Here is a 99,298-nt window from a genome sequence, read left to right on the forward strand (position 1 = left end):
GCCGAGAGGGTTTTCTCGCCGTCGGGCACGGCGATCTTGATCACGGTGAAACCATGTTCCTTGCCGGCTTTTTCGGCGAAGGCCCATTCGGTCTGGAACCAGGGTTCTTCGGCTTGTTTGACCAAAAAGCCGATCTTCACTTCTTCGGCAACGGCCAGACTGCTGAGGCCGCTTAACGCGATAGCGGCGGTGAGTACGCGTAGGGCTTTTTTCATGAACGGCACCTCTTGTTGTTATTGGAGAGTGACAAGTTCTAGTCGTGGTACATCACCGACCGCCCGCCATCGATCATCAGGCAGGTGGCGTTGATAAAGGGCGCCTCATCGGTGGCCAGAAACAGCGCGGTCATCGCCACCTCAACAGGCTGGCCGATGCGCTTGGGTGGGTGCAGGTCGAACGCGCGCTGGCGCTCGGCCTGGGGGTCGGGGAAACCGTTCCAGTAGTCGACGTTGAGCTGGGTTTCGATATAGCCCGGCGCGATGGCATTCACGCGGATACCCTTGGACGCGTATTCGATGCCGAGGGCGCGGGTCAGGCCGAGCAGGCCGTGTTTGGCGACCGGGTAGGGAAAACAGCCGGGAATGATGTGGCTGGAATGGCTCGAGGCGATGTTGATGATGTTGCCGATGCCCTGCTCGATCATGTGCGGCAACACCGTGCGGCAGCCGTACCAGGCACCGTCGAGGTCGATGGCGAAGCAGCGTCGCCAGTCCTCGTCGGTCATCTGCAACGGGTCGCGGAACACATTGACCCCGGCGCAGTTGACCAGCACATCGACGCGGCCGAAGCGCTCGATGGCCAAATTGACCAGCGCCTGCCATTGCGCCTGGGACGTGATGTCGACCGGCTGCGCGTAGATCTCGGCGCCGCGTTCGCGCCAGTGAACGGCGACTTGCTCGACCTTTTCGGCCTGGATATCGGCGATCACCAACCGTGCCTGCTGGGCCTGGAAGCAGGCAACGATCGCCTCGCCAATGCCTTGGGCGGCGCCGGTGATGATCACCACCTTGTGCTTCAGCCGCTCGCCATAGGTGGGTTCGGGCACGGCGGGGAGTGACAGAGGGTGTGCCTGCATCGCTTCACCTGTTTTATTTTTGGTAGTGAGTGCTGATGCAGCCGACTATAAACCCAGACCTTTAAATATCTCAATATATAAATTTACATCCCACATAGTGAGAGAGCGCGTAAAAAAACCGGCGTCGGGATGCCGGTTTTCATCGGGGTTTTCATCAGCCCTGGGCGAAATCCCGCAGCGCATCGCCTTCCATGCGGTAGCGCACCCACTCTTCCTGGGGCTGGGCGCCGATGGATTTGTAGAAGGCAATCGCCGGCTCGTTCCAATCCAGCACGCTCCACTCGAAACGCCCGCAGCCGTTGTCGCAGGCGATCTTCGCCAGGTGGCGCAGCAACTTCTTGCCGGCCCCGCCACCGCGTTGCTCGGGGTTGATGTAGAGGTCTTCGAGGTACAGGCAGTTGCTGCCCAGCCACGTGGAATAGCTGAAAAAGAACACCGCGAACCCGATCGGCAATCCGTCGCGCAGGCAAATCAGCCCATGGGCAGTCGCGCCCTCGCTGAACAGGCTGCGCTCGATGTCCACCACACTGGCGATCACTTCATGACGAGCCCTCTCAAACTCGGCAAGCTCGGTAATGAAAGTCAGGATCTGCGCAGCATCGCTGGGCACGGCGGGGCGAATCTCGATGGTCATGGGCGCGCCTTGGGTAAATTCAAAGGCCACATACTAAGACGGTTTGATGACAGATTGCAGTGCAATTTCGGGGTGGCCAGGGCACCTCACTCCGTTGCGGGCTAATGCAAGCACCACCAACTACAGAACAATCCGCCCTGACGTGCATGGTAGAAAGTCGCCATAACTCCAATGATTCCAAGGCGTGCTCATGAACTCAACATCCCCGGTGGGCGGAAAGTTATTCGCCCTGTTTTGCCTTGCCAGCTTCCTGTTGTCGTTGTCCTACGGCTCGACGTTTCTGCTATCGCTGCTGATTCATTCGCGCGGCGGGAATGAGCATGACGCCGGCAGCGTGATTTCCACGGCGATGCTCAGTACCTTCGTCGCGGTAGTGCTCTCCGGGCATATGGCCGACGCGTTGGGCGCGGCACGAGCGATTGCGGGGATGGGCGTGTTGCTGGTGGTGGCCTGCCTCGGTTTTGCCCTGACGCCGGGGTTTGGCCAAGGCTTGATGCTGTTCGGGCTGGCCCTCGGATTGGGCTGGGGCGTGTTCTACACGCTGGGCCCGATCATCGTGACCTTGCTGGTTGAGCCCAGGCAGCGGGCCAAGTACTTTGCGCTGCTGTCGGGCAGTATGTTGAGTGGGATCGGTGCCGGGCCTCTGCTCGGACGAGCCACCAGTGCGCTGGACCTGCCCCTGACGACCGCCTTCTATATCGCTGGGGTGGCCAGCCTGGCCGGGGTGGTGCTGTTCTGGCGATTGGGCGCACAACTCAAGCGTCACGCGAATGCACCGACGTCGAGGATTTCCCTGGCCGCCATCCGCCGGGTACTGTCTTCCAAGGCGGCGTTCGCCATCTTGATGGTCGGTCTGGGCGGTTGCGTGTTTGGCGGGCTGTCATCGTTCCAGACCAGCTACGCGGCCGCACATGGGTTGGACTATTCGCTGTTCTTCGCGGGGTTCCTGAGTGCCGCGATCACCAGCCGCCTGTTGATCGCCGGCTTCGTGGTCAAGCGTGATGCCTATCGGGCGGCGTGTGTGTTGTCCGGGATCATGCTGGGGTCGATTGCACTGTTTGCGTTTGGTGTGAGCGGCAACCTCAGCTACTTGCTCGCGGCTGCCACGTTAGGGGTCGGGTACGGCCTGACGTATTCGGTGATCAATGGGCTGGTAGCCCACGAATCGCCGTCCGGCACTACGTCCCAAGCGTTGCTGCTGTTCAGCCTGGCGTATTTTGTCGGCGTCTTCGGGTTTCCCTGGCTAGCGGGCAGGATCATCGTCGACTACGGCCTGCCGACATTGATGATGGGCGTACTGGCCATCGCCGCCCTGAACTGGATGATCACCGTGGCACGCCTGATAGCGCGCCACCTCTCGGCACACAAAATCTTACAGGTGTCCTGAGACCGCTCGTCGGCATCCAGGCACGAACAGCAAATGAGGGCTGACCAATAAAGGGTAAGGACATTAATCCTAATGGAGACACCCTCATGAAGCATTCCAAGTGTGCCGCCCTCGCCTTCACCGCGCTGTTGTCCGCTGCCTCGCTGAGCGCCTTCGCCGCGTCCTCGTCTACCGGCAAGACTGATCCGGTCGACACTCCGCCGAGCTCGGCGACCCAGGAATCCCAGGACTCGATGGGCACCGGCCTCGACACCAATGGCGGCGCGATCATCGACAACGGCGCCGACCCGCGCACCCAAGGCAACGACACCCAGCGCCAGGCGCCGGCGGCCGTCGGCAACGGCAAAATGGGCCCAGGTGTCAATCAGCCGAATATCAACAAGGGCGACGACTCGAATATCCCTGGCGCACCGAAACAGCCTGCGCCTTGATGCATCGAATAGGGGGTTAGTCGGCTAATAGCGCATCGACTTCGGCGGTGCCTGGAGAAGTCGCCGGCCCCCAGCGCGTCACCGCCAAAGCGGCTGCCGCATTGGCGCGCCGCGCCGCGTCGAGAGCGTTCAAACCGTTGGCCAAACCGGCGATAAACACGCCCGCGTGCGCATCTCCCGCGCCATTGCTGTCGACCGCCTGCACCTTGAAGCCGGGCACATGCTCGAGCGCATTCGCCCGCCCGACCCAGCAACCCTTCGGTCCATCGCGCACCACCCGTAGCGTTTCGGCGGGCAGGTGCTGGTTGAGCGCCAGCAGCGCCTTGGCAATATCCACCGCGCCAGTGAACGCCACGGCTTCGGGGCCGTTGCTGGTCCAGATGTCGATACGCGGCAGCAGCGCGCGCATCAACGCCGAATCCGGCGCCTTGACCAGCGGGCCAGGGTCGAAGACCACCGCAATCGCCCGTGGCAGCGCCAGTAGCCAGTCGATCAGCGGCTGGGCCTTGCCGTCGAGGAGCAGGCTGTAGCCACTCACGTACACGTAGTCATCGGCACGCGGCACCACGCTGGCCAAGTCCTCGGCACTCAGCTCACCCTCGGCGCCCAGATGGGAGATGAAGGTGCGCTCGGTGCTGGCTTCTGTCAGCGCCACGCACAGGCCGGTGTCCTTGCCGCGGCTGGCAGGCAGCGCCATGTCGATGCCTTCGGCCTGCATCGCCGCGCGGGCCAGATCGCCGAAACGCCCAGTGCCATGGCGCCCCAGGTAGACCGCCGGCAGCCCGTTGCGCCGCGCCGCCGCCATCACATTAAAGCCGCCGCCGGCTTCGAAACTGGCCGATTGCGCCAACACATCGCCGCCGCTCGCTGGCAATTGATCGAGGGCCATGACCAGGTCGACGATGACCTGGCCGGTGTGCAGCAACCTAGGCATTGGCACGCTCGACGAACACCGGACGCCGGTCAGCGGCGCCGCCCAATGCCGCATACATCCCGCCGGCCACCAGGAACGTCACGATCCAGCCCAGGCCGTTGTGGCCCAGCCAGGAATCGGACAACGGCCCGGCGAACCAGATGTTGTCGGCGGTGGTGCCGATGGTGGTGAAACTGAACCCGAGCCCGATCGCCACGGCCCAGGCACCCAACGCACGCCATTCCACCCCGCCGTGGTACCAATAGGCGCTGCTTGGGCTGACGTCCAGCAGGTCCTTGGGGCTGTAGTAATGACGGTGAATCAGGTCGACCACGAAGATCCCCACCCACGCAGTGATCGGCACCGCCAGTAACGAGATGAAGGTGATGAACGGGCCGTAGAAACTGTCGGCGATCAGCATGAAGTAGATGGAGCCGGCGAAGATCGCCACGATATCGACGATCACCGCGTACACGCGCTTGACCTTCAAGCCGAGGGTCAAGGTAGTGAGACCGGCCGAATACACCGACAGGTTATTGGACAGCAACAGCCCGCCAAACGCCGTGATCAAGTACGGCACGGCCATCCAGGTGGGCAGCATGTCGCGGATCGCGACGATCGGGTCAGTCGCCGACGCCAGGTCGTTGTTGCCCACCGACAGCAGGCCTCCGAGGGTGATCAGCAGCACCAACGGAATGCCCGCGCCGAACGCGGCGGATGCCACCAGGCGCACGGCCTTGACGCTGCGGTGCTGGTAGCGCGACATGTCGGCGCCGGCGTTGGCCCAGCCGATACCGGTGCCGGCGGCCATGGTGCCGATACCGATGAGCATCGCGCTCAAGGGCGCCGGGGTGGCGTTGAACACTGCGCTCCAGTCGATGGTGGCGCAGAGGAAGCCGCCGACCAGGAGATTCAAGGCGCCGAACACGTAGGTCGCCCACTTCTGGATCACCAGCAAGGTGGCGTGGCCCAGGCCGGAAACGGCCAGGGTCAGCAGCACGAAAATAGCGATGAACAGCAGGGTCAGCAGCGGCGCACTTTTCGCCGCGACCGGGGTTTGGAACAGGATCGTACACAACGACAGCAACACGAAGGCGGCGGTGGTGGTGTTGACGGTTTCCCAACCCAGGCGCGACATCAGCGACACCAACGTCGGCCCGATATTGCCGCGCACGCCGAAAATGGCGCGGGACAGCGTCAGGCTCGGCGCGTGCCCACGACGCCCGGCAATCGAGATGACACCCACCACCGCGAAGGAGCCAGCGGCGCCGAGAATGGCGACGATGATCGCCTGCCAGATGGCCAGGCCGCGAAACGCAACCAGGGTGGCGCCCAGCGGCAACCCCAGGATGCTGATGTTGGCCGCGAACCACACCCAGAACAGTTGCAGTGGATGGCCGTTGCACTCGCCTTCGGGGACCGGTTCGATGCCGCGTGTTTCCAAGCGCCCGGCGCTTTGGCCGAAAGTGGACGTACTCATGTGCGGGTGCTCCTGGTGCCGGTATTGTTAGGGTTGTGGCAAATTCGCAAAGCGCAATCTTGATGCGGTCAATGTGCGAGCGGGCCGGCCTGTGGCATCTGGCGCAAGGTGAGCAGCCCGTCAACCAACGGCTGCAACGCCAACCCGTTGACCTGCTTGACCTGTTCGATCATCGCCGCAGGCCAGCACTGCATCCCCAGGCACGCCCCCAGCATCGCGCCGAGGATCGCGGCGATGGTGTCGGTGTCGCCGCCCAGGCTGGCGGCCAGGCACAAGGCGTCGAAGGCATTCATCGCGCCCACCGCCACTTGCTGCGCGAGGGCGAACGACACCACCACCGATTCCTGGGAAGCGACGGAGGTGCCGATCAACTCATAGAGCAGGTCGGCGAACAGCGCCTTGTCGCCACTGGCGACGCTCAAGGTCCGCGCCCAACTGATGCGCGTGGAAATACGGCCGCCGGCCACCCAGTGCCCGTGGCGTTCGGCCTGCTGGGCGATCTGGGTGCCGACGTTCAGCGCTTCGCCCAGGTCCGCCCCGTTGATCCCGGCCGACACCACTGCCGCCACCGCCGCAGCGCTTGAGATGCCCAGGCTGGTGTTGTGAGTGACCTGGCACGCCTGGATCACCGCCTGGATGAACGAAGCAGGGTCGCGGACATCGGCGGCAATCCCCACCGGCGTGATGCGCATCGCTGCGCCGTTGGTGGTGCCGTAGCGCCCGGATTCTTCAGGCGTATGCCCGGTGAGGATCATATCGATGGCGCGCTTGGTCGAAGGGCCCAGCAGGTCCTGGGAACCCTTGGCGCGCATCCGCGCTTCCCAGTCGATCAGGCGCTGCGCGAGTACGCTCGGCGCGATCGTGCCCTGGCCTTCCACCAGCAACTCGCCGACGAGGATCGCCTGCTCGGTGTCATCGGTGATGGAGCCGGCGGGCATGTTCGGTGCGATGGGTTGGTCGGCGTCGGCATCTTCCAGGCCGGTGATGGCACCGAAGCGAGCCCTGATTTGTTCGCGGCTCAGGGACTGGGTCGGCATGCCCAGGGCATCGCCCAACGCCAGGCCGTAGAAGGCGCCGAGGGCGCGACTGTGCGCGGTCATTTCGCCGCGCCAAACTGCAGATGCAGACGAAAATGCACAGGGTCGAGCAGACTTTCGACGTACTCCATGAAGCGCTCGCGCCGGTCGTAAGTGGTGCGCGACGCCTTGAGAAACACCGTGCGCGCCGGGCGGCCGAGCAGCTCGGCGTCTTCATCGGTCAGGGGCTCGGCGCCGATCCATTGATCACCTTCGGCGCCGACGTAACCGTAGGCGGCCAGGGTGATGGTCAGGGAGTTATCGATCAGCCCGACGCGGGGCAGGCCTTCCAGGCCACCCGAGGCTGGCATCAGCGAGCGTTCCAGGGACACGGCGCGGCCATCGGCGGTGCGTCGACGGCGGTCGAGGGCAATAAATTGGTCGCAGCCGAAACGGCTGAACAGGTCCGGGCGGGTCACGGCTTCGAAACGCAGGATATCGGTGCTCACCAGGGCGCCGGTGTCGGCCAGTGCCTGAGCCCAGCCGCTGCGTTGGTCGAGCACCATGCCGTCGAAGGTGACGATGGAGCCAACGCCGCTCTGGGTGGCAATGTAGTGGCGGCGCTTGAGCTCGGCCAGGGCTTCGCGCAATGTGCCGCGACTGACTGCAAACTCTTCGGCCAGTTGATACTCACCCGGCAGCAGGAAACCGTCGGCCATCACCCCACCTTCGATACGGCGGATGAGTTCGTCGACGACGCGTTTTTTCTTATCAAATCGGACATGTCTAATCATGTACAAATTGATAACCGAAAGCCGCCGTTTGCAGCAAGCAAATTATTTCAGGGGGAGAAAAAAACCGCCCTCAGGGCTCCAGGCCAATCGGGAAAAACACCCCGTCGCTCCACACGCCGAGCCAGTTCCGACCGTTGATTGGGCGGCTCACCGCCAGCTCGACCAATTGGTAGAACACGTTGCGATGAACCAGGGCTTCGAGGTTGGTGCGCACCCGCAGATAGGGCGAAGGCTCCTCGGTGTCGGGGTCGATCACCACCCGCAGCGGGTGTTCGAGACCAGCCTCAACCTGCTCGTCGACTTGCGTGGTGAAGCGCAACCGTTGGCTTTCGCCCTGCCCTTCGACTTCCAGGGTGACCGCGACAAACGGCGCATCCTCGACGGTGATGCCGACCTTTTCCACGGGGGTGACCAGAAAGTACTCATCGCCATCGCGCCGGATGATGTTGGAGAACAGCTTGACCATCGGTTTACGCCCGATCGGCGTGCCCTGGTAATACCAGGTGCCGTCGCGGGCGATACGCATGTCGATGTGGCCGCAGAAGTCCGGGTTCCACAGATGCACCGGCGCCGGCCCCTTGCCCTTGGGCAGTTGAGCCAATAGATCATTGGCCTTGGCGGAATCGGTCATGGGGTTCTCCTCTGGCTTACTGATCGCTCATGCCCAGCAGGCCTCGGGCGTACTGCGCCAGGGGGCGGGCGATCAGATCTTGGGGCTTATTGTCGTGGAACGTCAGTAAACCGCCACGACTGTGAATCCGTGCAGTATCAATCAAATACTGGGTGCTGGTCTCGATCAACATGATCTGGATAACGCCGCTGTCCAGGCCGACACGGTCGAGCGCCTGCTGGTCAGTCCACTCATCGGCGTTGCCGATGCGGTCATCCGCCTTGGCGAAGCGGCAGTACAGCAAGTAGTGAGCGCCAGCCGCACGGGCTTCGGCCATGGCTTGTTCGAGGCCTTCGGGCTGACGGGCGCGGCGCACCATGGGGAAGTATTCGACGAAACCGTTGAAGGCTTCTTCGGCGACCACGTTCGGTCGCGGATAGGCGCTGCCCGGCGGCACGAAGGCGCCCTGGGCGATGAAGATGAAGGAGTCCGGCTGCACGCGAATCGAGGCGGTGCGCCGGGTGTCGCTGTGGTCCAGCAACCCGGCATCGCTCATCTGATAACGGGTGCCTTCGGCCATATCGCTGACGGTCATGCAACCACTCAGCGCCAACGACGCCAGCAACAAAACCAGACTACGCATCCTAATCCTCCAGAAGCCGGTGACGGAAAACCGGCGAATGGACACGAGATGCAGAATCCGCGCCATTTGGAAACAACGCATCACTAAATGTGGGAGGGGGCTCGCTCCCGATGGCAGTGAGTCAGTCAGCTCATCTGGGACTGACACATTGCAATCGGGAGCAAGCCCCCTCCCACACTGGATGGTGTGAAATCCAGGGGGCAGGGTTAGCCGCCGATGATCTTCATGATGGTCGCACCGCCGGAGAACGCCACTTCCTGTTTATCGCCCAGAGCCTTCATCAACAAGCCCTGCAAGGCAGGCAGCGCCTGGTGGCGCGGTTTATCGAGCAGGTCGCCGACATAGTGACGGTTGCTCGACGACAGGCAGCCATGCAGCCAACCGGTGGACGACAGCCGCAACCGTGAACAGGTACGGCAGAACGGCACGCTTTCGTTGGCGATCACGCCAAAGAAGCCCTTGCCCGGCACTTCGTAGCGCACCGCCGTGGCATCCACGGGAGCGTTGGCTTGCAGGTATTCGTGGTGTTCGCCGATCAGGCTAAGCAGTTGCTGAAGGCTGACGAATTGCTGCAGGAACGCATTGGAGTCCTTGGCCAGGTGGCCCATGCGCATCAGTTCGATAAAGCGCAGCTCGTAGCCCCGCTCCAGGCAATAGTCGAGCAGCGGCATCACCTGGTCGAGGTTCTGACCGCGCAGCGGCACCATATTGACCTTGATCTTGATCCCGGCCGCGCGCGCCTGGTCCATGCCATCGAGCACCGTGGCCAGGTCGCCACCACGGGCGATGCTGCGGAAGGCGTCGGCGTTCAGCGTGTCGAGGGAGACGTTGATCCGCCGAATGCCGGCGTCCACCAGCAGCGGCAGTTTGCGCGCCAGCAGTTGGCCGTTGGTGGTCAGGCTGATGTCACTGAGGCCCATCCCACCCACGGCGCCCATGAAGGCTTCCAGCTTGGGGCTGACCAACGGTTCGCCGCCGGTGATGCGCAGGCGTTCGATACCGGCGGCTTCGATCAGGTAAGCCACGCCACGGGCCATGGCCTCGGCCGAGAGTTCGTCCTGGGCAGCCACCAACCGCTTGCCGTTAGGCACGCAGTAGGTACACGCGTAATTGCAGGCTGAGGTCAGGCTGATCCGCAAATTGCGAAAACGCCTGCCTTGACGATCAACGATCATGGATCACTCCGGCAGAGGATAATTCGGACGCGCTAAAAGCTGACTTATAAATCAGCTTTTAGCAAGCGCCTTACCTGAGTATATTCCTGGGTTACTGCGCCTGGCAGCAAATCATTACGTGGCAGGCGTCTCGGCGGGCGTGGCTTCAACGGGTGGCAGCTCAGCGCTGTGCTTGCGCTTGTTGCCCATGCGCACGCCGATGTCCATCAGGAACTGGAAGAAGCCTTCCTGATCTTCCAGCACATTGCTCCAGAACGGCGAGTGGTACAGCGCCACGGCGCCATGCACCAACGCCCAGGCGGCGCAGTAGTGGAAATACGGCGGCACGTCTTCCAACTTGCCTTCGCTGATGCGGCCCTTGATCAGCAGGGTCAGGCGCTCGAAGTTCGAGGCGCGGATCTTGTGCAACTCCTCGACCATTTCCGGCACCTGGTGGCCCTTGACCACCTTCTCTTCCAGACGGTCGAACAGGCGGTAGCGCTGCGGGTCACGCATGCGGAACTCAAAGTAAGCCCGCGACAGAGCTTCCTTGTCCTTGTCCACATCGGCCGAATGCAGCAGCTCGTTCAGGTCGCGCTCGTAGTCGAGCATCAGGCGCAGGTAGATCTCGGCCTTGGACTTGAAATGCTTGTAGATGGTGCCTTTGCCGATACCTACGGCATCCGCAATCATCTCGACGGTAACGCTGTCTTCACCTTGTTCGAGGAACAACTTGAGGGCGGTATCGAGAATTTCCTGCTCGCGGCGGCGAAACTCACGGACCTTACGGGGTTCTTTTTGCATGAGGAAAAGGTCTGCAGAGGTCGGTAAAGGGAGGGTTGCGCAGGGCCAAGGATACGTGGCGATACGATTTACCCGGTGCGAGAGATTATCCCGACTGAACGGTCGTTGGGCAACGCCTATGTGAACCCGTCACACACATTACTTTCAGCGCGCCAACGAATTCATGGCGTTCAGTCAGAAATAATACATAACGTTTACGCCTGTACATCCGCTCAATGAGAACTCAAGCGAAGCGCGCGTATTCCAAATCTGTTTAAAAAACGACCAGACGCGACTGGACTGAATCGGATACTGATCAATACTTCAACTGTCGGCGCGACATCTCCCCCAAGTGACGCGTCGATCTGGGTACCGACGGACTGTGTGCCCTTGTTTTACTCCTAATGGTCTTAACCCGGATTCCCCCCCCAGAACCCGGGTTTTTTTTGCCTGCGCTTTGGCCGCGTTAAACGGCGACGTGAGCCAGCGGAAACAGGCGCTTGAAGTTCTCGGTGGTCTGCTCGGCAAAGCGCTCGTAGGATTCACCGCGCAGCATCGCCAGATAATCCGCCACATCACGCACATACTCCGGCAGGTTCGGCTTGCCGCGATGGGGAATCGGCGCCAGGTACGGCGAGTCGGTTTCCACCAGCAGCCGGTCGGCCGGCACTTGTCGCGCCACGTCACGCAGGGCGTCGGCATTGCGGAAGGTGACGATGCCCGACAGGGAAATGTAGAACCCCAAGTCGAGGGCCGCCTTGGCCATGTCCCAGTCTTCGGTGAAGCAATGCAGCACCCCGGCCTGGGGCAATGCAGCTTCGCGCAGCAGGCTCAGGGTGTCGGCGCGAGCGCCTCGGGTGTGGACGATGACCGGTTTGCCGGTCTGCTCGGCGGCTTGCAGGTGCAGGCGGAACGACGCCTGCTGCAATTGCGCGGCTTCGGGCTCGTAGTGATAGTCCAGGCCGGTTTCACCAATCGCCACCACCCGTGGGTGGTTGAGTTCGCCGAGCAACCAGTCGAGAGCCGGGGCTTCGCCGGGCTTGAGGTCCAGCGGATGGATACCCACCGAACAATCCACGTCGGCATAGCGATCTGCGAGGGCTTTGACGTCGGCCGCATTGTCGGCGCTGACGCCGATGCACAGGAAGTGCCCGACCCCACGCTGGCGGGCCGCTTCCAGGGCGGCGTCGAGGGAACCGCCGTGTTGGGCGAGGTCGAGGCGATCAAGGTGGCAATGGGAATCTACGAGCATAAGAAATGACAACTTCAATCACGGGAAGGGTCTGGCCGACGATACACCCGTCGGCCACGGAAATTAACGCCGGCCGAGCAAGCCGACCCACTGCACCAGCAGCGCTTCGAGCAACAGCACGCGGTTGAGGTTGGCCTTGCCGAGCACCTTCTGGCGCTGGGCGAGAATCCAGTCCTGGATATTCAGCACCTTGTCCTGCGCGCTTTTCTGCGCGAGGTATTGCACGACCTTGCGCATGTCCGGCAGGCCCAGGCCATTTTCATCCTGGGTCAACTGGTAGCGCAGGATCAGGCTCGACCAGTCGCAGAACCAGTCGAACAGCAGCAGTAAGGGGATGTCCTTCCAGGCAGCTTCGGCCAACTGGCTGGCAGACAGCTCTTGCTTGAGCAGCTTTTTCACCCCGTCCACCACCAGCGCACGTTGCTCGCGCACACCCTGGGCTTGCAGCTTCACGGCGGCCAGGGGTGAGCCGGCGGCCAGGGTCAGCAGCTCGACGCGCTCGGCGGCGGAGCAGTCCGGCAGCGCCTGCTCCAGCCACTGCAGGCTCATCGCTTCGCTGGGCAACGGGCACGCCTGCTGCACGCAACGGCTACGAATGGTCGGCAACAAGCGGCTGGACTGGTGGCTGACCAGCAACAGCACGGTATCGCCGGAAGGCTCTTCGAGACTTTTGAGCAAGGCGTTGGCGGCGTTGATGTTCATCGCCTCCACGGGTTCGATCAGTATGACCTTGCGCCCGCCCATCTGCGCGGTCTGCACCACGAAGCTGACGAGATCACGCACCTGGTCGACCTTGATCGCCTTGTCTGCCTCCTCGGGTTCCAGCAGGTAGTTGTCCGGGTGGCTGCCGGCCTTGAGTAGCAGGCAGGATTTGCACGCGCCGCAGGCTTCCAGGTTGACCGGGCGTTGGCACAGCAGGCTGGCCATCAGGCGTTCGGCGAGTGCGCGCTTACCGATACCCGCCGGGCCGTGCAACAAGTAGGCGTGGGCGTGCTGGGCACGGCCGGCCAGTTGCTGCCAGAGACTGTCCTGCCAGGGGTAGGCTTCAGCCACGGGCGCGCTCCAGCAATGTCGGTAGCAGGGCATCGATGGCGTGCTGCACCTGGGCCAGCGGCTGGGCGGCGTCCAGCAGGTAGTAACGCGCCGGCTCGGCCTTGGCCCGGGCGAGGAACGCGCTGCGCACGGCGTTGAAAAACGCCTGGCCTTCCAGTTCGAAGCGGTCCAGGCGGCCACGCGCACTGGCGCGGGCCAGGCCGACTTCCACCGGCAGGTCGAACACCAGGGTCAGGTCAGGGCGCAAATCGCCTTGGACGAAGGTTTCCAGGGTGGCAATGCGCGCCTGGGACAGGCCGCGGCCGCCGCCTTGGTAGGCATAGGTGGAATCGGTGAAACGGTCACAAATCACCACGGCACCACGGGCCAGTGCCGGGCGAATCACTTCGGCCAGATGCTGGGCGCGGGCGGCGAACACCAGCAGCAGCTCGGCGTCCGGATTCATCTGTTCTTCACCCGGAGCCAGCAGCACTTCACGAATGCGCTCGGCCAACGGCGTACCGCCGGGCTCGCGGGTCAGCACCACCTCAATACCCTCGGTGCGCAAACGCCCGGCCAGGTAATCGCGGTTGGTACTTTTGCCGGCGCCTTCCGGGCCTTCCAGGGTAATAAACAAGCCAGTCACAGGCAGTCCTTAGTCAGAGTCATTGCGGGCTTTGCGGTGCGACGGCGTCCGGCGCAGGCTCGGCGGAGGCGGCAGGTGCGTCGTTCGTCGGCGTGGCGTCTTCCAACGGTTTCACCTGCGGCGCCGGGCTGGAACGGTAATCGGCGCGACGCTTGAGCTGGAACTCACGCACGGCGGCATTATGCGCATCCAAGTCATCCGAGAAAATATGGCTGCCATCGCCCCGTGCGACGAAATACAGGCTGCTGCCCGATACCGGGTTCAACGCCGCATGAATCGCCTCGCGGCCGACCATCGCGATGGGTGTCGGTGGGAGCCCGGCAATCATGTAGGTGTTGTACGGATTGGCTTCCTTGAGATGGGCGCGCGTCAGCTTGCCGTTGTAGCGTTCGCCCAGGCCGTAGATCACCGTGGGATCGGTCTGCAGCAGCATGCCGATCTTCATGCGACGCACGAATACCCCGGCGATCTGCCCCCGCTCCTCCGGCACACCGGTCTCTTTCTCCACCAGGGAGGCCATGATCAGGGCTTGGTACGGGTCGGTGTACGGCGCGTCGGCGGCGCGCTTGCTCCACTCCTGGGCGAGTACGTCATCCAGGCGGTTATAGGCCTTCTTGAGGAACTCGACATCCGTCATGCCGCGCACAAAGCGATAGGTATCGGGAAAGAATCGCCCCTCGGGGAACACCCCAGGGTGGCCGAGTTTGTCCATCACTTCACTGTCACTCAGCCCGGCAAGGCTCTGCACGATCTTTTCATGCTTGGCCAACTCCGAGCGCACTTGGCGAAAATTCCAACCCTCCACCAGCGTCAGGCTGTATTGCACCACTTCGCCACGCTGCCACAAACCGATCAAGCCTTGGGCGGTGAGCCCGGGTGTCAGGCGGTATTCACCGCTGTGCAATGGCTGGCCTTCGAGATTGAAACGCCAGTAAAGACGCAACCAGAACGCGCCGTCGAGCACCCCGTCGGCTTCCAGGCGATTGAAGGTGCCGGTCGGCGTGGAACCTGCCGGCACGTCGAGCAGTTGCTCCTCGGTCAGGTGCAAGGGCTGCTTCAGGGCTGAGTTGAGCTTCCAGGCCGACACCCCCAACAGCAATGCCGCCGAGAACAGACCGATCAGCAGCAGTAACAACAGTTTTCGTATCAACTCAAATATCCAATAGCGTGCGAACAATGCCCTGCAGTTTACGGGTGAGCGGCCCAACCGGCCAGCTCATCGCAGCGCAGTCGCGCACCGGCCAAATGCCATAAACGCTGTTGCAGACAAAAACCTCGTCGGCCGACTGCAACTGCTCAAGGCTGATATCGGCCACGACCACCGGGGTGCCGAGCGCCTGCGCCTGGGCCAGGATCTCGGCACGCATGACCCCGGCCACGCCGCAACGATTCAGATCGGCGGTCAGCAACACGCCGTTGCGCACCAGGAACAGGTTGCTGAACACGCCTTCGATGACGCGCCCGGACATATCCAGCATCAAACCTTCGGCATGCTCGGCATCTTGCCACTCGGCGCGAGCGATCACTTGTTCGAGGCGATTGAGATGTTTAAGACCGGCCAGCAGCGGCTGCTCGGACAAACGGGTGACGCACGGAAACAGGCGGATACCGTCGGCGCCATGAGCCTGGGAATAAGCAGCAGGCGGACTGCCCTGCAGGATACGGCGCACCGGGGCGCCGGGGTTGATGCCATAACCGCGCAGGCTGTCGCCACGGGTGAGGATCAACTTGAGTACGCCGTCGCCGAGGGCGGTGGCGTAAGCGAGCACTTCGCTGCGGACCAATGCGTGGTCCGCAACCAATGCCAACCGCCTGCAACCTTCAGCCAGGCGTTGCAGGTGGCGGTCGAGCAACACGGGTTGCCCGGCCTTGACGGCGATGGTTTCGAACAGGCCATCGCCATACGCCAGGCCGCGATCTTTCAGGGGCACGCTGTCCGCTGGCTGACCGTCGACCCAGCTATGCATTACTCAGCGAACCGGCGGAACACCAGGGAACCGTTGGTACCACCGAAACCGAACGAGTTGGACAACACCACGTCGATCGGCATTTTCTGCGCTTCGTGAGGCACGAAGTTCAGGTCGCAGCCTTCATCCGGCTCATCGAGGTTGATGGTCGGCGGAGCGACCTGATCCTTGATGGCCAGTACGCTGAAGATCGCTTCGACCGCGCCCGCCGCACCCAACAGGTGGCCGGTCATGGACTTGGTGGAGCTGACCGCCAGCTTGTAGGCGTGCTCGCCGAATACCGACTTGACCGCTTCGGCTTCCGCCAGGTCGCCGGTCGCCGTCGAAGTACCGTGGGCGTTGATGTACTGCACCCGGTCCGGGCTGATCTTCGCATCGCGCAGGGCGTTGGTAATGCAACGTGCGGCGCCGGCACCGTCGGAAGGTGGCGAAGTCATGTGGTAGGCGTCGCCACTCATGCCAAAACCGATCAGCTCGGCGTAGATCGTCGCACCACGCGCCTTAGCGTGTTCCAGCTCTTCCAGCACCAGGGCACCGGCGCCGTCGGCCAGGACGAAACCGTCACGACCTTTGTCCCACGGACGGCTGGCGCGAGCGGGCTCGTCGTTGCGGGTCGACAGCGCACGTGACGCGCCGAAACCGCCCATGCCCAGGCCGCACGCCGCCATTTCGGCGCCACCGGCGATCATCACGTCCGCTTCGTCATAGGCAATGTTGCGCGCGGCCATGCCGATGCAATGAGTACCTGTGGTGCAAGCGGTAGCAATCGCGTAGTTAGGTCCCTGTGCGCCCAGATGGATGGACAGGAAACCGGAAATCATATTGATGATCGAACCCGGCACGAAGAACGGTGAAATTCGACGGGGGCCGGACTCGTGCAACGTGCGGCTGGTCTCTTCGATATTGGTCAAACCACCAATACCAGACCCCATGGCCACGCCGATGCGCTCACGGTTGGCGTCGGTGACTTCCAGGCCAGCGTCACGCACTGCCTGAAAACCCGCTGCCAGGCCGTATTGAATGAACAGGTCGAGTTTGCGGGACTCTTTGATCGAGAGGTATTCCTCGACATTGAACCCCTTTACCGAGCCGCCAAAACGGGTGGAATAGGCAGAAAGGTCCGTGTGTTCGATCAGACCGATACCACTGCGGCCAGCCAGAATGCCCTGCCAACTGCTCGACACATCCGTGCCCAGTGGCGACAACATACCCATACCGGTGACTACGACGCGTCTACGCGACACAGCACTCTCCTTTTTCTAATGACGACACTTTGCTTCAGAATCACTTTTCATCAGAGCTAAAGAAAAAACCGCACGCCTTTACAGCAGTGCGGTTTTCCCTGACAGCAAGCGACGACTACAAACTATTACGCCTGGTGGTTAGTAACGTAGTCGATTGCAGCTTGAACAGTAGTGATTTTTTCAGCTTCTTCGTCCGGGATTTCGGTCTCGAATTCCTCTTCCAGAGCCATCACCAGCTCAACGGTGTCAAGGGAGTCGGCACCCAGGTCTTCAACGAAGGAAGCAGTGTTGACCACTTCTTCTTCTTTAACGCCCAGTTGCTCGGCAACGATTTTCTTGACGCGCTCTTCGATGGTGCTCATACCTTGTTTTCACTCCTAATGGACAAATTCAGGCAGCTGGCCAGTGGGTAAGTGTATAGAAAGCCATTTCAGCTTTTCAACTGAAAGGTTCACCCAGTACCCGGTCGGCCACCCGCCTATAAATTAAGTTGCAGCTTTATAACGGATTTTAGACAGCTCGTATGACATTTTTTTGAAGCGATCCGTCACAATTTAACTCATGTACATCCCGCCGTTAACCGGGATTGTAGCCCCAGTCACGTATGCCGCACCGTCGGATGCCAGGAAAGTGACCACATTCGCGATCTCTTGAGCCTGGCCAAGACGGCCCAGCGGAATCTGCGTCAGCAAGGCTTCACGCTGTGCTTCCGGCAGTTCGCGGGTCATATCGGTGTCGATGAACCCTGGGGCCACCGAGTTGACCGTAATCGACCGCGAGCCGACTTCACGCGCCAATGCGCGGCTGAAACCTTCCAGACCGGCCTTCGCCGCGGCGTAGTTTACTTGGCCTGCGTTGCCCATGGCACCCACTACGGAGCCAATATTGATAATTCGGCCCCAACGCGCCTTGGTCATGCCGCGCAAAACGCCCTTGGACAGGCGAAACAGACTGTTCAGGTTGGTGTCGACCACGTCATGCCACTCGTCGTCTTTCATCCGCATCATCAGGTTATCGCGGGTGATACCGGCGTTATTCACCAGAATCGCAGGCGCGCCGAACTGTGCGCTGATCTCGGCCAGTACGGCAGCCACGGACTCATCGCTGGTCACATTCAGCTCAAGGCCGGTGCCTTGCACGCCGTTTTCCTTCAGGGTCGCGGCGATACGCTCGGCGCCCGCAGCGGAAGTGGCAGTGCCGATCACGATGGCGCCCTGACGGCCCAGCTCCAGGGCAATCGCCTGGCCAATGCCACGGCTTGCGCCGGTAACCAGTGCAACTTTACCTTGCAGACTCATGCAGGCTTCTCCTAAGTTTGGGGATCAGGCCAGTGCCGCGCGAGCGGCAGCGAAGGCATCCGGGGTATTGAGGTTGGCGGTCGACACGCCGTCGGCGCAGCGCTTGTTCAGGCCGGCCAGGACTTTGCCCGGGCCGCACTCGACCAGCTCGGTGGCGCCGTTGGCGGCCAGGGTCTGCACCGATTCAACCCAGCGCACCGGCTTGTAGAGCTGCTCCAGCAGGTCGCGCTTGAGGGTGTCGAGATCCGCTGCAACTGCCGCGCTGACGTTCTGCACCAGCGGGATCTGCGGCGCCTGCCAGTTGATGGCCGCGATGGACTCGGCAAAACGCTCGGCCGCCGGGCGCATCAGTTCGCAATGCGACGGCACACTCACCGGCAACGGCAAGGCACGCTTGGCGCCAAGGGCCTTGCAGCCTTCCATGGCGCGCTCAACGGCGGCCTTGGCACCGGCAATCACCACCTGGCCCGGAGAGTTGAAGTTCACCGCGCTGACCACTTCACCCTGGGCCGCTTCGGCACAGGCCTCGATCACCACAGCATCATCCAGGCCGAGAATGGCGGCCATACCGCCCTGCCCGGCCGGAACCGCTTCCTGCATCAACTGGCCACGACGTTCGACCAGCTTGACCGCTTCAGCGAGGGTCAGGCTGCCCGCAGCGACCAAGGCGCTGTATTCGCCCAGGCTGTGACCGGCCACGAACGCCGGACGCGCACCACCTTCCGCCAGCCACAAGCGCCACAGGGCGATCGAAGCGGTGAGGATGGCCGGCTGGGTTTTATCGGTTTGATTGAGTTGCTCTTCCGGCCCCTGCTGGGTCAGCGCCCACAGGTCGTAACCCAGGGCATCGGAAGCTTCCTTGAAGGTTTCCAGGATCAGCGGATAGTGCGCGCCCAGCTCGGCCAACATGCCGAGGGACTGCGAACCCTGCCCTGGAAAGACGAATGCGAGGGATGTAGACATGTAACAAGCCCCTAATGATCTGGTCGTCGGATATGGGCGCTCCTACGATGGGAGCGCACGAAACTGACAGATTGGATGGTCAATTGAACCGGCCGGTCACATTTAAGCATTTCCGGGCCGATTCGCCTAAGGCAACAGGTCCTCCAGGCGGCCGTGCAAGCGCTGCGGCAAGTTTTCCTGGATCTCGATCAAGGCCCGTGCAATCGCGCTCTGAAAGCCTTCCACCCCCGCTGAACCATGGCTTTTCACCACGATCCCCTGCAAGCCGAGAAAGCTCGCGCCATTATGCCGCGCCGGGGCCAGGTCCGCCTGCAGGCGGCGCATCAGCGGCAGCGCCAAGGCGCCGACCAGGCGTGTGGCCAGGTTGCGCTTGAACAAAGTCTCAATCCGCGAGGCAATCATGGTGGCCAGGCCTTCGCTGGATTTAAGCAGGATATTGCCGACAAATCCGTCACACACCACCACATCCGCCTCGCCGCGATACAAACCGTCACCTTCGACAAAGCCGATGTAGTTCAAACCCCGCGCACCTTGCAGCAAAGCGGCGGCGAGCTTGACCTGTTGGTTGCCCTTGATGTCTTCGGTGCCGATATTCAGCAAGGCCACCCGCGGACGGGCCACACCCAGCGCTTCGGCAGCCACCGAGCCCATCACAGCGAACTGGAACAGGTGCTCGGCGCTGCAATCGACATTCGCGCCCAGGTCCAGCAACTGGCAATAGCCTGCCTGCGTCGGTATCGCCGCGACCATCGCCGGTCGGTCGATCCCCGGCAAGGTCTTGAGCACATGCCGTGACAACGCCATCAGCGCGCCCGTATTGCCGGCGCTGACACAGGCTTGCACCTTGCCATCACGCAACAACTCAAGGGCGATCCGCATTGAAGAATCAGGCTTGCCACGCAAGGCGACCGCCGGCTTTTCATCCATGCCGATGGCTTCGCTGGCTGGCGTAATCGTCAGGCGCGCGCAATCCACCGCCGGATGGCTGGCAATCAGTTCTTCAAGAAGGGAAGGTTGACCGACGAGGGTCAGGTGCAGCGAGGGCGTGGCAGACAGGCTGGCAATGCAGGCCTGAACAATGCTGCGGGGACCGAAGTCCCCGCCCATTGCGTCAATCGCGATGACTTGAGCAGACAAGTGATTACTCGTCAGCGCCCTTGTCGATCACTTTACGGCCACGGTATACGCCTTCTGGCGATACGTGGTGACGCAGGTGAATTTCACCGGTGGTTTTTTCTACAGACAGAGTGCTCGCCGTCAGGGCGTCGTGCGAACGACGCATGTCACGGGCAGAGCGGGATTTTTTGTTCTGCTGAACAGCCATAATTGATTAACTCCTAAACGTTTGGGTCACGCTTTAACTGCGCCAATACACTGAACGGGTTGGACCGCGTTACCTCGTCCTCGCTCGGTTCGGACTCGTCATCGAGGCCCGCCGGCTGCTGGCATTCTTCCGGATGATGAGCAGGCACAATGGGCAAGGCGAGCAAAAGCTCCTCCTCGATCAGTGCATGCAGATCCAAAGGATCTTCGCCCAGTTCCAGCACGTCATAACCTTTCGGCAACGACTGGGTATTCGCACCCTCCTTTACCACAGCATAACTGCACTCGCTGTGGATCGGCAGGGTGACCAGCTCAAGACAACGCTGGCAAACCATTTTGACCTCGGTGTCGATAAAGCTGTGAATAACCACAGATTTACGTTCATCTCGTTCAAAAACGAATTTAGCCTGCACCGTACCGACAGTGTCGGAAAGCGGGTCGCAGAGTCTCTTCAAATCGGCCAGCAGCAATTCACCTTGAAGGGAAGTGCCACGATCAGCCAATTTGCGCGGGTCAACGTGAGGTGGAATCGGGTCATTCAACATAGGCGCAGCATTATAGGGATGCACCCAGCCATGTCAAAGGAAATTCAGCCCTGGGCGTCAGCCGGTCGCCCCGCTAGAATCCCCAGCCGCCCCGAGGAGACGCCCATGCTGCCTTTATTACTCGCATCCAGCTCGATTTATCGCCGGGAATTGCTGGACCGCCTGCACCTGCCGTTCATCTGCAGCTCGCCGGATATCGATGAAAGCCGCCGTGCAAATGAGTCAGCCGTCGAACTGGTCAAGCGCCTAGCCGAAGAGAAAGCCCGCGCCCTCGCCGCCAGTCATTCAGGCCATCTGATCATCGGCTCTGACCAGGTGGCCGCACTGGAAGGCCGGATCATCGGCAAGCCCCACACCTTCGAGAACGCTCGCGAGCAACTGCTGGCCGCCAGCGGCAAGCGTGTCAGCTTCCTCACCGGGCTGGCGCTGCTGAACAGCGAGACCGGGCACTGTCAGGTGGACTGCGTGCCGTTTACCGTCCACATGCGCATACTGGACACGGAGCAGGTTGAACGCTACCTGCGGATCGAGCAGCCGTATGACTGCGCGGGCAGCTTCAAGGCCGAAGGGCTGGGTGTGAGCCTGTTTCAAAGCACCGAAGGCTCGGACGCGACCAGCCTTGTCGGCTTGCCGCTGATCCGCCTGGTGGACATGCTGCTGGCCGAAGGCATACAGATCCCTTAAAACCGCCACAAAACCAATGTGGGAGGGGGCTTGCTCCCGATAGCAGTGGATCAGCCAGCTTATCTGTAGCTGACCCACCGCAATCGGGGGCAAGCCCCCTCCCACATTTATCTACACAGACCTTGAGATTTCAGCGCAGGGCCGGGCCCTGGAAGCCCATGTACAGGGCCAACTTCTCAGCCACGCTGGCGCCGAGCTTCTTGGAGAAACGGTCAAACGGCGATTCCTCAACGGTGAAGTCCACCAGTTCCTTCTCACCAATCACGTCCCGCGCCACCGAGCTGGCACTGCCCAGGCCATCGATCAAGCCCAGCGGCAAGGCCTGCTCCCCAGACCAAACCAGCCCAGAGAACAGTTCTGGATGATCTTTATCCTTCAGACGATCCCCACGCCCCTGCTTGACGCTGGCGATGAACTGGCGATGGGTGGTGTCGAGCACACTCTGCCAGAACTGGGTTTCATCGGCCTTTTGCGGCTGGAACGGGTCGAGAAACGACTTATGCTCGCCCGAGGTGTAGGTGCGACGCTCCACGCCCAGCTTCTCCATGGTGCCGACAAAGCCGTAACCGGCCGCCGTCACACCAATGGAACCGACCAGGCTGGCCTTGTCGGCGTAGATTTGGTCAGCAGCACTGGCGATGTAATACGCGCCCGAGGCGCCCAGGTCGGAAATCACCGCGTACAGCTTCGTCTGAGGGTGCAGCGCGCGCAGGCGGCGAATCTCGTCATACACGTAGCCCGACTGCACCGGACTGCCGCCTGGGCTGTTGATGCGCAGGATCACGCCCTTGACCTTGGGGTCTTCAAACGCGGTGCGCAGACTGCTGACGATATTGTCGGCACTGGCGGACTCCTTGTCGGCAATCACCCCGCGCACTTCGATCAGGGCGGTGTAGTTGGGGCCACGGGTCGCGCTTTTTTCCATGTCCATCAGCGGACTGAACAGCGCCAGCATGCCGAGCAGGTAAACAAAGGTCAGCAGCTTGAAGAAAATCCCCCAACGCCGCGAACGACGCTGCTCCTGCACGCTGGCCAGGAGGGTCTTCTCCAGCAGCTTCCAGCTCTTGTCATCACCGCTGTCGGCCTTTTCGGGCGCTTTCCACTCATCACTCATGCCATCTACCCCAGCAAAGACTTAGTGAGCCCGGCTGAGCCAGGCCTGCAATTCAGAAAAATGATCGATCGTCAGCCTGGGCTCGTATTGCTGCAACGCCTCGGCAGCCTGGGCGCCATAGCTGACCGCCACGCTGTCGATGCCAGCGTTGCGAGCCATCATCAGGTCGAAGGAAGCGTCGCCCACCATCAGCGCCTGGCGTGGCGACACGCCACAATGGGCGAGTATCTGCTCAAGCATCAGCGGATGGGGCTTGCTGGCGGTTTCATCCGCTGCGCGGGTGATGTCGAAATAGCCTTCCCAGCCGTGAGCCCTGAGCACCCGATCCAGGCCGCGACGGGCCTTGCCGGTGGCGACCGCCAGGTGATAACCCTCGGCACGGAATGCTTCCAGGGACTGCACCACACCGTCAAACAGCGGCGAAGGCTCGGCCTCCAGCGCGATGTAGTGATCGGCGTAATGCTCGCGGAACGCGACCAATTCATCGTCAGCGATTTCCGGGTACAAGGTGCGAATCGCCTCGGGCAACCCCAGACCGATAATGCCCTTGACTGCCAGGTCGCTGCACAGCTCATAGCCCGAACGGGTCGACGCCACGTGCATCGACTCGACAATCCGGCCAATGGAATCACACAGCGTGCCGTCCCAATCGAAAATCAGCAGCTTGTAGTCAAGGTGCGACACTCAAGCGCTCCACGGTCTTGGCCCACATGTCATCGACCGGCGCCTGCAACTTCAATTCGCCACCATCGGGCAGCGGCACGGTGAGCATGTAGGCGTGCAGGAACAGGCGCTTGCCGCCCAGGTCGCGAATCTCCTTGGAGAACGCCTCGTCGCCGTACTTGGTGTCGCCGGCAATGCAGTGGCCCGCATGCAGGGTGTGGACGCGAATCTGGTGAGTGCGCCCGGTGACTGGCTTGGCCTCGACCAAGGTGGCGAAGTCGCCGAAGCGGCGCAGCACCTTGAACAGGGTCAGGGCCTCTTTGCCCTCCTCGTCCACTTCGACCATGCGCTCGCCGGAGCGCAGGTTGCTCTTCTGCAACGGCGCGCGGACGCTCTTGATCGAGCTGGCCCAGTTGCCGCGCACCAGCGCCATGTAGCGCTTGTCCACGCCATCACCGCGCAGGGCGGCGTGCAGATGGCGCAACATGCTGCGTTTCTTGGCGATCATGAGCAGGCCGGAGGTGTCGCGATCAAGGCGGTGAACCAGTTCCAGTTCCTTGGCATCCGGACGCAACTGACGAAAGGCTTCGATCACACCGAAACTCAGGCCGCTGCCACCGTGAACCGCAATGCCACAGGGCTTGTTGATCACGATCAGCTTGCTGTCTTCAAAGACAATCGACGCCTCAAGGCGCTGCAGCAGGCCCTGGGCCAGTGGCACAGGCTCATCACGCTCCGGCACGCGCACCGGCGGCACGCGGATGATATCGCCCGCCTGCAGCTTGTACTCGGGCTTGATGCGGCCTTTGTTCACGCGCACTTCGCCTTTACGCAAAATGCGGTAGATCAAGGTCTTGGGCACGCCTTTGAGCCTGGCCAGGAGAAAATTGTCGATGCGTTGGCCGGCATATTCCGGCGAGACCTCGAGCAGCTGGACGCTGGGGGTCTGGGGGGCGGTAGTCGTCATGTCGGCGATGATAACAATTTTTTATGGAATTGAAGCACTTAATCATTACTGCTATAGTCGCGAACGCCGCCAAAAGCGGCCTGGACAGAGGACTTGCGGCAAACTGCCGGCCCTGACCATCGCAATTCATCAGGACGCGAGGCCGTCCTACGGGGCTTTCGTCACCGTGGAAAGCTCGAGATTGTAACAAGCGCAGGTGACATGAGGCCTGAAGCGAGTGCAGAAAGCAGAGTAAATACTCGCATTTTGCGCCGATATTTACGGCCAGTTCACAAAGTGCAGTCAGTCTTGGGACACACCATGGCGAATGCTTCGGAAACAAAGCCTGTTAAGAGCTGAGTGAGAGCGCAGTCGCCCACACTTGGTCTTGTTTAGCCATGAGCGTGTACTCCCCATTGGAGCACACGGTAAATGCCAACCCGCTGCGGATTCTGCGCGCGGCAGCACCCGAATTATCAGGGATACGTGTAGGGTGGAGATGCACAACCGTCGGACCGTGTAGCACTAGGCTTATATATAGACGCTTCATCTCGTCCACAGTCGCCGGTTGATTCCTCCTCCTGACCTTAGCTTTTGTTGAAGTGGTGCTTTTGTCACCACCGCTAACAAGCAGGACGCGTCCGTCGCGATACCAGCCCAATTGGCCGGTTATTGCTGGACACTGGAGTGGCCAACCACTCTTGACGCACCTGACACCGACCGTGAGAAGTCGTGTGTGCCGAACGCCGTTTCCGGCAGCCCGGAAACCGACGGTACAACATGAAAAGAATGCTGATTAACGCAACTCAACCCGAAGAGTTGCGTGTTGCGCTGGTAGATGGCCAACGCCTCTACGACCTGGACATCGAATCCGGTGCACGCGAGCAGAAGAAGGCCAACATCTATAAAGGCCGTATTACTCGCATCGAACCAAGCCTTGAGGCTGCCTTTGTCGATTTCGGCTCCGAGCGCCATGGCTTCCTGCCCCTCAAAGAAATCTCCCGCGAATACTTCAAGAAAGCCCCCGAAGGCCGCGTGAACATCAAGGACGTCCTGAGCGAAGGCCAGGAAGTCATCGTTCAGGTAGAAAAAGAAGAACGTGGCAACAAGGGCGCCGCCCTGACCACCTTCATCAGCCTGGCCGGTCGTTACCTGGTGCTGATGCCGAACAACCCACGTGCCGGCGGCATTTCCCGTCGCATCGAAGGTGAAGAGCGCAACGAACTGCGTGAAGCGCTGAACGGCCTGGTCGCTCCAGCCGACATGGGCCTGATCGTGCGCACTGCCGGCCTGGGCCGCAGCAGCGAAGAAATGCAGTGGGACCTCGACTACCTGCTGCAACTGTGGACCGCTATCAAAGAAGCGTCCCTGGATCGTTCCGCGCCGTTCCTGATCTACCAGGAAAGCAACGTGATCATCCGCGCCATCCGCGATTATCTGCGCCAGGACATCGGCGAAGTGCTGATCGACAGCGTCGAAGCCCAGGACGAAGCCCTGACCTTCATCCGCCAGGTGATGCCGCAGTACGCCAGCAAGATCAAGCTGTACGAAGACAGCGTTCCGCTGTTCAACCGTTTCCAGATCGAAAGCCAGATCGAGACCGCCTTCCAGCGCGTGGTCGAACTGCCTTCCGGCGGCTCCATCGTGATCGACCCGACCGAAGCCCTGGTGTCCATCGACATCAACTCGGCGCGCGCCACGAAAGGTAGCGACATCGAAGAAACCGCCCTGCAGACCAACCTGGAAGCGGCTGAAGAAATCGCCCGCCAGTTGCGCCTGCGTGATATCGGCGGCCTGATCGTGATCGACTTCATCGACATGACCCCCGCCAAGAACCAGCGCGCAGTGGAAGAAAAAGTCCGCGAATGCCTGGAAGCCGACCGTGCCCGCGTGCAAGTCGGCCGCATCTCGCGCTTCGGCCTGTTGGAAATGTCCCGTCAGCGCCTGCGTCCGTCCCTGGGCGAGAGCAGCGGCATTGTTTGCCCGCGCTGCAACGGCACCGGCATCATTCGTGACGTTGAATCGCTGTCCCTGGCGATCCTGCGCCTGATCGAAGAAGAAGCCCTGAAAGACCGCACCGCCGAAGTCCGCGCGCAAGTGCCGATCCCGGTTGCCGCGTTCCTGCTCAACGAAAAACGCAACTCGATCACCAAGATCGAACTGCGTACCCGTGCCCGTATCGTCATCCTGCCGAACGATCATCTCGAAACGCCGCACTTCGAAGTGCAGCGCCTGCGTGATGACAGCCCGGAAGCACACAGCGGCCAGTCCAGCTACGAAATCGCCGCTGCCGCTGCCGAAGTGGAAGAAGTCCAGCCAGCCGCCGCGACCCGCACCCTGGTTCGCCAGGAAGCTGCTGTGAAGACTGCTCCGGCGCGTGCCAACGCACCAGTTCCGGTTGAAGTCGCGGCCCCAGTTGCCGCCCCGGCCGCGCTGCCTGAGCCAAGCCTGTTCAAAGGCTTGGTGAAGTCGCTGGTCAGCCTGTTCGCCAGCAAGGAAGAACCTGCGGCACCGGTTGTGGTTGAAAAACCTGCCACCGAGCGCCCAGCGCGTAACGAAGAGCGTCGCAACGGTCGTCAGCAGAGCCGTAACCGCAACGGTCGCCGTGACGAAGAGCGCAAGCCGCGCGAAGAACGTGCCCCGCGTGAAGAGCGCGCACCCCGTGAAGAGCGTGCGCCTCGCGAAGCCCGCGAAGAGACCCCGGCCGTGGTAGCCCGTGAAGAACGTGCACCGCGTGAAGAGCGCGCACCGCGCCCACCCCGCGCCCCACGTGAAGATCGCAAGCCACGTGGCGAGCGCGAAGAACGTGTGCGTGAACTGCGCGAGCCGCTGGACGCCGCGCCTGCCGTTGCCGCCGCGACTGCTACTGCTGCTGCCGCCACCCCAGAAGAACGCCCGGCTCGCCCGCCGCGTGAAGAGCGTGCGCCACGTGAAGAGCGCCAACCACGCGCACCGCGTGAAGAACGTCAACCACGCACCGAGCAGGCGGCTAGCGCCAGCGAAGAAGACGACGACGAAGTGCTGACCGGCGAAGAGCAACTGCTGGAAGACGGCCAGGACAACGCCGAAGGCGATCGTCCACGCCGCCGCTCCCGCGGTCAGCGTCGTCGCAGCAACCGTCGTGAGCGTCAACGTGATGCCAACGGCAACGTGATCGAAGGTTCGGAAGAAGCCGGCGAGAACGCAGAAGCCGCCAACAGCGAACCGACTGGCGCCGAACTGGCTGCCGGCCTGGCCGTTACCGCTGCCGTTGCCAGCTCGGTCATCAGCGCACCTGCTGAAGCCCAGGCTCACGAGCAGGCTGAACGCGCCACTGCCGCCGTCGAAGAAACCGTTGCGGTAGAGGCACCAGTCGCCGAGACCCCAGTGGTTGAAGCACCGGTCGTAGAAGCAACCACCCCGATCGAAGCCCCAGTGGTTGCGGAAGTGGAAGTTGCGCCGGTTCGCGAAGCCCAACCAGAAACCGAAGTAGTTGCTGCGGAGCCTGCCCCGGTGGTTGAGCCACAGCCAGTGGTTGAAGCCGTTGTCGAAGCACCGGTTGTCGAAGAAGCCGCCCCGGCCGTGCGTGAAGTTCGCGAAGAACAGACCGCCTTCCAGTGGACAGCCGAACCTGCCGCACCGGTTGAAGCGCCCGCCCCTGCCCCTGTGGTAGAAGCAGCGCCAACCCCGGTTGTCGAAGTGGTTGAAGCCGCTCCGGTAGCGGTTGCCGAGCCTGCGCCAGTGGTTGAAGCACCCGTCGTTGCCGAACCCGCCGCCCCGGTGGTTGAAGCCGCACCGGCCATTACCCTGACCGAAAACGGCCGTGCGCCGAACGACCCACGTGAAGTGCGCCGTCGCCGCAAGGAAGCCGAAGCTGCCGCCGCTGCTGCCGCTGCCGCACCGGCTGCCGCCGAAGTGGTCGAACACACTGCCCCATTCGTCGACGAGACCCCGAGTTCCGTTGAAGAAGTGGCAGAGCACCACCCAAAAGCCCTGGAAGAAGAGCACGAGCCTAAACCTCTCGTTTGATTCCATCCGCCACTAAAAAGCCCCGTCTGATCACTCAGGCGGGGCTTTTTTATGCCAATTGTCAAAACGCTGAAAAACCAATGTGGGAGGGGGCTTGCTCCCGATTGCGATGTATCAGTCACCAGATATGTTGGCTGGCCCGCAATCGGGGGCAAGCCCCCTCCCACATTTCAGAGCGGTTTGAAATCCAACAGATGCGGAAGATCCACATCCCAGAGTACGCCAGGATCACTTACCTGGATCTCGCGCACTTGCCCCTGGGCAAATAGTGGCTTGGCCCCGCAATCACCCGTCAACGCCATCAACGCCGGCCCGAACGCCCGTCCAAACGCAACCGGATGCCCATACTGGCCGGCATGCACCGGCACACTGATACCGTCTATGCGCTCCAACACCCGTTCAATGCTGGACGGCAGAATGAACGGCATATCACCCAGCACCACCAGCCAGCCATCGCTGGAACCACTGGCCGCGACCGCTGCGGCAATGCTGTCGCCCATTCCGCCTGAGCACAGCTGCACTACCTCGCAGCCACGGGCCTGCGCCAGACGAATGACTTCAAGCCGATCGGGCGAGGTCACCACCACGCGTTTTACAGCGCACGCCGGCAAATTCACCAGCACCTGCTCGATCACCGGCCGCACTACGGCGTCCCGGCCCACGCAATCAGCCAGCAACTTATCCTGATCAGCCGCGGCTGCAGCGCGAAAACGACTGCCCTGCCCCGCCGCCAGCACAATCACCGTGACGCTCATTCAACCTGCACCGGCATCGGCTTTTTCTGCAGCAGTGCCACGCCGTTCTTGATCGCGACAATTTCCGCCAGCAACGACAGGGCAATCTCCGCCGGTGTATGGCTGCCGATATGCAAACCGATCGGCCCATGCAGCCGCGCAATCGCCTGCGCAGACATCCCCAGCGCCGCCAGGTTTTCCCGGCGTTTACGGGTGTTGACCCGCGAACCCAGCGCGCCGATATAGAACGCGCTGGAGTTCAATGCCGTCAGCAACGCCATATCGTCCAGGCGCGGATCGTGGGTCAGGCAGACGATAGCCGTGCGTTCGTCGGTCTGGATGTTCAGCACCGCTTCATCAGGCATGCCGGGCACAAAGCGGCCATGCTGTTCTTCCCAGCCATACACGAACTCTTCACGCGGGTCGCAGATCAGCACTTCGAAATCCAGCAACCGCGCCATTTGCGCCACATAGCGTGACAGCTGCCCGGCGCCGATCAACAGCAGGCGCCAGCGCGGGCCATAAATGGCGCGCAAGCGCTCGCCGTCGAAGGTCACCACGTCGGTCTTGCTCGCAGCGCTCAAGCGCACATTGCCGGTGGCCAGGTCCAACTCGCGAGCGACGATTTCATGGGCTTCACAGCGCGCCAGCAACTCGGCCACCCACTGCCACTCCATCACGCGCTCTTCGGTCAGGCGCAGGGTGCCGCCACACGGCAGGCCAAACCGCGCCGCTTCATCGCGCGTCACGCCGTAGGTCACCAACTGCACCGCTGGCCCATCATCCGCCAACCGACCATCCTGCAAACGCGCAATCAAGTCATCTTCAATGCAGCCGCCGGACACCGAGCCAATCACTACCCCGTCACCGCGCAAGGCCAGCATGGCCCCGGGCGGACGCGGCGCGCTGCCCCAGGTCTGGACCACGCTGTACAACACCACCCGCTGCCCCGCGCGGCGCCATTCGAGCACGCTGCGCAGGACATTCAGATCCACACTGTCCATCAGGACTTCGTCTCCTGCCAGCCCTGCAGTTGGTAGCGCACGGGCAGGCTACGAATGCGCTTGCCGGTGGCGGCAAAGATCGCATTACACAACGCCGGCGCAATCGGCGGCACGCCGGGCTCACCGACACCACCCAACGGCACCTCGCCCTGTGGCGTGACCAGGTGTACCGCAACGACCTTGGGCGCCAGGGACATACGCGCCACTTCATACATATGGAAGTTATCCTGCTGGACCTTGCCGTCCTTGAAGCTGATTTCGCCCAATACCGCGTTGCCCAGGCCCATCACGCAGGCGCCTTCGAATTGCGAGCGAATGCGTTCCGGATTGATCTGCGGGCCGCAGTCCACGGCGATATCCGCCTTGTGTACGATCAGCGTGCCGTCGTCTTTGACTTCGACCTCGATCACCGCCGCCACATAGGTGACGAAACTGTAATGCACCGCCAGCCCCAGTCCTCGGCCCTTGGGCAGCGTGCGCCCCCAGCCGGCGGCCTTGGCGGCGGTTTCCAGCACACCGCGCAGGCGGGCGGTATCGATCGGGTAGCGCTCCGGGGATTCGCCGTAGTTCCACTCATCGCTCAGGGTTTTAGGATCGATCTGACGATCCGGCCCGAGTAACTTGAGTTGGTACTGCAACGGGTCCTGACCGGCCTTATGCGCCAGCTCATCAACAAAGCTCTGAATCGCAAAACCGTGGGGGATGTTCGACACCGAGCGATACCAGCCAACCCGGGTGTGAGCCGCAGCTTCGGGGTTTTCCAGGCGCACGTTGGGAATCGCGTAGGCCATGTTGGTAAAGCCCATGCCCAGCTCGAACGCCGCCTCATGGTTCATGCCCGGCGCAAACAGTGCGGTGATGCTCGGCGCGACGGTGCGGTGCAGCCAGGCAGAAGGCAGGCCGTCCTTGTTCAGGCCAGCCTTGAGGTACTCGGCGGAAACCGTGTGGAAGTAGGAGTTGTGGATATCATCTTCACGGGTCCACTGCACGCGCACGGCCTTGCCGGGGAATTCCTTGGCGAGGATGGCCGCCTCGACCACGAAGTCCGGCTTGGACTTGCGACCGAAGCCACCGCCCAGCAGCGTGACATTGATGGTCACGTTATCGAAAGGCAGGCCCAGGCGCTCGGCAACGCGCTCGCGAGTCACCTGAGGCGCCTGGCTTGGCGCCCAGGCTTCGCACTGACCCTTGTCGAAACGGGCGATGGCAACCATCGGCTCCATCGGCGACTGGGCCAGATGCGGCAGGTAATAAGCGGCTTCGAGGGTGCTGTCGGCAGCGCTCATGGCCTGGTCGAGGGTGCCGGTATTGCGCACCACTTTACCCGGTTGCTGCGCGGCCGCTTCCAGAGCCTTGCGGTAATCGATGGAGTTGTAGCCGGCGTTGACGCCGTCATCCCAGACAATGCTCAGCGCTTCACGGCCCTTGATCGCCGCCCAGGTGTTGCTCGCCACCACGGCCACGCCGCCCAGCGGCTGGAACTCCGAAGGCAGAGGGCGGCTTTCGATTTCGACGACCTTGATCACCCCCGGCACCTTCAACGCCGCACTGGCATCGAAGGATTTGACCTTGCCGCCATAGACCTGCGGCCGTGCAATGGTGGCGTAGAGCATGCCGTCGAAATGCACGTCCGCGCCGTAGACTGCGCGACCGTTAACGATGTCGACACCATCGATGGCCTTGACACCCTCTTTGCCGATGTAGCGGAACTCCGACGGCTGCTTGAGGCGCAGCGTGTCCCGCGCCGGCACCGCCAATGCACCGGCAGCGGCGGCCAATTCACCATAGCCCAGGGCGCGACCGCTGGGCTGGTGGATGACCTTATGCAACTGCGCACGGCACTCGCCCAACGGGACTTTCCACTGGTCGGCAGCCGCCTGTTCCAGCATCGCGCGCGCACTCGCGCCGCAACGCCGCATCGGTTCGAACCAGTGGCGCATGCTGCGCGAGCCATCGGTGTCCTGGTTGCCGTAACGCACTTCGTCGCCCGGCGCCTGCTGGACCCGCACATGGGCCCAATCGGCGTCCAACTCATCGGCCACCACCAGGCTCAGACTGGTACGCACGCCCTGGCCCATTTCCGAACGGTTGCAAATCACCGTCACGGTACCGTCGGTGGCGATGCTGACGTAGACCTTGGGGTCATCGATCAGCCCATGGGGCATGGCATCGCCGCCATATTTCTTGACGGCATCAGCGGCAAACGCCTCGGGCAAGCCCCAACTGGCGGCGATCACCAGCGCGCCGGTGGCGCCGACGCCCTGCAGGAAACCACGGCGACTGAGGTTATTGAGGACGAAATCAGCGGGTAAGCGGCTCATGCCTTGGCCCCCTGCAGATGCGTCGACGCCTGGCGGATCGCGGTCTTGATGCGGTTGTAAGTGCCGCACCGACAGATATTGCCGACCATCGCCTCTTCGATCTGCTCGTCACTGGGGTTGGGGTTGGTTTTCAGCAGCGCGGTGGCCGACATGATTTGCCCGCCCTGGCAGTAGCCGCACTGGGCCACGGCGCTGTCCAGCCAGGCTTGCTGCACGACCTGGCCGATCGGGTCGGTGTGCAGGTTGTCGATGGTGCTGACGGCTTGGCCCTTGACCGCGCCGATCGGGGTGATGCAACTGCGCGCCGGCGCGCCGTCGATATGAATGGTGCATGCGCCGCACAGGCCCATGCCGCAGCCGAATTTGGTGCCGTTGTAGCCCGCCACATCGCGGATCGCCCACAACAGTGGCATCTCCTCGGTGACGTCCAGTTGATGGTCTTGGCCGTTGAGTTTCAGGGTAATCATTGGGCACGCCCGCCTATTTGCTGCATTTAGGGGCGAGCCATCTGTCGCGAAAGGTATCGCTGGTTCGGGTACGCGCAGATTGGCTCAGGCTGAGGAGGCTCTCTTGTGAAGACGAATCTTCACCGGGCCTTTGATGGAACATGGGCTTAATGTAAACCAAAAATCCGCAAAGTGACCGGGCAGAAACGCAAACGCCCCGAACCAGTCGGGGCGTTTGCGGATTGCTGTGGACGTCAGTTCACGCCATCAGCGTCTTACTTGATCACCGGCGCAGGGCCTTCGGCCACGCCCAGGTCATCTTCTTCACGAGTGTCGGAGATACCACGACCACCGGAAGCCAGCTCGACGTGCAGCTTGTCTTCGTCCAGTTCGTTGACCCACTTGGCTACCACCAGGGTCGCCACGGCGTTACCGACCAGGTTGGTCAGCGCACGGGCTTCGGACATGAAGCGGTCGATACCCAGGATCAGCGCCAGACCGGCAACCGGCAGGTGGCCTACGGCCGACAGGGTCGCGGCGAGTACGATGAAACCACTGCCGGTCACGCCTGCAGCGCCTTTGGAGGACAGCAGCAGCACCAGCAACAGCGTGATCTGGTGGGTAATGTCCATGTGCGTGTCAGTCGCCTGGGCGATGAACACGGCAGCCATGGTCAGGTAGATCGACGTACCGTCGAGGTTGAACGAGTAGCCGGTCGGGATCACCAGGCCAACCACGGATTTCTTCGCGCCCAGACGCTCCATCTTGATCAGCATGCGTGGCAGTGCCGATTCAGACGAGGACGTACCCAGAACGATCAGCAGCTCTTCACGGATGTAGCGGATCAGTTTCAGCACGCTGAAACCGTGCGCGCGGCAGATGGCGCCGAGCACCACGACCACGAACAGGACGCAGGTGATGTAGAAGCAGATCATCAACTGGCCCAGTTGCACCAGCGAGCCGACACCGTAGGCACCGATGGTGAACGCCATGGCGCCGAGGGCACCGATTGGCGCGAGCTTCATGATCATGTTGATGATGTTGAACATCACGTGGGCGAAGCGATCGATGAAGTCCAGCACCGGCTTGCCGTAGGCACCCAGGCGATGCAGGGCGAAACCGAAGATCACCGAGAACATCAGGACTTGCAGGATGTCGCCGTTGGCGAAGGCACCGACGATGGTGTTCGGGATCACGTTAAGCAGGAAGCCAACGATGCTCTGGTCCGCACCAGCCGTCACGTAGGCCGCGACTTTCGAAGCGTCCAGGGTGGCCACGTCGATGTGCATGCCGGCGCCCGGCTGCACAACGTTCACCACGAACAGGCCGATCAGCAGGGCGATGGAGGACACGACTTCGAAGTACAGCAGCGCGTAGCCGCCGGTTTTGCCGACCGATTTCATGCTCTGCATGCCGGCGATGCCGCTGACAACGGTGCAGAAGATGATCGGGGCGATGACCATTTTGATCAGTTTGATAAACCCGTCACCCAGCGGCTTGAGGGCCACGCCGGTCTGCGGGTAAAAGTGGCCGAGCAAAATACCGATAACGATGGCAACGATCACCTGGAAATACAGGGATTTGTACAGTGGCTGACGAGTCGTCATTGTAAAGTTCCTCAATCGTCCCGTGTGGCAAATATCCGCCATTGCCCACGGCACTTGAATTGCGAACCCTCCTGCACTGGAGGGATTTGTTGTTTGCGAGACTTGTAGGACAAGGCCTGCGCTGTAATCCTTATCGCAAACGCCGTGCCACTTTGCTGAAACTGTCTGAAGCCCCTTAGACATAAGGGTGGGAGGGATTAAGCCGTGCCGCAACGCGGCCCGTCAGGCGGCGGTTTTCCGCCAACTCATCGAGTCTCGTCCTACAATTTGGCGGATATCCGCCTTGTCGTGGTACTGGGGGGTGGCTACCATCCGCCACTCCATGGACGAGGCCCTTGCATGCGTGAACGTACCATCGCCAGTCACTACGCCCGAGCCGCCCTCGGCGGTGCGCGCCGGGCCGGCTACGACTACTCGGGCCTGTTGCAGCAGGTGGGCATCACCCCAGAACTGCTGACCGAACCCCGCGCCCGCATCGCGCCGGAACAATTTACCCGGCTGCTGCAAATGCTCTGGCTCGCGCTGGACGACGAGTACCTGGGCTTCGCCGAAGGGCCGAGCAAGCGCGGCACGTTCGCGATGATGTGCCACGCGCTGATCCATTGCCGCACCCTAGAGAAGGCTCTGGAACGCGGCTTATTGTTTTATAGCCTATTCCCACAGGGTCCGCGTTGGCATCTGACACGGGAAGGCGAAATGGCCCGCTTGAGCCTGGACGACTCACAGCTAGGCGACCCAGATCATTTTCTCAGTGAATGCCTGCTGGTGATCTGGCATCGCCTCGGCAGTTGGTTGATCGGCCAGCGCATCCGTCTGCACCAGGCCACGTTCAGCTACCCGATGCCAGCCCACGCCAGCGAATACGACCTGTTGTTTCCCTGCCCACAGGTGTTCGGCGCACCGAACAGCAGCCTGGTGTTTCCTGCCCGTTACTTGAGCCTGCCGCTGCTGCAGGACGAGCGCACGCTCAAGCATTTCCTGCAGCGTTCTCCCGCCGACTTGCTGTCGCGGCCCGATGAAGGCGACAGCTTGAGCAGCCAGATCCGCCGCCTGCTCAGCCGTGACCGCACGCCCTGGCCGGACCTGGACGCCGTTGCCCAACACCTGCACATCAGCCCGCAGACCCTGCGCCGGCATCTGCGTGAAGAAGGCAGCAGTTTTCAAGCGCTCAAGGATGAGTTGCGCCGGGACATCGCCATTTACCATCTGGGACGCGCGAACTTGTCTTTGCAGGAAATTGCCGAGCAGCTCGGGTTTTCCGAGCCGTCGGCGTTTCATCGGGCGTTCAAGAAGTGGACGGGATTGACGCCGGGGGCCTACCGCGCGCAGGAAACCTGATGAGTCAGATCACCCGCTGGGTCACAGGGCCGGGAAGTGAATCTTGAATGCCGCGCCCCCCAACGGTGAGTCCCCCAGAGTCAGGCGCGCGCCGTAGCTTTCAATGATGTCCTTGACCACCGCCAGGCCGATCCCCTGCCCCGGGTGCTGGCGATCCAGCCGCTCGCCGCGTTGCAGAATCCGCGCGCGCTGGTCGGGCGGTACACCGGGGCCGTCATCTTCGATGCACAGCTCAATGCCTTCCTGGCTTTCCACCAGGCTGATGCGCACTTCGCTCAGGCACAGGCGGTAGGCGTTTTCCAGCAGGTTGCCGAGCAGTTCCAGCAAGGCGCCTTTTTCGATGGGCACATCGCACTCGTCCGGCAACTCGAAGGACACCTTGACGCGCTTGTCGCGGTAGACCTTGTCCAGCGTGTCACACAGGCTTTGCAGCACCGGCTGCAGGCGCACCTGATGGCGTACCAAACCGCTTTTACGCAGGCTGGCGCGCTGCAATTGGTAGCTGATCTGCTGGCTCATGCGTTCGATCTGCGATTGCAGCACCCAGGCCTGGTCGCGGTCTTCGGGGCGCTGGGCCATGTCTTCGCTCACGCCTTGCAACACCGCCAGCGGGGTTTTCAGGCTGTGGGCTAAGTCGTCGAGGGAATCGCGGTAGCGAGTACGCTGCTCGCGCTCACTGTGCAACAAACGGTTGAGGGACCCGGTGAGGCGCAGCAGTTCGCGGGGGTGCTCTTCACTGAGGCTTTCGCGGGTGCCGCCTTCGATCTGGTCCAGCTCCTGGCTCAGGCGCCGCAACGCCTGCAGGCCCCAGGTCAGGCCCAGCCAGAGTAAGGTCAGCAATACCAGCAACGCCGCGCCGAAGCCCAGGTAGAGGTTTTCGCGCAGGCCTTCGAGGGTCAACTGGTATTCGCGCACCGGTTGCAGCGCGACGATGCTGAACGCCGCGCTCTTGCCGCCGAGCAGCTTGACCTCGACGTCATACACGAAGAATTCCTGGCCATCGCTCTCGCGAATCCGCGCAAATTCATTCCCACGCCCGTCATAGCGCGGCTTGTAGTTGATCTTTTCTTCCTGGGTCGCCCGCGAGCGCCATACCAGGTGGCCTTCGCGGTCGTAGATATAACCGAGCAACCGGCTATCGGTGAGGTTGAAGCGTTCGTCCGGCAACTGCGCCGGCATCTGCAGGCGGTTGTTTTCGACCCGCGCCGCCGAAATCAAGGTCGTAACGTCCGACGCCAGGCGCTGCTCGATCGAGTCCTGCAAGGCCAGGCTGAACGCGCCCTGCATGGCCGGCAACAACCCCAGCATAAACAGCACGGCCAGGGTGGCGGCCGCCAGCATCAAGCGCACACGTAACGAGCGAATCAACGGCAGCGCTCATTGAACAGATAGCCCAGGCCGCGCACGGTGTCGATCGGTTTGAACCCGGCCGGGCCTTCCAGTTTACGGCGCAGGCGGCCGACCAGCACTTCGATGACATTCGGGTCGCGCTCGTCGTCATCGGGGTAGAGCTGCTCCATCAAGCGGTCCTTGGGCACCACCTGCTGATGGTGACGCATCAGGTACTCGAGAATCCGGTACTCGTAGGCGGTCAGCGCCAGTGGCTGCTCATCCAGCGAGGCTTGCTTGCGATTGAGGTCCAGCAGCAAGGGGCCGGCGACGATGGTCGACTGGGTAAAGCCGCTGGAACGGCGCAGCAACGCATTCATCCGCGCCTCCAGCTCTTCGAACTGGAACGGCTTGACCACATAGTCGTCGGCGCCAGCGGCCAGGCCTTCGACCTTGTCCTGCCAGTTGCCGCGAGCGGTGAGGATCAGGATCGGGAAGGTCTTGTCCTGGGTGCGCAGTTGGCGGATCAGGTCAAGGCCACCCATGCCGGGCAGGCCGAGGTCGATGATCGCCAGGTCATGGTTGAATTGGCCGGTCTGGTACAAGGCCTCTTCCGCGTTGGCCACGGCTTCGACCACATGCCCGCTGTCGGTCAGGCGGGTATACAGGTGATGACGCAACAGCGCCTCATCTTCCACCACCAGCAATTTCATAAGGCTCTCCAAGGCAAATCAACTGTCCGACAGAGGGATATCATAGCGGCCCTGCAGGTCTTGCGGGCGCAGTTTAATGCCATTGTATTGGCCACTCAGGTGCTCATAACCGGCGCGGTAAGCCGCCTGCGGGGTGCTCAGGCCCAGCGACTGGCCCCACGGCGCGACCTGGCTGCGCACCTCGTCGAAGCTCACACGCTGCATCAGCGTGCTGGATTTCTTGGTTTTCTCGCGACCGAATCCCGCAAAGGCACCATCGCTGGCCTGCGCCCCGGCGGTGGCACTGAGCATGGTCAATGCCAACATAAGCTTCTTGATCGCAGTCATGGTGCCTACCTCTACGCGTTTTGGCTGTGGACCCACACTACGCAAGCGCCCCTGAACTCCCCCTGAACAGGCTCTGAACCTGGCCTGAACCGCTGCGGGCTATCCACTGGCGCGTCAACTCGGCAAAATACCGCGCATGACGCCCCTACCCGCTTGCTGCACCCCGCTCGACGCCCATTGGCCGTTGCCCGATCCCTTGCCGGGCACGGTGCTGCTCAGTACGCGCTTTGATCCGGCCTTGTTGATCGCCGATGATTTCCAACGCAGCGCCGTGCCGCCGCCGGCGAGCATCCAACGCTCGGTGGCCAAGCGCCAGGCGGAATTTCTCGCCGGCCGGTTATGCGCCCGCGCCGCCTTGCAACAGCTCGATAACCTGGACTGCGTGCCGGCAATCGGCGAAGACCGTGCGCCGGTGTGGCCGCACCATATCTGCGGCTCCATCACCCACAGCAGCGGGCACGCGGCGGCGATTGTCGGTCACAAGGCGCAATGGCGTGGGCTGGGGATGGACCTGGAAAATGTCCTGAGCCTGGAGCGCGCCGAACGCCTGGCCGGGGAAATTCTCAGCGCCGCTGAGTTGCAGCGCATGGCCCTGTTGCCGCGTGAGCAACATGCGCTGCTGGTGACACTGACGTTTTCGGCCAAGGAGAGTTTGTTCAAGGCGCTTTACCCGATCGTGCAGAAGCGCTTTTATTTTGAGCATGCCGAGGTGCTGGAATGGTCAGAGAACGGGCAGGTGCGGTTGCGGCTGCTGACGGACTTGTCCGAAGAGTGGCGTCACGGTAAGGAATTGGTTGGGCAATTTGCGGTGGAGGGGGAGCAGTTGTTGAGCCTTGTAGCAATCAGCGTCTGATCGAGCGTCATCGACGGTTCGACTTGCCCCCGATAGCAGTGTCAGGATTTATCCTGGTCCCTAGGCCAACTCAGGCTGAAGCATGCCCCTCCCAGGTTGTTGCTCTTGCTGATCAACGCCCGCCCGCCATGCCAATAAATTATCCGCCGCACAATCGATAAGCCTAGGCCATGCCCGCCCGAGGCGCGGGTGCGGCTATCGTCCAGGCGCAGGAAAGGCGTGAAGATGCGCTCCCAGGCGCTTTCCGGTACGCCGGGGCCATCGTCTTCCACATCGATGCGGCAGCGCAGTTGGCCGACCTGGTAGCTGATCAGTACCTGACCCTGGGCATGGCGCATGGCGTTGCTCACCAGGTTTTGCAGGGCACGGTGCAGGTAGCGCGGCTCGGCATCGACCCAGGCATCGTCCCAATGCGCCGATGACAGGCAAATACCACGGGCCACGTTGACCTGCGGACGCAGTGGCGATAATTCGCCGATCACCTGGTCGAGCAACGCATTGAGGTCGACCCGCTGGAAATTCAGCGCCGGCGCGCCCTGCTCCAGGCGCGCGTAGGTGAGCATTTCGTCGACCAGGCCGTCGAGGTCCTGGATATCGCTGTCCATGCCTTCGAGGTATTTGCGCCGGGCCTGCGGGGTGGCGGCGTCGCCGATCATCTCCAGGCCGAAACGCAGGCGTGCCACCGGGGTGCGCAGTTCGTGGGACACGGCGCGCACCAGTTCGCGCTGGATCGCCAGCAACTGCTGCAGGTGCTCGGCCATGCCATTGAAGGCGGCGGCCAGGCGCCCTACCGAGTCGGCGCCACGCGCCGGCACGCGCACTTCCAGGTTGCCTTTGGCAATACGCGTGGCGGCCGCTTCCAGGCCTTTGAGGCGGCGCTCAAGCTGACGCACCAATAGATAGACGATCAGGCCAATCAGGGTCAGGCCGATCAACGCAATCAGGATCAACCATTGCGCCGGGTAAGGGTTCATTTGATACAACGGGCCGATTTCAAGCACCCAGGGCGTGCCGACCATGCCGGCAAACACCCGAATCGAATCGCCACCCTTGCCCAGCGCCATCACCGTATCGCCCTCCGCCACGCGGCGGCGCTGGTCGTCATCCATATCGGCCTGGTCGAGGGCCATCAGGTGCATCTCGAAGCCAAAACCCTTGGCTTCTTTTATAGCGGCCAGCCGCTGCGGCTGCTCGGCCACCGGGAAACGCACCAGTTCGTCGGCCAACAGGTAAATGGTCGCGCGCGCCAATTGCTCGCTGATCTGCTGCACTTCACCTTCCAGCACCAATTGATCCGTCTCGCTGACCAACCGCAGCACCCGTGCCGCATGGGGGCCGGTCTGTTGCACCAGCACCTGGCCGTGCTGCAGGCGGGTGCGCTGGCCGAGGTCCAATTGAGCATCGGTGTAGGTGCGCAGCGTCAGAGGAATACCCAGCAGGCGTTCCCACACCGCCAGCGCGCGCTGGCGCTCAATCGCGCTCATGGGTTGCAGGTTATCGCCCATCAAGGCAAACGTGCCGTGGGCCAGGCGCTCACGGTACTGCCCGCTGCGCACGTCATTGAGCAGGTGCAACGCCAGCACGCCCAACAGCGCCACCAGGATCAGCGCCGCACACATGCCGCCGTAGATGCGCAGGAAGATCGAGTTCACAGCGGCATGTCGGCGGCGGCTTCGGGGACGAACAAATAGCCTTTGCTGCGCACGGTCTTGATCAGGCGCGGGTGGATCGGGTCGTCGCCGATCTTCGGACGGATACGCGAGATGCGCACGTCAATCGAGCGGTCCTGGCCGTCGTAACCGATGCCGCGCAGGGCGATGAAGATTTCTTCGCGGGACAGGATGCGCCCGGCATTCGCCACCAGCAGCCACAGCAGGTCGAACTCGGCGCTGGTCAGTTCGATGCCCTCGCCCTGCAGCCAGGCTTCGCGCAGGGCGTTATCCACCAGCAGCGGGCCGAATTGCAGGCGGCGCTGGTTTTCCACCACGACGGGTTCCGCCGGCTCGCTGCGGCGCAACAGCGCCTGGATACGTGCCAGCAACAGGCGCGGACGCACGGGTTTACACACGTAGTCGTCGGCGCCCATGTCCAGGCCCAGTACCTGGTCCATGTCGTCGGTACGTGCGGTGAGCATGAGGATCACTCCGTCGTAGCGCTCGCGCACCTTGCGGCAGATGCTCAGGCCGTCTTCGCCGGGCAGCATCAGGTCGAGGATCACCAGGTCCGGCTGCTCGGCGATGATCCGCGCGGCAGCCTGGGCGCCATCGCCTTCCACCGACACGCACAGGCCGTTGCTCTCCAGGTACTCGCGGGTCAACTCGGCCAATCGCTCGTCATCCTCGACGATCAGAATTTGCCAGGCTTCATGCTCCACAGGTAATCCTCGTTGTTATTAAGGAATTGATTGGCCTGCTCGATCTAAAGGTGGGAGGGAGCAAGCCCCCTCCCACCTTTAGATCTTCGCCAGCCATACCCTATTTGTAATGTTGTAAGGGCATAAAAAAGATCGATTGTAGCCATGCCCCAACCCTCAAACACAAGCCAGGAAATGCATTCGGTGATCACGTTTTTTTGTGATAGGGTTCGCGCCCTCAAAAATCCAATGGGCCGTTTTTTCCTTGGAATATTCAGTGACAAACGGCGCGGTCCAGCAGTACTGCGGCCTACACGGGCATTCTAGGTTTCATACACATTTTACCCACAGCGTTATCCACAGACCTTGGATTGCTAAGCCTCCAAAAACGCATTATCTTGTACCTCGGCGCAAAAAAAACCCTACATGTAGGGTTTTGAGCGAAAAGACCAAACACAAATCAGACAAGAAACTCAAGTCCTTTCTTGCTCCTGTTTGGTCCAACTCCAGCATTTTTTAAAGCCCAAACCGCTCAAGCGGATGGCAACCGTTTTAGCGCGCCAACAGCGCAAAACGGTACGGGTGTTGCAGTGCTTGAACTTGGCAACTGTCACCCACCAGGAATACGGCGAGGAGCTTTTGAGCTCTAAACCGAAGACTTCGGCATGGAAGCGGCGCGATGAGCTCCCTTCCTCCTGTCTCGAAGTTGTTATGCCAGGCCCAGGCCTGCTGTAAGTGCTTCAGGACGGAACGGTGGGCGCCGTGATGGTGCCCAAATAAATATAGAATGTGGAGACAACACCCCATGCAAACCGACACAACTCGCGAGAACCCGCAGGGCTCCGTGCCGCAGGCCGCTGATTCGAATATGGATCTGTCCGCCACTGCACCAGGCCAATTGCGCGTGATCAAGCGTAACGGCACTGTCGTTCCTTACACCGATGACAAAATCACCGTCGCCATCACCAAAGCGTTTCTTGCAGTTGAAGGCGGCACCGCTGCCGCCTCGTCGCGCATCCACGACACCGTTGCCCGCCTGACCGAACAAGTCAGCGCGACCTTCAAGCGTCGTATGCCTTCGGGCGGCACCATCCACATCGAAGAAATCCAGGACCAGGTCGAACTGGCCCTGATGCGTGCCGGCGAGCAGAAAGTCGCCCGCGACTACGTGATCTACCGTGACGCCCGCTCCAAAGAGCGCGCCGTTCGCTCCCCAGTCGACGAAGCCGCCGTACAAGCGCACCCATCGATCCGCATCACCCTGGCCGACGGCACATTCGCGCCGCTGGACCTGGGCCGCCTGAACACCATCATCACCGAGGCCTGCGAAGGCCTGGAAGAAGTCGACGGTGACCTGATCCAGCGCGAAACCCTGAAGAACCTGTACGACGGCGTGGCCCTGACCGACGTCAACACCGCCCTGGTGATGACCGCCCGTACCCTGGTTGAACGTGAGCCGAACTACTCGTTCGTGACCGCGCGCCTGCTGATGGACACCCTGCGCGCCGAAGGCCTGGGCTTCCTCGGCGTAGCCCCCAGCGCCACCCACCACGAGATGGCCGACCTGTACGCCAAGGCCTTGCCGGCGTACATCACCAAGGGTATCGAATACGAATTGCTGAACCCGGTCCTGGCCACCTTCGACCTGGAAAAACTCGGCAAGGCGATCAACCACGAGCGCGACCAGCAGTTCACCTACCTGGGCCTGCAAACCCTGTACGACCGTTACTTCATCCACAAGGACGGTATCCGCTTCGAACTGCCGCAAGTGTTCTTCATGCGCGTGGCCATGGGCCTGGCGATTGAAGAGAAGCACAAAGAAGACCGCGCCATCGAGTTCTACAACCTGCTGTCGTCCTTCGACTACATGTCGTCGACGCCGACCCTGTTCAACGCCGGCACCCTGCGTCCACAGCTGTCGAGCTGCTACCTGACCACCGTGCCGGATGACCTGTCGGGCATCTACCACGCGATCCACGACAACGCCATGCTGTCCAAATTCGCTGGCGGCCTGGGTAACGACTGGACCCCGGTGCGCGCGCTGGGTTCGTACATCAAGGGCACCAACGGCAAGTCCCAGGGCGTTGTACCGTTCCTGAAAGTCGTCAACGACACCGCCGTAGCGGTCAACCAGGGTGGCAAGCGCAAAGGCGCTGTCTGTGCCTACCTGGAAACCTGGCACATGGACATTGAAGAGTTCATCGAGCTGCGCAAGAACACCGGTGATGACCGTCGTCGTACCCACGACATGAACACCGCCAACTGGATTCCTGACCTGTTCATGAAGCGCGTCTTCGACGACGGCAAATGGACCCTGTTCTCGCCATCCGAAGTGCCGGACCTGCATGACCTGACCGGCAAGGCTTTCGAAGAGCGTTACGAGTACTACGAAGCCCTCACCGAGTACCCAGGCAAGGTCAAGCTGTTCAAGACCATCCAGGCCAAAGACCTGTGGCGCAAAATGCTGTCCATGCTCTTCGAAACCGGCCACCCATGGCTGACCTTCAAAGACCCGTGCAACCTGCGCAGCCCGCAGCAGCACGTGGGCGTGGTCCACAGCTCGAACCTGTGCACCGAGATCACCTTGAACACCAACAAGGATGAGATCGCCGTTTGCAACCTGGGCTCGATCAACCTGCCGAACCACATCGTCAACGGCAAGCTAGACACCGTGAAGCTTGCACGCACCGTGAACACCGCCGTGCGTATGCTCGATAACGTCATCGACATCAACTACTACTCGGTGCCACAGGCGCAGAACTCCAACTTCAAGCACCGTCCAGTCGGCCTCGGCATCATGGGCTTCCAGGACGCTTTGTACCTGCAGCACATTCCTTACGGTTCGGATGCAGCGGTCGAATTCGCCGACAAGTCCATGGAAGCGGTCAGCTACTACGCGATCCAGGCTTCCTGCGACTTGGCCGACGAGCGCGGTGCCTACGAGACGTTCCAGGGTTCGTTGTGGTCCAAAGGCATCCTGCCGCTGGATTCGCAACAGATCCTGATCGCGCAACGTGGCCAGAAGTACATCGACGTTGACCTGAACGAATCCCTGGACTGGGCGCCGGTACGTGCCCGTGTACAGAAAGGTATTCGTAACTCCAACATCATGGCCATCGCGCCGACCGCAACCATCGCCAACATCACCGGCGTATCGCAGTCGATCGAACCGACCTACCAGAACCTGTATGTGAAATCGAACCTGTCGGGCGAATTCACCGTGATCAACCCGTACCTGGTTCGCGACCTGAAAGCCCGCGACCTGTGGGACTCGGTCATGATCAACGACCTGAAGTACTACGACGGTTCGGTGCAGCAGATCGAACGCATCCCGCAAGAACTCAAAGAGCTCTACGCGACCGCGTTCGAAGTGGACACCAAGTGGATCGTTGACGCCGCCAGCCGTCGTCAGAAGTGGATCGACCAGGCGCAGTCCCTGAACCTGTACATCGCCGGCGCTTCGGGCAAGAAGCTGGACGTGACCTACCGCATGGCTTGGTACCGTGGCTTGAAAACCACTTACTACCTCCGTGCCCTGGCCGCGACCAGCACCGAGAAGTCGACCATCAACACCGGCAAGCTGAACGCGGTTTCCAGCGGCAACCACGGTGATGACTCGGTGCTCGCCGCACCTGCCGGCCCGGCGCCAGTGCCGAAAGCCTGTGCGATCGACGAGCCGGATTGCGAAGCGTGCCAATAAGCTGAGTCGGTTCCGGGCTTGATTGCCCGTGATTGAAAAAACCTCGATAGACCCTAGCTGCAGTTGGGTTTATCGGGGTTTTCTTTTGCCCAGGCAAAGCCCGTCAGTTGCCGAACAATATGGTCGCAATCCCTGTCTTGGGCACCCCACCCCGCTTGCCCCACAGTTCAATCCGGCCGTCGATCACCGCCATCGAATGACCGCCGTACTCCACCGTCCCCGACTTGCTGTTTCGCAAGTCGGCATCCGTGGACTGCCGGTAATTGTTGCGCAGCCCCAGGCGGTCCAGACCTTCCCGACTGTACTCACCATCGTTGAGCGTGCGTATGCCATCCAGAAAGCTGCGCCCGGCAGTGCCATCGTTGTTTTCCATTTGCGCCCGTTTTGCACTCACGGCAAACATGAAGTTGGCGTTGGTCATCATTTTTGGATCATCCCCCTGGAAACGTGCATGAGTGGCAGCTAGCCGCACTTCATCCTTGGTCAGATCAACCTTGACACCATCGCGCATGGTCACCGAGTAGCCATTACCCGTTTCCTTGACCTCCTTGAAGACATCGGTGGGTTTCTCGCCAAAGTGCATCATGGCGGATTTGATCGCTGAAACCGTCACGCAATTGCCGTCCGGCCCCTGCTTGAAGCCGCTCCAGATATTCTCCGGTTTTTTTCCCGGCTCACTGTTATCGGGTTTGTAGTCGAAATGCTTCGCGCCTTCGGTAATCGCCTTGTTGCTCATGGCCTCGCTGGGGCCAAAACCACCGCCGCCGCCTCCACCGCCTCCACCTCCACCTCCACCTCCACCTCCTCCCGGCGAGGGGGAAGGAGAGGGAGAGGGTGAAGGGGGTTTATCCGGAGACGGGCCATCAGGAAACGCCTCCGGAAAGGCTCTCTTCATGAAATCGAGAAAACCCTCGGACGCATCTTTCTTCAGATCATCGAGAATCTCCTTGAATTTCTCTTCACCAAGCTCCTTTCGCTTTTCATTCAGCTTGTCCCGCAACTCCTGGGCCGTCTGGTTCTTCGAGGTTTTTTCGGCGTCTTCAAGCTCTTTGATCAGCTTTGTGACGCTTTCCTTGACGGCGCCCGTGTCTTGCTGGGTGCCATCAGACTGGCTGGCGGCCTTCAGGTGTTGCCCTGCCCCCCCACTTTCGTAACGCACACCCCCGACCCCTTGGCCAGATACCGATGAACTCCACATATCGCCTCTCCCCAACAATGAGAGAACCCAACGCCTCTCGGCTGGATAGGTGGAAAGACAGGTGTGGCGCGTTCCAACAAAGGCGTGTCATCTCGTAACCGCATCGGTAGTGGGAAAAGGTCTTAATGCCAAATAAAACGCAAAAAAAAGCCCCTCGATCGAGGGGCTTCTTGTGCAGCGCTAACGCATCAGGCCATCTGGATGATGGTCTGCATGATGGTGCTCTGCGTGGAGATGGTCTTGGCGTTCGCCTGGTAGTTGCTCTGGGCCTTGATCAGGTCCACCAGCTCGTTGGTCAGGTTGACGTTGGAGTTCTCCAGGGAGTTGGCCACGATCGAACCGAGGGTACCGGCTTGAGGGGCGTCATAGCCCGGCTGGCCCGAAGCGTAGGTCTCCTTCCAAGTGGTGCTGCCCGCTGGCTGCAGACCTTGCTCATTGTTGAAGCTGGCCAGGGAGATCTGGCCAATGGCCTTACTCTGCTGGTTACTGAAGGTGGCGAACAGTACGCCGCTGCCGTCGATTTTCAGCCCGGTGATCTGGCCGGTGGCATAACCATCGGTGACCGGCGGGTTGCGGTAGCTGGCCGAATTGTACTGGGTGATACTCGCCATGTTGACCGCAATACCACTCGTGTTGGCCGCAGCGCCGTTAGCTGTCCATACACCATTGGTCACGGTACCCGGTTTCCAGTCGGAAATGGTCAGGGTGGTGTTGGAGGTCGTGCTAGGCGGCGTAACCACGCCAGTGAGCTTACCGGAGGTGTCGAACGATAAGGTCGACGCTACAGGTGCCACTGCGCCTGTGCCACTGATCGGTGTGCCATTAGGGTTAACCCCGTCGATCAAGGTGTAGGAGTTCCATTGGTTGGAACCCGTCTTCACCAGGTACTGCACCATCGGGTGGGAGTTGCCTTGGGTGTCGTACAAGGTGGTGCTGTACTGGGTGGTGAAGGTACTGGTGTCGCTTGGGTTGAATGGCTTGGCCACCTGGTCGATCACCGCCTCCGAGGAGTTCAGGTTACTGGTGGAGTCCACGGTGCTGGAGGCTTTAGGCGGTAGGTTCGACAGGCTCACTTGCAGGTCGACCAAGCCGCCCTTGACGATCTTGCCGTTGGCATCCGCCGCGTAGCCCTGCAGGCGCGAAGTACCGGTGTTGTTGGTGATATAGCCGTCTTTGTCCGAACGGAAGGCACCACTACGGGTGTATTCCAGCGACCCGTCGCTGCCCTTCTGTACGAAGAAGCCGCCGCCCTGGATCGCCATGTCCAGGATGCCACCCGTGTTGTTGACGTCACCCTGGGTAAATTGCTGGGACACCGCCGCCAGGTTCACACCGTTACCGACGCTGTTCTGGCCGGTGCCCAGTTTGGACGCCGCGTAGATATCCGCGAACTCCGCGCGGGACGCTTTGAAGCCAGTGGTCGCGACGTTGGCGATGTTGTTGCCGGTCACGTCCAGTTGTTTGTTGGCCGCATAGAGGCCGCTAAGGCCGATGTTAAAAGACATGTTTCTCTCCCTCTGCCGTATTTAGCCGGCTCTATGTACCGATAGTCTGAATTTGCGACAGCTTGACGCTGCCCATGCCGCCAGCAAGGTTAAGCAGCATTTCGCCGCCGGTCTGGCTGAGGGTCACGCTGGTGACCGTCGCCGGCAGAGAAGTCGCCAGTGCCACCGAGTCGCCTGTGTCGTTCTTGGTGGTGGCCGCAAAGGTGTAAGTCCCGGCAGCCGCGACCTCACCATTGGCGTTCTTGCCATCCCAGATGAAGTCGGAACTACCTGCGCTCTGTGCGCCCAGATCGAGGGTGCGCACCACGACGCCGTCTTTGTCGGTGATCTTGACCGAGACGTTGCCCGTTGCCGCCGTCACCGCGACCGAGCCGGTCATGCTCTTGCTGGTATCCACCAGCGCCGTGTCGGTCTGGGTAATGATCGAGCGGCCTACCAGCGACGAAGCCTGCAGCGCCTGCGACGAGCTGTAGTTGCTGGAGATGTTGTTTACCGAATCATTCAGGGTGTTGATGCCCTCCAGACTGCTGAACTGCGCCAACTGAGACACGAACGCACCGTTGTCCTGGGGCGACAGCGGGTTCTGGTTTTTCAGTTGGGTCACCAACAGTTGCAAGAACGCATCCTTACCCAGCGACTGGTTGCCCGTTGCCGCCTTGGTGGCGGAGGTGAGGCTGCTGTTGGTCGTCGCAGTACTGACCTTGCTATTGAACAGGTTCTGGACTGCCGTGTTGTTCGTCGTATCAACAATGGCCATTGTTTGGCACCCCTTATCACTGACCCAGGGTCAGGACCTTCTGCATCATGGTTTTGGCGGTATTCATCATTTCCGCGTTGGTCTGGAACGAGCGGCTGGCGGAAATCATGTCAGCCATTTCCTCGACCACGTTGACGTTCGGGTAGTACACGTAGCCTTTTTCGTTCGCCGCAGGGTGATTCGGCTCGTAGCGCGCTTCCAGATTGCTCTGGTCTTCCACCACGCCGAGTACCTGCACGCCTTGTCCGGCAGCATCCTGGTTCTGGAACAGCGAATCGCTGCCGCCGCTCTGGCCGCCCTGGAACATGGTGGCGAACACCGGGTGACGCGCGCGATACGTCTGGTCAATGCTCGAAGACACGGTCTCGGCGTTGGCGATGTTACTGGCGACGGTGTTCAAACGCGTGGTCTGCGCGCTCATGCCACTGCCGGCAATATTGAAAACACTGGCTAGGGACATGGCTTACTCTCCACGCAGGGCTGACATCAGCCCTTTGAATTTGCTGTTAAGCAGGGTGAAGCTGGCCTGAAAGTTCACCGAGTTCTCGGCGTAGGCCGATTGCTCCAACTGCGCGTCGACGGTGTTCTGGTCGATCGATGGCTGCATCGGGGTGCGATACAGAAGCGACTCGTCACCACTGCTCAGGCCTTGCGCTTCGATATGACGGCTATTGGTCATGTTCAAGGCGAAGGTGCCGTTCTTGGTCTTGTCCTGCTGTGCGGCGAGCACGGCGGAGAAGTCCAGGTCCCGAGCCTTGTAGTTCGGGGTGTCGGCGTTGGCAATGTTGTTGGCCAGAACCTCCGCACGCTGGGCGCGAAAGCCCAGGGCTTGTTCATGGATACCGAGCGCTTTATCGAAGCTGATGCTCATGGCGGAAACCTTTAGGCTGACCTGCTGTTCGTTAACAGGGTTAAAGCAAGGTACATGCCAATCTGATGGGAGCCCATATATCAAGGGGTTGCGGGGAGATTGCCGGCGGCAATGCCAGAAAAGCGGCAACCGGTTTCCGCGTGGCGCCAGTAAAGCGGCAATCGCGGTTGCCGCTATTGGGAAGTTTGCAGCGCAAACAAATGTGGGAGGGGGCTTGCTCCCGACGGCGGTGTGTCAGTGATAGTTACATCAACTGAACCGCTATCGGGGGCAAGCCCCCTCCCACACGTTGACTGCGTGCGACTTACTTGGCCTGGTAAATGATCCCTGGACTGCACTGCACCATCTGGAAATGATCCGGCAGGCCGTTCAGCGCCTCGGATGCACCGAGGAACAGATAACCACCGCGCTTGAGCGTGCCGTGGATGCGCAGCAGGATGTCTTTCTTCACTTCGGCCGAGAAGTAGATCAGCACGTTGCGGCAGAACACCATGTCGAACTTGCCCAGGCTGGCGTAGCTGTCGAGCAGGTTGAACGAGCGAAACTCCACCCGGCTCTTGATCGGCGCCTTGACCGCCCAACGCCCCGCGCCTTTCGGATCGAAGAAACGCTGCAGGCGTTCCGGGGACAAACCGCGGCCCAGGGCCAGGCTGTCATACTCGCCGGTCTTGCAGTTGGTGAGCATGGTGCCGGACAAATCGGTCGCGACAATTTGCGCACCGGCCTTCAACTGGCCCATGTTGGTCCGCTCGAACTCGTCGATGGACATCGAAATCGAGTACGGTTCCTGCCCCGAGGAACAGGCTGCCGACCAGATCCGCAAACGCTGACCCGGGCTGGCCTTGATGGCCTCGGGCAGCACTTTGCTCTTGAGTACTTCAAAGGGATAGGTGTCGCGAAACCACAGGGTTTCGTTGGTGGTCATGGCATCGACCACCATTTCCTTGAGCCCGCTGCGCGGCTGGCTCTGAATCCGCTGGACCAACTCACCGAGGGACTTTATACCCTGCTGTTCCATCAGTTTGTTGAGACGGCTGGATACCAGATATTGCTTGTTTTCACCGAGCAATATGCCACAGGCTTTTTCCAGGAAGACCCGGAACTGTTCGAAATCCAAATTACCCGTAGACAATGATACCGCCTCTTAAATCGTGTGACCGCCAGGGAAATCCCCCTAGCCGTGATCTGCTGCCTTGATCCGGTCGACTACCCGGGATGCCAGGTCATCAGGGCGGAACTTAGCCAGGAAGTCGTCAGCACCGACCTTCTTGACCATCGCCTGATTGAATACGCCCGACAACGAAGTATGCAGGATGATATGCAATTTTTGCATGCGTGGATCGTTACGTATCTCAGCCGTAAGGGTGTAACCATCCATTTCCGGCATCTCGATGTCGGAAATCATCATCAAAAACTCTTCTTCCGGCTTCTTGCCTTCATCCACCAGCTTGCGCAAGTAATCCAGCGCCTGGCGGCCATCATTGAGCGCCACCACCTCAACGCCGATGGTTTGCAGGCAACGGGTCACCTGTTTACGCGCCACCGAGGAGTCGTCCACCGTCAACACCCGCAGCGAAACCGCCTTGTGCGCCGTTTCGGCATCGACGACGCCAACCGAGATCGCTTCGGAAGTCGGTGCGACTTCGGCGAGGATTTTCTCCACGTCGATGATTTCCACCAACTGGTTGTCCACCCGCGTCACCGCCGTGAGGTAGTGATCGCGACCGGTGCCCTTGGGCGGTGGATGGATCTCTTCCCAGTTCATGTTGACGATACGTTCCACCGAGCGCACCAGGAAACCCTGGGTCTTGGTGTTGTATTCGGTAATGATCACAAACGGGTTCTCGCGGTCTTGCAGGCCGGCCGAACTCGTGGCCAACGCCAGGTCGAGAATCGGAATGGTCGCGCCACGGATGTTGGCTACGCCACACACCACCGGGCTCGACTTGGGCATGATCGTCAGCTTGGGACACTGCAGCACTTCCCGCACCTTGAACACGTTGATGCCATATAGCTGCTTGCCGTCCAGGCGAAAAAGCAACAGTTCGAGGCGATTCTGCCCTACCAGCTGTGTGCGCTGGTTTACTGAATCCATTACACCTGCCATGCCCAGACTCCTACGCTAAAACCTTTGGGGGTACGACGCGCACCCAACACTAAACGGCACGAGCTTTGCTTTTTATTTGGTCATGGATATGAAAACGACAGTTTCCCGACGCACCAGCCGCCCACGGTACCGCAGATTACTCTGCGCCTGGATGGCGTTGTTTACCGTGGGCGCAAGCGCCACTACCCGCGCCGACAACGTCACATTGCCTGATCTACTTATCGGCGTCACCCAAGGCTTTCTTGAGTTCACTGTAGAAGATTATCTGGCAACCACTCAGACGCCAGGACGTTATGAAATCCAGGTCAACCAACTGGACCCGCGCCTGCGCATGCCGATGTGCGACAAGGAATTGACAGCCACCCTGGAAAGCCCGGCCCAACCCATTGGCCGCGTGACGGTCAAGGTCCGCTGTGAAGGTGCCTCGCCCTGGACCGTGTTCGTGCCCGCCCAGGTCAAACTGTTCCGCGATGTAGTCGTGGTATCGCGGCCGCTTAAACGCGGCGGAATCATCGGCGATGAGGATGTCATCTTGCGTGAGCGGGACATCAGCCTGATCAATCAGGGCTACCTGACGTCAGTGGACCAGGCTGTTGGGCAACGATTAACCCGACCAATGGTCAGCGATCAGGTCATCACCCTGGTCAATCTTGAACAGGCCGAGGTCATTCGCAAGGGCGACCAGGTCGTCATTTCCGCGAGCAGCGGCGGGCTGAACGTGAAGATGCCGGGCGAAGCGCTGTCCAACGGCGGCATGAGCGAACAGATCCGGGTCAAGAACCTCAACTCCAACCGCGTCATCAGGGCACGGGTCACAGCGCCCGGCCAAGTCGAGGTCGCTTTATAGATAGCTGGAATAGGACGCCAGCTTTTCCTACACTGTAAGCCTGACGTTCGTGCATGCAGGTTTATTGTCAATCGCGCCTAAAGTTTGTACGGGTATGGCCGAAAACATGGCAAGCGTCCAAATACCCAGAGGTTTTTTATCATGGTCATCGATTTCAGCCGTTTGAATAACGCCCCGGCTTTGCCAGGCACTACGCGCACCAGCGGCACCAAGGACAGCGTAGAAGCCAAGGCCCAGCCTCTGCCCGCCAAGGCAGAACAGGCCGGCGCCAGCCAAAGCGGGGAATCCGTACACCTGAGCAATGAGGCTCAACAGTTGCAGAAGGTCACTAACTCGCTGCGCGATCAACCCGTCGTCAATCAAGCCCGCGTGGCCGAATTGAAACAGGCGATCGCCGATGGCAGCTATAAAGTCGACAGCAACCGTGTAGCCAGCAAGCTGCTTAACTTCGAAGCCGAGCGCTAGGCAAAGGCCTGCGCCAGGCTTTTGGACGCTTAAAACCCAAGGCCAGCCATGCACCACGACGAAAATCTGCTTCAACTGATCATTGATGATCTGGCGCCGACGCAACAATTGCTCGAGCTGCTCAAAGAAGAATCCCTGGCCCTCTACGGCCGGGATATGCCGCTGCTGGAAGAAATCCTGGCGCGCAAACAATCGCTGATTGTCCTGCTGGAACAGCACGGCAAGAAGCGTAGCCAGATTCTCGTCAGCCTCGGCCTGCCGGCTGATCAAGACGGCCTTGCGCAGTTGGCCAGTCACTCCTCGGTCGGCGATCAGTTGCTGGCCCAGAGCAAAGAACTCAATCAATTACTCACCCAGTGTCAGGAAGCCAACCTGCTCAACGGTCAGTCGATCCAGCTTCAGCAAACCACGACGGCCAATCAGTTGCGCATACTCCACGGCGGCGAACCTCCGGCCCTGTATAACGCCCAAGGTTCTACCTCACGCCTGGTTAAGCCAAGCACCCGCAGCCAAGCCTGACGCCGGTTTAAAGCGTGCCCTATCCAAGGCGCGCGACATACTGGCAAAATGACGGTTATTGCGTGTAGTCGTATTTTGTCTGGAGATGGAAGAACCGTGTTCAACGCCCTTAATGCGGAAGATGCTCCGCAGCCACCCAAGGTGCTCACCACGCCTCTGGAAATCGCCGGCACCTTGCGAATGCTGCAAGAAAGCCATGACCCGCTGATCATCACCTTCCATGAGCGCAGCCAGCGCTTTCAAAGCTACCTGGTCGACGTCAACCGGGACAGCAAGACCCTGGCCCTGGACGAAATGATTCCACGCGATGGCGAACGCCACCTTGAGAATGGCGAGCCTTTCCGCATCGAAGGCTTTCACGACGGTGTACGCATCGCCTGGGAAAGCAACGGCACCCTGAGCATCAGCGAAAAAGGCGGCCACCGTATCTACACCGGCAGCATGCCGGACGAGGTGGTCTACCATCAGCGCCGCAATGCGTTCCGTGCCGCGCTGAAGCTGGCACAACTGGTGAACATCGAGCTGGGCGGCGAGAAACTCAAGGCCGCGCCCACCGGCAAACTGTTGGACATCTCCGCCACCGGCTGCAAATTGCGCTTTGAAGGCGATATTTCCGATCGACTGCAGTTGGGCGAGGTCTACGACCGCTTCATCGCCGCCCTGCCCTTCGGCAGCATGACCACCTCGGTCGAACTGCGTTACCTGCACTTCGAAGAGAAGATCAACACCACCTTCGCCGGCGTGCGCTTCCACAACATGAGCGGCCTGGTGCAGCGCCAGGTCGAGCGTTTCGTGTACCAATTGCAACGCGAAGCACGGCGCTTCGACAAAGACGACGATTTTTAAGCACTGAGATCGCGACAAAAAAACGGGCAGACCCTTTCGGGATCTGCCCGTTTTTGCATTCAGGGGCGCGCCCTGCTCAGGTCATGGGGGTGCTCATCCGGGCCCAGTGGTTCCGGCGGCCCTTCGAAAGGCGGCTCATCGGTCGGTGGTTCGGAGTCGGTTTCAGGCTCCGCAACAGGCGTCTGCATCTGCTCCTGCACCATCTGCTCATCAACCCGCGGATCAAGTGCAGCCACCAGCGGCGAGCTGGACATGCTGTCAGGCATCGCCACGTGGTGCAGCGGTGCGTCATCGACCTGATGCAGGTTGGTCACCGCTTTAGGACGGATACGCCACACCAGGATCAGCGCGCACAGGCTGAAAAACGCGTAAAGCATCTGGCTACCAAACAGCTTCATCACCACACCAGCCAGCAACGGCCCGATACTGGCGCCAACGCCGTAGGTCACCAACAACATGGCCGTCAGCGATACCCGCCGATCACCTTCAACGTGGTCATTGGAAAACGCCACGGCCAGCGGGTACAGGCAGAACTGCACCAGCGAACACAGGAACCCGGCCACGAACAGCACTTCCAACGGCACCTTGCTCAGGATGGCCAACGGCAATGCCGCCACCGCCAGGCACAGGGCGAAGCAGCGAATCAACAGCGCACGATCGTAACGATCGGACAGCCAGCCCAACGGCCACTGCACTAGCAACCCGGCAAAAATGCAGCTACCCATGAAGAGACCGACCTGCTCGGTGGTCAGCCCCTGCTGGGACGCATAGAGCGGCGCCAAACCGTAGAACGAGCCGACGATCAACCCCGCCCCCAGCACTGTACTCAACGACTGCGGCACCCGCTGGATAAAGAAGCGCGGCTCCATCGGCGCCGGACGCAGGGGCGCCGGGTGAATGCGCCGGGTCATGGCCACCGGCACCAGGCACAGGGCGAAGCACAGCGCCACCACCATCAGCAACTCGAGGCCGAGCTGGGGATGCATCACCAGGATCAACTGCCCCAGCACCAGGCCAAGGTAGGACGCGATCATATAGCCGCTGAACACCACACCACGCTGCCGGGCATCCGCCTGCTCGTTAAGCCAGCTTTCGATGACCATGTACTGGCACATCATCCCCAGGCCCACAATGACCCGCAGCACGATCCAGGCCGGCAGCCAATCGATCAGGCCATGGCCCAACACCGCCGCGCCGACGATCCCGGCACAGGTGGCATACGCCCGAATATGCCCGACCCGGGCGATCAGGCGGTGGCCGATCTTGCCGCCCAGGACCAGGCCAGAATAGTTGGCCGCCATCAGCGCGCCGACCCATAGGCTGTCCACGTTGTCAGCCGCCAGGCGCAAGGCCAGGTAAGTACTGAGCAGGCCGGAGCCGATCAGCATCATCAAGGAGGCGAAATAAAGGGCTCGAAAAGATTTCCAGATCTGGCGCATCGGCGTTCCGAGCGGCTCCTTGCAGTGAGGGTCAGGGCTACCGGCATGATAGTCCCGGGGGGTCGGGTCCGGACAGGCACCAGGTGCTGTTTCCGGGGATTATTTTGCTTTAAAGCGATTGACTACAGCTCAGACGCTACCGGGTGACGTACAAGGTACAAGGTTGCGCAAAATACACGCCGCACCTCCTGTGAACGTCGCCAACGCGCAAGGTTCGACCGGGTGTTGAAAAGACCGAGCGCGCCCAAAAAAGCCCCCCTGTACATAATTGCCCGGACACCCGCATCGACAATGCGTATCGGCGCGCATTGTTGCTGTTTCATCAACAATGTTTTCCAGTCTTATGGATTTATCCAAAAAACCAGCGCTATAAACTGGTCCGCGCGTTAATCCACCGCGATTAACCAGCGAATCAGTCGGAGCAAAGCATGCAACCCGATCAAGGCCGACAGAGCCTTCGGGCCTACTCATTACCGACTGAACACATGGATAGTCATTAAGCGGGCGTAATGCTGCCGCCAACGTTTTCTTTGCCCCTCCTGCCGACACTCCATCAGCCCCCGGTTAAGCATCTAGTTCGTTATCGAACGGAGCTTTTAGCGTGAAGGGGTTGAGCTGAAAGAGTGCCGGTATGCAGGCCAAGAACATGCGGATGGCAAGTTATTACGCTGATTTTCAATGCTTGCTTGCCGTCAGCAAGACAGCGCAGCGGGACCATGGACAAACCACACCGGGCCAACTAATGGCCGGACTCAACATTCGGCCAAGTTGCTCATACACCGTGGGCGCAGTTACGTATTTCCCCAACTGAGCATATACAAATATGACAGACGATCATCGATCTCACTCTGGAAGATCCTCAATGAGTACTATTGCAAGGGGACTGTTTTCCCTGCTTGTTTTTGCCGTGGCACTGGCGTTGATTTATGGCGGGTTCAAACTGGTAGCACTCGACGGATCGAGTTACTACCTGCTGGCCGGCTTCGCCTATCTGCTGTTGGCAGCACTGTTTGTCTTGCGTAAACCTATCAGCATTGCCCTCTCCGTCGTCATCTTCCTCGCCACGTGTGCGTGGGCGTTCTACGAAGTGGGCCAGTTCAGCTACTGGCAACTGCTGCCACGCCTGGTGGTGCCGGCGATCATCCTGACCCTCAGCTTGTGGGTCGGTGCTGCGTTCCCGGAAACGTCCTTGGCCACCCGGCGCACCTCCAACCGATTCGGCTTTGCCGTGTTCCTGGCCCTGATCGCCACCTTTATTGCGGCGTTCTACCCACACGGCGGGATCTCGAACCCTGTCGCCGCGACTGACTTGCCCAAGGCCACGGAGCCCGCCAGCGGGCCTGCAAACTGGGAATTCTTCGGGCGCAATGCGTCAGGCACGCGGTTTGCGCCTTACACGCAAATCACGCCGGGAAACGTCAAGGACCTGCAAGTAGCCTGGACCTACCAGACCGGACGCAGGACCACCGGCGCCGGCGCTGGCGTTGACGAAAACACCCCGTTGCAGATCGGCAACGTGCTGTATTCGTGCACCCCGGAAAACCTGATCACCGCGTTGGATGGCGATACGGGCAAGCCGATCTGGAAGTTCGATCCTCACGCCAAAAGCGAAGAGCATGTGACGTGCCGTGGCGTGGGCTATTACGACGTTGATAAAGACGACAGCCTGAGCGCAGCGGTCAAAGCCTCGTATAACGATCAGCAGCAATGCCGCCAGCGTATTCTGGTGTCGTCGGTAGATGCCCGTCTGTTTGCACTTGACGCGCATACAGGCGCCCTTTGCCAGAGTTTCGGTGACAACGGTTACGTCGATCTCAAGAAAGGCATGGGCCCGACCGAAAACAGCAAGCGCTATCACCCGACCTCACTGCCAGTGGTCATGGGCCACCTCACGGTGGTGGGCGGCTGGGTACGCGACATTGTGGCTGGCGAACCCTCCGGCGCTGTCCGCGCCTTCGATGTGCTGACCGGTGCGCTGGTGTGGGCATGGGACGTCGGCGCGCCCGAGGGCACGGACCCAACCAAGGCCGATCACCCGTTCACGCTGGAAACGCCTAACGTATGGACGATCCCGACCTACGATAAAGAGCTGAACCTGGTCTACTTGCCGACCGGCAACGGCCCGCCCGACTATTGGGGCGGTGATCGCAACGCCGTCAAAGAAAAATTTGGCTCGGCCGTCGTGGCCGTCGATGCATCGACCGGTAAAGCCAAATGGATCTACCAGCTCATTCACCACGATGTATGGGATTACGATCTGCCATCGCAGCCGGTTCTCTATGACATCAAGAATGCCCAAGGCGTAAAAACCCCGGTCTTGATCCAGACCACCAAGACCGGCCAAATCTTTGTGCTGGATCGTCGCACTGGCCAGCCGGTGACAGAAGTACAGGAACGTCCGGTTCCAACCTCGCCGGCAGCAGAAGGCGAACACCTATCGCCGACACAACCGTACTCGGCCGGCATGCCGGTGATTGGGGCCGACCCACTGACTGAAAAGTCGATGTGGGGGGTGTCGACATTCGACCAACTGTATTGCCGGATCATGTTCAAAGATTCGGTTTACGCGGGGCCATTTACGCCGCCAACCGAAAAGCCATACATCGAATGGCCTGGCTTGCTGGGCGGGATGAACTGGGGTGGCATCTCCATCGATGAGAACACCGGCACGCTGTTCGTCAACGACATGCGCATGCCGCTGCGGATGTCATTGGTGACCAAGGAAGAAACCAAGAAATTCAAGGTCTCGACCGACGAAGTGCCGGGTTTCATGGGCACCATTCGCCCGCAAGTCGCCGGTATTTATGGTGGCGTGAAAATCGACATTCTCCAGTCGCCACTGGGCGTGCCGTGCAACTCCCCGCCCTTCGGCAGCATGAGTGCGATTGATCTCAATACGCAGAAACTGGTCTGGCAGGTTCCCATGGGCACCGTCCAGGATACCGGCCCGCTGGGGATCAAGACCCACCTGCAGATTCCGCTGGGCATGCCGACGCTTGGCGGTCCGACGTCGACAGCCTCTGGCCTGGTGTTCTTTGCCGGCACCCAGGACTACTACCTGCGCGCACTCGATTCGGCCACCGGCAAAGAAGTCTGGAAAGCCCGTTTGCCGGTTGGTGCGGTTGCGGCCCCGCTGATCTATCAGTCACCCACCACCGGGAAGCAGTACGTGGTCATCTCCGCCGGTGGCATGAGCCATTCGCCTGACGTCGGCGATTACATCATTGCTTATGCATTGCCGGACAACATCAAGCCGTAATGCGTTAGTTGCCACTGCATGAAAATAACCCCCGTTTACGGGGGTTATTTTTCCAAGTCACAAAAGCACAGCGCAAACCGATAAATAACGCGGAGCGTTGAGCTACTCCCTCACTTTCTCTGTAACGGAGCACATCCAAAATGCTTTTTTCTTTCCGCGCCATGCTGACCAGCAGCCTGTGCAGCGGTTTGTCGCTATGCCTCTTCGCCCCGTCCCCGGCACTGGCCGACGACCTGATGAACCGCTCCACACTCACTGGCGGCTGGGGTGGTGAACGCCAAAAGATGGTCGACGAGGGCATCAAACTAACCGGTGACTACAGTTCCGAAACGATTTCCAACCTGCATGGCGGGATCAAGCGCGGCACCCGCTATTCGCAACAAATACGTATAGGCGCCCAGTTTGATCTGAGTAAGTTGCTCGACAGCCCCGATGCGGGACGCGTGCAACTGCTGGTTAACGACCGTCGCGGCCACAGCGCCACGGAAGACTTGCTTGGAAACCGCCTGTCGTCCCAAGAAAACTACGGCGGCGAATACACCCGGCTGACCGAGTTCAGCTATCAACGCAACCTGTTTTCGCCGGCCCTGTCCACCAAAGTCGGCTTCATGGTGATGGGCACCGATTTTGGTGGTATGCCCATCTTGGCCAACTTTGTGAGCGCCGGCTTTTGTGCGCATCCGCTGACCATGTCGAGCGGCAGTGGCTGGGGCAACTACCCGACAGCGCATTGGGGTGGCGAGTTGCGTTACGACGTCAACCCGTCGCTGACGCTGCAAACCGCCGTGTTCCAGGTCAACCCGGAATACAACACGCGCTCTTCCAAAGCGTTCTCCATGCCCAGCAACGGCACCACGGGGGCGATTTTGCCACTGGAGGCGATCTTCAATAACGACGCCTTCCTGAACGGCCAATACAAAGTCGGTTGGTACTACGACACCTCCAACGTCCCCGAGATCGGCAGTACGCAAAAGAGCAGCAACCGTACCGGCGCCTATGTGCTGATGGACCAAGCCATCTGGCGCAATGAGCAAGACCCGCAAAGCGTGCTGCGCCTCTTCGGCCAGGCAGCCAGCAGCAACGCGGCGACCTCGCCGATGCGCCGCTGGTACTCGGTGGGCCTTGTCAAACAGAAGCCTTTCGCGAGCCGCCCGAACGACTCCATCTCTTTTGGCTATGGCCGCGCCGTGCTCAACTCGCGCACACGGGATGTGCAAGAAGCCAAGGCGACCAACCTCGAAGACGCCGAGATGATCGCCAACCTCGACAACGGCGAGCAAATGCTTGAGCTCAACTACGGCGCACAGGTCACACCTTGGCTGCTGCTGCGCCCAGACCTGCAGTACTACATCGAGCCCGGCGCGTTTTCCGGCAAAAAACGCGACAACGCGCTGGCCGCGGGTTTACAGGTCAAGGCAACGTTTTAAAAGCCTCGTTTGCACGGGGGGCATCCACTCGATGCCCTCTTGCAATCGCGCACTCAGGCGGCATCACACCAAACTGTCGGGCGTCCCCACTGCTTGGAACAACGTGCGGTCGGATAGCTTGGTCTGCAGCCCAATCAATATTTGCTCAAGCTCCACCCGGGCCTCTGCCTGGAGCCCCAGGCACATACCGATTCCGTCCGCATCCGTACTGAGTCGGGATGACATCGAGATCTTATAGTCGCCGGCACCTGCATTATCCATTTTATAGGCATGAAGATGCATTGAGTCGCCAATCAAGGCCGGTGTTTCAAGATGGTCGAATTTAAATTCCTTGGTCATGTAGCTCAGCAGTTTGTCCTGGACCACCAACACCAGCTTCTTGTTGAGGTGTTCAAATGTCTGCACTTTGTGGTGCATTTGAACCAAGATGGTTTTTGCGGTCATTTTCCAGTTCATTCCGAAGGTTTTATTGGACTCTTCAGCACTGTCCGACCTGGAAATCCCTAGCGTTTCCAGCATTCTCTGGCGCTCTGGCCAGACCGTTCCGGTCGTATCAAGGGTCTGCAGCTCGATGCCAACAAAGTCCTTCACCTTTCCATCTTTTACCGACACCAAGAAATAATCGACACTTCCCCCCGGGATCGACACTTCGGGGATGATGTGAAGCTCGTTCCCCGGTTCATGGGTCGTCAATAGATGAAAACAGTCGGTAAAAATCTGCCGGCGCTCGATTAGCCGGACAGGACAGATGATTACCGGTTCCGGCACTTTTCCGTACAGCACGCTGCACGTACCGATAGAAATGTCGGGGTTGGACTTCCTGACTTTGTAGCAACGCTTGTTGGTATAGGCGCAGCGTTGAGCGCCAATCACGCCTTGCCAGTCGACGGAGCGATTATGCGTACCCTTCCCGAACAACTCTATTATTTTGCTCATAACAGCGTATTGCACCTGTCTTTGGTCATCTCAAGATACTGCTCGGAGATATCTATCCCGATCGACTTCAAGCCTAAGCGTTGCGCCGCGACCATCGTTGTTCCCGTACCGCAGAAAGGGTCGATTGCCATACCGCCTGGTGGGCAGGTCGCCAATAAAGGTATACGGCACAGGTCGACCGGATAGGGGGCAAAGTGGGTTTCCCGGCCCTGCGAATCTTCCGGGAGAATGTCCCAGACGTCAGACGGTTTACTCCCCTTAGGGTGGTATTTAAGAAAGTAATAACCTTTATCCCTGAGTTCCTTCGCTCGCCCCGAAACTTTTTCACTGTCGGAGTGTGTCGCTCTTTGCTGCCCACGAATGATCATCCGGAAGTCTGACACTTTACCGGAAGACAAATCTGCAAGGATGCTGGCCAGGGCAGCATGCGCGGCTGATTTTTCTGCGTCGCTCAACGAGGTCGACAGCTCGATCTGGCGCTTGTAACGCACGCCGGAAACGCCCGTGGCTGAGACTATCGAGCCATTCACCACTTTGGACTCTCTAGGCTTGGACCTGACGGCATCAGCATTGTAATAATAGTTTTTTGACTGTTTCACGAAGTGAAACAAGTTTTCATGGACATTTCCAAGACGGTCCTTGGTGTTGTCCATGCCGCCTTTCAGCTTGTTCCATATAATGCTATTTCGAAGTATCCAGCCTTGATTGTCGGTAAGCTCGAACACCACTCGCCACGGAATCCCGAGCAGCCCCTTGCCGCTATAAGAATCACCGAGATTGAGCCAGAACGATCCCGTCGACTTCAGCACGCGTTTGAGTTCCAAAAACACAGCGCAAAGATCTGCGACGAAATCCCGATAGTCTTTCTCCAGGCCTATCCCACCGTTTTGATATTCCCGCTTCCCCCAGTACGGCGGTGACGTCATTGCAAAATCAACCGACTCGTCAGGCAGAGACCTCAATACAGCGAGGCAATCCCCGTTCAGAAGCAGGGGGCGTGTAGAAGATGACCGGCCGTATTTCAGAAGCGCAGAAGAAAAATCTTTCTGGACGATGGTCGAAGGTTCAAACGCGTCTTTCTCCTGCGCAGAAAATAGTGCTGGATCGTTAAGTTCTGTGTAGGTCATGAGGTGTCCAAACGGGAACGGCGGCAATGGCTACAGGATGGCCTTCTAACGCTGTCCTGATCAGACCCGGATGGTACAGAGCCTGAGGAAAGCCGGGCAAGCCAAACCGTACTGAAGGGACAGACGTTGAGCCACGGGGTGTCGACTCCCAGGGCTCGGTCAATTCGATCGCCTTGCGATGGCGCAGAGCGACCTCATTGGATCACCAAAGCTGAACCACTCACTTTCGCTTCGCCTTTAGCCCCCGACCTTCTCCTGCCAGCGACGAACGCAGATCGGTGCTGACATACACTTATTGTTTTTATATAATATTATTTAACAAACTGACCAGTTAGTGATCAATCGTATGCCCGAATCAGATCTCCAGCGGCTACACGCCAACGCCGATGCCGCCAGCAAGTTCCTTAAGGCTCTGGCCAATCCGGATCGTTTGATCCTGCTCTGCCAACTATCCCAAGGCGAGCGTAATGTCAGCGATCTGGAGTCACTGCTAGGGATACAGCAACCGACGCTTTCTCAACAACTGGCGGTGCTGCGCCGCGAAGCACTGGTGGATACCCGTCGAGACGGAAAGCAGGTGTTCTATCGCATCAGCAGTCCTGCGGCATTGGCCGTCATCCAAACCTTGTATCAACAATTTTGCGGAGCAGACGCGTCATGAATGTCGATTGGCTCAACTTCACTCCCTGGTCATCCCTTGCAGGCGGTGCATTGATTGGCCTGGCGGCCAGTCTTTTCGTCGTCGCCAACGGGCGCATCGCCGGCATCAGCGGTCTGATCGGCAGTCTTTTACAGCGGGGGAGCGAGGGGGCGGGTGAGAAGGCGCTTTTTCTCCTGGGCCTGCTCATCGCGCCGCTTCTATGGGGCTTGTTCGCCGCGCTGCCGCAGATTGAATTCCAAAGTGGCGGGTTCGGACTGATCGCCGCCGGTGTATTGGTGGGTATCGGCACACGATACGGCTCAGGTTGCACCAGCGGCCATGGCGTGTGCGGCATATCACGCCTTTCGCCGCGATCGATGGTCGCCACTGCCTGCTTCATGTTCAGCGGTTTCACCACTGTGTTTGTCCTGCGTCATCTGCTGGGAGGTTGAATATGAACAAACTGACGGCATTCATTGCTGGCCTGCTGTTCGGCTTGGGGCTACTGCTGGCAGGCATGGCCAACCCGAGCAAAGTCCTGGCGTTCCTGGATTTAGCCGGTGCTTGGGACCCTTCCCTCGCGCTGGTCATGGTCGGGGCCATTGGCATAGCCATTGGCCCGCTGACCTGGGCGCGCCAACAATCCCGCTCGCTGCTGGGAAGGCCAATGCAACTGCCGACCAAGCGTGAATTGGACCCGCGCTTGATCGGCGGCAGCCTGCTGTTCGGCATCGGTTGGGGAATAGCAGGCATCTGTCCTGGCCCTGCGGTGGCAATTCTGCTGACAGGACGCTGGCAAGCAATCGTGTTCATGTTGGCCATGCTGGCCGGCATGTTGTTGTTTACTGCGCTGGAGACCCGGCGCAACCACTGATCGGGAGATCGTCATGAAAGCGAACCTTGGAACCATTGACCGTAGCCTGCGCATTGTCGCCGGCCTGGTTCTCATTGGCCTCAGTCTGATGGGCGTGATCGGCTGGTGGGGTTGGATCGGCTTAGTGCCACTGGCTACTGGTCTTTTCCGTTTTTGCCCTATGTACAGGTTGCTGGGCATCAAAACCTGTAACCGTTGCTGAGCAAAAACCCATAGCGTTCACGTGCATGAGGCCATTGGCGCAGCCGATTTCGTGGCTATGCGCCAAGCACCGGACGCTGCGTTGGGCATGTGCGCGTTGACGCCAACAGCTGGATCTATAAACGTACAAGTCGAGTGTTTTTGTTCAAAACTATTCTGTGTGGAGTAGCTTCAAAAGCTGTTTGAACAAGGAAATTTCAATGTCCGACCTGAACGATCCGCGCGTATTCTTTGCCGCCGAGCGAACGTTGCTGGCATGGAACCGAACCAGCCTTTCGCTGATGGCATTTGGCTTTGTGATTGAACGATCCGGACTACTGCTGCAAATGCTGAAACCGGACGTTCCGAATTCTCCAGGAAAACACTGTTCGTTCTGGATCGGGCTGGCTTTTCTGATGCTGGGCTCATGGATTGCCTGCTGGTCATCCTGGCAATACAAAAAGGTGGTCAAGACCCTCAGGCCCGTTGAGATCCCCCTTGGCTACAGCGTTAATACCGGCCCTGGCGTTAATGTCATTACTGCAATCCTGGGCGTTTTGCTCATGGTCTATTTGTTCATTATGTGAGCAAGGCGGACCTGCCTGAGCTCACTTGGCTTCCCTGCGGGCCGAAAGCCGCGCAGCGTTCAACACTCGTTGAAGTTCACTTGGACGCGGCTTGCAGGGTGTCTAGAGAACACAGGGCGATTCACTATCCCTGTTCGGAGCAACCATCCGAGAACAACAAGTAAAACAGCGCTGCCCCCCCCCCGCTGTGGCAAGGATATTCAGTGCGAAATTCGTCAGCGTATCCATACCTTTCTCTGAGTTACAAAAAAGCCCCATCAGGAAACCTGAACGGGGCTAATTTTTCTGCGTCTTGCTGTCACCCTGCCGTCACTGCAAAATCAAGCATTACGCAGAAAAGGCTGAAAGCCTTTAAATAGATGGTGTCCCAGGGCCGGTTCGAACGGCCAACCTTCCCCTTAGGAGGGGGATGCTCTATCCAATTGAGCTACTGGGACAAATGACAGTCATCAGGCTAAGGGCACTGCGACGGACGGCGTGCATGTTAACGGCCAAGGTGGTTTTTGTCATGTCGTCCGTAGGCTTTTTGAGTGTAAGCCAATACTTGCGCCACTGATCACGGTTTCGCCCCGCAAATCCGGGCACCTGAGGCTATCGTGCAAAATGCATTACGCCAAAATGCCAGCATTGCAAATTGCAACCCAACCGACCTTTAGATTAAACTCAAGCCATTGATTTTATTGAAATAAAACATTGGCACGGCATCTGCAATAATTCTCCCACAAAACCATTCGGCTGAACCCGCTGCGGAGAAGATGACGATGAACAGCACCCTTCTGTTAGCCCTCAATACTGCAGCCCTGGCCGCACTGGTGATGTTTCATTTTCAGTCGAGCTCCAGCGATGACACCGCGCAGATCCGCCAGCCCGTGCCGCATCATCTGCAACAACGCCCGCAATTGGCGGTGATGGCGGCCAACCCGCAATCACCTGTGCGCCTTACCCAAAGCACTCAGCCCGCGCCCACCACTGAACACTGGGTTTTCTGAGGAAGCCTTCCATGTCCAAATTCGCCTGGCTGTTTTTGTGCCTGACCGTCGTGACTGCCGTGCTGGGTATGTCTACCTCGTCCCACGACGCTCACGCCACCACCCTCATCGCCAGCGCCGTCTTCGGCAGCCTCCTGTTGTTGACGCTTATCGTCGGCCGCCGAATCAAATTCGACCCCGTGTTGCGCTGATTCTCCGTGGCCCTGCACCGACCTTATGTCGCCTCGCGCTAGTAAATCGGCAAATTGCCACTAGTCTTAAAAACAAGGGCAAAAGGCCATATTGCGATACGATATGCACCCCAACGCCTTTAGCAGCAATGGCTTGCGGGATGATGGACTGTGGCGATCGCCCGCAAAAAAGTTTTCCAACCAGTCCGCAAAAATGCAAATCAGTACTGGCATAAAGCCTTTAGGCAGTTCAATATTTGTCACAGAATTGACGCCAAGGAACCGGCAAAATTGAGGCATGATGCGGCCTCTTTGCAATTCAGGTTGAACTTTGGTCGTGAGCCTTGTCTTAACACTCATCTTGCGGCCAATTCCCATAACCGCTCCCCTGAACTAACCGGTTAAATATATGCGCCCATTGAAACAGGCAATTTATTCCAGCCGCACGGCTGACAAGTTCGTCGTACGTCTGCCAGACGGAATGCGGGAACGCATTGCCGAGGTGGCTCGCAATCATCACCGCAGCATGAACTCCGAAATCATCGCGCGCCTTGAGCAGAGCCTCATTCAGGAAGGCGCGTTGGGTGAAGAGTTAAGCATGCGCCTGGACAGCCCTGAGCTGTCACTGCACGAACGCGAACTGCTGCAGCGTTTTCGTCAGCTCTCCCACCGCCAGCAAAATGCCCTCGTTTCGCTTATTGCACATGACGTTGAGGCGGCCGCAGAAGCCAATTGATCTGCCCCTGAAAGCCGAAGCCAGCCACGTGCTGGCTTTTTTTTGCGCGCAATTCGGGAAGGCAATACTGGGCGGGGGCTGGGTTGCCCCCGCCGCGAGGGGTCAGAGCAGGAAGATCGTCGCCAGGCCAAGGAAGATGAAGAAGCCGCCACTGTCGGTCATGGCGGTAATCATCACACTGGCACCCATGGCCGGGTCGCGCCCGAGGCGCGCCAGGGTCATGGGGATCAGCACCCCCATCAAGGCCGCCAACAGCAGGTTAAGCGTCATGGCGGCGGTCATGACCACCCCCAGCGACCAGCTGCCGTACAGTAAGTAGGCCACGATCCCGATCACCCCGCCCCACACCACGCCATTGATCAGCCCCACCGCCAACTCCTTGCGCATCAGGCGCGAGGTGTTGCCGGTATTGACCTGGTCGAGCGCCATGGCGCGCACGATCATGGTGATGGTCTGGTTGCCGGAGTTACCGCCGATCCCGGCGACAATTGGCATCAACGCCGCCAGCGCCACCAGCTTCTCGATCGAGCCTTCGAACAGCCCGATCACCCGCGAAGCGATAAACGCGGTGATCAGGTTTACGGCCAACCACGCCCAGCGGTTACGCAGGGAGCGCCAGACCGACGCAAAAATATCTTCCTCTTCACGCAGACCCGCCATGTTGAGGACTTCGGTTTCACTTTCTTCACGGATCAGGTCGACCATTTCATCGATGGTCAGACGACCGATCAACTTGCCGTTCTTGTCGACCACCGGGGCCGAGATCAAGTCGTAACGCTCAAATGCCTGGGCGGCATCGTAGGCGTCTTCATCCGGGTGGAAACTCACCGGATCGTTGGCCATCACGTCCACAACCTTCTTCTCGGGGTCGTTGACCAGCAGGCGCGTGATCGGCAACACGCCCTTGAGAATCCCTTCGTAGTCGACCACGAACAATTTGTCGGTATGCCCTGGCAGCTCTTTCAGGCGACGCAGGTAACGCAGTACCACTTCCAGGCTGACGTCTTCGCGGATGGTGACCATCTCGAAGTCCATCAGCGCGCCGACCTGGTCCTCGTCATACGACAGCGCGGAGCGCACACGCTCACGCTGCTGGCCATCGAGGGTTTCCATCAGCTCATGGACAACATCACGGGGCAGCTCGGGGGCCAGGTCAGCCAGTTCGTCGGCATCCATCTCCCGGGCCGCAGCCAGGAGCTCGTGATCATCCATGTCGGCGATCAGGGTTTCACGGACGGAGTCGGATACTTCGAGCAGGATGTCGCCGTCGCGGTCGGCCTTGACCAACTGCCAGAGGGTCAGTCGATCATCCAGCGGCAAGGCTTCAAGGATATAAGCGACGTCGGCGGAGTGCAGGTCATCGAGCTTGCGTTGCAACTCGACGAGGTTTTGCCGATGAACCAGGTTTTCGACGCGGTCGTGGTGCGGACCTTCCTGGCGGTGCGTGAGGTCTTCGACCAAACGCTGGCGCTGCAGCAGCTCGATAACTTGAGCCAGACGATCCTGCAGGCTTTCTTGTGTTTTTTTTACTTCTACTTCGGTCATAGGCGAACTCCACTCCCAGCAGCGGGGCACGCCGGAAGGATCAATCAGTCAATTCATGATTGGTAAAACGGGGTACTGAGTAACTACTGGGTAAGTCCATGGAGGTATTCCACAAGCCCCGGCGGGGCTGACGGGCGCAATGATACACCGCCCGCCGCTTTTAACGTCAAAAAACTGGTAAGAACAAGCGCTTGCGAGCCAAAGCTGAGGACTGGCCGCATCTATGAACTGCGACGCCGCCGCGCGAAAGGAAAACACATGAGGTGGGAGAAAAAGGCTAAATCCTACATAACCCCAAGACGGCAAAAAGCCCGCACTAGGCGGGCTTTTTGTTTGTATGGTGCACTCGACAGGATTCGAACCTGTGACCGCTCGGTTCGTAGCCGAGTACTCTATCCAGCTGAGCTACGAGTGCAGATTGTGTTTTTAGACCAGATCACAACTGGTTGTAACCAAATCACCTGCATTACTGCAACTGACTCTTAAATGGTGCACTCGACAGGATTCGAACCTGTGACCGCTCGGTTCGTAGCCGAGTACTCTATCCAGCTGAGCTACGAGTGCATTTGTTGCCGCGCATTATAGGCCGTTCAATCTCTATGTAAAGCGATTTTTTCGAGTAATTTCAACAACTTACCGATAAATCCAGATTGCAACGTACTAAGCAAATAATGGCGGAGAACGGGGGATTCGAACCCCCGACACCCTTTTGAGGTGTACTCCCTTAGCAGGGGAGCGCCTTCGGCCACTCGGCCAGCTCTCCGCAACACGGGGCGTATATTAACCACGTTCTTCCCCGTTTGCAAACATAAAAAACGATAAAAATTAAAGGCTTGGTTCTTCGTCCTTCTCTTTCTTGATCCGCAGATAGATTTCCTCGCGATGGACCGCTACCTCTTTAGGAGCGTTAACCCCAATACGCACTTGATTGCCTTTGACGCCGAGCACGGTCACGGTGATTTCGCCATCACCAATAATCAGGCTTTCTGCGCAACGACGGGTCAGAATCAACATACCTTTCACCTCACGCACTTCAGTTCAGGAACAACAGTCTGCAAAAAAAGGCCTTCGACCTACGGCTCATCGGCCATAGCCCTACCGGCTAAGTATTGTCGAGCCCGTGCAAAACACACGCACCCTACAAAAAAATGAAAGGCGCGGTAAACCGCGCCTTCCTGGCATTGCGTCACTCGCCCTGTCGGGCCGGAGCGTCCAGCTCAAAAGCGGTATGCAGCGCGCGTACAGCCAGTTCCAGGTACTTCTCTTCGATCACTACCGAGACTTTGATTTCCGACGTGGAGATCATCTGGATATTGATGCTTTCCTTGGCGAGAGCCTCGAACATGCGGCTGGCAACGCCAGCATGGGAACGCATGCCCACACCCACGATCGACACCTTCGCAATCTTGGTATCGCCGACCACTTCACGGGCGCCAATCCCGCTCGCGGTGTTCTGCAGGATACGTTCGGCCGCTTCGTACTCATTGCGATGAACGGTGAAGGTGAAATCGGTGGTGTTATCGTGCGAAACGTTCTGCACGATCATGTCGACTTCAATGTTCGCGCCGCTGATCGGGCCGAGGATCTTGAACGCAACGCCCGGGGTGTCTGGCACGCCACGGATCGTCAGCTTGGCTTCATCGCGGTTGAAAGCGATGCCGGAAATGATCGGCTGTTCCATGGATTCCTCTTCATCAATAGTAATGAGGGTGCCCGGACCCTCCTTGAAGCTGTGCAATACGCGCAGCGGAACGTTGTACTTGCCGGCGAATTCCACCGCACGGATCTGCAACACCTTGGAACCGAGGCTGGCCATTTCCAGCATCTCTTCGAAGGTGATCTTGTCCAGGCGCTGGGCCACGGACACCACGCGCGGATCAGTGGTGTAGACGCCGTCCACATCGGTATAGATCTGGCATTCGTCAGCCTTGAGCGCGGCCGCCAGGGCCACACCGGTGGTGTCCGAACCGCCACGCCCGAGGGTGGTGATATTGCCGTGCTCGTCAACGCCCTGGAAACCGGCGACAACTACCACACGACCGGCCTTCAGATCAGCGCGAATCTTCTGATCATCGATTTGCAGGATTCGCGCCTTGGTGTGCGCGCTGTCGGTGAGGATACGCACCTGACTGCCAGTGTAGGACACCGCCGGCACACCGCGCTTGTTCAGCGCCATGGCCAGCAGGCCAATGGTCACCTGCTCGCCGGTGGACACGATCACATCCAGCTCACGCGCCAACGGTTGTTGATCGCCGCTGATGGCCTTGGCCAGTTCGATCAGGCGATTGGTCTCGCCGCTCATGGCCGACAGCACCACCACCAGGTCATCGCCGGCGTCGCGGAATTTCTTAACCTTGTCGGCGACCTGCTCGATTCTTTCGACAGAGCCGACCGAGGTGCCTCCAAATTTCTGTACGATCAAAGCCATTTCTAAGCCGCCTCAGCCCGTAAAGGGGCGCCCAATAAACCAATCTTCCAGCAACCGAGCGAGCCCGTGACTAGACCACGGGCTCATTCACAGCGCCTTAAATACCTGCCTCGACAAACGGCACGGTCAGGGCCAGGGCCGCGTCCAGGGCACCGGCATCAACACCACCGCCTTGTGCCATGTCCGGACGACCACCGCCCTTCCCGCCCACTGCCGCAGCGGCTTGCTTCATCAAATCACCGGCCTTGAGTTGGCCAGTCAGGTCTTTGGTTACACCGGCAACCAGAACGACCTTATCCTCATGGACACTGCCGAGCAGGATCACTGCGCGGCCGAGCTTGTTCTTCAACTGATCGACCAAGGCCAACAACGCCTTGCCGTCCTGGCCGTCCAGACGTACCGCCAGGACTTTCACGCCCTTGACGTCCTGGGCAGAAGCCGACAGGTCATCACCTGCCGCGCTGGCCGCCTTGGCTTGCAACTGTTCCAGCTGTTTCTCCAGGGCACGGTTGCGCTCCAGCACGGCGGACAGCTTGTCGATCAGATTGTCACGGCTGCCCTTGACCAGGCTGGCCGCTTCCTTGAGTTGCTCTTCGCCCGCATTGAGGTAGGCCAGGGCCGCAGCGCCGGTCACCGCTTCAATACGACGCACACCGGACGCAACACCGCCTTCGCTGATGATTTTCAGCAGGCCGATGTCGCCGGTACGGTTGGCGTGGATACCGCCGCACAGTTCCACCGAGAAGTTGCCGCCCATGCTCAGGACACGCACGTTGTCGCCGTACTTCTCGCCGAACAGCGCCATGGCGCCTTTGGCCTTGGCGGTCTCGATGTCGGTTTCCTCGGTTTCCACCGGGGTGTTCTTACGCACTTGGGCGTTGACGATATCTTCCAAGGCCTTGATCTGCGCAGGCTTGATCGCTTCGAAGTGGCTGAAGTCGAAACGCAGGCGCTGGCTGTCGACCAACGAACCCTTCTGCTGGACGTGCTCGCCCAACACCTGGCGCAGTGCAGCGTGCAGCAAGTGGGTGGCCGAGTGGTTCAGCGCAGTGGCGTGGCGCACGTCGGCGTCCACTTGGGTTTCCACCGGCGAACCGACGGTCAGGCTGCCCGACGCCAGCACGCCGTGGTGCAGGAACGCACCGCCGGTCTTGGTGGTATCGCGTACATCAAAACGACCGGAAGCAGCCTTGAGGAAACCACAGTCGCCAATCTGCCCACCGGATTCGGCGTAGAACGGCGTCTGGTCCAGGACCACCACGCCGTCATCGCCTTCGCTCAGGACGTCGACCGACTGGCCGTCTTTATACAGGGCGATCACTTTGGCCGAACCGTGGGTGGCCTTGTAGCCGGTGAACTCGGTGGCCACGTCAACCTTGACCAGGCTGTTGTAGTCCATACCGAAGGAACTGGCGGAACGTGCGCGTACACGCTGGGCTTCCATCTCGCGTTCGAAACCTTCCTCGTCGAGGGTCAGGTTGCGCTCACGGGCGATGTCGCCGGTCAGGTCCATCGGGAAACCGTAGGTATCGTAGAGTTTGAACACCACGTCGCCCGGCACCACGCTGCCCTGCAGGCCGGCGAGGTCTTGCTCGAGGATCTTCAGGCCCTGTTCCAGGGTCTTGGCGAACTGCTCTTCTTCAGCCTTGAGCACGCGCTCGATGTGCGCCTGGTTCTGGGTGAGTTCCGGGAAGGCCTCGCCCATTTCGGCGACCAACGCCGCGACGATCTGGTAGAAGAAGCTGCCGTTGGCGCCCAGCTTGTTACCGTGGCGGCAGGCGCGACGGATGATACGGCGCAGCACGTAGCCACGGCCTTCATTCGACGGCAGCACGCCGTCGGCAATCAGGAAACCGCAGGAACGGATGTGGTCAGCCACCACTTTGAGCGATGCCTGCTCTTCATTGGCGCAACCGATGGCCTTGGCGGCAGCGGCCAGCAGGCTCTGGAACAGGTCGATTTCGTAGTTGGAGTGAACGTGCTGCATCACCGCACTGATCCGCTCCAAGCCCATGCCGGTGTCCACCGACGGCGCCGGCAGCGGATGCAGCACGCCATCGGCGGTGCGGTTGAACTGCATGAACACGTTGTTCCAGATCTCGATGTAACGGTCGCCGTCTTCTTCTGGCGAACCCGGTGGGCCGCCCCAGATATCGGCGCCGTGATCGTAGAAAATCTCGGTACAAGGGCCGCACGGGCCGGTATCGCCCATGGTCCAGAAGTTGTCGGAGGCGTAAGGCGCGCCCTTGTTGTCGCCGATACGCACCATGCGCTCAGGCGGCACACCGACTTGCTGGGTCCAGATGTCGTAGGCCTCGTCATCGCTGGCGTAGACGGTGACCCAGAGCTTTTCCTTCGGCAGTTTCAGCACGCCAGTGAGGAAGGTCCAGGCGAAGGTGATCGCATCTTGCTTGAAATAGTCGCCAAAGCTGAAGTTGCCGAGCATTTCGAAAAACGTGTGGTGACGGGCGGTGTAGCCGACGTTTTCCAGGTCGTTGTGCTTGCCACCGGCGCGCACGCATTTCTGGCTGCTGACCGCGCGGGTGTAGGCGCGCTTTTCCTGGCCCAGGAAACAGTCCTTGAACTGGTTCATCCCCGCGTTAGTGAACAGCAGGGTAGGGTCATTGCCTGGGATCAAGGAGCTGGAGGCGACACGGGTGTGACCTTGCTCTTCGAAGAAGCGAAGGAAGGCTTCACGGATTTCTGCGCTTTTCATTAGGTTCTTCCACGGAGTCTGAGGCCAAAGGCCAGTGCGCAACATCATCAGACGGAGCGACGGCAAAGGGCCGCATTATATCGGCCCTTTGCCGGTGGTACAGCGTGTTTATGTGATAGAAACAGTCAATTAGACAGTCTGCACTGTCATTTCCGAGAAAACTCGACGAATGCCTGCACCACGTGCTCGATCTGCGCCCGGCTCACGTCCAGGTGCGTGACCATTCGCAGACGCGGCGCAGCGCTCAACTTGATGCCGCGCTCGGCGGCAAATACCTTCAAGGCCTGCGCCTGGTCGCCGAGCTGTACATAGACCATGTTGGTCTGCACCGGCTCCACCGTATAACCGGCTTTGCGCAGTTCATCCCCCAGCCATTGGGCGTTGGCGTGGTCGTCGGCCAGGCGCTGCACTTGATGGTCCAGGGCATACAGCCCGGCCGCCGCCAGGGAACCGGCCTGGCGCATACCGCCGCCGACCATCTTGCGCAGGCGCCGCGCCTTGGCGATCAACGCCGTGGAACCGCACAACACCGAACCAATCGGCGCGCCCAGGCCCTTGGACAGGCACACCGACACCGAATCGAAATGCCGGGTAATCTCCCGCGCGTCCACGTCGAGCTTGACCGCCGCGTTGTAGAGCCGTGCGCCGTCAAGATGCAGGGCCAGCCCATGCTCACGGGTAAACGCACGCGCCTTGGCCAGGTATTCCAGCGGCAATACCTTGCCCTGCATGGTGTTCTCCAACGCCAGCAGGCGGGTGCGGGCGAAGTGGAAATCATCGGGTTTGATCGCTTCGAGCACTTGATCCAAATCGAGGCAACCGTCCGCCTGCACCTCCAACGGTTGCGGCTGGATCGAACCCAGCACGGCCGCGCCGCCGCCTTCGTACTTATAAGTGTGGGCCTGCTGACCGACGATGTATTCCTCGCCACGCTCACAGTGGGCCATCAACGCCAGCAGGTTGCTCATGGTGCCGGTGGGCACGAACAACGCCGCAGCGAACCCCAGGCGCTTGGCCAGTTCGGCCTCCAGGCGGTTGACGCTGGGGTCTTCGCCATACACGTCATCGCCGCTGACGGCGCAGGCCATCGCATCGAGCATGCCGGGGGTGGGTTGGGTCACGGTGTCGCTGCGCAGGTCTATCACGGTCATCAAACTGGCCTCTGACGGGTTGGGCTTTTTTTCGTACTGACGATTACTGCGGGTAAAGCGACGGAATATCAAGTCCCATGCAGCGTCAATCGAATATCGATCGAACAAACCGATATAGGCTATCGATACGGCAATCGTGCAGTTTCTGAAAAACCATGTTAAAAACTCTCCGCCGCCAGGGTTCTGGCGGCAACGTTCTCAGGGCGGGGTGCAATTCCCCACCGGCGGTAATTGCGCGCAATGTGCATAGCCCGCGAGCGCTTGGCGCCTCGAACTGCTCCGGCAGGACGGCGACAAGGTCAGCAGACCCGGTGTGATCCCGGGGCCGACGGTCATAGTCCGGATGAAGAGAGAACGGGATTGGCGCCAAAGGGCCGCGCGCGGAGTTCATGCTTGCATGACCCAGCGGGTCGTACCCTTAAATCCCATTCGATTCATAACGCCCTGTTTTTTTCTTAAACAGGAGTCAGAACATGCAACCCACCGCAATCGACAGCAAAAGCAAAAACCACCACGGCGAGCGCGTCGCGTTTATCCAGGCCTGCTGGCACAAGGATATTGTCGACCAATCGCGCAAAGGCTTCCTCAGCGAAATGATCGCCCTGGGTTACCAGGAATCGGACATCGATTTCTTCGAAGTCGGTGGCGCCTTTGAAATGCCCCTGCACGCCAAGCTGCTGGCCAAGACCGGCCGTTACGCCGGCATCGTTGCCGCGGCCCTGGTGGTGGACGGCGGCATCTACCGTCACGAGTTCGTGGCCCAATCGGTGGTCAGCGGCCTGATGCAGGTTCAGCTGGAAACCGAAGTGCCGGTGTTCTCGGTGTCCCTGACCCCGCACCACTTCCACGCGGGCAGCGAGCACCACACCTTTTTCCATGATCATTTCGTGCACAAGGGCCAGGAAGCTGCGCGCACGTGCGCCGACACCTTGCACAAGGTGCGTGCAATCCGCCGCAGCGAGCCACGGGCTGTAGCGGTTTAAGCAACACTGCAAAACAAAATGTGGGAGGGGGCTTGCCCCCGATTGCAGTGTAACAGTCAGAAATTTTTTAACTGAGACCGCTATCGGGGGCAAGCCCCCTCCCACATTTGAATCCGGTTACGTCTTGAGACCTATGCCAAGCCCGCGTCCGTGGTCGGCACGATCAATATCCCTGCCCGCAAGCCATTCTTAACCTTCGGGTTGGGGAAGATGATGCGCGCACCCTCCTCCTCGATCACCCAGCGGGTCTTGGCGACGTCTTCGGCGAGCAGATAACCCTTTTCCAATTCCGAAAAGTTTTCTACATCCGCCGGCAAGTGCAGCAGGAAAGCATCGCTGTGCTTGATGACTTCCCGCGACACGGCGAACAGTTTCAACCCCTCCAGACTGTCAGTCTCAGGCTCGGTGCCTTCGATGATCTGCTTGAGGCGCAGCTCCAGGCGGGAAACATTCACGCCCTGGTTCTGCCCGAACGGCCGCGCCTTGCCCAGTTCCAGGGTGAAGGCCTCGGCCTCCAACTGCTCGTAGGTAAACGCGGTGAAAGTGATCGAGCTCTTGTTCTGCAGCAACACTGCTTCCATGCCGGCAGCGTTCAGGCGGGCCAGTTCGTGGCGTGAATGCTGGCGCCCGGCCTTCCACGGGTAGAGCGCAAACTGCTCGACCTTCGAGCCACGAATGGCGGTGTGCAGGTCGTAATGCAGGCGCGCACGGCCAGGCAGGCTGAAGAAGCTGCGAGCCAATTGTTCCAGCTCGGTGGCGCGCATGGCTTCAGGGCCGATGTTTTTTTCGTGACGGCCGTTGAACAGCCGGTTGACGTCCAGTTCAAGGAAACGCTCGCCGCGACGCATGGCCTCGGGGTTGCCGAACAGGAACAGAATACGGGTGCGGGGTTTGATCTCTCCACGGGCGATGCCATGCAACAGGCGGTCGAGCAGTTCGATCGGCGCGGTTTCGTTGCCATGGATGCCGGACGACAGCAGCACGTCGCTGCCGTTGTCCCGCGCTTGCGGCGGGCGCACTTCGAGCGCGCCTTCGCTGAGCCAGCGCATCTGCACGCCGTCGACAGTCAGTTGAATTTTTTGCGCCGGTTCACGACCGGCGAGCGTCAGTTCAAGGAGTTTGCCGAGGGCGAGCATAAGCAGCTTCCTTAGTGGTTGCAGCCTGGGCCGTGGACGTGATCGTCGTCATCACCCTCAACGTCGGCCGGTTCCATTTCCAGTTGCAGGCTCATCAGGTTGGTGGCCAGTGGGCGCATCAGCAGGTTGGCGTACTCGGCGTCGCCTTCTTCCACATCCACACCGATCAGCAGTTGGCCACGGCCGTCGTGCTGAATCCAGACTTCCTTGCCCTGCCAGATCACGGCAACGCGGGTGCAGGAGGTTTCCAGTTGGGTGCCGTCGGTGTCTTCAAGGATCAGTTGCAGGGTATCGGTGCTCATAAATAGCTCTCAGCCGTGTGGCGTTAATTGATCTGGAAAGGATATACCGCGCCCAGTTTAAGGATTTGCGTCAGTTCATCCAATGCCGTCCGGCACTCAACCAACAATTGCGGGTCAGCCAGATCGCTTTCGCGCAGGCTGTCGCGGTAGTGCTTGTCGACCCACTGGGTCAGCGTCTCATACAACGGCGCGGTCATGATAACCCCAGGGTTCACCGCCGCCAGCTCGGTTTCGTTCAACGCCACGCGCAAACGCAGGCACGCCGGGCCACCCCCGTTCTGCATGCTTTGCTTGAGGTCGAAGACCTTGACTTCGCGGATCAAACCACCGGCACCGGTGAGGCCCTGCAGATACTGCCAGACGCGCGTGTTGGCGCGGCACTCTTCCGGCACGATCAGCAGCATCGAGCCGTCGGCGCGGGTCAGCAATTGGCTGTTGAACAGGTAGGAACGCACGGCGTCTTCGACGCTGACCTGGGCACGCGGCACACACACCGACTGGAAGTTACCGCCCAGCTTGCCCAACTTGGCCTGCAGCTCGCCAAGCATCTGCTCGGTGTTGAGGAACGCGTCCTCGTGATAGAACAGCACTTCGCCATTGCCCACCGCGATCACATCGTTATGGAACACGCCCGCATCGATCACCGCCGGGTTCTGCTGGGCGAAGACCACGCCGCCATCGTTCAGGCCGTGCAGGCGGGCGACGGCTTGGGACGCTTCGAGGGTCTGGCGCGCCGGGTACTTCTGCGGCGCCGGGTAACGGGTGTCGAACGCGCTGCGGCCGAACACAAAAAACTCGACGCCCGCCTCGCCATAGTCACGGCAGAAACGTGTGTGGTTGGCCGCACCTTCGTCGCCGAACTGCGCCACCGCCGGCAACGCGGCGTGGTGGGCGAAGTGTTTCGCATCGGCAAACATCGCCCCCAGCACGCGGCTGGTAGTCGGGTGTTCGATGCTGCGGTGGTATTTGCAGTTGAGGTTGGCGGCGGTGAAATGCACGCGGCCATCCGCCGTGTCGGCGCTCGGGCTGACGGTGGCGGCGTTGGCCACCCACATGCTCGACGCGGAGCAACTGGCGACCAGCAGCGGCATGGCCTGCTTGGCCGCTTGCTGGATGACCTGGGCATCGCTGCCGCTGAAGCCGAGGTTGCGCAAGGTGGCCACGTCCGGACGTTCCTGCGGTGCGAGCACGCCTTGCACAAAGCCCATGTCCATCAGCGCTTTCATTTTTTGCAGGCCCTGCAACGCCGCTTCCTTCGGGTTGGAAGCCTGCTGGCTGTTGCTCTGGGACGCGACGTTGCCGTAGGACAAACCGCCGTAGTTATGGGTCGGCCCCACTAGACCGTCAAAATTGACTTCATAGGATTTCATCGGCGAGGCTCCACGAACATCTGTTTTTATAGGCATCTAATGACTTGAATACACCACCAACCAAATGTGGGAGGGGGCTTGCCCCCGATAGCAGTCTGCCAGTTGATGAATCAGGTGACTGATCCACCGCTATCGGGGCAAGCCCCCTCCCACATTTAGATCAGTGTAATGCCGGGGGTGAGTGTGGCTGGAACCACAAGGCTCGGGGTCTCCAGCGACGCCACCGGGTACGCACAATAATCCGCCGCGTAATAGGCGCTGGCGCGATGGTTGCCCGATGCCCCGACACCGCCGAACGGCGCGGTACTCGCGGCGCCGGTCAATTGTTTGTTCCAGTTGACGATCCCGGCGCGGCTTTCCAGCCAGAACTGCTGGTAACGCGCTTCGGAATCCGACAACAAGCCAGCGGCCAGGCCGTACTGGGTGTTGTTGGCTTCGGCAATCGCCGCTGCGAAATCAGCGTAGCGGATCACCTGCAACAGCGGGCCGAACAGCTCTTCGTCGGCACGTTCGCTCACCTCGGTGACGTCAATGATGCCCGGCGTCAGCAACGCAGCCTGATCCTGCGGCTGGGTCATTTCCAGCAGCGCCACGGCGCCGTTGGCCAACAGCAGTTCCTGGGCGTCCATCAAGGCTTTCGCCGCTGCCAGGGAAATCACCGAGCCCATGAACGGCGCCGGTTGCTGGTCGAACGCGCCGACGGCAATCGTCGCGCTGACCGCCACCAGCCGCGCCAGCAACGCATCGCCCCAGGCGCCTTCGGGCACCAGCAAGCGACGGGCACAGGTGCAGCGCTGGCCGGCCGAGATAAACGCCGATTGAATGATGGTGTACACCGCCGCATCCACGTCGGCCACTTCATCCACCACCAGCGGGTTGTTGCCGCCCATTTCCAGGGCGAGGATCTTGTCCGGACGCCCGGAGAACTGCTGGTGCAAGTGGTTGCCGGTGCGGCTGGAGCCGGTGAAGAACAACCCGTCGATACCCGGGTTGGCCGCCAGGGCGATCCCGGTTTCCCGCGCACCTTGCAGCAGGTTCAACACGCCCGCCGGCAGGCCCGCTTCGATCCAGCATTGCACGGTCAACTCGGCGACTTTCGGGGTCAGCTCGCTTGGCTTGAACAACACGGTATTGCCCGCCAGCAACGCCGGGACGATATGGCCGTTAGGCAGGTGACCGGGAAAGTTGTAAGGGCCAAACACCGCCACCACACCGTGGGGCTTGTGGCGCAACACCGCGGTGGCGTCGCCCAGCGGGCTGCTCTTCTCGCCGGTACGCTCGCGGTAGCTTTGCACCGAGATCGCGATCTTGTTGGCCATGCTGGTGACTTCGGTGGCCGATTCCCACAGTGGCTTGCCGGTTTCCTCACCGATGCAGCGGGCGATTTCATCGGCGCGTTTTTTCAAGGTAGTGGCGAAGGCTTCGAGCACGGCGATGCGCTCTTCCAGCGAACGCCGGGCCCACGCCGGAAACGCCTGGCGCGCGGCCTGCACGGCGGATTCGACCTGCTCGGCGCTGGCGCCCTTACCGGCCCACAGCACGTGCTGGGTCACCGGGTTGCGCGACTCGAACAGTTCACCCTGGCCAGCCAGCCAGCTACCTGCGATATACAGCGAATTCATTATTTCGACTCCCGAGCAGCGGACAACGGTACGGCACGCACTTGATCGCCCACCACCAGTTGCAGGCGTTTGGCGGTCAATGGATCGACCACCAGCGTGCCTGCCGCCAGGCGAGCCGGTGCGGCGGTGATGCGGCACTCTTCGCGCTTGCGGTTATGGATCAGGAACGGCGTGGCGTCGTCCCCCGGCGTGCCGATGGCGAGCACCAGCGACTGACTGTCGCGCACCGCACGAATCTTGCTGGTCTCGCATTCCACCGCCGGGCCGGCATCGAAGATGTCGACATAGCCCTGGTAGCTGAACCCTTCGCTCTTGAGCATGCTCAGCGCCGGCTCGGTGTCCGGGTGGACCTTGCCGATCACGTTGCGCGCATCCTCGGAGAGGAAGCAGCTGTACAGCGGAAATTTCGGCATCAGCTCGGCGATAAAGGCTTTGTTGCCCACGCCGGTAAGGTAGTCGGCCTGGCTGAATTCCATCTTGAAGAAGTGCCGGCCCAGGCTTTCCCAGAACGGCGAGCGCCCGGCTTCGTTAGACACGCCGCGCATCTCGGCGATGATCTTGTTGCCGAACAGCTGCGGGAACTCCGCGATAAACAGCAAGCGCGCCTTGGCCAGCATGCGGCCGTTGAGGCCGTTGCGGTAATCGGCGTGCAGGAACAACGAGCACAGTTCGGAGTTGCCGGTGAGGTCGTTGGCCAGGAACAGCGTCGGGATCTCGCGGTAGATATTCAGCTCCTGGGAGGCGCTGACGGTCAGGCCGACCCGGAAGTTGTACCAGGGCTCGCGCAGGCCGACGGCGCCAGCGATGGCGGAAATGCCCACCACGCGGCCTTCGTCGTTTTCCAGCACGAACAGGTAGTCGGCATCCCCGCGCCCGGCTTCGCCACGGAAGGTTTTTTCCGCCCAGCCAACCCGGTGGGCCAGGCGTTCTTCGTTGGCCGGCAAGGTGGTCAGGCCGGTGCCGGTGCTGCGCGCCAGATCAATCAGGGCTGGTAAATCGCTGCTGCGTACAGGACGAACGATCATGCTATCTCCTCAGACGGGCCGCCCGTTCAGGCCACCCGCAAAACTCTGCTTTAAACCGCAACCAAACGCACGCTGGCGCCTTCACCGACGCCCAGGGCTTCGGCCGCTTCCAGGTCCAGGGTCACCGGTTTGCCGGGCGCGTAGTCCAGTTCCAGCATCACCGCGCGGTAATCCTGCAACTGCGCGTTACTCACCAGGTACTGGCGACCGACACCCTTGACCCGCTCGCCGATCTTCACTGGCACCACGCGGCTCTGGGCGATCGAGCGAATGCCCGAGATCCGTGCGTGCAGCGTCGGGCCGCCGTCGAAGATGTCGATGTAGTGATCGGTCTCGAAGCCTTCGCGCATGAGGATGTCGAAGGTGATCTGCGCACGCGGATGCACCTGGCCCATCGCTTCCTGGGCTTCATCCGGCAGCAGCGGCACATAGATCGGGTAGTGCGGCATCAGCTCGGCGAGGAACGTGCGGCTTTTCAGCCCGCACAGGCGCTCGGCGGCGGCGTAGTTGAGGTCGAAGAAGTTGCGCCCGATGGCGTCCCAGAACGGCGAATCACCGTGCTCGTCGCTGTAGCCGACAATTTCGGTCACCACCGAGTCGGCAAAGCGCTCGGGGTGGCTGGCAACGAACAACAGGCGCCCACGGGAATTGAGTTCCGACCACGGCGAACCGACCAGCTCGGGCACCACGTAGAAGCTGGTGAGCAGGCTGTTGCCGGTGAGGTCATGGCACTGGGAAAGCACGTGGATCTTGTTGTGGATCTTCAACTCGCGGGAGGCGTGGACAAAGGTCTCGTTACGGAAGCTGTAGAACGGCTCCGAGTAGCCGGCCGAGGCGACGATGGCCGAGCAGCCCGCGAGTTTGCCGGTCTCGGTGTCTTCCAGCACGAAGAAATAGCTTTCTTCACCGTTGAAACTGACCTCGGCAGCGAAGGACGCTTCGCTCGCGGCGATCTTGTCGCTCAGGCGTTCCACATCATCCGGCAAGGAGGTGACACCAATCGGGCTGTCCGCAGCCAGACGCTGTACCTCGCCCAGATCAGCCATTTGCGCGGGGCGCATCACCAGCATGGTGTCACTCCTTAACTCGAAAAACTCATAGGAAAAAAATACCGGACAGGTCAGGAACAACACATATCCCAATGTGGGAGGGGCGGTGCGACGATTCGACTTGCCCCCGATAGCGGTGTATCAGTCACCAGATGTATCAACTGACAGACTGCTATCGGGGGCAAGCCCCCTCCCACATTTGACCTGGGTCCGGCCGACAGAAGGTGCAGCTATCAGGCTTGGGTCAGCGTTTTTACCGCACGTTCGAAGCGGTCCAGGCCTTCATTGATGTCCGCATCCTCCACCACCAGGCTCGGCGCAAAACGCACCACGTCGGGGCCGGCTTGCAGGATCATCAGGTTTTCTTTCTCGGCCGCGTTGAACACCTCCTTGGCCTTGCCTTTCCAGGCGTCGCTCAACACGCAACCGAGCAGCAGGCCCAGGCCGCGCACTTCGCTGAAGATCCCGTATTGTTTGCCGATCTGTTCCAGGCGGGCCTGGAACAGGTCGTGCTTGGCGTTGACGCCGGCCAGCACTTCAGGCGTGTTGATCACATCGAACACCGCCCCCGCCACCGCGCACGCCAGCGGGTTGCCGCCGTAGGTGGTGCCGTGGGTGCCGACCACCAGGTGCTTGGCCAGCGCCTCCGTGGTGAGCATGGCGGCAATCGGGAAACCGCCGCCCAGGCTCTTGGCGCTGGTGAGGATGTCCGGCACTACACCGTAGTGCTGGTAGGCGAACAGGTGGCCGCTGCGGCCCATGCCGGTCTGCACTTCGTCGAACACCAGCAGCGCGTCGTGGGCGTCGCACAGTTCGCGGGCGCCTTGCAGGTAGGCCAACTCGGCCGGCAGTACGCCGCCCTCGCCCTGGATCGGTTCCAGCACCACGGCGCAGGTCTTGTCCGACACGGCGGCTTTCAGCGCGGCCAGGTCGTTGAACGGCACGTGGGTGATGCCGGTGATCTTAGGCCCGAAACCGTCGGAGTACTTCGACTGGCCACCGACGTTGACGGTGAACAGGGTGCGGCCGTGGAAGCTGTTCAGTGCCGCGATGATCTCGTATTTTTCGCTGCCGAAGCGGTCGAACGCCACGCGACGGGCCAGCTTGAACGCAGCCTCGTTGGCTTCGGCGCCGGAGTTGCAGAAGAACACGCGCTCGGCAAAGGTCGCGTCGATCAGCTTGTGGGCCAGGCGCAGGGCCGGCTCATTGGTGAAGACGTTGGAAACGTGCCACAGCTTGTTGGCCTGTTCGGTCAAGGCACCGACCAGTACCGGGTGGGCATGGCCCAACACGTTGACCGCGATGCCGCCGGCAAAGTCGATCAGCTCGCGACCCGCCTGGTCCCACACGCGCGAACCTGCGCCGCGCACGGGGATGAATGCGGCAGGTGCGTAGTTGGGCACCATGACCTGGTCGAAATCGGCACGTTGCACCGGGGCTTGCTCAACGGACATCGGAGTCTCCTGAAGAGGAACGCCCGCCTGGAACTGGCGGGCGATGCAGGGATTGTAAGGACAGTTTTCAGTGCGGCCTTGCCGCCAAGCGACAACTTCTTATAGCGCCAACCCGCGATTTTGGCGGGTTTACGCCAATGCGACAAATAGCATCGCAATGGCGCAGTTTAAACGCTCGCGGGTCGCAACGGCAGGTGGTCAAGCAGGATAGCCATAACTTGGCTGGCGGCCTGCTATCTATCTACCCCCCGTCGGCCGCCCGATGTTGTTTTGCTGATACGCCTGTTCATCATGCAAAGGCGTTTCCCTGTGACTCAACCCACCCCGCCCCTCGAACTCGCAGACCTGTCGACCTATCGCGACCTGCACATGGATATCCTCGAGCACGCCGTGCCCGCCTGGCTGCCCGCCACCTCCGCCGCCAAGCGCGCCGCACTGAGCAACGTGCAGCCAGTCATCCCGGCCTGGTACAAAAGCGCCTCCGCCCAGGACCACGACACCCTGAAAACCCGGGTCAATAGCGCCTGGCGCGCACAACAGCAGGTCGACCAGGCGATGGCCAACCTGAAATCGCCGCAAGACTTCGGCGCGCCGCTGCTGCAACAGCGGCTCAAGCAGCGGTTCGGTATCGAGTTGGATGTCAGGACCACCTATCTGCGGCTCTATATTGCCCAGACCATCCCATGGTTTCCCGTGCGCACTGGGGCGGCCAGGACGTGGACCGTCTCGCTGCTCGAGGCGGCCCTGCACAACTTCGAAGCCGACGAACACTATGAAGCGCACTCCGGCTTCATCACCCCACCCACGAGCAGCGGGCAATTCGAGCCCCTGCCGGCCGTCGACGCACAGATCAGCATCGCGCAGTTCACCGCGCTGTGCCGCGAACTGGACATCGGCGGCCACTACCAGCGCTACCTTGAGCAGTACTTCGACTTCAACAACCCGGTGGCCACGGCAAGCCTGCAAGGCAAGCTCAAGCACAGCCAGGCGGCGGACTTGAGCGTCGCGCTACAAATGGCCCGGATGAAAAAAGACCTGCGCGATGATCAGTCCTTCACGCTGCTGCAACGCCTGCTCAACGCCGACGACAGCCGCAACACCTGCTACCCGCTGCTGTGTTATGACCTGACGATCATGTCGAGCACCCTCACCGGCATCGTGCTGTTTGCCGAGAACATCGGCAGCCGCCAACCGGTCGGCCTGATCGCCTATATCCCCGACGATCCCTACGCGCCGCTCAAACAGTACCCCACGCTCGTGGCCTTCATGACTGCACTCGGGAACAACCTGCGCAGCGCCGAGTACCAGCAGTTCTTCAGCCGCTTCGTCAATCACGCAGAGCGCGGCCCATTCTTCGCCGACCTCAATCGCAGGCTGTCCAACGTCAGCTGGCACCTGCACACACGCGGCGACCCGCTGCCGTCCTGGCGCGAAACCCCCATCGACCAGCCACACCTGGCATTCCGCGCCACCGCCATCAGCGGCAACCTGTTCAGCCACCTGTTCCAGCGCAAACTCAGCAAGGTATTCAACGATGCCCGCACCCTCGCCGTGTCCACCGCCAGCGCCGATCAGAAAGCGCGCTGGGAACGCTGGGACATCGTGCGCAACATCGCCTCGGCACTGCTGCAAATCGCGGCATTCGTGGCCGCGCCCTTCGTCCCTCCGGTGGGCCTGCTGATGCTCGGCTACAGCGCCTACCAGATGCTCGATGACGCCTTTGAATGGATCGTCGACTGGGCCGTGGGCGACGTGACCGAAGCCTTCAAGCATTTATTGTCGTGCGTGGAGCAAGGCGTGCAATTGGGCCTGTTCATCGCCGGCGCGCCCCTGGCCAGCGGCGCGCTGCGCGCATTGCTGCCCGCCGAGGCGCTGCGGTTTTTCGAGCGCCTCAAGCCGGTGACGCTGCCCGATGGCAAGACCCGCCTGTGGAAACCCGACCTGACGCCCTATGCCCACGACCTGCAACTGGCGCCGCATGCCTACCCAAACGCGGAGGGCCTGCATGCCCACAATGGCACGCAGATCCTCAAGCTCGCGGACCAACCGTTCGTGGTCCAGACCGATCCCGTCACGCAACAGCCCTACCTGCAGCATCCCACGCGCACCAACGCCTACCGCCCGCCCCTGAGGAGCAACGGCAAAGGCGCCTGGCTGACCGAACTGGACAACCCGCTGAGCTGGGACAGCCTGACCCTGATGAAACGCCAGGGCCCTCACACCCAAGGCCTCAGTAATGATCAGTTGACGACGGCGCAGCGCATCAGCGCCACCGACGACGGCGCGCTACGCAGCCTGTACCTCAACCGCCACACACCGCCGCCGCTGCTGACCGATACGCTGCAACGGTTCAAGATCGACCAGACGCTGCAGGACTTCATCGATCAAATGAACAGCGACGACCCGGCGATCTACGCACGGGCCGATGGGCAGACCCAACTGCACCTACTCGCCAACCTGGGCCTGTGGCCAAAAACCAAGACGTTGCGCTTTTTGGACGCTCGGGGCCGAACCCTGTGGGAGCTGCCCGGCGAAACCAACGCCTGCGTGGTGCAACTGCACGACGCCCAACTCAGCAACGGCGACTTGCTGAAGGCCCTGCTGGAAAGCCTCGACAAGGCGCAACGCAAGACCTTGCTCGGGGAAGCCTTCGGCGACCCGGTCACCTCCCTGCACAACCAGGCGCTCAAACTCAGGAAAAAACTGGCGGGCCTGGCCCAGGCACATCGGCGCGAACTGTTCGATGCGCGCTATCAAAGGCTCGACAGCCCCACCAACCCTCGGCAGCAGGCCATGCGCGAGCACACGCCCGGCCTACCCCTCAGCGCCGCCGATGCCGTACTGGACAGCGCCAACAGCCTGGAACTGCAGGAAGTCGACCAAGGAACAGTCCCGCCGCGCCTGCACCCGTTGGCTCAAACCCTGCGCGACGAAGCCCGCATCACCCAGGCCTACGAAGGGCTATACCTGAACTCGACGGACACGCCGGACACCCATCGACTGGCCCTGCATTCCCTGGAGCGTCTGCCGGGATGGGCGCGGAAAAAGCTGCGCCTCGAGATCAGAGATGCCGACGACGGCCTGATTGATGCGATCGGCAAACCGAAGGCGCGCATCAAGCGTGTGCTGGTGCGCTCCGCCGACGGTCGTTACACCCCGCAAGACAGCCGTGGCCCGCTGTCGGCGCCAACCGACCTGTACAGTGCCATCCTCCAGGCGCTGCCCGATGCCGAGCGCGATGCCCTGGGCCTGCGCATCGGCCAAGGCCCCGCCCTGCGCCAGGCACTGCGCAACCACACACTGGAACGCCAAGCCGCACGCACGCTGATCACCGCCCACACGGCCCGCGCGCCCACCGACACGCGCACGCACCTGCGCCTGCTGGGCATGGACAACTATGCCCCGGCGCCTGCAGCCCCGGCGGCCGAGCCCGATTTGCATGGGCTGGCCCGCGCGCTGTTTCCTGCCCATACCGATGAGCAAATCGGTGAACTGCTGCAAGACCTCGGCAACCGTCCGGGCGGCGCCTTGCCGATCCTCACCGCGCTGCGCCAGGAGTACCTGCAGCTCGGTGAGGACGTGGCCGCCTGGGAAGCCGGCACGCCAAGGCGCTACCCGGATAGCGAGGTGAACATGAGCCGTCAGGAGTACCTCGATGTGCGGCAAAATCGCCACCTCTTCTCGCGTGAACTCATGCGTTGCTGGCGCCGAGAAACCGAGGCCGACCACTACTTCGACCCACCCGCCCGCAATGGTCAGAAACTCCGGCTGCCCTACCCGCTCCACGGAGAGTTGCCGGCGCTGCGCGCCAACTTCGAACACATCTCCTACCTGGAACTGTTCGGCGACCGGCGCGCATTGAATGTCGAGGCGTTCTTGCGCAGTTTTCCCAGGCTGCGTTACCTGAGCATCAGCCATGCCCAACTGGGCCAACTGCCGCCGGTCGTCAGCCGCCTGCCTCATCTCAACGCATTGATTCTCAGCGACTGCCACATCACCCTGACACCCGAGCATCTAAGCGCCCTGACGGCCATGAGCAGGCTGCGCGCCCTGGACCTGTTCAACAACCCGCTGGGGTTCACGCCCAGCGTTGCCAACATGCCTGAATTGCAATACCTGGACCTTTCCCACACCGGCATTTCTGCGCTGCCCGATGGTCTGCTCAGCCGACCGGCACTGGAACTGGCGGCGCTGTCTTACAACCGGATCACACAGTTACCGAGCGCGCTGTTTGAGCTGCCCGCAGACGCCAGCCACACCCTTGACCTGTCCGGCAACCCCCTGTCACGACCGAGCCTTGAGCAGGTGAAAGCCTACTTCCAACGGACCGGCCGCTATTGGGATATCGACGCATCAAATGTCGACATCCAGCGCGTCAATACGCTGTTCCCAGACTTCAGCACGAACGAAGTCAACCGCTTCATCTTTGGCCTGCCGGGCAACCTGGAAATGGGCCAGATCGAATTGGCCCGACTGGAAGTGGACTATGCAGAGCTGTCTGCCGGGCTCGAAACCTGGGCGCGCCAGGCCGCTGCGCCCGAGGAGCAAGTACGACGCCAAGCGTTCAAACGCTCGCTCCAGGCTTGCTGGCGCCGGGAGAGTGCGCTGGATGAACGCCATCCCCAGGCCATTCCCACGTACAGCCTGGAAAACCCCTCCCCGTTTACTGGAGAATTCCCCGCGCTCAACAGCGTCTTCAGGCATGTTTCTTCACTGCGTCTGCTCGGCGCGGGGGACCCCTTCCCACTGCAATCGAGCCTGTTTTTCAGAGGGTTCCCGACGCTGAGCCACCTGTCTATCGAGCAGTATGGGCTGGGCGATATCCCCGGCGCGGTATTCGACTTGCCACAACTGTTATCCCTGCGCCTGCCCCATTGCCGCATCACGCTGTCAGCCGAGAGCGCCGCGTCTCTGGCGACGCTGGACCACTTGGAACAATTAGACCTGAGCCACAACCCACTGGCGCGGCTCCCGGACTTCGGCGCATTGCCCAAACTGGTCAGCGTCAACCTGCAAGCCACCGGCCTGGAGGCTATCCCCAACAGCCTGTTGACCGCCGTCGAGCGCAAGCGCGTCAACCTGAGCAACAACCTGATCAGCGAGATCCCCGCTGGCGCGTTCGGTTTATCCAGCACCGTCACCGGCGCCTTCGACCTCTCGCGCAACCCGCTGTCCAGGGCGGCGCTGTCGCAGATAAAGCGCTACAGCCAGCGCATCGGCGGGCATTTCCAGGCCGACGCGCCGACCGCCCTGCGAGACCAGATCAAAGCGCTGTACCCCACGTTCACCGACGGCGAAGCCAATCGTTTTTTCTTTGAATTGCCGGGTGACCTGGACGCGGCAGAGCCGGCCCTCAAGCGCCTGGAAGACCAATACAAAACACTGCGCGAAGACCTGCGACTGTGGATGCTGGACGTTCCAACCCGCCACCCGATCCTGGATGTGCCACTGGATGAACAAACACGCGCGCAGGATCAGCTCCACCGCCAGGCGTTCAAAACCTATCTGGAAGACGCCTGGCGCCGCGAAAGCGAACTGGACGACGACCACGACAGCCTCGAACCCACCCATAAGCTGGTGTTTGAAACCAACATCCTGGGCGACCTGCCGGAACTGAGCGCGCAGTTTGACCACGTGTCGTCCCTCGAAATCGTGGGTGAAGGCAGCATTACCGGGGTTGATGGGTTACTCAGGTGCTTCCCGAAACTGCGCAGGCTGATCCTCTCCAAGCACCACCTTGGCACTGTGCCACACAGCGTGTTCAGCCTGACCGAACTGAGCACCCTGAGCCTGACCGAGTCCGCTGTGCAATTGACGCCGCAGAGCATCAGCGCATTGGCCGAGATGAAGAGCCTGGTTTATCTGGATTTGAGCGAGAACCCGCTGGGACTGTCACCGGACGTCAGTCGCCTGAGCGAACTGGAGTCGCTGTACCTGCCCGACACCGCCCTGCGCGAAATGCCTCGCGGCGTGTTTGGCCTGCCTGAACTGCACACCCTGGACGTGAGTGACAACCTGATCGAAGGATTGCCCACCGACCTTCTGGAAATGGCCGCGCCGCTCGACGAGGTATCGGACTTCAGCGGTAACCCCTGGTCGGCGCAAAGCCTCAACGCCTTGCGCCAGTACTACCTGCAAACCGGTAACGACCTGGCAGTCGATGAAGCCCGGGTGGATTCAACCGGCACTGCGCTGGTCAGGTCCGACTCAACCGAGCCGATGGAGGAATAACGCGCCAGCCGGCACTCAGTCGGCACTCAGCCGCGCTCGGACGGCACCGACGACAACTCGAACGGACTGCTGCTGCGCCGCTGGTTGCGGTCTTCGCGAGGGGTGGCGCCAAAGAAATTGCGGTAGGCGCTGGAGAAATGCGGCCCCGAGGAGAAGCCGCAGGACAGGCCGATCTGGATGATCGACTTGCTGGTTTGCATCAGCATCTGGCGGGCCTTGTTCAGGCGCAGTTCCAGGTAATACTGGCTGGGGACGCGATTGAGGTACTGCTTGAAGATGCGCTCCAGTTGTCGTCGCGACACGCAGACGTGCTGGGCGATTTCGTCGGTGGTCAGCGGCTCTTCGATGTTGGCTTCCATCAACAGAACGGCCTGGGTCAGCTTCGGATGGCTGGACCCCAGGCGGTTTTGCAGGGGGATGCGCTGGCGCTCGCCGCCTTCGCGGATGCGTTCCACCACCAGTTCTTCGGACACCGCACCGGCCAGCTCGGCGCCGTGATCACGGGCCAACACCGCCAGCAACAGGTCGAGTACCGACATGCCGCCACACGCGGTCAGGCGATCGCGGTCCCAGTCGAACAAATGGCTGGTGGCGATGACCTTGGGGAAGCGCTCGGCGAAATCGTCCTGCCAGCGCCAATGGACGGCGGCGCGGTAGCCGTCGAGCAAACCGAGCTGGGCCAGCGGGTAGACACCGGCCGACAAACCACCGACCACGCAACCGGCGCGCACCAGTTGCTTGAGCGCGGCGCTGAGCTGGGAAGCGATCACTGTGGGCGGTTCGTCGGCCACTAGGAATAGCTTTTGGAAGCCTTCTAGCTTGCCGGTCCACGGCCCGCCCGGCAGTTGCCAGGCGCCTTCGGTCTGCGGTTCGGCCTGCAGAAACGACAGTTCGTAGACCACCTCCGGATGCACCCGCTGAGCAACGCGCAAGGCCTCCTCAGCCAGCGCAAGCGTCAGTGCTTTTGTGCTGGGCCAAATCAGGAAACCAATTCGATGGGCAGTCATGGAGGGCTATCCGAAGCAAAAACAGTGAAAGAAGCCGTGGGCCAATGCTAGCCCGTAAATGAACACAAATCTCAAAAACGATGAACATCCAATGTGGGAGGGGCGGTGCGACGATTCGACTTGCTCCCGATGGCGCTGTATCAGAATCAGATGTGCTGACTGACACTCAGCTATCGGGGGCAAGCCCCCTCCCACATAAAGCAGCGCTCACAAGGAGTGGCTACTTCAAGCTGCCGGAAAGGAACTGCTGAAGACGTTCGGACTGGGGATTGACCAGCACTTCGCGCGGGTTGCCGCGTTCTTCGACGATGCCTTTGTGCAGGAACACCAATTGGTTGGACACTTCACGGGCAAAGCCCATTTCGTGGGTCACCACCACCATGGTGCGGCCTTCCTGCGCCAGGTCCTGCATGACCTTGAGCACTTCGCCGACCAACTCCGGGTCCAGCGCCGAAGTGGGTTCGTCGAACAGCATCACCTCCGGCTCCATCGCCAGCGCTCGGGCAATCGCCACGCGCTGTTGCTCGCCACCGGACATATGGCCCGGGAACGCGTCCTTACGATGGCCTACGCCGACTTTGGCCAGGTAGTGCTCGGCCTTTTCCCGTGCGTCTTTTTTCGACATGCCCAGCACATGCACTGGGGCTTCCATCACGTTTTCCAGTGCAGTCATGTGCGACCACAGGTTGAAATGCTGGAACACCATGGACAGGCGCGAACGCATGCGTTGCAGCTGTTTCGGGTCGGCGGCCCGCAGGGCGCCGTCCTTGTTGGCCACCAGTTTCAGCTCTTCGTTATTGAGCAGGATCTTGCCAGCGTGGGGTTGCTCCAGCAGGTTGATGCAGCGCAAAAAGGTACTTTTGCCCGAACCACTGGAACCGATGATGCTGATCACATCACCGGCCGAAGCGGCCAGGGACACGCCTTTGAGCACTTCATGACTGCCATAGCGTTTATGCAGGTCTTGGACTTCAAGTTTGTACATGCGGTCGGTTCTCACAAAAACAGGTGGTCAGTCGTTGAGCAAGCGCCCGTGACGCAGCGCTTCGCGCCCCGCCACCTTGGCCAGCCAGAAACCCGCTTGGGCATAACGTAGCCGTTCAACGGCAAACAACACCCCCGAAGTGCCGGCGCGGATGATGCTCACGCGGTCTTCCAGAGGGTCAATCACTTCAAAAATCGGTTCGCCGGCGTCCACCCAGTCACCGGCTTTACGCAGGTAACTGATCACACCGGCATGCGGCGCAAACAGCAACTCGGTGCCTTCGAAGGGCACACCGTCGCAGGGTTCGTACTGTGGCGCCGGCCACTCACCGTTAATCAGGCCCTGTTCGGCGAGGAACGCGAGGATGCCTTCGGCGTGGAAGATTGCTTCATCGCGGCCGGTATCAGCCTGGCCGCCCAGTTCCAGGGTGGTCGCCAGGCATGCCAGCGGAATCTGCGCCTCGGGGAACGCCCGCGACAGACGCAGCCAGGGCAGCGAGCAGGCTTCATCGAACGAGCTGCCGCCGGAGTCTTCCGCCAGCAGGCCGACTTTCACATTCAAATGCGCCGACAGCGAACGCCACTGCGGCCAATGCTGGGGCAGTGCGTACATGTGCAGCGCAGCTTCGGCGTCGCAATGCAGGTCGAGGACGATGTCTGCGCTGCAGGCGTGGCTCAACAGCACGCGCTGCATGCCTTGCAACTGGCTGGCCGGCGCGGGCAACGCGTCAAGCGTAGCGCGCATCGCCTGGCGGATCACGCGCACGTTGGCATGGGGGTCGTCCCCGAGCTTGCCGTGCAACTGCGCGATCACCGGCTCGCTCAACTCGACGAAATCACGGTTGAAATTCTTGCCGCTGCCAATCTCGAAACGCCCCTGGTGGCTGCCTTGCAGCAGTTGGCCCAGGCCCATCGGGTTGGCCACCGGCACCAGCTCGATCACGCCGTTGAGGGCGCCTTGCTGTTCCAGTTCGGTCAGGCGCTTTTTCAGCTCCCACGCGGCACGCATCCCCGGCAGTTCATCGGCGTGCAGGCTGGCCTGGATGTAGGCCTTGCGCTCGCCGCTGCCGAAACGGAACACGCTCAGTTGGCGCTCGCAGCCCAGGTGGCCCCACGGCAACAGGTGATCGATACGTTCCATATCAGTGCTTCCGTGGAGCCAGGTAGCTCAGCCAGCGGCGCTCGGCCAACTTGAACAAGCGCACCAGGATAAAGGTCAGGCACAGGTAGAACGCGCCGGCGGTGATATAGGCTTCGAACGGCAAATAGTACTGGGCGTTCACCGTGCGCGCGGCGCCGGTGATGTCGATCAGGGTGACGATGGACGCCAGGCTGGTGGTCTGCAGCATCATGATCACTTCGTTGCTGTACTGCGGCAGCGCACGGCGCAGGGCCGACGGCAGCAGGATGCGGCGGTACAGCTTGTAGCGCGACATGCCCATGGCCTTGGCCGCTTCGATCTCGCCATGGGGGGTGGCCTTGAGGCTCCCGGCAATGATCTCGGCGGTGTAGGCGCTGGTGTTGATCGCAAAGGCCAGGCACGCGCAGAACGTGGCGCTGGACAACAGCGGCCACAGGAAGCTCTCGCGCACCGCTTGGAACTGGGCCAGGCCGTAGTAGATCAGGAACAGCTGCACCAGCATCGGCGTGCCGCGGATCACATAGGTGTAGAGCCAGGCGATACCGTTGACGACCGGCTGCTTGGACACACGCATCAACCCCAGGGGCAAGGCGGCGAGCAAGCCGAAAAACAGCGACATTGCCAGCAATTTCAGGGTGGTCAGCAAGCCGCCAAGGTAAAGCGGCATGGCCTCCCAAATGACGTTGTAGTCGAAGATCATAGATCAGCCGCCCTTACGCCTACCGAGTAGCGCTTCTCAAGATGACGCAAGGCCAACAACGACACGCTGGTAATCACCAGGTACATCGCCGCCACTGCGAGGAAGAAGGTAAAAGGCTCGCGGGTGGCATCTGCCGCCTGCTTGGCCTTGAACATCATGTCTTGCAGGCCCACCACCGAAATCAGCGCGGTGGCCTTGGTCAGTACCAGCCAGTTGTTGGTAAACCCGGGGATCGCCAGCCGAATCATCTGCGGCACCATCACCCGGAAAAACACCTGAAAAGGGCTCATGCCATACGCCAGGCCGGCTTCAGCCTGGCCCTTGGGGATGGCCATGAAGGCGCCACGGAAGGTTTCCGAGAGGTAGGCACCAAAGATGAAACCCAGGGTGCCGATACCGGCGGCCAAGGGGTTCAAGTCGATATAGTCGTCATAGCCAAGCATCGGCGCGACGCGGTTCAGCAGGTCCTGACCACCGTAGAAAATCAGCAGGATCAGCACCAGGTCGGGAATCCCGCGGATCACCGTGGAGTACAAGTCACCCAGCCAGGCCAACCAGCGCACCGGCGACAGGCGTAACGCGACCCCGATCAGACCCAGAACAATGGCCAAGGCCATGGACGACAAGGCGAGCTGAAGCGTCAACCATGCGCCATCGAGGATGACGGCCCCGTAGCCTTTCAACATGATTCAGGTCCTCGAAAAGGGGGATGAAAAAATGGCGCAAACCTCAGGAATTCTGTTGCTTGCGCCATTCTGGACAGACCGCTGCGACGATTTACTTGGCGTCTGGGCCGTAAATATCGAAGTTGAAGTACTTGTCCTGGATAGCCTTGTACTTGCCGTTGGCACGGATCGCAGTGATCGCAGCGTTGATGCGATCCAGGTTTTCCTTGTCGCCTTTACGTACCGCGATACCGATGCCATCGCCGAAGTATTTGTTATCGGTAAAGGCTGGGCCGGTGAACGCGTAGCCTTTACCCGCAGCCGTATCGAGGAAACCTTCCTGCAACAGGGTGGCGTCAGCCACGGTGCCGTCGAGGCGACCGGCTTCCACGTCCAGGTAGATTTCGTTCTGCGAGCTGTAAGGAACAACCGTGGCACCTTTAGGCGCCAGGACTTCCTTGGCAAAACGGTCGTGGATCGAACCGCGCTGCACGCCGATCTTCTTGCCTTTCAACTCATCCAGGCTGTCGCTGACGGTCGTGCCTTCCTTCAACACCAGGCGCGCCGGGGTCAGGTAGTAGCGGTTGGTGAAGTCCACGGACTTCTTGCGGTCATCGGTGATGGACATGGACGACAGGATCGCGTCGATCTTGCGCACTTTCAGCGCGGGGATCAGGCCGTCGAACTCTTGCTCGACCCAAGTACACTTGACCTTCATCTCTTCGCAAAGGGCGTTGCCGATGTCGTAGTCAAAACCGACGATACTGCCATCCGGTGCCTTCGAGGCAAACGGAGGGTAAGCCGCTTCGATACCAATTTTCAGAGGCTTGCCTTCAGCGAAAGCCTGCATGGACAGCACGGACAGCGCCAGGGCGCCCAACAGCACGAGTTTCTTCATCTTGGGACTCCATCGGTATAGGGCAAAACAGCAGTATGAGCCATGGCCCACGATGCGACTGAGTGAAACCGAATAGCGGTGCTGCGTCCTACGCCGATTCAACAGCGGCGACGACGAGCGAGTGATGGGCATTCTAACGACAGGCCGGAAGCCGATATTTCCTCAATGCGACAACAATTTACAGAAGCACTGAGAAAGCGGTTCCAGCACATTGACAGCCCCTGTTTTTTATGCAGAGACAAAAGATATTAAACCTGTTGATACTGCAAATTGCGGGCCTATTATTCGCAAACCCTTCTAGCACGGCAAGTCTGGCGTTTAATCTAATGTCCCCGGGTGTCTAAAACACGGCTTTTCGAGGCAGGCCCGTAGCACTTTGCCTCATGTTAGGGCGAAGGGTTACACATTTGCGCTTCTCGGTAACATTCAGAAACGTCCTCTGCGATAAACCGATATTTATTGGACTGGTGGAGATCCAAATGTGGGAGGGGGCAAGCCCCCTCCCACATGGGACCTTCAGTGGCTTTGAGAGACCACAAACATGGGATCTTCAGTGGTTTTGAGAAACCACAAAAAAGCCCCACCCGGCTCACACCGAATGGGGCTCTGTCCCACCAACCCGCCTTATGCGACGTTCATGGTCTTGTGCGTTTCAATCAAATGCGCCACCACACTTGGGTCGGCCAGGGTGGAGATATCGCCCAAGCCATCGTACTCAGCCGTGGCAATCTTGCGCAGAATCCGCCGCATGATTTTCCCCGACCGCGTCTTCGGCAAGCCCGGTGCCCACTGGATCACATCCGGCGAAGCAATCGGTCCGATTTCCTTACGCACCCAGTTCTTCAGCTCCAGGCGCAGCGCTTCGGTCGGCTCTTCGCCGTTTTTCAGGGTGACATAGACATAGATGCCCTGGCCCTTGATGTCGTGCGGCACACCCACCACCGCCGCTTCCGCGACTTTAGGGTGGGCGACCATGGCACTTTCGATCTCGGCGGTGCCCATGCGGTGGCCGGACACGTTCAACACGTCATCCACACGGCCAGTGATCCACCAGTAGCCATCTTCATCGCGACGGGCGCCGTCACCGGTGAAGTACATGCCACGGAAGGTCTTGAAGTAGGTATCGACGAAACGGTCATGGTCGCCGTACAGGGTACGGGCCTGGCCGGGCCACGAATCGAGAATCACCAGGTTGCCTTCGGCAGCGCCTTCGATGATGTTGCCCAGGTTGTCCACCAATGCTGGCACCACGCCGAAGAACGGCCGTGCCGCCGAACCCGGCTTGAGCGCATGAGCGCCCGGCAGCGGGCTCATCAGGGTGGCACCGGTCTCGGTCTGCCACCAGGTATCGACGATCGGGCAACGGGATTGGCCGACGTTCTTGTAGTACCAGTCCCACGCTTCCGGGTTGATCGGCTCACCCACCGAACCCAGTAGGCGCAAGCTGCTGCCATCAACGCCTTCGCAGGCGGCGGTGCCGGACGCCATCATCGCGCGGATCGCCGTCGGCGCGGTGTAGAGAATATTGACCTTGTGCTTGTCGACGATCTTGCCCACCCGAGTGATGTCCGGGTAGTTAGGCACGCCTTCGAACATCAGCGTGGTCGCGCCATTGGCCAGTGGTCCGTAGACGATATAGGTGTGGCCGGTGATCCAGCCGACGTCGGCGGTACACCAGAAGATTTCGCCCGGGCGGTAGTCGAACACGCGCTCATGGGTCAGGGCCGCGTATAGCAAGTAGCCGCCAGTGGTGTGCTGCACGCCTTTAGGCTTGCCGGTGGAGCCGGAGGTATAAAGAATGAACAGCGCTTCTTCGGCGCCCATCTCTTTCGGCGCACACACGGTGCCCGCCACTTTCATCAGGTCTTCGTACCAGATGTCGCGATGCTGGTTCCACTTGATGCTGCCACCGGTGCGCTTGCACACGATGACTTTCTGGACGCTGTTGGTTTCCGGGTTGGTCAGCGCGTCGTCGACGTTGGCCTTCAACGGAATCTTCTTACCGGCGCGTATACCTTCGTCGGCGGTGATCACCACTTTCGACTTACAGTCGATGATGCGACCGGCTAAGGCCTCCGGCGAGAAACCGCCAAACACCACCGAGTGGATCGCACCGATGCGGGCACAGGCCAGCATGGCGACCGCAGCTTCGGGGATCATCGGCATATAAATAGTCACCACGTCGCCGCGGTGTATGTCCTGGCCACGCAGGGCGTTGGCGAGTTTGCAGACTTGTTCGTGCAGCTCGCGATAGGTGATGGTGCGGCTTTCGGCAGGGTCATCGCCCTCCCAGATGATCGCCGCCTGGTCGCCGCGCTCGGCGAGGTGACGGTCCAGGCAGTTGTAGGAAACGTTCAGGGTGCCATCGGCAAACCACTTGATGTCGACATGGTGATCGTCGAAAGAGGTCTGCTTCACCGTGGTGAAAGGTTTGATCCAGTCCAGACGCTTGGCTTGCTCACGCCAGAAACCATCGGGATTGACCACCGACTGCTGGTACATGGCCTTGTAGGTCGCCTCGTCAGTCAGCGTATTGGCTACTGTTTCGGGGCGAACGGGGTACAGGGAAGCCGCACTCATCTTTCTTACCTCGGTGAAATAGTTGTTTTTGTATGACCCCAGTTGTAGCCGGGGTGAACCTATAGAACCATTCGACGATGGTAGTAACAAGACCCTACAAACTGCCCTGATATCCCTTTTACCCCTCTGGCCCGCAGCCGGCAACGCCTGTAGGGCACGTAAAAAACCTTCAGCGGGGGATTGTTACAAAAACCACCAATAGTGTTTATCAAAAGCACGGGTATATGAATATAACCCGCAGGCCTAAAATCGATTCCGCCAACAAGGCAACCTGATTAACACCGTAACAGCCCCCACGAAGGCACGTTAATCCGAGCTAAACAACCCTAAGTTACACACGTGGCCTCCAAAAGGCCCCGTGGCCCCTTTCGCCCTGAAGAAGGTAAATAGAGAAATGAAAGCTTTATTAGTTATGGCCCTCAGCAGCTTGTGCGCCACCGCCGCCCTGGCCGAGGAAGCCCCGACTGACGTAGCCGGCCAGAACGCCCCGATTGTTGAGGACTACACCTACAGCACTCACCTGGACATCGCCAAAGTAGTGTCCATGAGCAGCGTTCCAGAAGTATGTGAAGTAGTCCCGGTAAAAATGGAATATGAAGATTCCAAAGGTCAGCGTCACATTCTTAACTATCACGTGATGGGTAACGGTTGCTCTAACGGGTAACAACTTCGTTAACTCACACTGACGGTGATCTTATTTGCCGCAAGAAATTGCTCTTGCGGCCAAGAACCGGCTTCACACCCACCACACCGTACCGCCTCTCAAAACCCCCTCGTTTGCCCCTCGCGATAAATAGCCCACCGTCCGTCAAAAAAATCCCCCTGCACCAAACCCCTGTAAACCCTCACGCTGGCTCAAATACCGGGCTTTTTGTCTACGTTCAGAGCGCATGCGCAGCAACACAAAGCCGTTTTTTTCCCTATAATGCGCGGGTAAATCGGGCCTGCAATATCCCTTTACACGGGGATGAAGAGCCAGACCTGAGGCCTCCGCAGGAGCATGCATCTATCGCTCCGCCCCTCAAGCCTCACGCAGAGCACCCGTTCACCCCATTGCGTTTAATGCCTGCGCTAGCGGTTGCAACAAACGATTCCTTAAGATCCACCGCGGCCCGAGGGCCGTGTGAACACCCAACCATCCGGTTTCACACGGGCACCTTTGAGCCCTCACGCAGGAGACGACACGTCATGCTGAGCTGGGACGAATTCGACAAAGAAGAAGACGGCGAAGTAGCCACCAAAGGCGCCAACGCCGGCCACGCCACCGAAGCCAACATGGACCGCCTCGACGGTGCCGGCGCCGCCGCTGCCATCGAAGCCCGCGCCGTCACCGCCAACGACTCCGCCGCGATCATCCGCGCCAAGGCCGCCCTCGACACACTCGACATCGCCGAAGGCCTCGCCGAACTCGAAGGCGCGTCCGCCCGTGTCGCCGTTGACGAAAAGCGCATGATCAACTGCCGCGCCGACCTCAACCAACTCGTGCCCTTCAAGTACGACTG

General features: G+C 60.5%; 89 protein-coding genes, 4 tRNA genes, 2 pseudogenes and 1 riboswitch. Of the genes and pseudogenes, 25 read left to right on the forward strand and 70 right to left on the reverse strand.

Features of this window, described 5'->3' with window-relative positions:
• From ACP7CJ_RS25380 to ACP7CJ_RS25390, 3 genes and pseudogenes are all read right to left on the reverse strand, one after another.
• Positions 1–215 (reverse strand): annotated as a pseudogene (locus ACP7CJ_RS25380) (arabinose ABC transporter substrate-binding protein); the annotation flags it as partial.
• Positions 216–253: 38 nt separating this feature from the next.
• Entirely contained in the window at positions 254–1,075 is an 822-nt protein-coding gene (locus ACP7CJ_RS25385; RefSeq protein ID WP_276194385.1) for an SDR family oxidoreductase, read from the reverse strand.
• A 154-nt stretch (positions 1,076–1,229) separates the two neighbouring features.
• Positions 1,230–1,709, reverse strand: a complete 480-nt coding sequence (locus tag ACP7CJ_RS25390) for a GNAT family N-acetyltransferase (protein ID WP_253398135.1) — start codon at positions 1,707–1,709, stop codon at positions 1,230–1,232.
• Positions 1,710–1,899: 190 nt separating this feature from the next.
• On the opposite strand from ACP7CJ_RS25390, the gene ACP7CJ_RS25395 reads away from it, so the two are divergent.
• Both ACP7CJ_RS25395 and ACP7CJ_RS25400 read left to right on the forward strand, forming a co-directional pair.
• Positions 1,900–3,096 carry an MFS transporter gene (locus tag ACP7CJ_RS25395; RefSeq protein ID WP_426102619.1) on the forward strand — a complete coding sequence of 399 codons (1,197 nt, stop codon included), beginning with the start codon at positions 1,900–1,902 and terminating at the stop codon, positions 3,094–3,096.
• Positions 3,097–3,182: 86 nt separating this feature from the next.
• Positions 3,183–3,527: a hypothetical protein gene (locus ACP7CJ_RS25400; protein WP_276194387.1), complete on the forward strand. Its 345-nt coding sequence runs from the start codon at positions 3,183–3,185 to the stop codon at positions 3,525–3,527.
• 16 nt (positions 3,528–3,543) lie between these two features.
• On the opposite strand, the gene ACP7CJ_RS25405 is transcribed toward ACP7CJ_RS25400, so the two are convergent.
• From ACP7CJ_RS25405 to ACP7CJ_RS25500, 20 genes are all read right to left on the reverse strand, one after another.
• The gene (locus ACP7CJ_RS25405; protein WP_276194388.1) at positions 3,544–4,461 is read right to left on the reverse strand and encodes a PfkB family carbohydrate kinase; all 918 of its coding nucleotides are present in this window, start codon (positions 4,459–4,461) and stop codon (positions 3,544–3,546) included.
• Positions 4,454–5,920 carry a purine-cytosine permease family protein gene (locus tag ACP7CJ_RS25410; RefSeq protein ID WP_276194389.1) on the reverse strand — a complete coding sequence of 489 codons (1,467 nt, stop codon included), beginning with the start codon at positions 5,918–5,920 and terminating at the stop codon, positions 4,454–4,456. The genes ACP7CJ_RS25405 and ACP7CJ_RS25410 overlap by 8 nt, the downstream gene beginning before the upstream one ends.
• 68 nt (positions 5,921–5,988) lie before the next feature.
• Positions 5,989–7,020, reverse strand: coding sequence for an ADP-ribosylglycohydrolase family protein (locus tag ACP7CJ_RS25415; RefSeq protein WP_276194390.1), 1,032 nt, complete (start codon positions 7,018–7,020; stop codon positions 5,989–5,991).
• On the reverse strand, positions 7,017–7,730 hold the full coding sequence (locus ACP7CJ_RS25420; RefSeq protein ID WP_276194391.1) for a GntR family transcriptional regulator: 714 nt from the start codon (positions 7,728–7,730) through the stop codon (positions 7,017–7,019). Before ACP7CJ_RS25420 ends, ACP7CJ_RS25415 begins: the two co-directional genes overlap by 4 nt.
• A gap of 70 nt (positions 7,731–7,800) precedes the next feature.
• Positions 7,801–8,361, reverse strand: coding sequence for a DUF1285 domain-containing protein (locus ACP7CJ_RS25425; RefSeq protein ID WP_276194392.1), 561 nt, complete (start codon positions 8,359–8,361; stop codon positions 7,801–7,803).
• A 16-nt stretch (positions 8,362–8,377) separates the two neighbouring features.
• Positions 8,378–8,983 (reverse strand): DUF4823 domain-containing protein, encoded by a 606-nt coding sequence (locus tag ACP7CJ_RS25430; RefSeq protein ID WP_276194393.1) that lies wholly within the window; start codon positions 8,981–8,983, stop codon positions 8,378–8,380.
• Between the two features lie 206 nt (positions 8,984–9,189).
• Positions 9,190–10,158 carry a GTP 3',8-cyclase MoaA gene (locus ACP7CJ_RS25435; protein WP_276194394.1) on the reverse strand — a complete coding sequence of 323 codons (969 nt, stop codon included), beginning with the start codon at positions 10,156–10,158 and terminating at the stop codon, positions 9,190–9,192.
• Positions 10,159–10,272: 114 nt separating this feature from the next.
• Positions 10,273–10,941 carry a TetR/AcrR family transcriptional regulator gene (locus ACP7CJ_RS25440; protein WP_276194395.1) on the reverse strand — a complete coding sequence of 223 codons (669 nt, stop codon included), beginning with the start codon at positions 10,939–10,941 and terminating at the stop codon, positions 10,273–10,275.
• Between the two features lie 445 nt (positions 10,942–11,386).
• Positions 11,387–12,172 carry a TatD family hydrolase gene (locus ACP7CJ_RS25445; RefSeq protein ID WP_247405608.1) on the reverse strand — a complete coding sequence of 262 codons (786 nt, stop codon included), beginning with the start codon at positions 12,170–12,172 and terminating at the stop codon, positions 11,387–11,389.
• A 63-nt stretch (positions 12,173–12,235) separates the two neighbouring features.
• Positions 12,236–13,225 (reverse strand): DNA polymerase III subunit delta', encoded by a 990-nt coding sequence (locus ACP7CJ_RS25450; protein ID WP_253398150.1) that lies wholly within the window; start codon positions 13,223–13,225, stop codon positions 12,236–12,238.
• A complete protein-coding gene (tmk, locus tag ACP7CJ_RS25455) occupies positions 13,218–13,850 on the reverse strand; it encodes a dTMP kinase (protein WP_276194396.1) in 633 nt (210 codons plus the stop codon). Before tmk ends, ACP7CJ_RS25450 begins: the two co-directional genes overlap by 8 nt.
• A gap of 19 nt (positions 13,851–13,869) precedes the next feature.
• Positions 13,870–15,000 (reverse strand): endolytic transglycosylase MltG, encoded by a 1,131-nt coding sequence (gene mltG, locus ACP7CJ_RS25460; RefSeq protein ID WP_276194397.1) that lies wholly within the window; start codon positions 14,998–15,000, stop codon positions 13,870–13,872.
• 1 nt (position 15,001) lies between these two features.
• Positions 15,002–15,817: an aminodeoxychorismate lyase gene (pabC, locus tag ACP7CJ_RS25465; RefSeq protein ID WP_247408289.1), complete on the reverse strand. Its 816-nt coding sequence runs from the start codon at positions 15,815–15,817 to the stop codon at positions 15,002–15,004.
• Positions 15,817–17,061 (reverse strand): beta-ketoacyl-ACP synthase II, encoded by a 1,245-nt coding sequence (fabF, locus tag ACP7CJ_RS25470; protein ID WP_276194398.1) that lies wholly within the window; start codon positions 17,059–17,061, stop codon positions 15,817–15,819. Before fabF ends, pabC begins: the two co-directional genes overlap by 1 nt.
• Positions 17,062–17,186: 125 nt before the next feature.
• Complete coding sequence (acpP, locus tag ACP7CJ_RS25475; protein WP_003442511.1) at positions 17,187–17,423, reverse strand: acyl carrier protein; 237 nt, start codon at positions 17,421–17,423, stop codon at positions 17,187–17,189.
• Between the two features lie 192 nt (positions 17,424–17,615).
• A complete protein-coding gene (gene fabG, locus ACP7CJ_RS25480; protein ID WP_276194401.1) occupies positions 17,616–18,359 on the reverse strand; it encodes a 3-oxoacyl-ACP reductase FabG in 744 nt (247 codons plus the stop codon).
• A 24-nt stretch (positions 18,360–18,383) separates the two neighbouring features.
• On the reverse strand, positions 18,384–19,322 hold the full coding sequence (gene fabD, locus ACP7CJ_RS25485; protein ID WP_276194402.1) for an ACP S-malonyltransferase: 939 nt from the start codon (positions 19,320–19,322) through the stop codon (positions 18,384–18,386).
• A gap of 126 nt (positions 19,323–19,448) precedes the next feature.
• Complete coding sequence (gene plsX, locus ACP7CJ_RS25490; protein ID WP_276194403.1) at positions 19,449–20,459, reverse strand: phosphate acyltransferase PlsX; 1,011 nt, start codon at positions 20,457–20,459, stop codon at positions 19,449–19,451.
• Positions 20,460–20,463: 4 nt separating this feature from the next.
• The gene (gene rpmF, locus ACP7CJ_RS25495; RefSeq protein ID WP_008152339.1) at positions 20,464–20,646 is read right to left on the reverse strand and encodes a 50S ribosomal protein L32; all 183 of its coding nucleotides are present in this window, start codon (positions 20,644–20,646) and stop codon (positions 20,464–20,466) included.
• 13 nt (positions 20,647–20,659) lie between these two features.
• Positions 20,660–21,190, reverse strand: a complete 531-nt coding sequence (locus ACP7CJ_RS25500; RefSeq protein WP_247405338.1) for a YceD family protein — start codon at positions 21,188–21,190, stop codon at positions 20,660–20,662.
• 105 nt (positions 21,191–21,295) lie between these two features.
• On the opposite strand from ACP7CJ_RS25500, the gene ACP7CJ_RS25505 reads away from it, so the two are divergent.
• Positions 21,296–21,874: a Maf family protein gene (locus ACP7CJ_RS25505; protein WP_426102617.1), complete on the forward strand. Its 579-nt coding sequence runs from the start codon at positions 21,296–21,298 to the stop codon at positions 21,872–21,874.
• Between the two features lie 130 nt (positions 21,875–22,004).
• On the opposite strand, the gene ACP7CJ_RS25510 is transcribed toward ACP7CJ_RS25505, so the two are convergent.
• From ACP7CJ_RS25510 to rluC, 3 genes are read right to left on the reverse strand one after another with little or no spacing between them, the layout of a single operon-like run.
• Entirely contained in the window at positions 22,005–22,988 is a 984-nt protein-coding gene (locus ACP7CJ_RS25510; protein ID WP_276194406.1) for a S49 family peptidase, read from the reverse strand.
• 21 nt (positions 22,989–23,009) lie between these two features.
• Positions 23,010–23,672, reverse strand: coding sequence for an HAD-IA family hydrolase (locus ACP7CJ_RS25515; RefSeq protein WP_276194408.1), 663 nt, complete (start codon positions 23,670–23,672; stop codon positions 23,010–23,012).
• Positions 23,659–24,618 carry a 23S rRNA pseudouridine(955/2504/2580) synthase RluC gene (gene rluC, locus ACP7CJ_RS25520; RefSeq protein WP_276194410.1) on the reverse strand — a complete coding sequence of 320 codons (960 nt, stop codon included), beginning with the start codon at positions 24,616–24,618 and terminating at the stop codon, positions 23,659–23,661. Before rluC ends, ACP7CJ_RS25515 begins: the two co-directional genes overlap by 14 nt.
• Before the next feature lie 768 nt (positions 24,619–25,386).
• Here rluC and rne point away from each other — a divergent pair.
• The gene (gene rne / locus ACP7CJ_RS25525; protein WP_426102615.1) at positions 25,387–28,605 is read left to right on the forward strand and encodes a ribonuclease E; all 3,219 of its coding nucleotides are present in this window, start codon (positions 25,387–25,389) and stop codon (positions 28,603–28,605) included.
• 170 nt (positions 28,606–28,775) lie between these two features.
• On the opposite strand, the gene ACP7CJ_RS25530 is transcribed toward rne, so the two are convergent.
• From ACP7CJ_RS25530 to ACP7CJ_RS25550, 5 genes are all read right to left on the reverse strand, one after another.
• Positions 28,776–29,360 carry a nucleotidyltransferase family protein gene (locus ACP7CJ_RS25530; RefSeq protein WP_426102613.1) on the reverse strand — a complete coding sequence of 195 codons (585 nt, stop codon included), beginning with the start codon at positions 29,358–29,360 and terminating at the stop codon, positions 28,776–28,778.
• The gene (locus tag ACP7CJ_RS25535; protein ID WP_426102611.1) at positions 29,357–30,343 is read right to left on the reverse strand and encodes an XdhC family protein; all 987 of its coding nucleotides are present in this window, start codon (positions 30,341–30,343) and stop codon (positions 29,357–29,359) included. The genes ACP7CJ_RS25530 and ACP7CJ_RS25535 overlap by 4 nt, the downstream gene beginning before the upstream one ends.
• Positions 30,343–32,664 carry a molybdopterin cofactor-binding domain-containing protein gene (locus ACP7CJ_RS25540; RefSeq protein WP_426102609.1) on the reverse strand — a complete coding sequence of 774 codons (2,322 nt, stop codon included), beginning with the start codon at positions 32,662–32,664 and terminating at the stop codon, positions 30,343–30,345. Before ACP7CJ_RS25540 ends, ACP7CJ_RS25535 begins: the two co-directional genes overlap by 1 nt.
• On the reverse strand, positions 32,661–33,131 hold the full coding sequence (locus ACP7CJ_RS25545; protein ID WP_247395888.1) for a (2Fe-2S)-binding protein: 471 nt from the start codon (positions 33,129–33,131) through the stop codon (positions 32,661–32,663). Before ACP7CJ_RS25545 ends, ACP7CJ_RS25540 begins: the two co-directional genes overlap by 4 nt.
• Before the next feature lie 254 nt (positions 33,132–33,385).
• A complete protein-coding gene (locus ACP7CJ_RS25550) occupies positions 33,386–34,717 on the reverse strand; it encodes a dicarboxylate/amino acid:cation symporter (protein ID WP_276194416.1) in 1,332 nt (443 codons plus the stop codon).
• A 339-nt stretch (positions 34,718–35,056) separates the two neighbouring features.
• Here ACP7CJ_RS25550 and ACP7CJ_RS25555 point away from each other — a divergent pair, with 339 nt between their 5' ends.
• Positions 35,057–36,055, forward strand: coding sequence for an AraC family transcriptional regulator (locus ACP7CJ_RS25555; RefSeq protein ID WP_253398179.1), 999 nt, complete (start codon positions 35,057–35,059; stop codon positions 36,053–36,055).
• 21 nt (positions 36,056–36,076) lie between these two features.
• On the opposite strand, the gene ACP7CJ_RS25560 is transcribed toward ACP7CJ_RS25555, so the two are convergent.
• The 3 genes from ACP7CJ_RS25560 to ACP7CJ_RS25570 are packed head-to-tail and all read right to left on the reverse strand — an operon-like array spanning position 36,077 to position 38,424.
• Complete coding sequence (locus ACP7CJ_RS25560) at positions 36,077–37,423, reverse strand: ATP-binding protein (protein ID WP_276194418.1); 1,347 nt, start codon at positions 37,421–37,423, stop codon at positions 36,077–36,079.
• Positions 37,420–38,097, reverse strand: a complete 678-nt coding sequence (locus tag ACP7CJ_RS25565) for a response regulator (protein WP_276194419.1) — start codon at positions 38,095–38,097, stop codon at positions 37,420–37,422. The genes ACP7CJ_RS25560 and ACP7CJ_RS25565 overlap by 4 nt, the downstream gene beginning before the upstream one ends.
• An 18-nt stretch (positions 38,098–38,115) precedes the next feature.
• On the reverse strand, positions 38,116–38,424 hold the full coding sequence (locus ACP7CJ_RS25570; RefSeq protein WP_276194420.1) for a hypothetical protein: 309 nt from the start codon (positions 38,422–38,424) through the stop codon (positions 38,116–38,118).
• Positions 38,425–38,560: 136 nt separating this feature from the next.
• Between ACP7CJ_RS25570 and ACP7CJ_RS25575 the strand changes: the two genes are divergently transcribed.
• A complete protein-coding gene (locus tag ACP7CJ_RS25575) occupies positions 38,561–39,277 on the forward strand; it encodes a 4'-phosphopantetheinyl transferase family protein (protein ID WP_276194421.1) in 717 nt (238 codons plus the stop codon).
• Positions 39,278–39,318: 41 nt separating this feature from the next.
• Here the strand turns inward: ACP7CJ_RS25575 and ACP7CJ_RS25580 are convergent, their stop codons facing one another.
• Both ACP7CJ_RS25580 and ACP7CJ_RS25585 read right to left on the reverse strand, forming a co-directional pair.
• The gene (locus ACP7CJ_RS25580) at positions 39,319–40,929 is read right to left on the reverse strand and encodes an ATP-binding protein (RefSeq protein ID WP_276194422.1); all 1,611 of its coding nucleotides are present in this window, start codon (positions 40,927–40,929) and stop codon (positions 39,319–39,321) included.
• Positions 40,926–41,651, reverse strand: a complete 726-nt coding sequence (locus tag ACP7CJ_RS25585) for a response regulator (RefSeq protein WP_426102607.1) — start codon at positions 41,649–41,651, stop codon at positions 40,926–40,928. The genes ACP7CJ_RS25580 and ACP7CJ_RS25585 overlap by 4 nt, the downstream gene beginning before the upstream one ends.
• A gap of 784 nt (positions 41,652–42,435) precedes the next feature.
• On the opposite strand from ACP7CJ_RS25585, the gene ACP7CJ_RS25590 reads away from it, so the two are divergent.
• Entirely contained in the window at positions 42,436–45,330 is a 2,895-nt protein-coding gene (locus ACP7CJ_RS25590) for a ribonucleoside-diphosphate reductase subunit alpha (protein ID WP_276194424.1), read from the forward strand.
• A 103-nt stretch (positions 45,331–45,433) separates the two neighbouring features.
• On the opposite strand, the gene ACP7CJ_RS25595 is transcribed toward ACP7CJ_RS25590, so the two are convergent.
• The 7 genes from ACP7CJ_RS25595 to ACP7CJ_RS25625 all read right to left on the reverse strand — a co-directional run bounded on the left by ACP7CJ_RS25595 (position 45,434) and on the right by ACP7CJ_RS25625 (position 51,768).
• Positions 45,434–46,528, reverse strand: coding sequence for a hypothetical protein (locus ACP7CJ_RS25595; protein ID WP_426102605.1), 1,095 nt, complete (start codon positions 46,526–46,528; stop codon positions 45,434–45,436).
• 188 nt (positions 46,529–46,716) lie between these two features.
• Entirely contained in the window at positions 46,717–48,033 is a 1,317-nt protein-coding gene (gene flgE / locus ACP7CJ_RS25600; protein ID WP_276194426.1) for a flagellar hook protein FlgE, read from the reverse strand.
• 31 nt (positions 48,034–48,064) lie between these two features.
• Complete coding sequence (gene flgD / locus ACP7CJ_RS25605) at positions 48,065–48,790, reverse strand: flagellar hook assembly protein FlgD (RefSeq protein WP_426102603.1); 726 nt, start codon at positions 48,788–48,790, stop codon at positions 48,065–48,067.
• A 16-nt stretch (positions 48,791–48,806) separates the two neighbouring features.
• Complete coding sequence (flgC, locus tag ACP7CJ_RS25610) at positions 48,807–49,250, reverse strand: flagellar basal body rod protein FlgC (protein WP_016973698.1); 444 nt, start codon at positions 49,248–49,250, stop codon at positions 48,807–48,809.
• Positions 49,251–49,253: 3 nt separating this feature from the next.
• The gene (gene flgB, locus ACP7CJ_RS25615) at positions 49,254–49,661 is read right to left on the reverse strand and encodes a flagellar basal body rod protein FlgB (protein WP_003175633.1); all 408 of its coding nucleotides are present in this window, start codon (positions 49,659–49,661) and stop codon (positions 49,254–49,256) included.
• A gap of 304 nt (positions 49,662–49,965) precedes the next feature.
• A complete protein-coding gene (gene cheR, locus ACP7CJ_RS25620; protein ID WP_276194429.1) occupies positions 49,966–50,793 on the reverse strand; it encodes a protein-glutamate O-methyltransferase CheR in 828 nt (275 codons plus the stop codon).
• Between the two features lie 42 nt (positions 50,794–50,835).
• The gene (locus tag ACP7CJ_RS25625) at positions 50,836–51,768 is read right to left on the reverse strand and encodes a chemotaxis protein CheV (protein WP_026140310.1); all 933 of its coding nucleotides are present in this window, start codon (positions 51,766–51,768) and stop codon (positions 50,836–50,838) included.
• Positions 51,769–51,850: 82 nt separating this feature from the next.
• On the opposite strand from ACP7CJ_RS25625, the gene flgA reads away from it, so the two are divergent.
• The 4 genes from flgA (at position 51,851) to ACP7CJ_RS25645 (ending at position 54,445) form a co-directional block, all read left to right on the forward strand.
• The gene (gene flgA / locus ACP7CJ_RS25630) at positions 51,851–52,615 is read left to right on the forward strand and encodes a flagellar basal body P-ring formation chaperone FlgA (RefSeq protein ID WP_426102601.1); all 765 of its coding nucleotides are present in this window, start codon (positions 51,851–51,853) and stop codon (positions 52,613–52,615) included.
• Positions 52,616–52,756: 141 nt separating this feature from the next.
• On the forward strand, positions 52,757–53,080 hold the full coding sequence (gene flgM, locus ACP7CJ_RS25635) for a flagellar biosynthesis anti-sigma factor FlgM (RefSeq protein ID WP_276194432.1): 324 nt from the start codon (positions 52,757–52,759) through the stop codon (positions 53,078–53,080).
• 48 nt (positions 53,081–53,128) lie between these two features.
• Positions 53,129–53,599, forward strand: a complete 471-nt coding sequence (locus tag ACP7CJ_RS25640; RefSeq protein WP_276194433.1) for a flagella synthesis protein FlgN — start codon at positions 53,129–53,131, stop codon at positions 53,597–53,599.
• Positions 53,600–53,695: 96 nt separating this feature from the next.
• Entirely contained in the window at positions 53,696–54,445 is a 750-nt protein-coding gene (locus ACP7CJ_RS25645; RefSeq protein WP_276194434.1) for a flagellar brake protein, read from the forward strand.
• A 59-nt stretch (positions 54,446–54,504) separates the two neighbouring features.
• Here ACP7CJ_RS25645 and ACP7CJ_RS25650 read toward each other — a convergent pair whose 3' ends face one another.
• Positions 54,505–55,884 carry an MFS transporter gene (locus tag ACP7CJ_RS25650; protein WP_276194435.1) on the reverse strand — a complete coding sequence of 460 codons (1,380 nt, stop codon included), beginning with the start codon at positions 55,882–55,884 and terminating at the stop codon, positions 54,505–54,507.
• Between the two features lie 862 nt (positions 55,885–56,746).
• Between ACP7CJ_RS25650 and ACP7CJ_RS25655 the strand changes: the two genes are divergently transcribed.
• Positions 56,747–59,143: a membrane-bound PQQ-dependent dehydrogenase, glucose/quinate/shikimate family gene (locus tag ACP7CJ_RS25655; RefSeq protein WP_426102599.1), complete on the forward strand. Its 2,397-nt coding sequence runs from the start codon at positions 56,747–56,749 to the stop codon at positions 59,141–59,143.
• A 140-nt stretch (positions 59,144–59,283) separates the two neighbouring features.
• A complete protein-coding gene (locus tag ACP7CJ_RS25660; RefSeq protein ID WP_276194437.1) occupies positions 59,284–60,570 on the forward strand; it encodes a carbohydrate porin in 1,287 nt (428 codons plus the stop codon).
• A gap of 63 nt (positions 60,571–60,633) precedes the next feature.
• On the opposite strand, the gene ACP7CJ_RS25665 is transcribed toward ACP7CJ_RS25660, so the two are convergent.
• Together ACP7CJ_RS25665 and ACP7CJ_RS25670 are read right to left on the reverse strand one after the other, a co-directional pair.
• Positions 60,634–61,506 (reverse strand): NotI family restriction endonuclease, encoded by an 873-nt coding sequence (locus ACP7CJ_RS25665; protein ID WP_017849182.1) that lies wholly within the window; start codon positions 61,504–61,506, stop codon positions 60,634–60,636.
• The gene (locus tag ACP7CJ_RS25670; RefSeq protein WP_276194438.1) at positions 61,503–62,633 is read right to left on the reverse strand and encodes a DNA-methyltransferase; all 1,131 of its coding nucleotides are present in this window, start codon (positions 62,631–62,633) and stop codon (positions 61,503–61,505) included. The genes ACP7CJ_RS25665 and ACP7CJ_RS25670 overlap by 4 nt, the downstream gene beginning before the upstream one ends.
• Before the next feature lie 346 nt (positions 62,634–62,979).
• Here ACP7CJ_RS25670 and ACP7CJ_RS25675 point away from each other — a divergent pair, with 346 nt between their 5' ends.
• From ACP7CJ_RS25675 to ACP7CJ_RS25695, 5 genes are all read left to right on the forward strand, one after another.
• Positions 62,980–63,294 carry an ArsR/SmtB family transcription factor gene (locus tag ACP7CJ_RS25675; protein WP_276194439.1) on the forward strand — a complete coding sequence of 105 codons (315 nt, stop codon included), beginning with the start codon at positions 62,980–62,982 and terminating at the stop codon, positions 63,292–63,294.
• Positions 63,291–63,725 carry a YeeE/YedE family protein gene (locus tag ACP7CJ_RS25680; RefSeq protein WP_276194441.1) on the forward strand — a complete coding sequence of 145 codons (435 nt, stop codon included), beginning with the start codon at positions 63,291–63,293 and terminating at the stop codon, positions 63,723–63,725. Before ACP7CJ_RS25675 ends, ACP7CJ_RS25680 begins: the two co-directional genes overlap by 4 nt.
• 2 nt (positions 63,726–63,727) lie before the next feature.
• Positions 63,728–64,147, forward strand: coding sequence for a DUF6691 family protein (locus ACP7CJ_RS25685; protein WP_276194442.1), 420 nt, complete (start codon positions 63,728–63,730; stop codon positions 64,145–64,147).
• Between the two features lie 13 nt (positions 64,148–64,160).
• Positions 64,161–64,349, forward strand: a complete 189-nt coding sequence (locus tag ACP7CJ_RS25690) for a YgaP family membrane protein (protein WP_276194443.1) — start codon at positions 64,161–64,163, stop codon at positions 64,347–64,349.
• Positions 64,350–64,548: 199 nt separating this feature from the next.
• Positions 64,549–64,914 (forward strand): YidH family protein, encoded by a 366-nt coding sequence (locus tag ACP7CJ_RS25695; RefSeq protein WP_426102597.1) that lies wholly within the window; start codon positions 64,549–64,551, stop codon positions 64,912–64,914.
• 360 nt (positions 64,915–65,274) lie between these two features.
• Here ACP7CJ_RS25695 and ACP7CJ_RS25700 read toward each other — a convergent pair.
• Positions 65,275–65,351, reverse strand: a tRNA-Arg gene (locus ACP7CJ_RS25700).
• 324 nt (positions 65,352–65,675) lie between these two features.
• Here ACP7CJ_RS25700 and ACP7CJ_RS25705 point away from each other — a divergent pair.
• Positions 65,676–65,903 (forward strand): hypothetical protein, encoded by a 228-nt coding sequence (locus ACP7CJ_RS25705; protein ID WP_426102595.1) that lies wholly within the window; start codon positions 65,676–65,678, stop codon positions 65,901–65,903.
• Positions 65,904–65,914: 11 nt separating this feature from the next.
• The gene (locus tag ACP7CJ_RS25710) at positions 65,915–66,094 is read left to right on the forward strand and encodes a PA3371 family protein (RefSeq protein WP_276194488.1); all 180 of its coding nucleotides are present in this window, start codon (positions 65,915–65,917) and stop codon (positions 66,092–66,094) included.
• Positions 66,095–66,160: 66 nt separating this feature from the next.
• On the opposite strand, the gene ACP7CJ_RS25715 is transcribed toward ACP7CJ_RS25710, so the two are convergent.
• A complete protein-coding gene (locus ACP7CJ_RS25715) occupies positions 66,161–66,451 on the reverse strand; it encodes a hypothetical protein (RefSeq protein WP_276194489.1) in 291 nt (96 codons plus the stop codon).
• 31 nt (positions 66,452–66,482) lie between these two features.
• Here ACP7CJ_RS25715 and ACP7CJ_RS25720 point away from each other — a divergent pair, with 31 nt between their 5' ends.
• A complete protein-coding gene (locus ACP7CJ_RS25720) occupies positions 66,483–66,809 on the forward strand; it encodes an Arc family DNA-binding protein (RefSeq protein ID WP_003193592.1) in 327 nt (108 codons plus the stop codon).
• Between the two features lie 102 nt (positions 66,810–66,911).
• Here ACP7CJ_RS25720 and mgtE read toward each other — a convergent pair whose 3' ends face one another.
• The 8 genes from mgtE to ltaE all read right to left on the reverse strand — a co-directional run bounded on the left by mgtE (position 66,912) and on the right by ltaE (position 74,649).
• Complete coding sequence (mgtE, locus tag ACP7CJ_RS25725; RefSeq protein WP_276194493.1) at positions 66,912–68,354, reverse strand: magnesium transporter; 1,443 nt, start codon at positions 68,352–68,354, stop codon at positions 66,912–66,914.
• A gap of 338 nt (positions 68,355–68,692) precedes the next feature.
• Positions 68,693–68,769 (reverse strand) — tRNA-Arg (locus tag ACP7CJ_RS25730).
• A 72-nt stretch (positions 68,770–68,841) separates the two neighbouring features.
• Positions 68,842–68,918, reverse strand: a tRNA-Arg gene (locus ACP7CJ_RS25735).
• A 108-nt stretch (positions 68,919–69,026) separates the two neighbouring features.
• Positions 69,027–69,117: transfer RNA gene (locus ACP7CJ_RS25740), tRNA-Ser, on the reverse strand.
• A gap of 62 nt (positions 69,118–69,179) precedes the next feature.
• Complete coding sequence (csrA, locus tag ACP7CJ_RS25745; protein ID WP_003175645.1) at positions 69,180–69,368, reverse strand: carbon storage regulator CsrA; 189 nt, start codon at positions 69,366–69,368, stop codon at positions 69,180–69,182.
• 172 nt (positions 69,369–69,540) lie between these two features.
• Complete coding sequence (locus ACP7CJ_RS25750; RefSeq protein WP_253398261.1) at positions 69,541–70,782, reverse strand: aspartate kinase; 1,242 nt, start codon at positions 70,780–70,782, stop codon at positions 69,541–69,543.
• Between the two features lie 97 nt (positions 70,783–70,879).
• Positions 70,880–73,498: an alanine--tRNA ligase gene (alaS, locus tag ACP7CJ_RS25755; protein ID WP_276194496.1), complete on the reverse strand. Its 2,619-nt coding sequence runs from the start codon at positions 73,496–73,498 to the stop codon at positions 70,880–70,882.
• A gap of 146 nt (positions 73,499–73,644) precedes the next feature.
• Entirely contained in the window at positions 73,645–74,649 is a 1,005-nt protein-coding gene (ltaE, locus tag ACP7CJ_RS25760; protein WP_247395946.1) for a low-specificity L-threonine aldolase, read from the reverse strand.
• A 190-nt stretch (positions 74,650–74,839) separates the two neighbouring features.
• A riboswitch (FMN riboswitch) is annotated at positions 74,840–75,009 on the forward strand.
• Positions 75,010–75,122: 113 nt separating this feature from the next.
• Here ltaE and ACP7CJ_RS25765 point away from each other — a divergent pair.
• A complete protein-coding gene (locus ACP7CJ_RS25765) occupies positions 75,123–75,632 on the forward strand; it encodes a 6,7-dimethyl-8-ribityllumazine synthase (protein ID WP_276194497.1) in 510 nt (169 codons plus the stop codon).
• Between the two features lie 131 nt (positions 75,633–75,763).
• On the opposite strand, the gene astE is transcribed toward ACP7CJ_RS25765, so the two are convergent.
• The 7 genes from astE to ACP7CJ_RS25800 all read right to left on the reverse strand — a co-directional run bounded on the left by astE (position 75,764) and on the right by ACP7CJ_RS25800 (position 83,590).
• Positions 75,764–76,768 carry a succinylglutamate desuccinylase gene (astE, locus tag ACP7CJ_RS25770; RefSeq protein WP_426102593.1) on the reverse strand — a complete coding sequence of 335 codons (1,005 nt, stop codon included), beginning with the start codon at positions 76,766–76,768 and terminating at the stop codon, positions 75,764–75,766.
• An 11-nt stretch (positions 76,769–76,779) separates the two neighbouring features.
• Positions 76,780–77,070, reverse strand: a complete 291-nt coding sequence (locus ACP7CJ_RS25775) for a topoisomerase II (RefSeq protein WP_253398268.1) — start codon at positions 77,068–77,070, stop codon at positions 76,780–76,782.
• A 23-nt stretch (positions 77,071–77,093) separates the two neighbouring features.
• Positions 77,094–78,440: an N-succinylarginine dihydrolase gene (gene astB, locus ACP7CJ_RS25780; RefSeq protein WP_426102591.1), complete on the reverse strand. Its 1,347-nt coding sequence runs from the start codon at positions 78,438–78,440 to the stop codon at positions 77,094–77,096.
• 155 nt (positions 78,441–78,595) lie between these two features.
• Positions 78,596–80,065 carry a succinylglutamate-semialdehyde dehydrogenase gene (astD, locus tag ACP7CJ_RS25785; protein WP_426102621.1) on the reverse strand — a complete coding sequence of 490 codons (1,470 nt, stop codon included), beginning with the start codon at positions 80,063–80,065 and terminating at the stop codon, positions 78,596–78,598.
• Entirely contained in the window at positions 80,062–81,087 is a 1,026-nt protein-coding gene (gene astA / locus ACP7CJ_RS25790; protein WP_276194500.1) for an arginine N-succinyltransferase, read from the reverse strand. Before astA ends, astD begins: the two co-directional genes overlap by 4 nt.
• Positions 81,088–81,137: 50 nt before the next feature.
• The gene (gene aruF / locus ACP7CJ_RS25795) at positions 81,138–82,157 is read right to left on the reverse strand and encodes an arginine/ornithine succinyltransferase subunit alpha (protein WP_426102589.1); all 1,020 of its coding nucleotides are present in this window, start codon (positions 82,155–82,157) and stop codon (positions 81,138–81,140) included.
• Positions 82,158–82,369: 212 nt separating this feature from the next.
• Complete coding sequence (locus ACP7CJ_RS25800) at positions 82,370–83,590, reverse strand: aspartate aminotransferase family protein (protein WP_426102587.1); 1,221 nt, start codon at positions 83,588–83,590, stop codon at positions 82,370–82,372.
• A 309-nt stretch (positions 83,591–83,899) separates the two neighbouring features.
• On the opposite strand from ACP7CJ_RS25800, the gene ACP7CJ_RS25805 reads away from it, so the two are divergent.
• The gene (locus ACP7CJ_RS25805) at positions 83,900–89,821 is read left to right on the forward strand and encodes a dermonecrotic toxin domain-containing protein (RefSeq protein WP_426102585.1); all 5,922 of its coding nucleotides are present in this window, start codon (positions 83,900–83,902) and stop codon (positions 89,819–89,821) included.
• Positions 89,822–89,847: 26 nt separating this feature from the next.
• Here the strand turns inward: ACP7CJ_RS25805 and argR are convergent, their stop codons facing one another.
• The 7 genes from argR to acs all read right to left on the reverse strand — a co-directional run bounded on the left by argR (position 89,848) and on the right by acs (position 97,796).
• Positions 89,848–90,828, reverse strand: a complete 981-nt coding sequence (gene argR / locus ACP7CJ_RS25810; RefSeq protein WP_247402133.1) for a transcriptional regulator ArgR — start codon at positions 90,826–90,828, stop codon at positions 89,848–89,850.
• A 220-nt stretch (positions 90,829–91,048) separates the two neighbouring features.
• Complete coding sequence (locus tag ACP7CJ_RS25815) at positions 91,049–91,813, reverse strand: ABC transporter ATP-binding protein (protein WP_247402131.1); 765 nt, start codon at positions 91,811–91,813, stop codon at positions 91,049–91,051.
• 27 nt (positions 91,814–91,840) lie between these two features.
• Positions 91,841–92,953 carry a succinylglutamate desuccinylase/aspartoacylase family protein gene (locus ACP7CJ_RS25820; RefSeq protein WP_276194504.1) on the reverse strand — a complete coding sequence of 371 codons (1,113 nt, stop codon included), beginning with the start codon at positions 92,951–92,953 and terminating at the stop codon, positions 91,841–91,843.
• A 1-nt stretch (position 92,954) separates the two neighbouring features.
• Positions 92,955–93,653, reverse strand: coding sequence for an ABC transporter permease (locus ACP7CJ_RS25825; protein ID WP_247402126.1), 699 nt, complete (start codon positions 93,651–93,653; stop codon positions 92,955–92,957).
• On the reverse strand, positions 93,650–94,339 hold the full coding sequence (locus tag ACP7CJ_RS25830; RefSeq protein ID WP_010566615.1) for an ABC transporter permease: 690 nt from the start codon (positions 94,337–94,339) through the stop codon (positions 93,650–93,652). Before ACP7CJ_RS25830 ends, ACP7CJ_RS25825 begins: the two co-directional genes overlap by 4 nt.
• Before the next feature lie 91 nt (positions 94,340–94,430).
• Positions 94,431–95,216: an ABC transporter substrate-binding protein gene (locus ACP7CJ_RS25835; RefSeq protein WP_426102583.1), complete on the reverse strand. Its 786-nt coding sequence runs from the start codon at positions 95,214–95,216 to the stop codon at positions 94,431–94,433.
• Positions 95,217–95,840: 624 nt separating this feature from the next.
• The gene (acs, locus tag ACP7CJ_RS25840; protein WP_276194506.1) at positions 95,841–97,796 is read right to left on the reverse strand and encodes an acetate--CoA ligase; all 1,956 of its coding nucleotides are present in this window, start codon (positions 97,794–97,796) and stop codon (positions 95,841–95,843) included.
• A gap of 394 nt (positions 97,797–98,190) precedes the next feature.
• Between acs and ACP7CJ_RS25845 the strand changes: the two genes are divergently transcribed.
• Both ACP7CJ_RS25845 and ACP7CJ_RS25850 read left to right on the forward strand, forming a co-directional pair.
• Positions 98,191–98,460, forward strand: a complete 270-nt coding sequence (locus ACP7CJ_RS25845; RefSeq protein ID WP_276194507.1) for a DUF2790 domain-containing protein — start codon at positions 98,191–98,193, stop codon at positions 98,458–98,460.
• 524 nt (positions 98,461–98,984) lie between these two features.
• A pseudogene (locus ACP7CJ_RS25850) lies at positions 98,985–99,298 on the forward strand (ribonucleotide-diphosphate reductase subunit beta); the annotation flags it as partial.

It is taken from the genome of Pseudomonas sp. PSPC3-2, assembly GCF_049897085.1.
Lineage (GTDB): Bacteria > Pseudomonadota > Gammaproteobacteria > Pseudomonadales > Pseudomonadaceae > Aquipseudomonas > Aquipseudomonas paraveronii.

What these genes read in the sequence shown, in the direction of transcription:
- ACP7CJ_RS25420 (WP_276194391.1), bottom strand. Translation starts at nt 7,730, where the DNA reads ATGATTAGACATGTCCGATTTGATAAGAAAAAACGCGTCGTCGACGAA.
- ACP7CJ_RS25545 (WP_247395888.1), bottom strand. Translation starts at nt 33,131, where the DNA reads ATGATTACCCTGAAACTCAACGGCCAAGACCATCAACTGGACGTCACC.
- ACP7CJ_RS25510 (WP_276194406.1), bottom strand. Translation starts at nt 22,988, where the DNA reads ATGAGTGATGAGTGGAAAGCGCCCGAAAAGGCCGACAGCGGTGATGAC.
- ACP7CJ_RS25535 (WP_426102611.1), bottom strand. Translation starts at nt 30,343, where the DNA reads ATGGACAGTGTGGATCTGAATGTCCTGCGCAGCGTGCTCGAATGGCGC.
- ACP7CJ_RS25750 (WP_253398261.1), bottom strand. Translation starts at nt 70,782, where the DNA reads ATGGCTTTGATCGTACAGAAATTTGGAGGCACCTCGGTCGGCTCTGTC.
- ACP7CJ_RS25640 (WP_276194433.1), top strand. Translation starts at nt 53,129, where the DNA reads ATGCACCACGACGAAAATCTGCTTCAACTGATCATTGATGATCTGGCG.
- rluC (WP_276194410.1), bottom strand. Translation starts at nt 24,618, where the DNA reads ATGACGACTACCGCCCCCCAGACCCCCAGCGTCCAGCTGCTCGAGGTC.
- ACP7CJ_RS25395 (WP_426102619.1), top strand. Translation starts at nt 1,900, where the DNA reads ATGAACTCAACATCCCCGGTGGGCGGAAAGTTATTCGCCCTGTTTTGC.
- fabG (WP_276194401.1), bottom strand. Translation starts at nt 18,359, where the DNA reads ATGAGTCTGCAAGGTAAAGTTGCACTGGTTACCGGCGCAAGCCGTGGC.
- mgtE (WP_276194493.1), bottom strand. Translation starts at nt 68,354, where the DNA reads ATGACCGAAGTAGAAGTAAAAAAAACACAAGAAAGCCTGCAGGATCGT.
- rpmF (WP_008152339.1), bottom strand. Translation starts at nt 20,646, where the DNA reads ATGGCTGTTCAGCAGAACAAAAAATCCCGCTCTGCCCGTGACATGCGT.
- ltaE (WP_247395946.1), bottom strand. Translation starts at nt 74,649, where the DNA reads ATGACCGTGATAGACCTGCGCAGCGACACCGTGACCCAACCCACCCCC.
- rne (WP_426102615.1), top strand. Translation starts at nt 25,387, where the DNA reads ATGCTGATTAACGCAACTCAACCCGAAGAGTTGCGTGTTGCGCTGGTA.
- ACP7CJ_RS25435 (WP_276194394.1), bottom strand. Translation starts at nt 10,158, where the DNA reads ATGATCGTTGATCGTCAAGGCAGGCGTTTTCGCAATTTGCGGATCAGC.
- ACP7CJ_RS25505 (WP_426102617.1), top strand. Translation starts at nt 21,296, where the DNA reads ATGCTGCCTTTATTACTCGCATCCAGCTCGATTTATCGCCGGGAATTG.
- ACP7CJ_RS25430 (WP_276194393.1), bottom strand. Translation starts at nt 8,983, where the DNA reads ATGCGTAGTCTGGTTTTGTTGCTGGCGTCGTTGGCGCTGAGTGGTTGC.
- ACP7CJ_RS25820 (WP_276194504.1), bottom strand. Translation starts at nt 92,953, where the DNA reads ATGGAACGTATCGATCACCTGTTGCCGTGGGGCCACCTGGGCTGCGAG.
- flgM (WP_276194432.1), top strand. Translation starts at nt 52,757, where the DNA reads ATGGTCATCGATTTCAGCCGTTTGAATAACGCCCCGGCTTTGCCAGGC.
- pabC (WP_247408289.1), bottom strand. Translation starts at nt 15,817, where the DNA reads ATGCATAGCTGGGTCGACGGTCAGCCAGCGGACAGCGTGCCCCTGAAA.
- ACP7CJ_RS25415 (WP_276194390.1), bottom strand. Translation starts at nt 7,020, where the DNA reads ATGACCGCGCACAGTCGCGCCCTCGGCGCCTTCTACGGCCTGGCGTTG.
- ACP7CJ_RS25665 (WP_017849182.1), bottom strand. Translation starts at nt 61,506, where the DNA reads ATGAGCAAAATAATAGAGTTGTTCGGGAAGGGTACGCATAATCGCTCC.
- ACP7CJ_RS25715 (WP_276194489.1), bottom strand. Translation starts at nt 66,451, where the DNA reads ATGGGAATTGGCCGCAAGATGAGTGTTAAGACAAGGCTCACGACCAAA.
- ACP7CJ_RS25830 (WP_010566615.1), bottom strand. Translation starts at nt 94,339, where the DNA reads ATGTTGAAAGGCTACGGGGCCGTCATCCTCGATGGCGCATGGTTGACG.
- ACP7CJ_RS25390 (WP_253398135.1), bottom strand. Translation starts at nt 1,709, where the DNA reads ATGACCATCGAGATTCGCCCCGCCGTGCCCAGCGATGCTGCGCAGATC.
- ACP7CJ_RS25765 (WP_276194497.1), top strand. Translation starts at nt 75,123, where the DNA reads ATGCAACCCACCGCAATCGACAGCAAAAGCAAAAACCACCACGGCGAG.
- ACP7CJ_RS25685 (WP_276194442.1), top strand. Translation starts at nt 63,728, where the DNA reads ATGAACAAACTGACGGCATTCATTGCTGGCCTGCTGTTCGGCTTGGGG.
- ACP7CJ_RS25720 (WP_003193592.1), top strand. Translation starts at nt 66,483, where the DNA reads ATGCGCCCATTGAAACAGGCAATTTATTCCAGCCGCACGGCTGACAAG.
- flgD (WP_426102603.1), bottom strand. Translation starts at nt 48,790, where the DNA reads ATGGCCATTGTTGATACGACGAACAACACGGCAGTCCAGAACCTGTTC.
- ACP7CJ_RS25570 (WP_276194420.1), bottom strand. Translation starts at nt 38,424, where the DNA reads ATGACTGCGATCAAGAAGCTTATGTTGGCATTGACCATGCTCAGTGCC.
- ACP7CJ_RS25425 (WP_276194392.1), bottom strand. Translation starts at nt 8,361, where the DNA reads ATGACCGATTCCGCCAAGGCCAATGATCTATTGGCTCAACTGCCCAAG.
- ACP7CJ_RS25670 (WP_276194438.1), bottom strand. Translation starts at nt 62,633, where the DNA reads ATGACCTACACAGAACTTAACGATCCAGCACTATTTTCTGCGCAGGAG.
- flgE (WP_276194426.1), bottom strand. Translation starts at nt 48,033, where the DNA reads ATGTCTTTTAACATCGGCCTTAGCGGCCTCTATGCGGCCAACAAACAA.
- ACP7CJ_RS25405 (WP_276194388.1), bottom strand. Translation starts at nt 4,461, where the DNA reads ATGCCTAGGTTGCTGCACACCGGCCAGGTCATCGTCGACCTGGTCATG.
- ACP7CJ_RS25440 (WP_276194395.1), bottom strand. Translation starts at nt 10,941, where the DNA reads ATGCAAAAAGAACCCCGTAAGGTCCGTGAGTTTCGCCGCCGCGAGCAG.
- astE (WP_426102593.1), bottom strand. Translation starts at nt 76,768, where the DNA reads ATGCTCGCCCTCGGCAAACTCCTTGAACTGACGCTCGCCGGTCGTGAA.
- aruF (WP_426102589.1), bottom strand. Translation starts at nt 82,157, where the DNA reads ATGCTGGTGATGCGCCCCGCGCAAATGGCTGATCTGGGCGAGGTACAG.
- ACP7CJ_RS25625 (WP_026140310.1), bottom strand. Translation starts at nt 51,768, where the DNA reads ATGGCAGGTGTAATGGATTCAGTAAACCAGCGCACACAGCTGGTAGGG.
- ACP7CJ_RS25675 (WP_276194439.1), top strand. Translation starts at nt 62,980, where the DNA reads ATGCCCGAATCAGATCTCCAGCGGCTACACGCCAACGCCGATGCCGCC.
- alaS (WP_276194496.1), bottom strand. Translation starts at nt 73,498, where the DNA reads ATGAAAAGCGCAGAAATCCGTGAAGCCTTCCTTCGCTTCTTCGAAGAG.
- ACP7CJ_RS25695 (WP_426102597.1), top strand. Translation starts at nt 64,549, where the DNA reads ATGTCCGACCTGAACGATCCGCGCGTATTCTTTGCCGCCGAGCGAACG.
- ACP7CJ_RS25680 (WP_276194441.1), top strand. Translation starts at nt 63,291, where the DNA reads ATGAATGTCGATTGGCTCAACTTCACTCCCTGGTCATCCCTTGCAGGC.
- ACP7CJ_RS25660 (WP_276194437.1), top strand. Translation starts at nt 59,284, where the DNA reads ATGCTTTTTTCTTTCCGCGCCATGCTGACCAGCAGCCTGTGCAGCGGT.
- ACP7CJ_RS25540 (WP_426102609.1), bottom strand. Translation starts at nt 32,664, where the DNA reads ATGAGCCGCTTACCCGCTGATTTCGTCCTCAATAACCTCAGTCGCCGT.
- ACP7CJ_RS25710 (WP_276194488.1), top strand. Translation starts at nt 65,915, where the DNA reads ATGTCCAAATTCGCCTGGCTGTTTTTGTGCCTGACCGTCGTGACTGCC.
- ACP7CJ_RS25500 (WP_247405338.1), bottom strand. Translation starts at nt 21,190, where the DNA reads ATGTTGAATGACCCGATTCCACCTCACGTTGACCCGCGCAAATTGGCT.
- csrA (WP_003175645.1), bottom strand. Translation starts at nt 69,368, where the DNA reads ATGTTGATTCTGACCCGTCGTTGCGCAGAAAGCCTGATTATTGGTGAT.
- ACP7CJ_RS25815 (WP_247402131.1), bottom strand. Translation starts at nt 91,813, where the DNA reads ATGTACAAACTTGAAGTCCAAGACCTGCATAAACGCTATGGCAGTCAT.
- ACP7CJ_RS25550 (WP_276194416.1), bottom strand. Translation starts at nt 34,717, where the DNA reads ATGACGACTCGTCAGCCACTGTACAAATCCCTGTATTTCCAGGTGATC.
- ACP7CJ_RS25800 (WP_426102587.1), bottom strand. Translation starts at nt 83,590, where the DNA reads ATGTCCGTTGAGCAAGCCCCGGTGCAACGTGCCGATTTCGACCAGGTC.
- ACP7CJ_RS25555 (WP_253398179.1), top strand. Translation starts at nt 35,057, where the DNA reads ATGCGTGAACGTACCATCGCCAGTCACTACGCCCGAGCCGCCCTCGGC.
- ACP7CJ_RS25845 (WP_276194507.1), top strand. Translation starts at nt 98,191, where the DNA reads ATGAAAGCTTTATTAGTTATGGCCCTCAGCAGCTTGTGCGCCACCGCC.
- ACP7CJ_RS25445 (WP_247405608.1), bottom strand. Translation starts at nt 12,172, where the DNA reads ATGCTCGTAGATTCCCATTGCCACCTTGATCGCCTCGACCTCGCCCAA.
- ACP7CJ_RS25650 (WP_276194435.1), bottom strand. Translation starts at nt 55,884, where the DNA reads ATGCGCCAGATCTGGAAATCTTTTCGAGCCCTTTATTTCGCCTCCTTG.
- ACP7CJ_RS25590 (WP_276194424.1), top strand. Translation starts at nt 42,436, where the DNA reads ATGCAAACCGACACAACTCGCGAGAACCCGCAGGGCTCCGTGCCGCAG.
- flgB (WP_003175633.1), bottom strand. Translation starts at nt 49,661, where the DNA reads ATGAGCATCAGCTTCGATAAAGCGCTCGGTATCCATGAACAAGCCCTG.
- ACP7CJ_RS25565 (WP_276194419.1), bottom strand. Translation starts at nt 38,097, where the DNA reads ATGAAATTGCTGGTGGTGGAAGATGAGGCGCTGTTGCGTCATCACCTG.
- flgA (WP_426102601.1), top strand. Translation starts at nt 51,851, where the DNA reads ATGGATATGAAAACGACAGTTTCCCGACGCACCAGCCGCCCACGGTAC.
- ACP7CJ_RS25530 (WP_426102613.1), bottom strand. Translation starts at nt 29,360, where the DNA reads ATGAGCGTCACGGTGATTGTGCTGGCGGCGGGGCAGGGCAGTCGTTTT.
- ACP7CJ_RS25690 (WP_276194443.1), top strand. Translation starts at nt 64,161, where the DNA reads ATGAAAGCGAACCTTGGAACCATTGACCGTAGCCTGCGCATTGTCGCC.
- ACP7CJ_RS25775 (WP_253398268.1), bottom strand. Translation starts at nt 77,070, where the DNA reads ATGAGCACCGATACCCTGCAACTGATCCTTGAAGACACCGACGGCACC.
- ACP7CJ_RS25655 (WP_426102599.1), top strand. Translation starts at nt 56,747, where the DNA reads ATGAGTACTATTGCAAGGGGACTGTTTTCCCTGCTTGTTTTTGCCGTG.
- fabD (WP_276194402.1), bottom strand. Translation starts at nt 19,322, where the DNA reads ATGTCTACATCCCTCGCATTCGTCTTTCCAGGGCAGGGTTCGCAGTCC.
- ACP7CJ_RS25835 (WP_426102583.1), bottom strand. Translation starts at nt 95,216, where the DNA reads ATGAAGAAACTCGTGCTGTTGGGCGCCCTGGCGCTGTCCGTGCTGTCC.
- acs (WP_276194506.1), bottom strand. Translation starts at nt 97,796, where the DNA reads ATGAGTGCGGCTTCCCTGTACCCCGTTCGCCCCGAAACAGTAGCCAAT.
- ACP7CJ_RS25575 (WP_276194421.1), top strand. Translation starts at nt 38,561, where the DNA reads ATGACGCCCCTACCCGCTTGCTGCACCCCGCTCGACGCCCATTGGCCG.
- astB (WP_426102591.1), bottom strand. Translation starts at nt 78,440, where the DNA reads ATGAAATCCTATGAAGTCAATTTTGACGGTCTAGTGGGGCCGACCCAT.
- ACP7CJ_RS25705 (WP_426102595.1), top strand. Translation starts at nt 65,676, where the DNA reads ATGAACAGCACCCTTCTGTTAGCCCTCAATACTGCAGCCCTGGCCGCA.
- ACP7CJ_RS25595 (WP_426102605.1), bottom strand. Translation starts at nt 46,528, where the DNA reads ATGTGGAGTTCATCGGTATCTGGCCAAGGGGTCGGGGGTGTGCGTTAC.
- ACP7CJ_RS25825 (WP_247402126.1), bottom strand. Translation starts at nt 93,653, where the DNA reads ATGATCTTCGACTACAACGTCATTTGGGAGGCCATGCCGCTTTACCTT.
- ACP7CJ_RS25400 (WP_276194387.1), top strand. Translation starts at nt 3,183, where the DNA reads ATGAAGCATTCCAAGTGTGCCGCCCTCGCCTTCACCGCGCTGTTGTCC.
- ACP7CJ_RS25410 (WP_276194389.1), bottom strand. Translation starts at nt 5,920, where the DNA reads ATGAGTACGTCCACTTTCGGCCAAAGCGCCGGGCGCTTGGAAACACGC.
- acpP (WP_003442511.1), bottom strand. Translation starts at nt 17,423, where the DNA reads ATGAGCACCATCGAAGAGCGCGTCAAGAAAATCGTTGCCGAGCAACTG.
- astA (WP_276194500.1), bottom strand. Translation starts at nt 81,087, where the DNA reads ATGATCGTTCGTCCTGTACGCAGCAGCGATTTACCAGCCCTGATTGAT.
- flgC (WP_016973698.1), bottom strand. Translation starts at nt 49,250, where the DNA reads ATGTCCCTAGCCAGTGTTTTCAATATTGCCGGCAGTGGCATGAGCGCG.
- argR (WP_247402133.1), bottom strand. Translation starts at nt 90,828, where the DNA reads ATGACTGCCCATCGAATTGGTTTCCTGATTTGGCCCAGCACAAAAGCA.
- ACP7CJ_RS25385 (WP_276194385.1), bottom strand. Translation starts at nt 1,075, where the DNA reads ATGCAGGCACACCCTCTGTCACTCCCCGCCGTGCCCGAACCCACCTAT.